Source organism: Janthinobacterium sp. PAMC25594 (assembly GCF_019443505.1).
Lineage (GTDB): Bacteria > Pseudomonadota > Gammaproteobacteria > Burkholderiales > Burkholderiaceae_D > Janthinobacterium.
In genome coordinates this window covers 2,918,488-3,031,800 of sequence record NZ_CP080377.1, presented here as the reverse complement: position 1 = coordinate 3,031,800, position 113,313 = coordinate 2,918,488, and the positions used below count along the sequence as shown (strand labels likewise).

Here is a 113,313-nt window from a genome sequence, read left to right as displayed (position 1 = left end):
CGGCATCGTGTGGATCTTTACGAATAACAAGAACAGCCCGAACAACGACAGCCAGACGGCCGAACGCAACCGCGACTTTTATCGCCTGCTGCATCTGGAACCGTCGATCACCAAGACCTTGGTGTTTCCGCTGCGCATGCCTGTACAGGGCAAGCTGTACAGCGCCAAAGGCTTGATGGTGTATGCGCTCGCGTATGGCCAGCCCGCGTCCGAGGCGTTGACCCGCATCCTGGCCGAAGGGCGGCTGTCGCAAGTGCTGACGCGCCCGCCCGCGCGCTTGAAACCGGTGGACCAGGATGCCGTGCGCATCGTGCCCCAGTCCGTCAAGAACAGTGCCAACGTGCACGCCAGCCTGGGCCGCGACGGGCGCACCATCGTGCTCGACGTCGATGCGGCGAACCTGGTGCCGCAAGTGGTGCTGCAGGCGTCGCTGCAAAACATGTTTTTCCCGTACGTGATCGATAGCGCCAAAGTGCACGCCAGCCTGGCGGGCCAGAACGCGCCGCTGCACGTTGCGCCGGATCAAATCCGCCAGCTGCAGCCGGGCGCCAGCCAGGCCGTGCAGGTACAGTTCGCGTTGCCGATGGCGCAGATTCCCTCGCCGTGGTCGGCGCAGGCGATCGCCGCCATGGGCAAGCAGGTGATGCTGCCCATGCAGGCGCAGGTGGGCCTGTGGGAACAGCGGCTGGCGCTGGCGTCCAGCTTCGGCAAGGATTTGCAGGAACTGTTCCCCGGCGACCCGATCTCGGGCATGTTCACGCCGCCCGACAGCGTGCGCGCGTCGCAGGCGACGATCCCGCTGCTGGTGCGCATCCAGTATCCGCTCTTGCCCGTGCTGGTGATCCTCGGCGGCGTGCTGGCGCTCGTGCTGGGCTTGCTGGCGCTGGGTTTGCTTGGCACGCGCGCCACGCGCTACAAGGTGATGGCTGACGGCGTGCAGCGGCAAGTACTGCTCAAACCGTTCAAGAGCGTGCAGATCCGCGATGATGACGGCCGCGATATCGGCGAACTCAAGCGTGGACTGGGCAAGCCTGCCATCGCGCGCGTGGCCGAAGGGCATACCCTGAGCCTGGCCTGAGCAACCATTCTTTAAAAAAACCTTCTATTCAACTGAGGCATACCATGGCGCAAGAGACTCCAAAAGACAACAGCGGTTTTACCCTGCCGGCCCCCGCATCCGCGCCGCCGGCAGCCGATGCATCCACTGCGGCCAGCACCACCACGGCGACCACCGAGCCGGCGCCCGCGCTCGACCCTGCCAGCACGACCGACACCTCGTCGCGCGACACCCTGGTCGGCGGCGTGGTGCTATTGCTGCTGTTCATCGCCTTTTTCTTTGCCAAGAATGCCTATGCGAATGGCCTGGTGGCCAAGCGCGTGCCCCCGAACAAGGCCAATGCCTCGGGCTGGTGGTTGTTCATCTTCCTGGCCAGCCTGGCCACCGGTGTCGTGCTGGCCGCCGTGAACGCGCATAAATTCCTCGCGCCACTGTTCATGGGACCGCTGGTGCTGGTGGGCCTGGTCGCGTTACTGTTGACCTTTACATCGAGCCGCCGCTAAGCCGCACGCCGTCGTACGCATCATCGAAGGAATCACCATGGCAGAGAACCTGAACCAAACCATCACCGGCGGCGCCAGCGAGCGCAAGCAGGACAAGATCATCGAACTGCGCCCGACCCTGTTCATCGGCATCGGCGGCACGGGCATGCAGGTGCTGATGCGCGTGCGCCGGCGCATCCTCAACACCCTGTGGGGCGGCGCGGGCCACCGCACGCGCATCGAGGGCCTGGCCGACTTTCCCATCGCGCAATTCATCCATTTCGACCTCGACAATGGCGCCGTGATCGAAAGCGGCGAGTCGCAGGCGAAGGACTTGCAGTTCGACCAGGTGAAGTTCACGGATGACGACAAGGTGGTCGAATCGTTCGACATGGACAAGTACAGCCGCGATGAAGATTCTCTGGAGAAATATCCGCACATCAAGGAATGGCTGCCGCTGACGCCGCAGCGCATCCGCGAGCTGCGTTTCGACATGAGCAGCGGCGCCGGGCAGATCCGCGCCGTCTCGCGCCTGTATTTCTTCGACAAATACGCGAAGATCCGCGACAAGATCCGCTTGAAACTGAAAGCCTTGAAGGCGGGCCTGTCGCACGAGCGCCAGCTGGCCGAACTGGGTTTACGCATGGAAACGAACCGTTTCCGCATCGTCATCGTCGGCTCCGTGGCCGGCGGCACGGGGTCCGGTTCCTTCCTCGACATGGGTTTGCTGGCGCGCTGGCTGGCGCGCAGCGAAGTGGGCGCGGCCGACGTCGAGCTGATGCTGTTCTTGCCGACCGGCTACACCAAGGCCAACAAGGACCGGGTCGAGGCCAACGGTTATGCGGCGCTGATGGAGCTGGAATCGGCGATGATGGGCAACAAGGGCTATGTGGGCCGCTGGGATGCCTACGACCGCCCGGAACTGACGCGCGAACCGTACAGCGAGGTGTACCTGATCGATTCGGGCAACCTTGCCCAGCAGCACACCAAGGATGTCAGCGACGTCTACCACATGGTGGCCGACTCGCTGTTCGAGGATTTCGCTTCGGCCGACTTCGCGCGCGCCAAGCGTTCGATCGCCGTCAACCAGGCGCAGCACAAGAACTCGCTGTACAACGCACCCGTGCCGCAAGACCGTTTCGGCGACATGCGCCTGTATTTCTCGAAGCGCTTTTCCTCGTTCGGCATGGCCGTGCTCGATACGCGCCAGGAAGCGGCGCGCGACGAGCGGGCTCACCGCTGGGCCGGCGCCATGCTGCAAGCGTTCTTCGGCGTGGGCGGCACGGATGCGGGCGCCAACCGCGCCACCGATACGCAGCGCGATAATTTCCTCGCCGCCAATATGTTCCTGAAGGGCGCGCCGTTCAGCGATTTCCCCGAGTTTTCCGACAAGAGCATCGAACTGAAGCGCTCCAGCGGCGACTTCATCGATTTCCGCATCGTCGACGAATTGCTGGAAGACCGCCACGGCCACTTGCTGGCCGGCGTGGAAAACCGGGTCAACACGCGCATCAACGATATCCGCACGGGCTTTGACCGCAGCGAATGGCCGGCGCAGGTGCGCGACGCCATGAAACACCTGGAACGCGACGCCGTGCGCGACCAGGACTCCACGGCCGACACGACGGAAGACCGCATCAGCAAGCGCCGCCGCGAAGTGCTCGACGACGTCAAGAAAGTCGTGCGCGACCAGCTGTATGGCTATCTGGATAATAAAGAGTTCGGCGGCCTGGAATACGTGCTGTCGCTGGTGGAACAGATCAAGGACCGCATCGAGGCGCCGGGCAGCGGCTTGACGGCGCAGATTGGCAACAATGCCGAGCGCTACCGCGAGATCAAGGAAGCCGTGCGTTCGCGCGAATACGAGCGTCTGCTGAACAACCTGGAACAGACGCGCAGCACCTTCGGTTTCCTCAGCAATGGCGAAAAGCAGGCCGGCGTGGTGATGGATCATTTGCGCACGGAAATGGCGAATGCGCTGAAATTTCACCTGCGCGCCAAGGCGGCGGACGAGTCCGTCATCCTGCTGGGCGAGCTGTCGCGCTGGCTGGGCAACCGGGTTGGCGTCGATGCGCAAGGCCGCGCCCAGTGGAATGGTCTGGTGGGCGAGCTGCAAACGGGCCGCGAAGGCGTGCTGGCCATGCTGGCGGAACTCAAAACGGCCAATACCATCCTGCAAAAAGACCTGGACAAGGAACACGCGACCCTGATCGTCATTCCCGTCACGGAAAAAGACATTGCGCTGCCATCGGCGGCCACCTTGCGCCAGTGGGCCGATGAAGCGTTCAAGGACATGGGCGGCTCGAAAGCGCTGTTCCCCATGCTGGCCGAACCGGCGCAACGGGGCTTGATCCTGGCCAAGGTCACGCGTATGGCCGAGAATATGATCGCCACGGCGGGCCTGGTGGAAGGGGCGACGAGCACGTCCGACCCCCTGTTCGAGGCGCTGGAACAGATGGACGTGTCCGAACGTCTGGACCGCTTCCGCAAGCTTCTGGCCTGCTCCATGCCGTGGATCGACGCCAACATGGCGGGCGACTTCACGGTCGTGTCGGACCAGTTCAAGTGCGTGATCGGCGTGGCCAACGCGGCCGCCTTCAATGCGAAGTTCGGCGCCGAGCTCGAATCGTGCGTGCCGACCCAGGTGGGCATCACGGTGAGCCAGCTGGAAATCGTCGAGACGGGCATTCGCGGGCGCGCCGTCTGCTATTGCGAGCTGGCCGGCGTGCCGATGACGGTGCTGCGCGGCCTGGAAGGCTGGCGCACCAGTTACCGCAAGGAAGGCGACAACGACAAGGCGCCGACCCATACGCACATCGATCCGACGCAATTCACGCACCCGATCGCGCCGAACACGGACGAGATGAAGCGCCTGGCGGAAGACTTCGGCGAATTCCTGCAAGCCATCATGCTGGGCATACTGACGCGCCACACGGGTCGCGTCGTGCCGCCGGGCCAGTACCAGTTTGCCGTCGAGCCGGGCGACCTGCGCCGCATCGGCAACGAACGGGCCATCCGCCAGAACGGCATGCCCGCTTCGTACGAGAAAAATATCGCCCTGCGCATCGAGGAAAAATTGGCGGCGCTTGACGCCGTGCAGACGGCGGCCCTGGCGGCGCTGGCAAAATACTATGAACGGGGCGTGTATGCGCCCAAGCTGGTGGCGCAGGCCGATGGCTCGCAGCTGCCGTATATCGGCTTTGGCAGCGCCATTTCCGCCGAGGTGGGTGCGCGCCTGCGCGAGTCGGCGCGCCGCAAGGGCATGGCCAGCGATGAGCTCGACCGTACGGTGCAAGCCCTGCTGGGCCGCCTGAAGGAATGGGCGAACGTCATCGGCGACTCCGACAGCGATGCCTACGACTGGGAAGTGCGCGAGCCGGAAGCGGATGGCCAGCCCCGGTTGAAATACGCGATCAAGGGGGAAATGCTGGAAGCGGGGCGCCTGGAGCAATTGCTGCGCCCGGCCGGAATGGCGGCCGCTGCGGCCCCCGCCTTTGGCATGGCGCCGCCACCGCTGGGCGGCATGCCGCCGCCTTTGGTGGAATACCAGTATTTCCTGGGCATAAACGGCCAGCAGCAGGGACCGTTCACGGCCCAGCAGATCGTGCAGTACGTGCAGGCGGGGCAAGTCGCACCTGGCACCACCAAGGTGTGGCGCGCCGGCATGCCGGCCTGGGCCGAGCTGGCCCAGTTCCCCGAGTTGGCCCCCTTGTTCCTCAGCGCGCCGCCACCGTTGATGCCGCCGCCCCTGTGAACGCTGGAATGACGTTGGAATGAAGGATTAGTTTTGGATATCTGCATCAAATGCAAGGGCGGCTTGTTCAGTGCTGTCAGCCATTGTCCGTACTGCGGTCACGCCGTGGCGGGTGCTGCCCGGCCAGCTGCGGCCGTGCCGCCACCGCTGCCGCCCATGCCCGCGCCTATGCCAGTAGCGCCGCCCGTGGCGCCCAAGCCGCAGCCCCAGCCGGTAGCTCCGGCGCCTGCGCCGAAACCACCGCCGAAACCACCGCCGAAACCGGCCCAGCCGCAGCCGCAAGCCGCGCCGAAGCCTGTACCGGCACCGGCGCCAGCCCCGGCCGCACCGCTGCCGCCGTCACCGCCGCGCAAGTGGCTGCGCTGGCTGGGCGGCGCCGTCGTGCTGGCGGCGGTCATCGTCTACATGAACGGCAAGCCTGGCGGCAAGAGTGAATCGGCCTGCAACGACGCCATCGACAGCGGCTTGAAACTGGTGGCGAATGGCAGCCTGGACGGCGCCCGCCAGAAGCTGGCAACGGCGAAAAATGTGTGCACGGGCAAGTCCAGCGCCAAGGCCGACGATTTGCAGGCGGCGATCGGCAAGGCGGGCGCCGCATCGGGCAGTTGCCAGCGCGGCGTGCGCGCCATCGAGCGCAACATTGACGGCCATCAATTGCAAAGCGCGGCCAGCGGCATCGCCGCGCTCGACGCCGATTGCGCGGGCGCATCCAGCGTGGATTCCTTGCGCAAGCAGCTGGCGCGCCAACAGGCGGCAGCCGCGTCCGTGCTGGTGGGGGTACGCCAGGCGCTCGATGGCAAGGATGCGGCGGCGGCACGCAATGGCATCGCCCGGCTGGAAGCGATCGACCGCGAAGCGGTGGAATTGCCGCAGTTGCAGGTCGATGTGCAAGCGTTGTCGGCGCCTGCGCCCGTTTCAGCACCGGGATCGCTGGAAACGGCACCGGCCCGCAGCGTGTCGACGGAACCGGCGCCCGTGCGCGCGGTCGAACGTCCAGCGGTGACGGAACGCCGTCCGCTGGAAACGTCGCCCGTCGATAGCGGCGCGGCCATGCGCAGCGAGATGGCGCAATCGTTCCTGCGCGACGCCGAGCGTTCTTTGTTGGAAGGCAAGTTCGATGCGGCCAAGACGTATCTGGAAAGCGCACGCCGCGTCGATCCCGGCAATGCGCGCATCGACAATCTGTCGCGCCGCATCCGCGAACGCGAGCGGCAAGTGCTGCAGACGGAAACAACGATCAATTAGTCATCGGGAGCACCATGCTGTATCACGCCACCTCGCGCGCCACCGCCGCACTGACCATCGCCGCCATGCTGGCCGGCTGCGCCACGGCGCCGATGAATCCGAACGGCGTGCGCCAGGACAATTCCTATCCGCAAGGCGCCACCCAGGCGGCCACGGATGAAGATCCGTGCAGCGTGGGCACGTCGGCGGCGGCCGGCGCGGCCGTGGGGGCGCTGCTGGGCGCGCTGGCGGGCGGCAAGAATGGCGCGCTGAAGGGCGCGGCCATCGGCGGCGGCCTGGCGGCGGCCGGTTGCCTGGCGATCAATGTCAATTCGCGCCAGACCAAGACGGCGGCGCAGGCGGACCGCGACTACATCCGCGCACGCGGCGCGCTGCCGCGCGAACCGCAAGTGGTGTCGTACACGCCGCAGCTGAGCGCGTCGACCGTCAAGCGCGGTCAGCCGTTCAAGGTGCATTCGGTGGTGGAGCTGGTCAATGGCAGCGCGCAAAGCGTCAACGACGTGCGCGAAGAACTGGTGGTGCTCGATCCGCAAGGCCAGCCATTCAAGTCCGGCTCGAAGGCCCTGGCCAGCAGCAATAAATCGGGCGGGCGCTTCGAGAACTCGTTCGAGCTGACCTTGCCGGCCGGCGTGTCGCAGGGCGTGTATGGCGTCAAGACGAATTTATATGTCAACGGCAAGCTGGCCGCCACGCGCGACCTGCACACGCAGCTGGTGATGCTGGATGTGGATACGGGCGTTGACGCGCAGCTGGCGCTGCGCTGATTGCCGTATGCAAACGCGTGGGTCGGATTAACGGGGGTAAAGCCCCGCGTAGTCCGACAACACCACTAACGCCAACAATGTTGTCGGATTATGGCCCCTTGGGCCTAATCCGACCTACGCGCCGCCCTGGTACCCGTGCTGGCGCCACGCTTCATACACGACGACGGCCACCGTGTTCGATAAATTCAAACTGCGGTTGTCCGGGCGCATGGGCAGGCGGATGCGTTGCTCTGCCGGAAAGCCGTCGCGCAGGGCGGGATCCAGGCCTTTTGTCTCCGAGCCGAACACGAACACGTCGCCTGGCAGGAAGACCACGTCGCCAAACGGGCGCGAGCCGCGCGTGGTCATGGCGAACATGCGGGATGGGTCCGGCTGGGTGTCGGCCAGGAACGCTGCCCAATTCTTGTGCACCTTCATCTTGGCGTAATCGTGGTAATCGAGGCCGGCGCGCTTCATCTTGGCATCGTCGAGCGGAAAGCCCAGCGGTTCGACCAGGTGCAGCTGCGCGCCCGTGTTCGCGCACAGGCGGATGACGTTGCCCGTGTTGGGCGGGATTTCAGGTTCTACCAAAACAACGTGAAACAAAATGCTCTCCTTGGTCTATCTCTCATATATACAGCTAATTTAATGCGGCGGCGTGCGCGCCGCCACCAATATGCTGACTTTTGCCGCCCCCGCGTGCTTGCAGGCGGCGGCCAGCGCGTTGACGGTATGGCCGCTGCTCATCACGTCGTCGACGATGCCCACATGGCATCCTGGCAATAACGGCGCATGGTCCGGCGCGATGGCGAACGCATGCGCCAGGTTGGCTCGCCGTTCCTGCGGCGCTACGCCGCTTTGCGCCCGCGTTTCGCGCACGCGCAGCGCCAGGCGGGGCTGCAAAGGGACGTCCAGCAGGCGCGCCAGCGGACGCGCAATTTCCAGCGCCTGGTTAAAGCCCCGCTGGGCCAGCCGGGCCGGGCCCAGCGGCACGGGGCACAGCAGTTGCGGCGCGTCCCAGTCAGATGGTTGCTGAATGGCAACATACAGCAGTTCCGCCAGCAGGGGCGCCAGTGCCAGGCGCGCGCCGAATTTCAGTTGCAGCAGCAACTGGTCGACGGGCGCCGCATAATCAAACGCCGTGACGGTGGCGTCATACGCGGGCCGCTGGCGCAAACAGCGTCCGCACAGCAGCGCCACCTCGATGTCCGCGAGCGGATTGGCGCACTGGTGGCAGCGGGGACGACTGTGTCCAAGATACTGCGCGCGGCAGGGCGAACACAGCACCTCCGGGCAGCCGATGCCGCACAGCGCGCATTGCGCCGGCAGCACGGTGGCGCCCAGCCACTGGCGCAGCGCCTGCCAGGCGGCATCAAGGCGGGGCTGGGTGGCGGTCCGCATCGCGATGGTGTCGTTCCATGTACACTGCCGACATTATCTCACCTCACCGGTTTCAACATGCCAGTTCCCGCCAATCCACCCAAAATGAGTGCGCCCATCGATGCGGTGCAAGTACGCGATTTCTTTTCCCGTCCCGCGCGCGTCGCGGCGTCGGATTTCCTGCGCCGCGAAGTGTCGGCACGCATGCACGAGCGCCTGGAGCTGGTGAAAATCACGCCCTTGCGCGTGCTCGACGCCGGCTGCGGCCCGGGCGCGGACCTGGCGCAGCTGCACAAGGATTATCCCGCCGCGCAGATTATCGGTCTCGATGCAGCGCAAGCGATGATGCAGGCGGCGCGCGCGCCCGCGTCGAAACTGGCCAGCCTGAACCAGTTCCTCAGCAAATTGCTGCCGGCCAAGGCGGGCGTGGATTTGCTGTGCGGCGACCTCGGCGACCTGCCGCTGGCCGCCGGCAGCGTCGACCTGGTCTGGTCCAACCTGGCGCTGCACTGGCATGCCCAGCCCGACCGCGTGTTTGCCGAATGGCGGCGCGCGCTGCGCCTCGATGGCTTGCTGATGTTTTCCTGTTTCGGTCCCGACACCTTGCGCGAAGTGCGCGACGCGTTTGCCGAAGCGGATTTGTATCCGCACGCCTTGCCTTTTGTCGACATGCACGACTTTGGCGACATGCTGGTCGAGACGGGTTTTTCCACGCCCGTGCTGGACATGGAAATCATTACGGTGACCTACGACACGGCGGAAAAGCTGCTGGCGGACGTGCGCGCCTTTGGCGGCAACCCGCTCACCACGCGCCGGCGCGGCCTGATGGGCAAGGCGGCCTGGCAGCGCATGCTGGCCGCGCTGGAAAAGATGCGCCGTCCCGACGGCAAGCTGGGCCTGAGTTTCGAGGTGATCTATGGCCACGCCTTCCGTCCCGCACCGCGCGTGACGCGCAACGGCGAGGCGATCATCCGCTTCGATCTGCCGCGCAAGCCTCAATAAAAGGGGAAAGAAACCGACACTTGGTCGCCATCCGCGCATGGATGTTGCCGCAAGCGTTGCAAAGCGCGCGGCGGCCGGGAGAAGGGCGCGCACAAAGCCGATTATTGCTTGATGGATTCAAGTTTACTTGACTATAATCGTTGACTGTTTGTCAGCTTGCTAAGCCTGAAAAACAAGGGCTGCATACAAAATAAAAAAAACAAAGCAAGACTTATTCGAAGTTACTGCATTAGTATAGTAACCATCTTCCACACGAGGCCATTTCAAGGTGGGGAAGAAAAACAGGGTTCCAGCATGGTTGCGCGTCGTCGTTTTTGCTGCCGCAGCCAGCATGGAATTCGCTGGTGCTTGACGCACATGGCCGTATTCCGGCCGTGTTGCTTTCATGGAGGAGCGGCAGCGGTCCAGTACGGAGAAATCCGCAGCCGTTTAAAATATCATTATTTTTGGGTGGTTGGGGAAAAAATGACACATGCAAAGCGACTTCAATCGTTGCTGCTCGGGCTGTCTTTGACAGCGTTTGGCATCGGGCGATGGGCCACGGCGGCACCGGCTGCCGGCACCTATCCCGGCACCGGCGGTCCCGTGCCGTTCGAAATGAATCTGCAACCGCCGGCGACGCAGATCGCCCATGAAATCTACGATTTGCACACCCTGATGATGATCATCTGCCTGGTGATCTTCGTGGCCGTGTTCGGCGTCATGTTCTATTCCATCTTCAAGCACCGCAAGTCCCTGGGCCACAAGCCGGCCACTTTCCACGAAAGCACCACCGTCGAGATCGCCTGGACCGTCGTGCCTTTCCTGATCGTCATCGGCATGGCCCTGCCTGCCACGCGCACCGTGGTGGGCATGAAAGACACCTCGAACGCCGACATCACCATCAAGGCCACCGGCATGCAGTGGAAATGGGGCTATGACTACCTGAAAGGCGAGGGCGAAGGCATTTCCTTCCTCTCCAACCTGGCCACGCCGCGCTCGCAAGTGGGCGCGCCTGGCGTGCCGCCGACGGAAAAACGCGGTGAAAACTACCTGATCGAAGTCGACAACGAAGTCGTCGTGCCGGTCAACAAGAAGATCCGCGTGGTGCTGACGGCCAACGACGTCATCCACGCCTGGTCCGTGCCCGCCTTCGGCGTCAAGCAGGATGCGATTCCCGGTTTCGTGCGCGACACCTGGTTCAAGGCCGACCATATCGGCACCTTCCGCGGCAATTGCGCCGAGCTGTGCGGCAAGGAACACGCGTTCATGCCCATCGTCGTCAAGGTCGTCTCAGCCGATGACTACAAGACCTGGGTTGATGTAAAACAAAAGGAAATGGCGGCATTGGCTGATGATCCAAGCAAGGTGTGGACCATCGACGAATTGAAGGTCAAGGGCGAGAAAGTATATACGGCCAACTGCGTGGTCTGCCACCAGGCGACCGGCAAGGGCGTGCCAGGGGCATTTGCGCCGCTGGACGGCTCGGCCGTGGTGAACGGCCCGAAAGCCGATCAGATCCACGTCTTGCTGAACGGGCAAAAGAGCGGCAAGTATCCCGCTGAAATGCCAGCATGGAAACAGCTGTCCGACACGGAAATCGCCGCAGTGATCACTTACACGCGCAATTCCTGGTCGAACAAGGCCGCAGAGAACATCGTTCAACCAGCCGAAGTCGTGGCTGCACGCAAGTAATTAGGAGCCGCATATGAGTACGAGCACGAGCACCTTGGACCACGCCGGTCACGACCACGACCATGCCCACGACCACCCGACCGGCTACCGCCGCTGGCTGTTTGCCACCAACCACAAGGATATCGGTACCCTGTACCTGTGGTTCTCGTTCATCATGCTGCTGTCGGGCGGCGTGCTGGCCCTGATGATCCGTACGGAACTGTTTCATCCAGGCTTGCAATTCTTCCACCCTGAATTCTTCAATCAACTGACCACCATGCACGGCCTGGTGATGGTGTTTGGCGCCATCATGCCGGCCTTCGTCGGCTACGCCAACTGGATGATCCCGCTGCAAGTGGGCGCATCCGACATGGCGTTTGCCCGCATGAACAATTTCTCGTTCTGGCTGCTGCCGCCGGCAGCGCTGCTGCTGGCCACGTCCTTCCTCGTGCCGGGCGGCGCCACGGCTGCCGGCTGGACCCTGTATGCGCCGCTGTCGACGCAGATGGGCCCCGGCATGGACATGGCGATTTTTGCCATGCACCTGATGGGCGCCTCGTCCATCATGGGTTCGATCAACATCATCGTCACCATCCTCAACATGCGCGCACCGGGCATGACCCTGATGAAAATGCCGATGTTCTGCTGGACCTGGCTCATTACCGCGTATCTGCTGATCGCCGTCATGCCCGTGCTGGCCGGCGCCATCACCATGACCCTGACGGACCGCCATTTCGGCACGTCCTTCTTTAATGCGGCAGGCGGCGGCGACCCCGTCATGTACCAGCACATCTTCTGGTTCTTCGGCCATCCCGAGGTATACATCATGATCTTGCCGGCCTTCGGCATCGTCTCGCAGATCCTGCCGGCGTTTGCCCGCAAGCCATTGTTCGGCTACGCCTCGATGGTCTACGCTACCGCTTCCATCGCGATTCTGTCCTTCATCGTCTGGGCGCACCATATGTTTACCACCGGCATGCCGGTCACCAGCCAGCTGTTCTTCATGTACGCGACCATGCTGATCGCCGTGCCGACGGGCGTGAAAGTGTTCAACTGGATCGCCACCATGTGGAAGGGCTCGATGACGTTCGAAACGCCGATGCTGTTCTCGGTGGGCTTCATCTTCGTCTTCACCATGGGCGGCTTCACGGGCCTGATCCTGGCCGTCACGCCGATCGACATCCAGTTGCAGGATACCTATTATGTGGTGGCGCACTTCCACTACGTGCTGGTGGCCGGTTCGCTGTTCGCCCTGTTCGCCGGCTTCTACTACTGGTCGCCGAAATGGACGGGCCATATGTACAACGAGACGCGCGGCAAGATCCACTTCTGGCTGTCGCTGATCACCTTCAACGTGACCTTCTTCCCGATGCACTTCCTGGGCCTGGCCGGCATGCCGCGCCGCTACGCCGATTATCCGGCGCAGTTCACGGACTTTAATATGATCGCCTCGATCGGCGGCTTCGGTTTTGGCCTGATGCAGGTGTACTTCCTGTTCTTCGTGGTCTTGCCGACCATCCGCGGCGGCAAGGCTGCGCCAGCGAAACCATGGGAAGGCGCGGAAGGCCTGGAATGGACCGTGCCGAGCCCGGCGCCGTTCCACACGTTTGAAACGCCGCCGACCGTGAAATGAGGTATCCCGGGCCGGCGTGTTGCGCGGCCCGTCTTGAATAAAGTGCCTGTCATGACCGAAGTGAAAACTGAGCGTAAAAAACCGAATAACCTGCGTACCGGGCTGATCCTGGCCGCCCTGGCGGCCTTCTTCTTCCTGTCCGTATTCGTCAAGCGCATGTGGCTCTGACGTGACGACGCCCCACCAACAGGAAACACGCGGCCTGAACCGCAAGATGCTGGGCAAGCTGCTGGTCATTGCCGTGCTGATGTTCGGCTTTGGCTATGCCCTGATTCCCGTCTACAAGCAGATTTGCGAAGTGATGGGCATCAACGTGCTGACGCAAAAAGATGGCACGGTGGCCTACGACAACAATACGCAGGTCGACACCACGCGCAGCATCACCGTCGAGTTCGACGGCAATGCCCAGGGGCCATGGCGCTTCCGCCCGACCGTCTCGAGCATGCAGGTGCATCCGGGCGAGCTGGTGACCGTCCTGTATGAAGTGGTCAATACGCAAAACCGCGTCGTCAATGCACAAGCGATTCCCAGCTACGCGCCGCAGAGCGCCACGCCGCATTTCAAGAAGGTCGAGTGCTTCTGCTTCAAGCAGCAGACCTTGAAACCGCACGAAGCGCGGCAGATGCCGGTGGTGTTCTTCCTCGATCCGGCCCTGCCGAAAGAGGTGAAGACCATCACCCTGTCGTACACGTTTTTCGAGATTGCCGGTCTGAGCCAGGCTCAGACGCCGGCCGTCCAATAGGAGAGTGCCATGGGCGAATCCAAGCAGCCTGAAAAAGCGTCGTTCCTGTATTCGCTGCGCGCCGTCGTGTGGTCATTCACGGGACTGCGCCGCAAGAGCGATTTCGACACGGATTCGGCCAAGATCAATCCCGTGCACATCGTCATCGCCGGCTTCCTGGTGGTGGCTTGCCTGATCGGCATCCTGATTTCAATTGTTAAATTCGTCGTTTTATAAATTATAAAAAAACCACCCTACAAGTTTTTGAGGAGATGATGATGAGTTCCAACCACGCCGCCGTACCTTATTATTTCGTGCCCGGCCCGTCGCGCTGGCCCATGCTGGGCGGCGCCAGCCTGCTGCTGACCATGATCGGCGCCTCGGCCTGGGTCAACGACGTCTCCTGGGGTCCGTACGTAAATTACCTGGGCATCGCCGGCATCCTGCTGGTGCTGTATTTCTGGTTCGGCGACGCCATCAGCGAATCGGAGCAGGGCCTGTACAGCGAGCGCATCGACCACTCCTTCCGCTGGAGCATGAGCTGGTTCATCTTTTCGGAAGTCATGTTCTTCGCCGCCTTCTTCGGCGCCCTGTTCTATGCGCGCAGCATCTCGATGCCGTGGCTGGCCGACCTCGACCACAAGGTGATCTGGCCCGATTTCGCCGCCCACTGGGGCAATACGGGCCCGGCGGGCACGGTGCAGGAATTTACCACCATGACGCCGTTCTGGATTCCGACCATCAATACGGCCTTGCTGCTGACGTCGGGCGTCACCCTGACGATTTCCCACCACGCGCTGCGCGCCGGCCACCGCGCCATGACGGCATTGTTCCTGTTTGCCACGATCTTGCTGGGCGCCATCTTCATGGGCTTCCAGGTGTATGAATACATGCACGCCTACAGCGAACTGAACTTGAAACTGACGTCCGGCATCTACGGCGCCACCTTCTTCATGCTGACGGGCTTCCACGGCTTCCACGTGACCCTGGGCGCCATCATGCTGTCCGTCATCCTGTACCGCGTGCTGAAAGGCCACTTTACGCCCGACCACCACTTCGGCTTCGAAGGCGCCGCCTGGTACTGGCACTTTGTCGACGTCGTCTGGCTGGGCCTGTACGTGGTCGTGTATTGGTTATAATGGCGGGGCAGGGCGCGCGTTGTTGAAGGGTGCGCCTGCACCATAAAAAAAGCCGTACCGGGAGATCCTGGGTACGGCTTTTTTCTTAGTGTGAAGAATTTGCCAATCAGGCAAGAAGAAGCTTAATGTATCCCCGTCGGCTGGATGTAGCCCAGATGATGCGCCAGCAGGATCAGTAAAAACAGGGTGATCGACAGCCCCACGCGCAAGGCCAGTGCCTGCACGGTGCGGTTGCTCTTGCCCTTGTCGCGCATGAGGAAGAACAGGGCCGAGCCCAGGCTGCCCAGGATCAGGATGAAGGCGATGGCAACGAGGATTTTCATGGATGGTAGCGCCAGGCTTGAGGAGGTTTCATTGTAATGCGTATCCGCTTCCATTTTAGATGGATTCCATTTGTTGCAATGCTGCTACTGGTGGCCTTGGGCGTGTCGCTGGCGCAATGGCAGCAGCGCCGTGGCGATGAGAAAGTCGCCCGCGCCGCCCGGCTCGAAGCGGGCAACCAGGCCGCGCCGCTGGCATTGACGGCCGTGCCCCTGCTGCCGGCCGATGCGCAAGCGATCGAGTACCGCCGCGTTACCGTCACGGGCAGCTTCGTGCCCGCCTGGACGGTGTACCTGGACAACCGCCCCTACAAGGGCCAGGCCGGTTTCCACGTGCTCACGCCATTTCAAATAGACGGTTCCCCTATGCACGTGCTGGTGGCGCAAGGCTGGCTGCCGCGCAACAATGCCGAGCGCACGCGCATTCCCGATTACGCCACGCCGGCCGGCACGGTGACGATTACCGGCATCGCGCGCCTGAACGCGGGCCATGTGATGGAACTGGGCACGGCGCCCGCCCTGGCGCCGCACGCCATCGTGCAAAATGCCGATATCGGCCAGCTGGCCAGGGCCAGCGGCCTGGCCTTGCAGCCATTTATTCTCGAACAAACGGTCGACCCAGTTGATCCGCCAGCATCTGGCCAGCTTCCCGTGCGCGACTGGCCGGCGCCCGACCTGGGCGTGGACAAGCACCGCGGCTATGCCTTCCAGTGGTATGCACTGGCACTGATGGCTTTTTTATTTTTTGTCTTTACAGGATTTCGACGTGCAAACAAACAGCCCTGAAGCAACGCAAGATAGCCCCGAGAAACAGACGCAGAACAACGGACGCTGGAAACTGCTGGCCGTGGTGGCCGTGTGCGCCTTTCCCATCATCGCTTCGTATTTCACGTATTACATCATCAAGCCCACGGGCCGCAACAACTACGGCGCCCTGATCGATCCGCGTTTGCACCCGATTCCCGAAGAACAATTGCACGTGACGCAACTCGATGGCAAGGCGTCGCCGCTGGCCCAGTTCAAGGGCAAGTGGGTGCTGCTGCAAACGGGCCCGTCCGACTGCCAGGAAGCCTGCAAGAAGCAATTGTTTGACATGCAACAACTGCGCCTCATGCAAGGCAAGGAGCGCGAACGCCTGGAACGGGTCTGGCTGGTGACGGATGCCCAGCCGCTCGACACGCTGGTGATGCGCGAATTCGACGGCACCAGCATGCTGCGCGTGAATGGCGACGCCTTGAAAGCGTGGCTGCCCGTGGAGCCGGGCGGCAAGACCAGCGACCATTTGTATTTGATCGATCCGCTGGGCAACCTGATGATGCGCTTCCCGAAAGACGCGGACCCGAACAAGATCAAGAAAGACATCGCCAAGCTGCTCAAAGCTTCGGCGATCGGTTAAGGAGTCTGCATGCCGACGATGCATCTCTCCGCGCTGGCCCAGCTGGGCTTGACGGGCCTGCTGGTGGCGCTGCTGCCTTTGACCATGGTCTGGGTGTCCGCGGACGCCAATAAATACCGCAAGCTCGTGTGGATCGCCGTCTTTTTGACGGTCGACCTGATCATGTTTGGCGGTTTTACGCGCCTGTCCGATTCCGGCCTCGGCTGCCCGGACTGGCCCGGCTGCTATGGCTCGGCCAATCCTTTCCTGGCGCACGAGCACATCGTCGCGGCGGAAACCCTGATGCCGACGGGGCCCGTGACGGTGGTGAAAGCGTGGATCGAAATGACGCACCGCTACCTGGCCATGGCCATTGGCGTCTTGATCGTGGCGATGATGGCGCAGGCGTGGCGCCAGTGGCGCAAAAGCCGCCGGGCGGAATTCGCCCCGGCGCTGCCGACGGCGCTGTTTTTGTTCGTCTGTTTGCAGGGCGCGTTCGGCGCCTGGACCGTGACCTTGAAACTGCAGCCGGTGATCGTCACCATCCACTTGTTGCTGGGCATGGGGCTGCTGGCCATGCTGACGTGGCTGGGCGGGCGCCAGGATCATGCGGTGAAACCCTTGCTGCGCGCCGATGCGGATGCTGCCGTGCTGCGCCCCGTGCGCGCGCTGGCCGTCATGTCGCTCGTGCTGCTGACGGTGCAGATCGCGCTGGGCGGCTGGGTGAGCACCAACTACGCCACCCTGGCCTGCACGGATTTCCCCCTGTGCGGCGGCAAGGTCATTCCGGAGATGGATTTTGAACACGGTTTCCATTTGTGGCGCGAGCTGGGCAAGACGGCCGCCGGCCACTATTTGCCGTTTTCCGCACTGACGGCCATCCACTGGGTGCACCGCAATTTCGCCTTCATCGTGCTGGCCGGTGTCGGCTACACGGTGTTGCGCGCGTGGAAACTGCCGTCCCTGCGCGGCACGGCACGCTGGGTGGCGCTGGTGCTGGCCCTGCAGGCGGCCACGGGCCTGGCGACGATTTACCTGAGCTGGCCCTTGTCGATCGCCGTGCTGCATAACGGCGGGGCGGCGCTGCTCGTGTTGTTGCTGACCATGTTAAACTACAAGGCTAAATTCCAACTCGATGTTGCGCGCAATGTTCAGCGCGCTTGCGCCTCCGCGCCAGTGCCCACGGCACCAGCCAGTCCTTCCCGTACCGCATAAATGACTACTCAGACCATCAGCCGTAAACCATCCCCCCGCATCGCCCAGTACTGGGCGCTGACCAAGCCCCGCGTGACGCAACTGGCCGTGTTTTGCGCCGTCATCGGCATGTTCCTGGCCAGCGAGGAGTTGCCGGACTGGCGCGCGGTGGTGTTCGGCACCATCGGCATCTGGCTGCTGGCCGGCGCCGCGTTTGCCGTCAACTGCCTGGCCGAGCGCGAAATCGATGCGCGCATGGCCCGCACGGCGCGCCGCCCCATGGCCATGGGCGACATCACGGTGAAACAGACGGTGGTGTTCGCGCTGGTGATCGGCGGCCTGGGCATGGCGATTTTGTACAACCTCGTCAATCCGCTGACCATGTGGCTGACGTTCGTCACCTTTGTCGGCTATGCCCTGATCTACACCATGGTGCTCAAACCGGCCACGCCGCAAAACATCGTCATCGGCGGCCTGTCCGGCGCCATGCCGCCCGCGCTGGGCTGGGCCGCCGTGGCCAACGACGTGCCGATGCAGGCCTGGCTGCTGGTCCTGATCATTTTCGTCTGGACGCCGCCGCATTTCTGGGCGCTGGCCATGTACCGGCGCGACGATTACGCGCGTTCGGGCCTGCCCATGCTGCCCGTCACGCACGGCATGCAATTTACGCAATTCCACGTCTGGCTGTATTCGATCGCGCTGGCCGCCACCACCTTGCTGCCGTTTGCCGTGCGGATGAGCGGCCTGATCTACCTGGCTTCCGCCGTCGTGCTCAATGCCGGCTTCCTGTATTACGCGTGGAAGATGTACCGCCACTACACGGACTTGATCGCGCGCAAAGCGTTTACTTTTTCCATCATTTACCTGGCATTGCTGTTCGCGGCCTTGCTGGTCGACCACTATATTCCCCTCGGAACATGAAAAAAACCCTGACCCTGTTGTTGGCGGCCGCCCTGGTCGCCGTCCTCGCCGGCTGCGGCAAGCCTGCCGCACCGAAGCTGGAATTCAAGAATACGGACGTGACGGGCCTCGGCTACGCGCGCGAGTTCGCGCTGACGGACCACACGGGCCACCCGCGCACCCTGGCCGACTACAAGGGCAAGCTGGTGCTGATGTTCTTCGGCTACACGCAATGCCCGGATGTGTGCCCCACCACCATGGCCGACATGGCGCAAGTGATGCGGGAAATGGGCCCGCAGGCGGACCAGGTGCAAGTGCTGTTCGTCACCGTCGACCCCGAGCGCGACACGCAAGCCTTGCTGGCGCAGTACGTGCCCGCCTTCGACAAGCGCTTCGTCGGCCTGTATGGCGATGCGGCCGCGACGGCCAAGGTAGCCAAGGAATTCAAGGTGTATTACGCCAAGGTCGAGGGCGAAACCGATAGCAGCTACACGGTCGACCATACGGCCGGCACCTATGTGTTCGACCGCGAAGGCAAGATCCGCCTGTTCGTGCGTCACGGCGAAAAACCTGCCGCCATCGCGCACGATCTTAAACTTCTGCTATCCTGACCCGGTCGCGCCACCAGGCGCCATCTTCAGGATTTGCAGTACATGGACAAACGTTTCGAGCCGCACGCCCGCCTGGCAGCCATCATCTTCTTGCTGATCGGCTGCTTTTTCGTCTTGCGGCCCTTCCTCGCCGCCATGCTGTTTGCCGCCTGTGTGGGCATTTCCAGCTGGCCCCTGTATATCCTGCTGCTGGAACGCCTGAAAGGCCGCCGCAACTGGGCCGCCGCCATCATGACCGTGTCGCTGATCCTCGTCATCGTGCTGCCGCTGGCCCTCGTCACCTACAACCTGGCCGACAATGTCTCGCGCATCTATGACCAGATCCGCGCCGCGCTGGAATCGGGCGGCCTGCATCCACCTGCCTGGCTCGCCAGCATTCCCGTGGTGGGCGAAACCATCGCCGGCTACGTGGAGCGCCTGCTGGCCGATCGCGAGGAATTACTGAATTTGGGCAAGACCATGCTGGAGCCGGCGCGCCATTTCCTCGCTTCCGGCGGCATTTTGCTGGGCACGGGCCTGGCGCAGACCAGCCTGGCCGTGTTCGTCAGCTTCTTCCTTTACCGCGACGGCCAGCAACTGAGCCGTGCCTTGATGACGGGCGCGGGCCGCATCATCGGCGACAGCGCGCCCGGCGTGGGCCTGACCATCAGCCGCACCGTGCGCGGCGTCATGTACGGCTTGCTGGGCACGGCGCTGGCGCAGGCGCTGGTGGCCGTGATCGGCTTTCTGATCGCCGGCGTGCCCGCCGTCGCGCTCTTGGGCGTGGCCACCTTCATCTTTTCGCTGATCCCCGTCGGCCCGCCCCTGATCTGGGGCGGCGCCGCCATCTGGCTGTTTTCCGACGGCCAGACGGGCTGGGGCATCTTCATGCTGGTGTGGGGCGCGCTGCTGATCAGCGGCGTGGATAACGTGGTCAAACCCATGCTGATCAGCCGCGGCAGCAGCCTGCCGTTCCTGCTGGTGCTGCTCGGTGTGCTGGGCGGCGTGCTGGCCTTCGGCTTCGTCGGCATCTTTATCGGCCCGACCCTGCTGGCGGTGCTGTACAGCCTGCTCCAGACGTGGACGGTGGGCGAGACCACCGTGCCGCAGGGCAAAGATACGCTGACGTTGAAGAAGTAATCAGTCGCGCATGTCTGCGCGCCTTGTATAACCCAACGGCAAGGACTGGGGTCGGACCCTCAGGGTCCGACCCCGGCCTTTCGCCGTTGGGGTACGTCTTGCTTAATCCCTTAAATCGGCATCCAGATCCCGTTCCTGCTTCGGAATCACTTTGATCAGCACGATGCGGGGTCCGTTCATCTTCTTGACGACGATGTCGAAGTCGACAAAGGTGATGCGCTGGCCCTGCTTCGGAATATCCCCCAGCTTGACCATGATCAAGCCGCCCACCGATTCCACGTCGTCCAGCCCCAGTTCCTCGTTTTCGATATCGATGCCGAGGATGCGTTCGAGCGAGAAGATCGGCAGGCTGGCCTTGCCGATCAGGGTGCCGTCGCTTTGCTTGAGCCAGTCGTTTTCATTGCGGCGGAATTCGTCGCGGATTTCACCCACCATGGCGCCGAGCAAGTTATCCAGGGTGATGAAACCCAGCGGGCGCTTGCCCTTCTCTCCGATCAGGGCGAAGTGCGGCGCGCCGTCGCGGAAGCGGCGGAACAGTTCGAGTGCCGGCGTGCGCGCGGAAATGATGTCCACGGGACGCAAAAACGGCGTGAGCGAGGTGATTGGTTTACCTGCTTGCTGGGCAAAGAACAGATCCTTCAAGTGCACCACGCCCAGTACGTCGTCTTCATTCGTGTCGAAATACGGGTAGCGGCTGAAGCGGTTGCGCAGCACCGTGTCGAGGTTTTCTTCCAGCGTATTCGAGGCGTACAGGGCGATCACTTCATTGATCGGGCGCATCAGGTCCGACACCGTCATCTGTTCGAAGTCGAGCGACTGGGCCAGGATGTTGCGCTCGTCGCGCGTAAATTTTTCGCCCGGCTGGCTGGTGCGCAGGATCAGTTTCAATTCTTCGGACGAGTAATGCGCATCGTGGCCGCCCTTGCCGGACAGGCCCGCCATGCGCAGCACCCAGTTGGCGCTGGCGTTGAGCAAGTAAATGGCCGGATACATGGCCCAGTAAAAGCCGTACAGGGGAATCGCGCTCCACAGGCCGACGGCTTCCGGATTGCGGATGGCCATCGATTTGGGGGCCAGTTCACCCACCACAATGTGCAGGAAGGAAATGACGCTGAAGGCGAGGACGAAGGAAATGCCGTGGATCAGCTCTTGCGAGGTGACGCCGATGGCGCTAAACAGCGGTTCGAGCAGGCCGGCGAACGCCGGTTCGCCGACCCAGCCCAGGCCCAGCGACGCCAGCGTGATGCCCAGCTGGCAGGCGGACAGGTAGGCGTCCAGCTGGCCATGCACCTTGGCCAGGATGCGGCCCCGCAGTCCCTGTGTCCTGGCGATGGCGCGGATGCGCGTGCGCCGCAAGGTGACGATGCCAAATTCGGCGGCAACAAAAAAACCGTTCAGCGCGACCAGGAAGAGGGCGAGCAGGACTAGCAAGACATTGTGCATGGGGGCGCAAAAAGATGGGCTGTAAAAACGTCATCTTAAACGACGAAGGCCGGCATAGCCTAATTTAGCCGCGCACGCCGCCCGTGCAGGCGGGCGCGCGCGGCAGGTTTTTCACGTTTTTCAGCGATTTTCAGCCCTTGGCCGCCGTTTGCGGCCCGCCGCGCATGGCAAACACCATGACGGCCGAGACGATGGCGGGGATGGCGACGACGAGGAAAATCGTGCTGTTGGGCCAGTTCAGGCGGATCAGCTCGCCACCGAGCACAGGGCCGATGATGGAGCCGATGCGCCCGATGCCCAGGCTCCAGCCGATGCCCGTCGAGCGCAAGGTGGTCGGGTAGTAGCTGGCCGCCAGGGCGTTGACGGCCGGCTGGCCGCCCACCACGCAAAAGCCGGCGATGAAGATGGTGATGAACAGGAAGGCCAGCGACACGTCGGGACGGCCGATCAGGGCAATGGCGACGGCGGCGACCAAAAAGCATGGCAGCAGGATGCGGCGGAAGCTGGAACGGTCGATCAGCTGGCCCATGACGAGGGTGCCGATGGTGCCGCCCACTTGCAGGGCCGTGCCGGCCAGCACGGCGTTGGCCGTGGACAGGCCCGCTTCCTTGGCGATCGTGGGTAGCCAGTTCGACAGGAAATACAAGTTCAGCAAGTTCATGAAGTTGATGACCCACAACAAAATCGTCATCTTCGCGCGGCCGTCCGTAAACAGTTGCAGCACGGGCGCGCCCTTGTGGGCCTTTTCATGCACGACGTATTGCGTGTCGGTCGTGATGTTGACGGTAGGATCGATGCGTTTGAGCCACTTGGCGACTTTATCCAGCTTGCGTTGCTTGAGCACCAGGAATTGCATCGATTCCGGCAGCAGGAAGAACATCAGCACGCCGATGACGAGCGGCACCACGCCGCCCACGTAAAACACGGATTGCCAGCCGAAGGCGGGAATCAGCGCGGCGGACAATAATCCGCCCAGCACGGCGCCCAGCGTAAAGCCGCACGAGACCAGCATCATCAGCGTGACTTTCTTGCGCAGGGGGCTGTATTCGCCGGCCAGCGCCATGGCGTTCGGCATCACGGCGCCCAGGCCCAGTCCGGTAATAAAACGGATCAGCTGCAATTGCTCGATGGTCGTCGCCAGCGGCGTGACCAGCATGCACAGCGAAAAGAAGATGGTCGAGCCGATCAGCACGGGACGGCGGCCGAACTTGTCGGCCGTGATGCTGAAGACGAGCGAGCCGACCAGCATGCCCAGCAAGCCCGCGCCAAACACGGGGCCCAGGTTGGCCTTGCTGACATGCCAGTCGGCAATGATGGCGGGTGCCACATAACCCATCGCCTGTACATCGAAGCCATCCATGATGACGCATAGCCCGCACAGGATCAGCATGCCGATCTGGAAGGAGCCGATCTTGTTGTTATTGATGAGATCGGGAATATCGATCGTCTTGCCTGCCGTGGACATGGTGCCGCTCCTGTTTTTTTATGATGGTCGCGCCCTTCCGGCGAGGGACAGGCGCGTGTTTGTCTCAGGCTTCATTACAATCGTTTTTGATTGATTATTCAAACGTTATTTTCGAATGGATTTATCAGGTTTCCTTGTGAATCTTCGGGTGACTCTGAATGGCGGCCAGAATCACGTCCAGCGCCGGGTGCATGATCTTGCGCTCGTTCGAAATCACATAAAACTGTTCGCGCAGGGACGAGGCGTCGCCCACCAGCACGGCGCCGAATTGCTCCTCGATCTCGCCGGCCAGGCTGGCCGGGGCGAAGAACAGGCCCAGGCCCTTGCGGCCAAACGCGTTGAGCATGGCGTTGTCCTCGAATTCGCCGACCACGTCGGGACGCACGCCCTGCTGCACCATCCATTCGTCGATGCGCCCGCGCAGCGCGTTATTGCGCGCGGGCAGTAAAAATGGGGCGCCGTGCAGGCTGTGCGGGAAATTGTCGCGGTATTGTTCCGCCAGCGCGGGGATGGCGAACAGCTTCATCGCGCTCTCTCCCCACAGGTGGCTGGAGACGCGCAGGCTGGCGCCGGCCGGCACGGCGCGGTCCGTCAGCACCAGGTCCAGCTTGTGCAGGGCCAGGTCGGCCAGCAGGGACTCGAATTCATCTTCCAGGCAGACGAGCTTGACGGGCTTGTTCAGGCTGCGCGTGGCGTCGAGCATGCGATACGCCATCAGTTTCGGCAGGGAATCGGAAATGCCCACCGTCAGGCGCATCTTTTCCGCGTCCGTGTCGGCCAGCGCTTCCTGCATCTGTTCACCCAGCAAAAAAATCTGGTCGGCATAGCCGAGCGCCAGCCGGCCCGCTTCCGTCGGCACCAGGCGCCGTCCCTGCGGCTGCAGCAGCGACTTGCCCAGTTCCTTTTCCAGCAGGGCCAGCTGGGTGCTGATGGTTTGCACGGCCAGTCCCAGCCGCTCGGCCGCGCGCGTCACGCCGCCTTCCTTGGCGACCACCCAAAAGAAGTACAAATGGCGGTAATTGAAACCGGTAGTTTTCATCGCATGGTCCTATCTTCTGTTTTTACGAAGTAATGCTTCCATTATCTTCTATTTTTAAATGTGTCACATGTCCTTATACTACGTTCCATTGAATTTGGATAAAGGGGAACTATCGATGAAACATTTCAGAGTGTCATTTCTAGTGACATTTATCTGCCTGGGTATTTCCGCCTGGTGGGGTTACACGCACGGTGGCGTGTCGACCATGCTGTCGGCATTGGGCATAGCGGTGATCCTGAGCGTGATGGAAGTCTCGCTGTCGTTTGATAACGCGGTGGTCAATGCCTCGGTGTTGAAGAACTGGGACAAGTTCTGGCAGAACCTGTTCCTGGGCGTGGGCATCATCATCGCCGTCTTCGGCATGCGTCTGCTGTTCCCGCTGGTCATCGTGGCGCAAGCGGCGGACCTGGGCTTGCTGGAAGTATGGAATCTGGCCCTGAGCAATCCGGAACAGTATTCGATGCACCTGACGAATCACCACGCGGAAGTGGCGGCTTTCGGCGGCATTTTCCTGCTGCTGGTGTTCCTGAACTTCCTGCTGGACTCGGAGAAAGAAACGCACTGGCTGGGCCGTATTGAAGAAAAACTGGGCGCGCTGGGCAAGATCTCGTCGATTTCCGTGATGATCGCGCTGGGCACCCTGATGGCCAGCCTGTCGATGATCGACGAAGGCCAGAAACTGGTGGTCCTGACGGCCGGTCTGTGGGGTATTTTGACCTACGTGGGCGTCGATGTGATCAGCGGCTTGCTGGAAGGCGATAACGGCGACGGCAACATGGGCGACATCATCAAGCGCGGCGGTATCGGCGGCTTCCTGTACCTGGAAGTGCTCGACGCCTCGTTCAGCTTTGACGGTGTGATCGGCGCGTTTGCCATCACCAAGGATGTCGTGATCATCATGCTGGGCCTGGCAATCGGCGCGATGTTTGTGCGTTCGATGACGGTGTTCCTGGTGCGCAAGGGCACGCTCGACGAGTTCGTTTATCTGGAGCACGGCGCGCACTATGCGATCGGTATCCTGGCCGTGATCATGTTGGTCAGCATGAAGTTCCACATTCCCGAGATCTTCACGGGTCTGATCGGGGTGGCCTTCATTCTCGCCTCGCTGTGGTCGTCGATCCGCCACAAGCGCAGGATGGCCCTCGAAGAAGGCCAGACGCAAGCGCTGGAGCCGGTCAAGGCAGTGTAAAGAATGCGCGACAAACGACTACACCCGTTTGTCGGCAAGTTGTAGCAAGCGTCGCCGCCGGCCTGGGGAGTCAGGCCGGTGGAGGGCGCCAGGTGTTTGGTCATACACAACCCACATAGGAGAAATACATCATGGCAATCAGTCTGCAAAAAGGCGGCAACGTCAACCTGAGCAAGGAAGCCCCCGGCATTTCGAAGATGATCATCGGCCTGGGCTGGGATGCCCGCGCCACCGACGGCGCCGCATTCGACATCGACGGTTCGATCTTCCTGCTGAAGGCCGACGGCAAGGTTCGCGCCGACGTCGACATGATTTTTTACAACAACCTGAAGTCGAGCGACGGTTCCGTCACCCACTCGGGCGACAACACCACCGGCGCCGGTGATGGCGATGATGAAACCGTCATCGTCGACCTGGCCACGGTGCCAGCCGAGATCGACAAGATCGCCGTCTGCGTCACGATTCACGATGCCGAAGCGCGCAAGCAAAACTTTGGTATGGTATCGAAGGCCTACGTGCGTTGCGTCAACGCCAACGGCAACACGGAAATCGCCCGCTTCGACCTGTCGGAAGACGGTTCGGCGGAAACGGCGATGGTCTTCGGTGAAATCTACCGCAATGGCGCCGATTGGAAATTCAAGGCCATCGGCCAGGGTTACAAGGGCGGTTTAGGCCCTTTGGCTGCCTCGTTCGGCGTCGGCGTCTAAGTCGTCAATAGCAAAGGCGGTCCGCGGTGCGGGCCGCCGCCATCAGCATCATCGTCAAGGAAGGAACAGTTGAATGCCAGTTTTTACTATTACCGGGGATGTCGACCCGTTCCTGCATGTGTCGCTGGCCAAGGGCGAGAAGATTTATTGCGAATCCAACGCGATGGTGATGATGGAAACCAATCTTGAGCTGAAAGGCAAGATGACTGGCGGCATAGGTGCGGCGTTGATGCGCACCTTTGCCAACGGGGAATCGTTCTTTCAGCAGCATATCGAGGCCATGCGGGGCGACGGCGATTGTCTGCTGTCGCCCACCTTGCCCGGCGCGATGCGGGTGCTGGATGTGGGCAATGAGATTGGCGCCCAGCAATACATGATCAGCGACGGCGCCTTCGTGGCGGCCAGTGCTGGCGTGGAATTGAAGGTGCGCACGCAAAGCCTTGGCAATGCGCTGTTTGCCCAGAGCGGTGGGTTTTTCATCACCGAGACGGCAGGCAGCGGCCAGTTGGCGGTCTCCGGTTTTGGCGCGATGTCGATACTGGAAGTGACGCCTGGCAAGGACGTGGTGATCGATAACTCGCACGTCGTGTGCTGGGATAACCGCCTGCAATACGAAATTTCCATGACGACCGGCAGCAGCGGCGGCTTTCTGGGCAATTTGATCAATAGCCAGACCAGCGGCGAGGGCGTAGTGCTGAAATTTTCAGGCACGGGAAAAATCCTCGTGTGCTCGCGCAACCGCGCGGCCTTCCTCGCCTGGACGCAAAGCAAGCCGGCGTAAGAGCAGTTAATGCAACCAACCAAACAGGAGCAATGCGTATGTCTGTCAATTTGAGCAAAGGCCAGAAGATTTCTCTGGACAAAGAAGCTGGTGCCACCCTGACCCGTATCACCATGGGCCTGGGCTGGGATGCGGCCAAGACCAAGGGTTTCCTCGGTTTCGGTTCGAAGACGGAAGCCGTCGACCTGGACGCGTCGTGCGTCATGTTCGATGAAAACAAGAGCACGTCCGACATCGTCTGGTTCCGCCAGCTGAAAAGCAAGGACGGCAGCATCGTTCACACGGGCGACAACCGTACGGGCGCGGGCGATGGCGACGACGAACAGATCAATGTCGATCTGTCGAAAGTGCCGGCGAACGTGAAAAGCCTGGTCTTCACCGTCAACAGCTTTACAGGCCAGAACTTCTCGCAGGTGGAAAACGCCTATTGCCGCATCTTGAATGCCAGCAATAACCAGGAAGTCGCGCGTTTCAACCTGTCTGTGCAAGGTACCCACACGGCACAGATCATGGCCAGGCTGTACCGCCATAACGGCGAATGGAAGATGCACGCCATCGGAGAAAACGGCAACGGTCGCACGTTTGACGACCTGATGCCGCAGATTGCCGTGCATCTATAAATTGTAGTTGTAAGGAGCAGTACGCAGCGGGCGGGGGACGGACCGGATACCGGCCCTTGTCCGCTGCTCTATTTTGAAGGAGAGTATGTCGTGATGCGATTGCTGATAGCCTTGCTACTTCCGTGTCTCACGTTTTTCATGCTGGGGCGCCCGCTGGCCGGTGCCGCCGCCTTGATCTTGCAGTGCACTGTGATCGGCTGGGCGCCGGCGGCCCTGTGGGCCCTGTACACGGTGAACCAGCATAAAACGGAGCAGGAACTGGAAGGTGCGTTAAGCCGCAGCTACATGCGCAGGCGTAGTCGGTTGATTTAAATCAACCGGGCGCCAGGAATCCTTGCGCTAAAGCCCGCACGAGCGATCATGCGGGCTTTTTTGCGCGCGTGCGAGGCGCTACTCATCGCTTTCGGCGGGGCATATTGCCGCTTGTGCGGCCTCTTGCGAGGACGTTTCCGCTGCCGCCAGGAGGGTGTCGACGGTGCTGGCGTCAACGCGCTTCATGTCTTTCGACCACGATACGAGTAAGGCGAAAGACAGCAACAGGCTGATCACGCCGATGACAAGCGAAAGACCGATGCCCCATTGCGACCACTTTCGTTGTACCAGGTTGAAGTGTTCAACACTTTGCCATTTTCCATTTTTCCAGGCCATCTCACGGCCTTTGATGCCCAGCCAGATGGCAACCCCGATGCCAACGTAGGGGATCAGTGCGAGTAAGCCTATCCACGTGCGGTTGCCGATCGCCCATATCCAGTTCAGCAGGAAGGCGCCCCAACTCCAGCCAGCCACACCGGCAGGCAGTGCCTCGGCGGCGTCACTGCGCGCGCCACAGTTGGCGCAAAAGTGCGTCTTGCCTTCCGCTTGCTGCGTCCCGCATGCCGTGCAAAACATGGGCTATCCTTCACGATGAATGGAATGGTGGCCAGGCGGCTGCGGTGCATGGGTTTATTCACCGCAACAGCCGTACAGTGCATTCTTCTTCTTCGACGTCATGGCTGTCTTGATTACAATCAAGAGTTACCCTTGTCGTGACAGGCAGCTCACTTCTTGCAGCGTATCGGCACGTTCACGGAATTGCCGTCCGAACTCAGGTTACGGTACTGCAAGTCTTCGCTTTCGATGGCGAAGCGGGGCACGGCGTGCACGTAGCGCTGCTTGCAGACGGTGTCGTCATTGATCAGCTGGCCCGCCAGCATGTAGTCGCACAGGGCGAAGCGCGATTCCTCGTCGTCGAGGATCAGCACGCGCGCGGCGCTGTACAGGGCCGATTGCAGGACGTCCGGGCTGCAATTTTCCGGGCCCGTCAGCTTCAGATGGGTTTTCGTCTGCGTGGCCAGGCGCTGCAGCTTGACGAGGGCGGCGCGCTCTTCCTTGCGCGCGCCATCGATTTGCGCATCGCCGCTGGACAGGCGCAGCGCCAGCGAGGCGATCTGGTCGATGGAAATATGCCAGGCAAAGCCTTCCAGCCGCGTGCGGATCTGGCCCGGCAGGGGATCGGCCGCATCGACTTCGCAGCGGTACTGGCCCAGATGGGGCCGGCACAGCACGGGAATGGCAAAGGCCGAGGTGCGCTTGCCCTTGACGAATTTCTGGCTCAGGTCGCCAAAGTTTTCATGCGTGATGGTATCGAAGCGGGCTTGCCCAAAGCCCATCTTGACGAGGTTTTCCTTGCGCTGGCGCGAAAACAGGGCGTCGACGGCATCGTAGATATTCTTGTTGAAGATGCGGTCCAGCGGCTGGCGCTCGTCCGACATCTTTTCGAACACGGCGCTGGAATTGGGCGCGTTGGCATCGATGGCAATGAGGATGAAGGGCTTGCTGTTCAGGCGCGGCGGCACGACGGCCATGTCGTTGCCGTACAGCTGCGTCAGGGCCACGTCCCACAGGGTTTCCACGCCCAGGTTGTCGGCCGCGCCGCCGTCGAACAGGTGCACGTAGGACGGCGATTCGCGCGATTCGGAACCGAGTTCCGGCACGAAACTGTTTTTCGGGCGGAAACGCTCGAAGGTGACGGAATCGAACACGCCGGGAAAGGCGGCCGAGGTGGCCACGGCCGTGGCCAGGCGGATATCCTGGATCGGCGAATGCAGGGTGTTATAAAAATACTCATAGGAAAACACCACGCGCTTGCCGCCATCGGTGGCGTCCGTCGCGTTGGCCAGGAAGATGGGGCCGTCGTGCGGCAAGTCCTGGTAGGTTTTTTTGTCGTACAGCACATCGTCCAGCACGTCGGACAGGAACGAGGTGCGCGTCTTATTCGTCAGCAACATCGTCGTCAGGTTGGCGGGTTTCAGAATGGTCTGGCCGAAGAAATCCGTTTTCAGTTTGCTGCGCAGCAAGGGCCAGTCCGTTTGCTTGCCATGCAGCGCATAGTAGCCGCCCGCGATGGCGCCGCCCGAGACGCCGGAGATGGCGGAGGCGCCGCTGACGAGACCGAACTCTTCCAACTGCTCCAGCGAGGCGGCCGAGAAATTGGCGGCGCGGCTGCCACTGCCGGACAGGGCGATGCCGATGAAGTGGTCGCTGGGCATGGGATTCTGGATGCGCGCCTTGGGCGCGTCGATGCGCAGGCGCGGGGTTTCCTGCACGGCAAACGTACGGTTTTCGACGCCGCTGTTGGGGCGCAGGGCGAGTACCGTGCAGCCGCTCAGCAGTGCAACGAGGACAAAGGGTGCGAACAAGCGTGGATGCATGCGGGATCTGTGCGTAGTCAGGGGTTGGGATACGGACGGAAACGTGTGCGATTCTAACAAACTTGCCCATGCTCATGCATAGAGTTGCACCGCGAGGATGGCCGCGTTGTAGAGCGCGTGCGTGAGCATGGGCGCCAGCAGCGAACGGCTGCGTTCATAGGCGGTGCCCGCACACAGGCCCAGCACGAAGACGGGCAGCATGGAGACAGGCGGATGCACGATGGCAAAGATGGCCGCGCCGATGCCGATCGCCTGCCAGGCGGGTAGCGAGCGGCGCAGGCCGCCCTGGATCAGGCCACGGAAAATGAATTCCTCGCACAGGGGCGCAGCCAGCAGCATCAGTCCTGCCAGCCATATCCCGTCCCAGCCCGCCCCGGCCGCCAGCGGCGCGCGCGCGGGTGACCAGCCGCAGGCTTGCACGATGGCCAGGTAGCCGATGCCGAAGAGGGCCGCCAGCAGCGCGGCTGCCGCGCCCCGACGCCACGCTTGCCGGCCCGGCCCGATGCGCGGCACGCCTGCCGTCTTGCTGCGCCAGTAGACGAGGCGCACCAGCACATACGTAAGCGCGCCGGCCGCGCCGAAGGCGATGGCCACGTGCGCCAGCGTTGCACCGGCCGTATCCTTGAGCAGGATCAAGGCCAGTGTCTGCAGGGTGAAAAACAGCATGGCGGCGATCAAGCCGTCCGCCGCCGAGACCCTGGCCGGCGGCGAGGCGGCCGGATCGAGCAGGTACGGCAGCTCGTCGCGCGCCTTTTGCCACAGTGCCAGGGCCAGCGCGACCGTCAGCACGACAAACACCAGTTGCTGCGCCATGCTGCCGGCCGCCAGCGCGGCGAGGTACAAGCTGGTCAGCAGCAAATACAGGTACATATAGGTGGGACGTATCTTCGCCGTCGCTTCGGTGGCCAGCGGATCGCTGGCAAACACCCCCAGCGCCACGGCGATCATCGAATACAGGGGAATGCCGGCCAGGGCCAGCAGCATCAGTCCCGCCATGTCCCAGCGCCATGCGGGCAGCCAGGCCAGCGCCGCGCCAAACAGGATGAGTGGATACAGCAGGGCCAGCACGGCCCACAATTGCGCCTTTTGCCGCAGCGCCTGCTCAACGGAAACGGGAAACGTGTACAGCAGCCACAGCGCGCCGCCTTCCTTGTTCAGGGTCTGGAAGGCCGACATCATCAGCACATAGCTGCCGAGGAAAAAGCCGGTCGATGCCAGCAGGGCGGGGCTGGCTAGCAGCGCATGCAGGTCGCGCGCCTGGCCCGAAAAAAGAGCCTGGCCGCCGAGGATCAGCAGCGGCATCAGCAGGGTTTGCACCATGAAATTACGATCGCGCATCAGCAGGATCAATTCGCGGCGCTGGATCACCGTGCCGATGCGGGCGCGCCACTGGCCAGCGGGCAGCGCCGCCGGGGAACGCTTGCGGCTCGCTTCGCGCTGGCCCGCGCCCACGACGCCGTGGCGCAACTGGCGGCGCAGCATCGCCATGCCCAGCCACATCAACAGCAGCACTTGCGCCAGCAGCAGGCCGGCCGGCAGCAGCGCGGTCGCCGGGCTGGCGGCATTGAGCACGCGCACCAGCAGGCCGGGCGGCGTCCAGCTGCTCCAGGCGGGCATGGCTGCGGCCCAGCCATGGGCAAAGCCGCCCGCGCCCATGCCAAAGGACATGCCCATATACATGGGAAACAGGCCGGCCACCGACAGCAGCGCTTGCAGGTTGCCCAGTCGGGCCGGACTGAGCGACAGGCGCAAGCCCGTATCGACCAGGGTGCGCAGCATGGCCGCCAGGGCCAGCAGGAGCAGGCTGGCCGCCAGCCCGGACAGCGGAGAAAGCCAGCCCTGGCCCGAATACCAGGCGATCATGGTGATGCTGGGCCACAAGGCCAGCAGGCCGGCCGGATTGACGACCGTGCGTTCGAGCACGCGCGCCCACAGCAGCGTGGCTTTGTCGACCGGCAAGGTGACCAGCCATTCCAGGTCCCAGTCCGGTTTCGACAGCTCGCCCATGCCTAGTGGCAACAACACGCTGACCAGCCACAGCAGCATCAATTGCAGGGCCAGGCCGCCTGCCAGCGCCGTACTGAACGGGTGCCCGATCAATTCGGCGATGACGGGCGCCAGCAGGCGTTCGCCCGCCTGCATGCTGCCTTGCGCCTGGCAGGCCGCCACCTGGTCGAGCAGGCAGTGCATGTTGAGTACGCCATGGCGCGCGATAGTGCCGAAGGAAAACAACATGGGCAGGAACAGCAGCACGCCCAGCAGCCAGCGGCCCCGTTTCTTGCCCGGCGTGGCGGGGCGGCCCTGCCGGGTCTTCTTGAAGGCCAGTCCGCGGCCGCTGACGTTGAGCAGGCGTTGCAGACGCAAGCGGGTCAGCAGCCAGATGGCGCGCCAGGTGGTGAGCGGCGCCGGAGTCATGCGGCGGCCGTTTCATCGGTAAGCTGCAGGAAGAGTTCTTCCAGGCTGCCGTCGCTGGACAGCTGCCGGCGAATCTCGTCCAGGCTGCCCGTGGCCGCCAGCGCGCCGCGGTGGATGATGGCCACGCGGCTGCACAGCTTTTGCGCCATGTCGAGCAAATGCGTGGAAACGAAGATGGTGGTGCCGGCGGCGGCGATGCGCAGCAGCCGTTCCTGTACTTCGCGCGAGGCACGCGGGTCCAGGCCGTTGATCGGTTCATCGAGGATCAGCACGGCCGGATCGTGGATCAGCGCGCAGGCCAGGCCCAGTTTTTTCTTCATGCCCAGCGAGTAATTGACGGCGAAATCCTCGCCCGCTTCGTCCAGACCGAATTCCGTCAACAGACGCGCCGTGCGGTCGGCCGCTTCCGCGCGCGCATAGCCATGCATTTCGGCGACGAATTGCAGGATTTCGCGGCCCCGCAAATAATCGTAAAAGATCGGGGTGTCGGGCAGGTAGCCCACCTTGCGCTTGACGGCGGCGCCATCACGGTGGCAATCGAGGCCATCGACCAGCACGCGGCCGCTGCTGGGAACCAGGATGCCCATCAGCATGCGGATGGTGGTGGTCTTGCCGGCGCCATTCGGTCCCAGGAAGCCGAAGACTTCCCCCTTCCCCACCTGCAAGGTGAGCGGGTGGACGGCGTCGAAGGTGCCGTAGCGTTTGGACAAACCCTGGAATGCGATCATCGTGTGCCCTGCAAGAATGTTAACAATGGCAAGATGATAGCGTGCTGCCCGGGTCTCGTCGATTTATTGGCGTTCCAGCGGGCCCTGCGTAATCTTGACCTTGACCCGGTAGGCGGGCGCGGCCGCGTTGAGGGCGGGTGGCGTGGCCGGGTCGACGTCGAGCAGTGTGAACGTCAAATGGTTGACGCTGACGGAACTGGACGCGCCGGGCATGGACTCGGACAAGACGATGTCGGTGGCGCCCGCGCTGTTGAGCAAACTGAAACTGTAGCTGACGTAGCCTTTCCACACGCATACGGCGCCCTTGCGGCAGCGGCTGTCGTTGACACGCTCCAGTTTCAGGGTATCGGTGGCCGTGATGGCGACCTGTTCGCCCGGCGACAGCACGTGGGTGACGCTGCGCGGCGTGTTTTCCGCGTCGCCGGCGCTGCCGGCCGCGCCGCAGCCAGCCAGCACGGCCAGGCAGGCGATGAGCAGGGGCAACAGCAGGGTACGACAAGAGTGGTTCAGAGTAGACATGTTTTTCCTTTCAGGTAGAACGTCCCGGGCGTGCTTGTTCGTGCGTGGGATAAAATGATGGTAACAAAATGATATTTTTTCGGCGCACTATTGGCGCGCTGCCGAGGAATTGATGCGCCGGCCACGCGGCGCGCCGATTACTGCGTAGAATGGCTGTTTTGAAAATCAGGAAACAACCATGAAAAAAACTGCCCTGGCGAAAAGCGATGCCAAGAAACTGATGGGAAAGATGAATGTTCCCGGCGCCGGTGCATTCGGTAAGGAAGCGGTGGTCGTCGACCGCCGCGAGCAGCGCAAGCGCGATCAGGCGCTGGGCCTGGTGCCATTCGCCGTCAAGCTGAACAGCGATCTGGTGTTGCAATTGCAGACCCTGGCCAAGGAGCGCGATGCGGATCTGAATGAATTGGTCGCCGAGCTGATCACCAAGGGCTTGGCTGCAGCATAAGGGCTGACAATGTTTATCTGTTGATAAATATCATTTGTAAAACTAAAAGGCGCCTTGCGGCGCCTTTTGCATTGCGGCATTGTTTTCGATTACACCCAGGCGGCCAGCGCGCCTTTCATTTTTTTCAGCGCCGCCACTTCGATCTGGCGGATGCGTTCGGCCGATACGCCGAACTCTTCTGCCAAAGCATGCAGGGTGGCGCCGGAACCGTCGTCGTTGGCCAGCCAGCGCGCTTCGATGATGCGGCGCGAACGGGCGTCGAGCTTGCTCAAGGCCGTTTCCAGGCCTTCCGATTGCAGGCGCGTCACTTGTTCCGCTTCCAGCACCTTGGTCGGTTCGCTTTGCTCGGACGACAGGTAGGCGATCGGCGAAAACTTGTCGTCTTCATCATCGGCCGGCGATTCCAGTGCAATGTCGCGGCCGCTCAAACGCGTTTCCATTTCGATCACTTCTTCGCGTTTCACGTCGAGCAGCTTGGCCAGCGCATCGATCTGCTTCGGCGTCATCGCATCGAGGCCCGTCTTGTGGCTGCGCAGGTTGAAGAACAGCTTGCGCTGTGCCTTCGTCGTCGCGACCTTGACCAGGCGCCAGTTTTTCAGGATGTACTCATGCATCTCGGCTTTCACCCAGTGCATGGCGTACGACACCAGGCGCACGCCCTGGTCCGGATCGAAGCGTTTCACGGCTTTCATCAAGCCGATATTGCCTTCCTGAATCAGGTCGGCGTGCGGCAAGCCATAGCCCAGGTAGCCGCGGGCAATCGAGACCACCAGGCGCAGGTGCGACAGTACCAGTTCTTGCGCGGCGGCCAGGTCATTTTTTTCACGCAGGCGTTTCGCCAGCGAAATTTCTTCATCGTGGGTCAACATGGGCAGGCGGTTCACGGCCGAGATATAGGCGTCGATATTGCCCAGATTGCCAGTGAATCCGAGGCCCAGCGCATTACTTTTGGTCGGAACCAATGCGGATGTAGCGGACATCATAGTCATGTTTTCTCCCTCGTAGTCTTGCTTTGTTCCAGTTGGCCATGTCACGCGACGTGGCCCGATTGTCTGTTCGTTTTGCGTATGCGGTCTTGCACTTGCAGATCGCGGCACCATCTTCATCTGGCGTCCATGGCGGTTCTGCTGTTGGTATGTCCCTATATTAGCACTCTCTGCTTGAGAGTGCCAATCAGCACATTTAATCGTCCTGATAGCTTAAATACTATGATGATTTAATGCTTGATATATATCTCTGAACAGCGCGATATAGCGCTTGACGACAACGTAGCCAGTCTACGGCCTCTGGCTGAAGCGAGCCTTAAGAATACTTGCTAAATATCAAGATAACAGCAGATGGGGAGGGAGGCGCATGGCGGCGCCTGGGGCGCCGCCATGGGAGCGAGGCAAGGTCAGTTCAGGCGCGCCAGGTGGCGCTGTACGCAGAGGAAGGCGCCGATCAGGCCCAGGCCGGCGCTGACGGCCAGCAAGCCGGCCATCGGCAGCGGCGCCAGCGGCACCAGCTGGAATTCGGACGCATACAGGCGGGCAAACTCGGCAATCGCGGTATTGAGCGGCTGCAAGGCCAGCGCCACGGCGCCCAGGGCCAGCGCGCCCGCGCACAGGCCCAGCAGGGCGCCCGTGTAATAGAAGGGGCGGTGGATGAAGGTATCCGTCGCGCCGATCAGTTTCGAGATGCTGATTTCATCGCGCTGCTGCATCACCTGCAGGCGGATGGTATTGAAGACCACGGCGATGACGGCCACGCCCAGGGTGATGGCCAGCAGCAGCAGCACCAGGCGCAGCACGCCCAGCAGGGCCGCCAGACGCTTGACCCAGGCCGAATCGACTTGCGCCGATTCCACGCCGGGCAGATGGCGCAACTGTTCCGCCACCGCATCGACATCCTGCGCTTCGCTGGCGCTGCTGAAGGCGTCGAGTTTCAGCACATAGCTGTCGGGCAGGGGATTGTCGCCCAGGGTACTGAGCACGTCGGCCAGGCCGTTCTTGTTCTTCAGGGTATCGAGCGCCTCTTCGCGCGGGATGAAGACGATCTTCGCCTTTTGCGCGCCGACAATGTTGCGCATGGCGCTCGCCAGGGCCACGGCTTGCTCGCGCGGCGTGTCGATCTTCAGGAAAACGCTGATTTCCGGGTCGACCGACATCTGTTCCGACATGGGACGCACATTGTCGAGCATGGTCAAGCCGGCGAACGGCAGCGACAGGGCGATGGCGACGACGAGCACGTTCAGTAAAAAGCCGCCCGGCGACTTGCGTAAATGAATCAGCGCCGAGCCCAGCGCGAAGCGGTGTTGACGGAACCAGCCTCTCATGCCTGTTCTCCCTGCGCGTCGTCCGGGTCGGGGGCGGGCGCAAAATCGGGGTCGGGCGGCGCGAAGACGGGCGCCTGCGTGGCCTTGTCGATGGCGACCAGCTGGCCGTTCTTCAGGTGGATCACGCGGGCGGCGGCGTCGAGCATCTGTTCGTCATGGCTGGAAATGAGGCAGGTCACGCCCACCGAATGGAATGCTTTGAGGGCATCGAGCACCTTGTTGGCGCTGGCGCGGTCCAGGTTGGCCGTCGGTTCGTCGGCCAGGATGATCTGCGGCCGGTTGACGATGGCGCGCGCGATCGACACGCGCTGCTGTTCGCCGCCCGACAGCGACAGCGGACGCGCCATGGCGCGGTCCAGCAGGCCCACCTTGTCGAGTGCGGCGCGCGCGCGCTGCTCCGCCGCAACTTTATGCGCGCCGACGACGAGCAGCGGCAGCATGACGTTGGCCAGGATGGAGCGGTCGTTCAGTAATTTTTGCTGCTGGAAGATCAGGCCCATGTTACGGCGCAAAAACGGCACGCCGGCCGGCTTGATCTTTGCCATGTCCTGGCCATTGACGATCAGCTTGCCCGAGCTGGGGCGTTCCATGGCGGCGATCATTTTCAGCAGGGTGGACTTGCCGGCGCCGGACGGGCCGGCCAGAAAGACCAGCTCGCCTTTGGCAATGCTCAGCGAAATGTCGCTGAGGGCCACGGCATCGGAGGAGTATTGCTTGGAGACGTGCTGAAATTCAATCATGTATGGGCTTATCCGAGCAGCGCTTCGACAAATTCGGCAGCCACGAAAGGCTGCAAGTCTTCAATTTTTTCACCGATGCCGATGAAATACACGGGCACGGGGCGTACGCGGGCAATCGCCGCCAGCACGCCGCCCTTGGCGGTACCATCGAGCTTGGTGATCACCAGGCCGCTCAACTGCAAGGCATCGTCAAACGCTTTCACTTGCGTGAGGGCATTCTGGCCCGTGTTGCCGTCGATGACGAGCAGGGTTTCATGCGGCGCGCCCTCCATGCCCTTGCCGATCACGCGCTTGATTTTCTTCAACTCTTCCATCAGGTGCAACTGCGTCGGCAAGCGGCCGGCCGTGTCGACCATGACCACGTCGATGCCGCGCGCCTTCGCCGATTGCACGGAGTCGTAGGCCACGGCGGCCGGGTCGCCCGATTCCTGCGAAATCACGCTGACGTTGTTGCGCTCGCCCCAGACCATCAGTTGCTCGCGCGCGGCGGCGCGGAAGGTGTCGCCCGCGGCCAGCAGCACGGACTGGTTGTTCGACTGCATGTGCTTGGCCAGCTTGCCGATGGTGGTGGTCTTGCCGGCGCCATTCACGCCGGAAATCATCATCACCAGCGGCTTGTAGCGGCCCAGCTCGAAGCGCTTTTCCAGCGGCGAGAGCAGGTCGATCAGCAGTACCTTCAGCGCGGCCTTGACGGCGGCGGCGTCGAGCAGCTTGTCTTCCTTGACCTTTTTCTTCAATTCCGTGAGCAGGAATTCCGTGGCGTCGATGCCCGCGTCGGACATCAGCAGCGCCGCCTCCAGCTCTTCGTACAGGGCGTCGTCGATCTTCGCGCCGACGAACAGCACGGACAAGGTATTCGAGGTTTTCGACAGGCCCGCCTTCAGGCGCGTCATCCACGATTTTTTCTCGGGTTCGGCGGCCACGATCACGGGCACGAGCTCGGCCGGCGCGCCGCTCAGGGGCGTAGCGGCAGGCTGCGGTGCGGGCGGCGTGGCGGCGGGAAGGACGAGGGGCTCGGCTGGCGCAGCCTCGGGAGCGATGGGTTTTTTCTTGAAGAAACTAAACATGGATGTGTGGTGGCGGGTGCTGACCTAAGGCCCGGCGGCGCCGGACACTGTGTTACGGGCTATTCTACCAGAGCGCGCCCGGCCCTTCATGCTTTACTGTTCGATTGGCAACATTGCGCGGCTATCCACGGAGATCGCCGCAGTTGCCGCGCTTTCCAGCCGGTTCAGTGGGTTTGCAGGGCCAGCGCCTGATGGCGGCGGCGCCAGTCGGCGATGCTTTCCTCGACTTGCCGCAAGTCCAGCACATGCACGAACGCCGGCGGCTGCTTGTACAGCACGGGACTGCGTCCGCCAGCCCACAATTCCATGTCTGGCGGCAAGCTTGCATGCAACTGCTGCAGGCTGTCGCGCGTCTGCCGTTGCTTGCTGGCGCTGGAAAACGACAGTGCCACGATGTCGGCCCGCTGCGCGCGGGCGGCCGCGACGATGTCCGCCAGCGGCGTTTCCACCCCCAGCGACATGCAATGGGCGCCGGCCGCCGCGCATAGCGCCTCGGCCATCAGCAGCCCCAGGCCATGCCGCTCCTGCGGCAAGGTACTGAGGACGATACGCGGCGTGCGCATGGACGGGCTGCTTGCCTGCGGCAGGGAAAAAATGGCATGGCGCATCACCGTTTGCAAGGTTTCGCTATACAGATGCTCTTCATACACGGCCAGGTCGCCGCAGGCCCACGCTTCGCCGACCAGGCCCGTCAGAGGCGCGATGACGTCGATGGTGAACGCTTTCAAGCCCAGCACGGCCAGGGCCTGGCGCAGCGCGTCGCCCAATTCCGCCATCTGGTGGCTGCGGCACAGGGCCAGGTAGTGTTCGAGTTGGGGGGCCGGCGTGGATGGCGCCGCACTGCCGGCGCTGGCCAGCTGCTGCAGTTGCAAGGTGCTGTGTTGCATGATTTTGCCCGGACGAAATCCGAGGTCCAGCAGGCGCTTGACCATGCGCAACTTCTGCACTTGCTCGGCCGGATAGCTGCGCTCGCCAAAGGCGTCGCGCTGGGGCTGGGGAAAGGCGTAGCGGCGCTCCCACACACGCAAGGTTTCCTTGGCCAGCCCCGTATCGCGCTCGACGTCGCTGATGCTGAAAGCGGAAGGGGGTTGCAGGTCAGTATCCATACACGGGCTTGCTCGCATGCCAAAAGAACGTGGGATGCATTTTACGCCTTCCGCCGCTCCGGACCAAATAGCTGAATCCGATTGGAAATTGCCTGCGTATAAGTTTATGAGCGGCTCGCGTCCTCATTGACATAAATCAATATTTAATCGATTATTTGATTTGTCCTGGACAAACTTGATACGGATACTGTTATGAAAATTGCTGTCGTCGGAGCGGGAATTGCCGGTTTGTCGTGTGCCTATGGCTTGGCGCAAGCGGGCCAGGACGTCACCTTGTACGAGGCGGGCGACTATTTTGGCGGTCACAGCCATACGGTGGATGTCACGCTCGATGGCGTCATGCATGGCGTCGACACGGGTTTTCTCGTGTTTAACCATGCCACCTACCCGAACCTGGTGCAACTGTTTGACGAACTCGGTGTCGAGGCGGCCGACAGCGATATGTCGTTTTCCGTGAAGATGCCGCTGGGCACTGCCGCGAATGACCGCGTGCTGGAATGGGCGGGCGCCAATTTCGATACCGTGTTCACCCAGCGCAGCAATCTGCTGCGCCCGGCCTTCCTGCGCATGCTGCGCGATATCGTGCGTTTCAACCGGCAAGCCAGCGCCCTGGCCACGGCCAGCTTGCCGGCGCCGGCCATGTCGCTGGGCGAGTTTCTCGACCTGCATGGCTACGGCGCCGAGTTCCGCCACTGGTACCTGCTGCCGATGGCCGCCTGCATCTGGTCGTGCCCGGCGCGCCAGATGCTGGCCTTTCCGCTGGCTACCTTCATCCGTTTCTGCCACAACCATGGTTTGCTGCAAGTGAGCAACCGGCCGCAATGGCGCACGGTGCGCGGCGGTTCCCGCGTGTACGTGGAAAAACTGCTGGACGGCATCCCGCAGCGGCGCCTGGCTTGCCCCGTGCTGGCCGTGCGTCGCCAGCCGCACGGCGGCGCGCGCATGGTCGAGCTGCACACGGCCGCCGGCGTCGAGCATGTCGATCACGTCGTGCTCGCTTGCCACAGCGACCAGTCGCTGGCCTTGCTGGGAGATATCCGCGACGACGAGCGCTGCGTGCTCGAAGCCGTGCGCTACCAGCCCAATCGCGCTGTGCTGCACACGGATGCGTCCTGCCTGCCGCAGCACCGCCGCGCCTGGTCGGCCTGGAATTACCAGGGCCGGCCGGCAGTGGAGGAAGGCGAGGCGCCGCAGGTATGCGTGCATTACTTGCTGAACCAGTTGCAGCCTTTGCCCTTCAGCACGCCCGTCATCGTCTCGCTCAATCCGCTCGACGAGCCCGATCCGGCCAAGGTCATCGACGAGTTTTCCTACGCGCACCCCGTGTTCGATGGCGCGGCCATTGCCGCCCAGGCGCGCCTGGCCGGCTTCCAGGGCGCGCAGCACACGTGGTTCGCGGGCGCCTGGACGGGCTACGGCTTTCATGAAGACGGCTTGAAGTCGGGCCTGGCGGTGGCGCAAGCGCTGAACGGCATGGCGTCGGAGGAGCTCGGCCATGCCGCGTGATCCATCGCCGCCCGTGCCGTCGCAGCCCCAGCTGTGCCTGGGACGGGTGCGCCATGCGCGGCTGCGTCCGCGTGCGCATGCCTTTGCTTACGGCATGTTTTATCTGCGCCTGCCCTTGCGCAGCATGGGGAGGCAGGATTTTCCCGCTCGCCTGATCTCGCGCAATGGCGCCAACGTGCTGTCCTTCCGCGACAGCGACCATGGCGATGGCGCGACGCCGCTGCTGGAGTGGATCGATGGCTTGCTGCGCCAGCATGGCGTGTTGGATGCGGGCGGTGAAGTCTGGCTGCAAACCATGCCGCGCCTGTTCGGCTATGTCTTCAACCCTGTCAGCTTCTGGTTTTGCCATCGCCCGGATGGCGCGCTGCGCGCCGTGGTCTGCGACGTGCGCAATACCTTTGGCGAGCGCCACCTGTACTTGCTCGAGCAGGGCGGCGCCATCGCGTATGGCAGCGAGTTGCGCGCCAGTAAGATTTTCCATGTGTCGCCGTTTTGCAAGGTGGAAGGCAATTATCGTTTTCGTTTCCTGCGCAACCACGACAAGGATGGCGAGCGCCACCTGGCCCGCGTCGATTACGACGACCTCGACGGTCCTATTTTGCAGACGAGCTTGTCCGGCACGGCGCGGCCGCTGCGCGATGGCGCCATCGCCTGGGCCTTGCTGCGCTATCCCCTGATGACGTTTGGCGTGATGGCGCGCATCCATTGGCAAGCCTTGCGCCTGTGGCTGCGCCGCGTGCCGTTTTTCAGCAAACCCCACCCCCCACAAGAAAAGGTGTCCCGATGAGCTCCGAATCCCTGCCGACCGGCTTGCAGGCGCGCAGCAGCGCATGTCCCCCCGCGCATCTGGACATGCCCGCCGCCGCGCGCATGATCGTGCGTCTGCTGGAAAAATTGCAATATGGCGCCCTGCGCCTGCGCACGCCTGACGGCAGTATCTTGCTGTACGGTGATGGCGGCCAGCCCGTCACCCTGGACTTGCACAACTGGCGCCTGTGTGCGGCCGTGTTGCGCTCGGGCGATATCGGCTTTGCGGAAACGTTTATCGCCGGCGACTGGCGCACGGACAATTTGCCGGGCTTGATCGAATTGATGATACGCAACCGTGCGCAGGTCGAGTCCCTGATCTACGGCAACTGGTGGGGCAACCTGCTGTACAAGGTGCGGCATTTGCTCAATCGCAATTCGCGCGCCGGCAGCAAGAAAAATATCCACGCCCATTACGACATCGGCAACGCCTTTTATCAGCTGTGGCTGGACCCGTCGATGACGTATTCGAGCGCCCTGTTTACCGAAGGCGCCAGCCTGGAGCAGGCGCAAGGTGCGAAATACCGCCGCATCGCCGATCAGCTGCAACTGCAGCCGGGTCAGCGCGTGCTGGAAATCGGCTGCGGCTGGGGCGGCTTTGCGGAAACGGTGGCGCGCGACCACGGCGCCCATGTGACGGGCCTGACCTTGTCGACCGAACAGCTGGCCTATGCACGCCAGCGCCTGCAGGACGCGGGGCTGGCTCAGCAGGCCGATCTGCAACTGTGCGACTACCGCGACAGCCATGGCCAGTACGACGCCATCGCCTCGATCGAGATGTTCGAAGCCGTGGGACAAAGCTACTGGCCCGGCTATTTCGAATGCGTGGCGCGCAACCTGAAGCGGGGCGGACGCGCCTGCATCCAGACCATCGTCATCGCCGACGCATTGTTCGAGCGCTACAGCAAGAGTACGGATTTCATTCAACAGTACATCTTCCCGGGCGGCATGTTGCCTTCGCCAATGGAATTTCGCCGCGCCGCCGAGGCGCAGGGCTTGCGCGTGGTGGACGCCTTCAGCTTTGGCCTCGATTACGCGGAAACCCTGCGCCAGTGGCGCGCCAGTTTCCTGGCCCGGCGCACGGCGCTGGAAAAGCAGGGTTTCGATGGCCGTTTCCTGCTGACCTGGGAGTTTTACCTCGCGTATTGCGAGGCCGCCTTCCAGGCGCACAACACGGATGTGATGCAATTTACCCTGATCAAGGAGTGACCATGCGCCGCCTGCTTGCCACTGTTGTGCTGTCCTTGACCATGTTGGGCGCCGCGGCCGCGCCGCCTGCCTTTATTGCTGCCGACGTGCCTGAAGCCCGCCTGGCGGGGGAGGGCGACTATACGTGGTTCGGCATGCGTATTTATCGGGCACAACTGTGGGTGGGCGCGAACGGTTACCAGGGCGCGGCGTCGGCTACGGCGCCTTTCGTGCTGGAATTGCGCTACGCGCGTGGGCTCGACGGCAAGAAGATCGCCGAGGCCAGTTATGAACAGATGCAGAAAATTGGCGCCGGCACGCCGGAGCAGCGCCTGGCGTGGCTGGCCACCATGCAGCGCATCTTTCCTGACGTCAAGGAAGACCAGCGCATCGCGGGCGCCTACCGGGCCGGCATCGCGCCCGGCGTGCGCTTTTATCTCGATGGCAAGGTGCTGGCCGACGTGAGCGATGGCGACTTCGCACGCGCCTTTTTCGCCATCTGGCTGTCGCCCGGGTCGACGGCGCCGACGCTGCGCGCGGCCCTGCTGCAGAGCGCGGCGCCACTGCCATGAGTAGCGGGGCCAGCGCTTTGACCTTGCCGGCCCTGTTCAGTTATGGCTTGTTCGGCTTGCCGCTGGCCATGCTGGCGCTGCCCATCTATATCTATGTGGCGCCGTTTTATGCGCAGCGCAGCAGCCTTGATCTGGCGCAAATCGGCGCCGTGCTGCTGGCGGCCCGCATCGCCGCCGCCTTCATCGATCCGGCCCTCGGTGCCTGGATGGCGCGCGGCGGGCGCAGCTATGCCGCGTATGTCGGCGCCGCGCTGCCGTTGCTGCTGCTGGGCTTTGGCGCCCTGTTCCATCCGCCGTCCCTGTCGCATGGGGCCACCTTGGCGTGGTTCCTGGCCGCCTTGCTGCTCGTCTACACCGCCTATGGCCTGGCCGGCATCGCGCACCAGAGCTGGGGCGCGGCCTTGAGCCATGCGCCCACGCAGCGGGCGCGCGTGGCGGCCGTGCGCGAAGGCTGCGGCTTGCTCGGCGTGATCCTGGCGGCGGGACTGACCTCCGTGCTCGGCTATGACGGCTTGTCGCTGGCCTTCGCCGTCTGCCTGCTGGCGACGGGCGCGCTGTTGCTGGCGCGCGCGCCGCGTCCCGCCTTGCGCAGCGCCGGGGACGCGGTCGCCGACCGCGGTTGGAAAGTCCCGTTGCGCCAGCGCGCGTTTCGCTGGCTGTTTGCCGTCTTGCTCGTCAATGGCGTGGCCGCCGCCATCCCCGCCACCCTGTTCCTGTTCTTTGCCGGCGATTATTTGGGTCTGGGCCATTACGCGGGGCCGTTCCTGATCGTCTACTTTTGCGCGGCGGCCGCCTCGATGCCCGTGTGGGTGGCGCTGGCGCGCCGCTTTGGCGAAGCGCGTGCCTGGGGCGGCGCCATGCTGCTGGCCGCGACCGTGTTTGTCTGGGCGTATGGCCTGGGCGCGGGCGCCGCCGGGGGCTTTGCCACCATCTGCCTGCTGTCGGGCCTGGCACTGGGCGCCGACCTGGCCTTGCCGCCGGCCTTGCTGGCAGGGCTGATCGGCGCGGCCGGCCATGCCGGGCGGCACGAAGCGGCATATTTCGGCTGGTGGAACTGGGGCGTGCAAATGAGCCTGGCGCTGGCGGCCGGCATCGCCTTGCCCCTGCTGGCCTGGCTCGGCTATGTGCCGGGCAGCAGCAAAGGCTTGCCGGCCCTGTCCGCCGCTTACGCCTTGCTGCCCTGCGCCTTGAAACTGCTGGCGGCGCTGCTGCTGTGGCGTGCGCCTCTACAACATATATATAGCGACCACCTGGAGAATCGACCATGCACCTCATGAAACACTGCCGGCGCGGCATGACGGCCGCCGCCTTGCTGCTGGCGCTGGCCGCCTGTTCCACGCCGCCCACACCGGCCACGTACGCGCAGGAATTGCCCGTACTGGATCTGCAACAGTACTTCAACGGCACGCTCGACGCCCATGGCATCTTCCAGGACCGCTCGGGCAAGGTCGTGAAACGCTTCACGGTGGTGATGCGGGCCAGCTGGGTGGGCGAGACGGGCATCCTGGACGAGGATTTTACGTATTCGGACGGCAGCAAACAACGCCGTGTGTGGACCCTGCGCAAGACGGCGCCCGGGCGCTTCATCGGCACGGCGCCCGACGTGGTCGGCGAGGCCATCGGCGAAGTGGCCGGCAATGCGCTGCGCTGGCAATACGTGCTGGCGCTGCCCGTCGATGGCACGGTTTACCACGTCGATTTCGAGGACTGGATGTTCCTGATGGATGACAAGGTCATGCTCAACCGCGCCGCCATGAGCAAATTCGGCTTCAGCCTGGGCGCCGTCACTTTATCGTTCAGCAAGCGTCCATCAAAGGCGGCCCCATGAATCGCAAGATCAGCAGCTGGGCTGGCAAGCGCGTGTGGGTCATCGGCGCTTCCAGCGGCATCGGCGCCGCCTGCGCCACCTTGCTGCTGGAGCAGGGCGCGTGCGTGGCCTTGTCGGCCCGTCATCGCGCCAGCCTGGAGCTGTTGTGCCAGGGGCGGCCGCTGGCACAGGCCTTGCCGCTCGATATCACCGAGCCTGCGCAGCTGCGGGCCGTCTGCGCGCAATTGCAGCAGCAGTGGACGCATATCGACCTGATACTGGTGGTCGCCGGCGGCTATCAGGCCATGCGCGCCGATAGCTTTGACCTTGAGGCGGCCCAGGGCTTGCTGGCCCTGAATGTGGGTGGCGTCTTCAATTGCCTGGAGCAGGCCTTGCCGTGGCTGTTACGCCAGGGCAGCGGCGGCATCGGCATCGTCGCCTCGGTGGCCGGTTATGGCGGCTTGCCCAAGGCGCTCGCGTATGGTGCCAGCAAGGCGGCGCTGATCAACCTGACGGAGTCGCTGTACCTGGATTTGCATGGGCGTGGCATTGATGTGTATCAAATCAATCCCGGCTTCGTCGCCACGCCGCTGACGGCGGACAATGATTTCACCATGCCTGCCCTGATGACGGCGCACGACGCTGCCGCCGCCATGCTCGACGGCATCGAGCGGGGCCAGTTCCACATCCACTTTCCCAAGCGCTTCACGAATACCCTGCGCCTGGCGCGGCTGTTGCCGTACCGCGCCTATTTCTGGCTGATCCGCAAGGTGACGGGACTATGAACGCAAGCATGGACGACCCGCTGGTGCGCCTGGTGGCGTTTTACGAGCACCTGCGCATCGAAAGCCTGGCGCAGCTGGGCGCCGTGTACGCGCCGGACGCCCATTTCAAGGACCCGTTCAACGAGGTGCAGGGGCATGCCGCCATCCTGGCCATCTTCGAGCACATGTTCGTGCAAGTCGATGCGCCGCGGTTTGTCGTGCTGGAAAGCCTGGGGCAGGGGACGCAAGCCTTCCTGACGTGGGAGTTTCATTTCCGCATGAAACGTCTGGTATCTGGCGAACAATGTATTCGTGGCGCCACCCATGTGCGCTTCGATGCGCAGGGACGGGTGGTCTTGCACCGCGATTATTGGGACGCCGCGGAAGAATTGTATGAAAAGTTGCCTTTGCTGGGCGGTTTCATGCGCATGCTCCGACGCGCAAGCCAGCGTTAAGCTTGTTTCTTGATGCTCTTAAGCAAAAAATCAAAAAAAGAAAAAGTAAATTGTGTGAAATCGGGCTGGGAAAAACTTGATCGCGATCAATGTGTCGTTTTTTTGACACAAATTTGTCAAAATATTGAGAAGGCAACATTGTAAGAAATTGTTTCAATTGATGCGAAATTTGCAAGCAAGAGTCGTCCTCATGCGTTCTTGGCGGGTAGCTGGCGCAGGCGCTGGTAAACATGGAAAACATTTATATGTGAGCAATTTAAATTACCGGAAAGTCAGTAATTTCATTATCACTCTGGCCATTTTTTGGACGCGTACGCCGACGCGCGAATTGGCGTCTACGCCCCTGAATAATGCGGCAACGCACCAAAACAGGGCGCATTATTTCCCGTTTTTGGGCATCTGGCAGCAAACATCGGCGATGCCGTGTATGCTTCGTTCCGTTTATCCATTATCGCCTGACAAATTGCGTGCTTTGTCGCGTAAGTCTTGGAGGGCAAATGATGGGTAAAGCATGTTGACGTTTTAATCACTCGCCTGATACTGTTGCACTAATACAACGGGTACCGGCAAGCCATGCGCTATGATGGAATGGTCAATCAGGCCCATGCATTGGTTGGCAAGGGGCACTGGCTCTGTCGCGTAGTACGGTTGGCGATGGTCGGGATGCCTGAAAAAGCCCCCGGCCTGGTACCGGAAGTAACATGTTGGAACTTGATGGAATGTGAAACGGTCGTTATAGTGCCGCTTCCGGTGCCGTTTGAGCACCGAACCGGCGCACGAATGACGGTCGTTATGCAGCCTTCAAGCTTATCGGTGCAATAGCGTGCCGATACCGATATGAATGTTCCTCTGACCGGAACAGCAATGTGGCAGGTGGAGACCTTGCCCACACTCATAAAAAGCGCTCTGCTAGAGCGCAGCTCGAGATGCATAGGCTGTATTACTTTTTGCTTCAAAAATTAAAGGAAATCGCAATGAAAAAAACTCTGATCACCCTGGCAGTCCTGGCAGCAGCCACCGGCGTAGCCCAAGCTCAATCGAGCGTTGTTATCTACGGTACCGTTGACGCTGGTTTCGTCAGCGAGCGCGGCGGCGTTAACGGCAATGTTAACAAGCTGGACAGCGGCGTTGCTTCGGCTTCCCGTATCGGCTTCAAAGGCACCGAAGATCTGGGCAGCGGCCTGTCGGCACTGTTCGTTCTGGAATCGGGCTTTGGCGTTGACAACGGTACGCAAGACAAAGCTGGTTCGATCTTCAATCGTCAATCGTACATCGGTCTGAGCAGCAAAACGGCTGGTACGCTGACCCTGGGTCGTCAATACACGCCTTGGTACAACACCCTGTCGAAAGTTGCTGATCCATTCGCAGTGGGCTACGCTGGTTCCGCCAAGAACCTGTTCCCATCGAAAGCACTGACCCGCACCAGCAACACCGTGCTGTACACCTCGCCAAACTTCAACGGTTTTGACGCTGACGTTGCTTACACCTTCGGCGAAAAAGCTGAATCGAACAAAATCGGTCGTCAAATCGGCGCGTCGGTTGGCTACTCGAACGGTCCTCTGAACGCACGTGTGGCTTACAACACCACCAGCAACGACACCGCAAACACCGAAGCTGGTAGCGCACGTAACTGGTTGGCTGCAGCTAACTACGACTTCGCAGTTGCTAAAGCTTACATCGCATATGGTTCCAACAAAGGTAACAACAGCGCTGTAGCTAACAACGCCAAGGAAAACGCTGACGGCACGTTCTCGACTGTCAACTCGTTCAACTACAACACCGCTGCTTACAGCAACGACAGCAACAACATCCTGGTTGGCGCAACCGTACCTGTTGGCCCAGCTGGCACCGTGATGGCTTCGTTCATCCGCACGAACGACAAAGCTCGTACGAACGCTGATGCTGATCAATGGGCAGTGGGCTACTCGTACGCTCTGTCGAAGCGCACCAGCACCTACGCTTCGTACGCTAAAATCAAGAACAAAAACAACGCTGGCTACACCGTTGGTAACAACAGCAATGTTGGTACGGGCGACAAAGCCTTCAACGTTGGTGTTCGTCACTCGTTCTAATATTCGCGCAAGCGAAGCTTAGTACCGCTGAGGCATCCCTTCGGGGATGCTGCAAGCAAAGAAACGCGCTGTCTGGCTTCGGCCTGGCGGCGCGTTTTTGCATGGGCGGCGCCAGTTATAATGCCGTTGTTACTCAAGTAAAGGAATGCCATGTATTCATTCACCTCGCCGCGCCTGGCTGTCATGCTGGCCGCGCTGCTGCTTGCCGGTGCCACGGGCACCGCTGTCGCCGCCGCCAAGGGCAAGAAGCCGGCCGGACTGGAGCGCTACGGCGTGGCCGTCTACTCGGACCTGTGCCTGCAAAAGGATAGCGGCGAAATCGGCGGCCAGCGCGTGACCCTGCACCGCTTTGCCGAGGCCGACTCCGTCATCTACGAATTCACGGCGGGCGCCCTGAGCTGGCCTATCGTCGCCAATGACGTCAACCTGGACGCCGCCACGGGCGCCTTCGATTTCACCATCGCCGGCGCCGACAGCGAAGAGCGCACCATCGTCGGCAAGTTTTCCAAAGACGGGCAAACCCTGACCCTGGAAGGCGATTACTGCGGCGGCAATGTGCGCATGCCGATGAAACTGAGCCGCGTGCGCGATTTCGGCCGTCCCTTGAAAAATTGCACGCCATGCCCGCCGGTGCCGGAAACGCCTGCCGAGGAAAGCGCGCCAGTACCCGCTGCCTGAGCGATTGCCGCTGTCAAAAAGAAAAAGGCCCGGTATCGACCGGGCCTTTGTTGTTTTTAGCGCTGAAACGGGCTTATTTGGCCGCCTGCGCCTTTTCCGCCGTGGCGCGGATGGTGGCGAGCGTCGCGTTCGGCGTGATCAGGTTGCCGTCATAGCGCAGCTCGATCAAGGCCGGCAAGTTGTGCGCCCTGGCGTGCGCCAGCGCCCGCTGCAGGGCGGGAGCGAACTCTTCTGTCGTAGTCACCACTTCGCCGTGCGCGCCATACGCCTGCGCCAGCGCCGCAAAATCCGGGTTGTGCAGGGTCGTGCCCGACACGCGGCCCGGGTAATCGCGTTCCTGGTGCATGCGGATGGTGCCGAACATCTGGTTATTGAAGACGATGATGACCACGCCCGCCTGGTATTGCACGGCGGTGGCCAGTTCCTGGCCATTCATCATGTATTCGCCATCGCCGGCAAAGGTAATGACGGTGCGCTCCGGATGCACGATCTTCGCCGCCACGCCGGACGGTACGCCGTAGCCCATGGCGCCGTTCGTCGGCGCCAGTTGCGTGCGCATGCCGCCGTAGCGATAAAAACGGTGCGCCCACGAGGCGTAATTGCCGGCGCCGTTCGTCACGATGGTATCAAGGGGGGCCTGCGCCATGATCTCCTGCGTCACTTGCCACAGGTCCAGCGCTGCCTGGCCATCCTGGAAGATGGGCGGGCGCTCCTGGTAGGCGGCCAGCTCGGCCTTGGCTTCGCCCGGCGTATGTTTCCATGCGGAAGCGTCGACGGGGGGCATGGCGGCCAGCATGGCGCAGACCTGCGGCATGCCGCTGTTGATCATCAGTTCGGCCTGGTAAACGCTGCCCAGCTCCTCGGCGTCCGTATGGATGTGCACCAGGCGCTGGCGCGGCACGGGCGAGTCGAACAGGGTATAGCCGCCCGTCGTCATTTCACCGAGGCGCGGGCCGATGGCGATGACCAGGTCGGCATTTTTCACGCGCGCGGCCAGTTTCGGGTTGATGCCGATGCCCACGTCGCCGATGTAGTTGGGGTGGGCATTGTCGAGCAAGTCCTGGAAGCGGAAAGCGCAGGCGACGGGCAGGTGGTTGCTTTCCGCGAACTGCTGCAGGTCGGCGCACGCCTGCGGCGTCCAGGTGGTGCCGCCCAGCAAGACCAGCGGACGCTGCGCCTCGGCCAGCATGGCGCGCAATTGCAGCAGTTGCTGTGCTGATGGCGATGCCTGCACGCTCTGGTAGGCGCGCGTGTCGGCGACAGTCGCCATGGAAATGAGCATGTCTTCCGGCAAGGCCAGCACGACAGGGCCGGGGCGCCCGCTGGTGGCGACCTGGAAGGCGCGCGCCAGGTATTCGGGGATGCGCTCGGCGCGGTCGATCTGCGCCACCCACTTGGCCATCTGGCCGTACATGCGGCGGTAGTCGATTTCCTGGAACGCTTCGCGGTCGACGAAATCATTGCCCACCTGGCCGATGAACAGGATCATCGGCGTGGAATCCTGGTAGGCCGTGTGCACGCCGATCGAGGCGTTGGTGGCACCCGGTCCGCGCGTGACGAAGCAGATGCCCGGCTTGCCCGTCAGCTTGCCGTAGGCTTCGGCCATGAAGGCGGCGCCGCCTTCCTGGCGGTTGATGATGAAGCGGATGCCCGAATCGTGCAGGGCGTCGAGCACGTCCAGGTAGCTTTCGCCAGGCACGCCAAAAGCGGTGTCGACACCATGGATCTGCAGGGCATCGACCAGGATCTGGCCGCCGGTACGGGATTGTTGCGTCATGTTCGGCTCTTTATATTCTAGTGGGGTGGCAAAGAAAATCGGGCAAGCGGTGCGCATGCGCTCGCATGCAAGCAGCTTGCCTCATTCTATGTGAGCCGATTTGGCCCGGCTTTTGAAATGGCGACACCGAATTACACAATCCCCCGGGCCGGGGCCCGGCGAGCGGTGTCGTTCCGGCACAGGCCTTTTTGCAGAAACATGCTGCGGCGCGGTACAATGGCGGGTGAAGCAGGCCAGACAGTCGCTGGCCGGCGCAGCAATGCGCTGGCGGGAGGAAGGTCCGGACTCCATAGAGCGGGGTGACGGTTAACGGCCGTCCGCTGAAAGCCGACCCGGCGTACTTGTATGCCGGGGGAGTATAAGGCGAGGAATAGGGCCACAGAGACGAGCGTATTAAGTTACGGTGAAACGCGGTAACCTCCACCTGGTGCAATTTCAAATAGGCACGCGATGATGCTGCTCGCGGAGCGTGCGGGTAGAAAGCTTGAGCGCCCGAGTAATCTGGCGCCTAGAGGAATGACTGTCATAGCGCCAACCTGCAAGGGAAGGCGCCGTAACAAAATCCGGCCTACCGGCCTGCTTCACTTGAATTCGTGCTCCCTGGTCTGCCGGGGAGTGTATCGGCCGCAGCGGTTTGCTTGCTGCGCGCCGCCAAAAAGCCCCCGCGAAGGGGCTTTTTTTGTTTCTAAAAATAGTGCACTCAAGATAAAGTTGTATATACAACTAAAGTGGACAATTGGTTAAAGTTTCTTCGATCCAATTAATTGCTGCATTGCAAAAATAGTTGACCCGCATCAGGCCAACCCCTGAAAACAGGGCCGGTACGCGGCAAGGGCGCCATTTTTTTGCCTTAAACCAAGTCTTTTGCTGTGGCTGCTTGCTGTTGTGCCTGGATAGCGAAAGTATTGTCATGTGTCAACTAACTGTAAAAAATTCAATTTTTACATTTCGTCTTTTTCGATGTTTACGGTAGGAAAACACATGTGTGCATATGAGGTAGCACATTCACTATCTTTCATAAGTATCTAATTTATCGATATATTTTTATTTGAGACTGCTTCAACGATATGCGCTAAGTCCTTAATTTCATTAATAAAATTCCTGTTTTGCCAATCGGAAACCGCTTGACCACTATCTTTGCTTACTCTAAAGTGGGCAACTGTGTGAAAAAGTGTGTTTTTGTGGGAAATTTCCCCTTTTCATCATGATGCGCAAGCGTCGCAACCCAAGCTCAAAAAAGGTCTTCCGTGTTTCAAGGCGCGTCCGCAATCAATCTCGATGCCAAAGGCAGGATGTCTATCCCTGCCAAGCACCGTGACGCGCTGGCGATTCAATGCGAAGGCCGTCTGACCCTGACCAAGCACCCCGATGGCTGCCTGCTGTTTTTCCCCCGTCCCGTGTGGGAAAGCCACCGCCAGCAAATCGCCGCCTGGCCCATGTCGGCGCGCGCCTGGCAGCGCATCTTCCTCGGCAACGCCGTCGACGTCGAGCTGGACTCGGCCGGCCGCGTGCTGATCTCGCCCGAATTGCGCAACGCCGTGGGGCTGTCGCGCGAAGTCATGATGATCGGCATGGGCAGCCACTTTGAAATATGGGATGCCGCCAGGTTGGCCGACAAAGAACAGCAGGCGATCGATGCCGGCACCCCCGATGTACTTTCCAATTTTTCTTTCTAAGGCTCCGTAATGACACAACTCACGGTGCCGGAATTTCAGCATCGCACGGTGCTGCTCGATGAAGCGGTCGATGCGCTCGACCTGTCGGGCGACCGCGCGCACGGTATTTACGTCGATGGCACGTTTGGCCGCGGCGGGCATAGCCGATTGATTTTGTCGCGCCTGGCCGCTGATGCGCGCCTGATCGGCTTCGACAAGGATTTGCAAGCCATCGCCACGGCCGAACAGATCGGCGACCCCCGCTTTGAAATTGTCCATGACAGCTTTGCCACCATGACGGCCAGCCTGGCCGCGCGTGGCGTGCAGCAGGTGGACGGCATCTTGCTCGACCTGGGCATCTCGTCGCCGCAGGTCGACGACGCGGCGCGCGGTTTCAGCTTCCGCAACGACGGACCGCTGGACATGCGCATGGATACGACGCGCGGCATCTCCGCGGCCGAATGGCTGGCGGTGGAAACCGAGCAGAATTTAGAGAAAGTGATACGCGATTATGGGGAAGAACGGTTTGCTTTTCAGATTGCAAAGGCGATTGTTGCTGGCCGGGCAGTCCAGCCAATTTCAAGCACACGACAGCTTGCCGGCATCGTGGCAGGCGCCGTCAAGACCCGCGAGAAGGGTAAGGACCCCGCTACCCGCACCTTTCAGGCAATCCGCATTTTCATTAACAAAGAGCTCGAGGATCTCGAGATCGGTCTGAACCAGGCGTATGCCTGCCTGGCGCCCGGCGCGCGCATGGCCGTGATCAGTTTTCATTCGCTGGAAGACCGCATGGTCAAGCGCTTCTTCGCCTCGAAGGCGAACGTGGAGCAGCCTGACCGCCGTCTGCCGATCCGCGCGGTCGACTTGCCGCAGCCGGAAATGAAGCTGATATTGAAGATGAAGCCGTCCGATGCCGAAATCGAGGGCAACCCGCGTTCGCGTTCGGCCGTGATGCGCGTGGCGCAGCGTTTGCCCATTCCAGTCAGTGGCGGCGTCCGATGACTGGCAAGCTGTGTGTCGTGCTGTCGGCGCTGCTGGTGTGCTGCGGCCTGTCGCTGGTGAACGCGCAGTACCAGTCGCGCCACCTGCTGATCGACCTGGAGCGCGCGCAAGCGCTGTCGCGCCAGCTCGACATCGACTGGGCGCAGCTGCAGCTGGATCAGTCCACTTTGGGCAAGCATGAACGCATCGAATCGATCGCACGGCGCGACCTGAGCATGACGCCGCTGACGGCGGCGCGTACGCAATACCTGACGGAGGGCGAATAATGAAGTTGGGCGGTAACAGCAACGGCCGGGTGGCGGCATCGAAAGGCGTGCCATTCTCGAAGAACCCTGTTCTGGCAGTGCGTCTGCCCGTCTGGCGTTCGCGCGTCGTGCTGTTCCTGCTGTTCTTCGCTTTCGCCGGCCTGGGCGCGCGCGCCCTGTGGCTGCAGGGCGTGTCGACGCAGTTTTTGCAAAAGCAGGGCAAGGCGCGCTACGAGCGCACGCTGGAACTGCCGGCCACGCGCGGCAAGATCACCGACCGCAACGGCCAGGTGCTGGCATCGTCCGTGCCCGTGAAAGCCATCTGGGCCATTCCCGACGACGTGCTGCAGGCGTCGCCCGAGAAAATCAACGCGCTGGCCGGCCTGCTGGAAATGAACGTCAACGAATTGCGCAAGAAGCTCGATTCGGACCGCAGCTTCGTTTACCTGAAACGCCAGGTCGAGATGGACGTGGCCGACAAGATCTCCAAGCTGGGCATCGATGGCATCGACGAGCGCAAGGAATACAAGCGCTTCTATCCACAGGGCGAAGTGATGACCCACGTGGTGGGCTTTACCAACGTGGAAGACGTGGGCCAGGAAAGCATGGAACTGGCGCAGCAGAAAACCCTCGTCGGCACCACCGGCAGCCGCCGCGTGATCAAGGACCGCCTGGGCCACATCGTCGAAGACATCGGCTTCATCCACGAACCGCATGACGGCAAGGACCTGACCCTGTCCGTCGACAGCAAGATCCAGTACATCGCCTTCACGCAGTTGAAGGAAGCGGTGGAAAAATTCAATGCCAAGGCCGGCGGCGCCGTGGTGCTCGACGTGCACACGGGCGAAGTGCTGGCCCTGGCCAACTACCCGAGCTACGACCCGAACGACCGCCGCAAGCTCACGGGCCAGCAGCTGCGCAACCGCGTCATGACCGACACCTTTGAACCCGGTTCGACCCTGAAGCCGATCACCGTCTCGCTGGCGCTCGACACGGGCCGGGTCAAGCCGACCACCCTGATCGACACGGGCCCGGGCCGCTACACCATCGCCGACCGCACCATTACCGACACCAAGCCGCACGGCGTGATCAGTGTCTCCGAAATCATCGAGATGTCGTCGAACATCGGCACCTCGAAAATCGCGCTGGGCATGCCGTCGCAGGAAATGTGGGAAATGTTTACCAAGGTGGGCTTCGGCCAGCAGCCGAAATGGGGCTTCCCCGGCGCCGTGGCCGGCCGCGTGCGTCCGTATAAATCGTGGCGCCCGGTGGAGCAGGCCACCATGAGCTACGGTAACGGCATTTCCGTGTCGCTGATCCAGCTGGCGCGCTCCTACATGATGTTCGCGCGTGATGGCGACACGATCCCCCTGTCATTCCAGAAGGTCAATGAGCTGCCCGTGGGCCAGCAGGTGATCAAGCCGAAGACGGCCGCCGAAATGCGCGCCATGCTGGAACTGGTGGTCTCCGGCGCGCACGGCTCGGCCAAGCGCGCCCAGGTCGCCGGCTACCGCGTGGGCGGCAAGACGGGTACCGCTTATAAAGTGGAAAACGGCCGCTATGCGATGCCGCGCAAATACATCGGCTCTTTCGTGGGCATGGTGCCGATGTCGGCGCCGCGCTTCATCATTGCCGTGATGATCGATGAACCGACCGGCCCGGCCCACTATGGCGGCCAGGTTGCCGCTCCCGCTTTCGCGGCGATTGCGACCAACGCGCTGCGCGCGATGAACGTACCGCCCGATTCCTCCGTTACCGAAATCGTGGTCCCGGCCAATGCCGGCCCGGAGGCCATGTGAAGTCACTCATGACCATACAAGACATCAGTTTGTGGATCAAAGCGGCTGCCCCGTCCGGGCAGCTGACGTCCGACTCGCGCCGCGTGCAAAGCGGCGACGTGTTTTTCGCCTATGCGGGCGCCACCGATTTTATCGCCGCTGCCATCGCGCAGGGCGCAGCCGCCATCGTGCATGACGCCGTGGAATGGAACGCCGCATGGAGCGTGCCGCATCTGCTGGTCAGCGACCTGAAACGCCTGGCCGGTCCCGTGGCGCATGCGTTCTACGACATGCCCGACAGTGCCATGTTCAGCGCTGGCGTGACGGGCACGAATGGCAAGACCTCGTGCGCGCTATGGCTGGCGCAAGCGCTGGCGCGCCTCGGTGTAACCTCGTCCGTCATCGGTACCTTGGGCGTGGGCCTGTGCAAGCCGCGCGGCGCCATCGAATTCGACGTCACCGGCTACACCACGCCCGACGCCGTGCTGCTGGCGCGCAAACTGGCCGCCATGCGCGACGCCGGCGCCAAAGCCGTTGCCATCGAAGTGTCGTCGATCGGCCTGGACCAGGAACGCGCGGCCGGCATGCATTTTGATGTCGCCATGTTCACCAATTTGACGCGCGACCACCTCGACTACCATGGCGACATGGCCACCTACGAGGCCGCCAAAGTCAAGCTGTTCGACTGGCCCGGCCTGAAAACGGCCGTCATCAACCTCGATGACGCCATGGGCTTGCGCCTGGCGGCGCACGTGGACGGCAAGCTGGCGGGCGAATATCCCGTCATCGGCTATACCCTGCAGGATGCAGCCAGCCAGCCCGACCTGCCTGGCGTGCTGATGCTGCGCGCCAGCCAGTTCCGCAGTCGCAATGCCGGCACCGACTTCCACCTGGAATGCGCGCTCGGCGTGGCGCTGGTCAAGACGCAGCTGGTGGGGCACTTCAATATCAGCAATGCGCTGGCCGTGCTGGGCGCCTTGCTGGCACACGGCACCGGCCTGCGCGCCGCCATCGACGGCATCGAATCCTTGCAGCCGGCCCCGGGCCGCATGCAGCAGGTGGGCGGCCAGGAAGCGCCGATGGTCGTCATCGATTACGCGCATACGCCGGATGCGCTGGAAAAGACCCTGGCCGCCTTGCGCCAGGTGGCGCAGGAACGGGGCGGCCAGCTGTGGTGCGTGTTCGGCTGCGGCGGCGACCGCGATCCGGGCAAGCGTCCGCAGATGGGCGCCATCGCGCAGCTGGCCGATCACGTGCTGGTTACCAGCGACAATCCGCGCAGCGAAGACCCGCACGCCATCATCGCGCAGATCGTCGCCGGCATGCGTGCCGACGGCCCGCAGCCGCAGGCCATCGAAGATCGCGCCGCGGCCATCCTGTCGGCCATCAAGCACGCCGCCAAGCCGGACGTGATCCTGTTGGCGGGCAAGGGCCATGAGCCGTACCAGGAAATCAAGGGCAAGAAACTGCCGTTCTCCGACGCCGATCATGCGCAGCTGGCCCTGTCCGCGCGCCTGACCATGATGAGGACGAACTGATGCGCGGCACCCTGACAGAACTGATGCCGTCGCTGGACGGCGCGCAGCTGACGGGCGACGCGGCGTTTGACGGCGTGTCCACCGACAGCCGCAGCGCCCAAGCCGGTTCGCTGTTCGTCGCCTTGCGCGGCGAGAGCTTCGACGCCCACGATTTCCTCGAGCAGGTGGCCGCGCGCGGCGTCGCCGCCGTGGTGGTCGAGCGCCTGCCCGCAGGCTGGGACAGCGGACGGGTAGCAGCCATCGTGGTGCCCGATACCCTGGTCGCGCTGGGCCGCATCGCCAATTTCTGGCGCGGCCGTTTCAATGTACCCGTCATCGGCGTCACCGGCAGCAATGGCAAGACCACCGTCAAGGAGATGATTTCATCGATCCTGGCGGCGGCCTTTGGCGAAGAAGCGCGCCTGGCCACGCGCGGCAACCTGAATAACGAGATCGGCGTGCCATTGACCCTGTTCCGTCTGAGCGAGCAACACCAGGCGGCCGTCATCGAGATGGGCATGAACCATCCGGGCGAAATCGCGCGCCTGGCGGCAATCGCCGCGCCGACCCTGGCGATGGTCAACAATGCGCAGCGCGAGCACCAGGAATTCATGCACACGGTAGTAGCGGTGGCGCGCGAAAACGGCGCGGCGCTGGCGGCATTGGCCGACGACGGCGTGGCCGTCTTCCCGCACGGCGATGAATTCACGCCCGTGTGGCGCGAGCTGGCCGGCGCGCGCGCCGTCATCACCTTCGGCCTGTCGAAAGAGGCGGACGTGAGCTGCACGCACCGCGCGGCCGAGGATTTTGGCAGCGACATGTTCGTCAGCGTGCGCGCGCAGGATGGCGGCTTGCGCCAGTTCTTCGTCGGCTTGCAGGCGGCGGGCGAGCACAATGTGCGCAATGCGCTGGCCGCCGTGGCATGCGCCGTCGGCGCCGGCATCGCCATCGACCATATCAAGCAGGGCCTGGAGGCGTTCGCGCCCGTGAATGGCCGCCTGCAGAAAAAACGTGCCGCCAACGGCGCCACCATCATTGACGACACGTATAACGCCAATCCGGATTCGGCGCGCGCGGCCATCGATGTGCTGGCGCAGGCAGCAAAGCCGCGCATCCTGGTGCTGGGCGAGATGGGCGAAGTCGGCACGCAGGGGCAGCAGTTCCACGAAGAGATCGGCGCCTACGCCGCCGCCAAAGGCATCGAACACGTGCTGGCGACGGGCGGCCTGGCGCGCCATCTGGTGAATGCGGCGCAGGCTGCCGCCAGCCAGGAATCAGGCACGGTCGTGGAGTATTTCGAACAGTTCGACGGTTTGCTGGCGGCGCTTGATGCGCATTTGTCCGGCCGTTCGGATGCAACAGTATTAATCAAGGGCTCCCGCTTCATGAAGATGGAACGGGCCGTGCAGCATTTGATTGGTTCAAACAACAATAACAAGGAAGCTCACTAATCATGCTGCTCTGGCTCGCTCATTATTTCCAGGACGACATTGGCCCATTGCGGGTCTTTAACTTCATCACTTTCCGCGCCGTCTTCGCCACCTTGACGGCGATTCTGATCGGCCTGTGCGCCGGTCCCGCCGTGATCCGCATGCTCACGCGCATGAAGGTCGGCCAGGCCGTGCGCACGGACGGCCCGCAGACGCACCTGAAAAAACACGGCACGCCCACCATGGGCGGTGTGCTGATCCTGATCGCCATCGGCATTTCCACCCTGCTGTGGGCCGACCTGTCGAACCGCTTCATCTGGCCGGTCCTGATCGTCACCCTGGGCTTTGGCGCCGTCGGCTGGGCCGACGACTACCGCAAGGTGGTGCACCAGGATCCGGAAGGCATGCGCTCGCGTGAAAAATACTTCTGGCAGTCGCTGATCGGCATCGTCGCCGCGTTTTACCTGGCGTTCTCCGTCTCCGTGTCGGAACCGGACGCGGGCCACGTGTGGAATCTGATCTACGCCTGGGTGCAGTCGGGCTTCGCCATGGACCTGCCGCCGAAAGCCGATCTGATCGTGCCCTTCTTTAAAACCATCAGCTATCCGCTGGGCGTGTGGGGCTTCATCGCGCTGACCTATTGCGTCATCGTCGGCACCAGCAACGCCGTCAATTTCACCGATGGCCTCGACGGCCTGGCCATCATGCCGACCGTGATGGTGGGTACGGCCCTGGGCCTGTTCGCCTACCTGACGGGTAACGCCACGTATGCGCGCTACCTGTTCATTCCGCACATTCCAGGCGCCGGCGAACTGGTGATCTTCTGCGGCGCGCTGGCCGGTTCCGGCCTGGCCTTCCTCTGGTATAACACGCACCCCGCGAAAGTGTTCATGGGCGACGTGGGCGCGCTGGCACTGGGCGGCGCGCTGGGCACCGTCGCCGTCATCGTGCGCCAGGAAATCGTCCTGTTCATCATGGGCGGCATCTTCGTCGTCGAAACGCTGTCCGTGATCATCCAGGTCGTCTGGTTCAAGTACACCAAGAAGCGCTATGGCGCTGGCCGCCGCGTTTTCCTGATGGCGCCACTGCATCACCATTTTGAACAAAAAGGCTGGAAAGAGACGCAGGTTGTCGTGCGTTTCTGGATCATCACCATGATGCTGGTGCTGCTCGGCCTGACCACCTTGAAGCTGCGCTGATGATGTACGACGCTAAAACCGCACTGGTACTGGGCCTTGGGGAGTCGGGCCTGGCCATGGCCCTGTGGCTGGCCCGCAGCGGTGCGACCGTGCGCGTGGCCGATACAAGGGAAACCCCTGAGCGCCTGGCCGCACTGCAGGCCGCCGTGCCGCAGGCGCGGTTCATCGCCGGCGCCTTCACGGCCGAATTGCTCGATGGCGTCGATTTCGTCGCCGTCAGCCCCGGCCTGGCGCCGCAGCGCGAACTGGCGCAGATCGCCCCGGCCGCAGCCGAGAAAAATATCCCCGTGTGGGGCGAGATCGAACTGTTCGCCCAAGCCTTGGCCGCGCTCAAGGCGGAACGCGGCTATGCGCCGAAAGTCATCGCCATCACGGGCACCAACGGCAAGACGACGGTCACCAGCCTGGTGGGCCTGCTGTGCGAGCGCGCCGGCCTGGCCACGCGCGTGGCCGGCAATATCAGCCCGGCCGCGCTGGACGTGCTGCGCGAAGTGCTCGATGCCGAGCCCGCGCCGCTGCCGCTCGATGCGGACGCTGAAGCGGCGGAACCCGTCGCCAGCACCTTGCCGCAAGCGTGGATTTTGGAGTTGTCCAGCTTCCAGTTGCACACGACGTTCAGCCTGCAGGCCGATGCGGCCACGGTCCTGAATCTATCGCAGGACCACCTGGACTGGCATGGCGACATGGCCTCCTATGCGAGCGACAAGGCACGCATCTTCGGCGACCAGACCGTGCGCATCCTGAACCGCGACGATGCGTCAGTTATGCACATGGCCGATCCGCTGGCCGCGACGATCACCTTCGGCACGGGCGAACCGGCGGAAGTCGACAGCTTTGGCCTGGTGAATGAACGCGGCATCTTCTGGCTGGCGCAAGCCGTGCCCAGCGAAGAAGTCATCGAGAAAAAACGCCGGAAGAACGATCCGGCGCCGGAACCGGTGCCGACGATGGCCAAGAAACTGATGCCGGCCGACGCGCTGAAGATCCGCGGCCAGCACAATGCCTCGAATGCGCTGGCGGCGCTGGCCCTGTGCCGCGCCATCGGCTTGCCGTTCGCGCCGCTGCTGCACGGCTTGCGCGAATACCAGGGCGAACCGCACCGGGTGGAACTGATCACGGCCGTGGGTGAAGTCGAATACTACGACGACAGCAAGGGCACCAACGTGGGCGCGACCGTGGCGGCCCTGTTCGGCCTGGGCAAGGCGTTTGGCGGCGCGGAACAGCGTTTGGTGCTGATCGCCGGCGGTGACGGCAAGGGGCAGGATTTTTCGCCGCTGGCTGAACCCGTGTCGCGCTACGTGCGGGCCGTGGTGCTGATCGGCCGCGATGCGCCTGCGCTGCGCGCTGCTCTGGAGCCGGCTGGCGTGGATATCATCGACTGCGCCACCTTGCCGGAAGCCGTCAAGCGCGCCAGCAGCCTGGCGCAGGCCGGCGATGCCGTGCTGCTGTCGCCCGCCTGCGCCAGCCTGGACATGTTCAAGAACTATGCGCACCGCGCGCAGGTGTTTGTCGACGCCGTGCGCGACATCGCGCTGGAAAACGGACAGGATATCTGATGGCCTTCCAACTGCCCTTCAGCTTTGGTTTCGGCTCGGCGGCCAAGCCGCTGGATAGCCGTGCGCGGCAATCGAAGATGATGGACTATGACAAGCCGCTGGTGTGGGTCGTCCTGCTGCTCATGTTGCTGGGCATGGTAATGGTGTATTCGGCGTCGATCTCGCTGTCGGACGCGCGCAAGTTCGCCGCTTACACGAACAATTATTTCGTCGTGCGCCAGGCATTGTTCATCGGTATATCGATCATCGTCGGCGCGCTGGTGTTCCGCATTCCCGTGGCCACCTGGCAAAAGATCGCGCCGTGGCTGTTCATCGGCACCCTGGTGCTGCTGGTGATGGTCTTGATACCGGGCCTGGGCGTGTCGGTCAACGGCGGTCGCCGCTGGCTGAACCTGCCGGGCCTGCGGCCGCAGCCGTCCGAGCTAATGAAGGTGGTGATGGTGCTGTACGCGGCCGATTACACGGTGCGCAAGCAGGAATACATGCACAAGCTGACCAAGGGCTTCATGCCGATGGCGCTGGCTGTGAGCTTCGTCGGCCTGCTGCTGCTGATGGAGCCCGATCTGGGTGCTTTCGGCGTGATCGTCTGCATCGCCATGGGTATCCTGTTCCTGGGCGGCGTCAACGCCATCTGGTTCGGCGGCATCGGCGCCATGCTGACGGCGATCTTCGTCACCATCATCGCCTTGTCGAAATTCCGCCGCGAGCGGTTTTTCGCGTATCTCGATCCGTGGCAGGAAGATAATGCCCTGAACAAGGCTTACCAGCTGACGCACTCGCTGATCGCCTTCGGGCGCGGCGAACTGTTTGGCGTGGGCCTGGGCGGCAGCGTGGAAAAGCTGCACTACCTGCCCGAAGCGCATACGGACTTCTTGCTGGCCGTGATCGGCGAGGAGCTTGGCCTGGTGGGCGTGCTGATCGTGATCGGCATGTTCTACTGGATTATCAAGCGCGCGTTCGACATCGGCCGCCAGGCGATCGCCATCGACCAGACCTTCGCGGGACTGACGGCGAAAGGCATCGCCATCTGGATCGGCGTGCAGACCTTCATCAACATGGGCGTGAACCTGGGCCTGCTGCCGACCAAGGGCCTGACTTTGCCCCTGATGAGTTATGGCGGCACGGGCGTACTGATTAACTGTATCGGCCTGGCGATCTTGCTGCGCATCGATTACGAAAACCGGATCCTGATGCGCGGAGGCCGGCTATGAACAACGTGACGAACTTGAAAACGACGAAAAGACTGATGATCATGGCGGCCGGCACCGGCGGCCATATTTTCCCGGGCCTGGCGATTGCGCAGACCATGCGCGCGCGCGGCTGGGAAGTGAGCTGGCTGGGCACGACCCATGGCATGGAGCAGGAACTGGTGCCGAAAAGCGGCATTCCCATGGACGCCATCGAATTTTCCGGCATGCGCGGCAAGGGCCTGGCGCATACGCTCAAAGGCGGCTTCAGGATGCTGGCCAGCCTCTTTGCCATCCGCCGCTTCATCGCCAGCCGCAAGCCGGACGTGGTGATGGGCATGGGCGGCTACGTCACCGTGCCGGGCGGCCTGATGGCGCGCCTGAAGGGCGTGCCGCTGGTGCTGGTCAATGCCGATGCGGCGCTGCTGTTGTCGAACAAGACGCTGGTGCCGCTGGCGCAGCAGGTGTGCTTCGGTTTTCCCGCCGATTTCGGCAGCGCCGCCGGCAAGGCCGTCGTCACGGGCAATCCCGTGCGCGCCGAGATCCTCGCCATGGCGCCGCCGGCCTCGCGTTTCGCGGGCCGCAGCGGGCCGCTGCGCATCCTGGTGGTGGGCGGCAGCCTGGGCGCGAAAGCGCTGAACGACAATCTGCCTGCCGCGCTGGCACTGATGCCGGAGGGCGTACGTCCGCTGGTGACGCACCAGTCGGGCAAGAAGAATATCGACGCCCTGCATGCCGCGTATGCGCAGGCGGGCGTGCAAGCCAATGTGGTCGATTTCATCGACGACATGGCCAGGGCGTATACCGAGGCCGACCTGGTGATTTGCCGCGCAGGCGCCATCACCCTGTCGGAATTGACGGCGGCCGGCGTGGCCAGCGTGCTCGTGCCGCTGGTGGCGTCGACCACGAGTCACCAGCGCGACAATGCGCAATGGATGGCGAAGCAGGGCGCGGCGATTCATCTGCCGCAGACGGAAATGAGTGCGGCGTCGCTGAGCACCCTGCTGGCGTCCTTGACGCGCGACAGCTGCCAGCACATGGCGCAGGCGGCACTGGCAGCAGGCAAGCGCGACGCCAATGAGGCGATCGCACACGTATTGGAAAAACTGGCATGAGGTTAGCTCTGTGAAGCATAAAGTAAACAATATCCACTTTGTCGGCATTGGCGGCAGCGGCATGAGCGGCATCGCCGAAGTGCTGGTCAACCTCGGCTACAAGGTGTCGGGTTCCGACCTGGGCAGCAATGCGGCGACGCAGCGCCTGGCGAGCCTGGGCGCGACTGTCATGCTCGGCCACGCGGCCGAGAATATCGGCGACGCCGATGCGGTGGTGACATCGGGCGCCGTCCCGCAAGACAATCCGGAAGTGGTGGCCGCGCGCGCGCGCAAGATCCCGCTGGTGCCGCGCGCCGTGATGCTCGGTGAATTGATGCGTTTGAAACGCGGCATCGCCATCGCGGGCACGCACGGCAAGACGACGACCACCAGCCTGGTCGCGTCCGTGCTGGCGCAGGGCGGCCTCGACCCGACTTTCGTCATCGGCGGACGCCTGACCAGCGCGGGCGCGAACGCCAAGCTGGGCTCGGGCGATTACCTGGTGGCCGAAGCGGACGAATCGGACGCCTCGTTCCTGAACCTGACGCCGATGATCGAAGTGATCACGAATATCGACGCCGATCACATGGACACTTACGAGCACGACTTCGAAAAGCTCAAGCAGGCCTTCGTGCAGTTCACGCACCGTTTGCCTTTCTATGGCCGCGCCATGTTGTGCATCGACGATCCGCATGTGCGCGCCATCATCCCCTTCGTGACCAAGCCGGTCACCACCTATGGCTTCGCGGAAGACGCCGAAGTGCGCGCCATCAATGCGCGTGCCGTGGGACTGGAAATGCATTTCACCGTGCTGCAGGAAGGCTATCCCGATCTCGACGTGGTGCTGAACCAGCCCGGCATGCACAATGTGCAGAATGCCTGTTCGGCGATCGCCATCGCGCGCGAAATCGGCATCGCCGACAGCGCCACGCAGCAGGGCCTGGCCGAGTTCTCCGGCGTGGGCCGGCGCTTCACGCGCTATGGCGACGTGGCACTGCCGAGCGGCGGCACTTTTGCGCTGGTCGACGATTTCGGCCACCATCCGGTGGAAACGGAAGTCACCCTGGCCGCCGCGCGCGCCGCCTATCCTGGCCGCCGCCTGGTGCTGGCTTTCCAGCCGCACCGCTACAGCCGCACGCGCGACCTGTTCGAAGATTTCGTCAAGGTGCTCGGTGCGCCCGACGTGCTGCTGCTGTCTGAAGTGTATGCGGCCGGCGAAGCGCCTATCGTCGCCGCCGACGGCCGCGCATTGGCGCATGCGCTGCGCGCGCGCGGCAAGATCGAACCGATTTTCGTCGAGTCCATGACGGACATGGCCGACACCATCATGAGCGTGGCGCGCGACGGCGACGTCGTGCTGACCATGGGGGCCGGCTCGATCAGCGGCATCCCGAATCAACTGACAACGTATCAATCTCACACTGTAAAGGCCTGACGTGAACCAAGCTTCAGCTATCGACGTTAAACAATTGGGCAAGGTCGGCGTCCTGTTCGGCGGCCGCTCGGCCGAGCGCGAAGTGTCGCTGATGTCCGGCGCGGGCGTGTTGGCCGCGTTGAAAAGCCACGGCGTGGATGCGCATGGCTTCGACACGGGCGAACGCAGCCTGGCCGAACTGGCCGCAGAAAAATTTGACCGCGTCTTCATTGCGCTGCACGGCCGCTTTGGTGAAGACGGCAGCCTGCAGGGCGCGCTGGAACAACTGGGCATTCCCTACACGGGCAGCGGCGTGATGGCTTGCTCGGTGGGCATGGACAAGGTTTACACCAAGATGATCTGGCTGATGCACCAGCTGCCGACGCCGAAGTACGCGGTGCTGGACGACAGCTCCGACTTGTCGAAGGTCGCCGCGCAACTGGGCTTGCCGCTGATCGTCAAGCCGCCGCATGAAGGCTCGAGCATTGGCATCACGACGGTCAACGAGGCGTCGGCCTTCCAGGCGGCCTATGACATCGCCGCCGGTCTCGATGATTCTGTGCTGGCCGAGGAATTCATCAAGGGCCGCGAGTTTACCGTCGCGATCCTGGGCAAGGGCGCCGCGGCGCGCGCGCTGCCGCCGATTGAAATCGTCGCCCCGCAAGGCAATTACGATTACCAGAACAAGTACTTCACGGACGATACGCAGTATTTCTGCCCGCCGCAGCTGGACCCGGCGATCATCGCCGAGATGGAACGCATCGCCCTGGCAGCGTACCGCGCCCTCGGCTGCGAAGGCTGGGGACGGGTCGATGTGCTGATGCGCGCGGCCGACAGCAAGCTGTTTTTGCTGGAGGTGAATACGTCGCCCGGCATGACGGGCCACTCGCTCGTGCCGATGGCGGCGCGCGCGGAAGGCACCTGCTATGAAGACCTGTGCCTGGAAATCGTTTCCGGCGCAAGCCTGAAAATGCACAAGGGACAGCGCTGATATGTGGCATGACGCTAAAAGCCTGAATACGACTGCCAACGGCTTGTTGGCCGCGGTTCTGGTCGTATGCGTGGCGGCCGGCGTCTGGTGGGTGTCGCAGCGTCCCATGTTCGACCTGCGCAGCATCAAGGTGGAAAGTGTGGACGACAAGGGTCTGCGTCACGTGAATTACCTGACCCTGCGCAGCGGCACGTTGGGCCGCATCAAGGGCAATTTCTTCACGACCAACCTGGAAAGCGTGCGCGGCGTGTTCGAATCGGTGCCCTGGGTGCGCCGTGCCAGCGTGCGGCGCGAGTGGCCGAACCAGCTGATCGTGGCGCTGGAAGAACACGAAGCGCTGGGCACCTGGGGCGAGGATGGACGTCTGCTGTCGGTCAAGGGCGACGTGTTTACGGCCAATGTGGCCGAAGCCGAAGATGACCATGAATTGCCTGCCTTCGCCGGCCCCGATGGCAGCGAGAAGGAAGTGCTGGCCACCTACGTGCAGCTGGCAAAGTGGTTTTCACCTTTGAAGATGGTGCCTGAATCGCTGTCGCTGTCGAGCCGCTATGCGTGGACGGTGAAACTGGATAACGGCATGAGCGTGGCGCTGGGGCGCGAGCAGAATCATACGACCCTGAAGGCGCGGGTCGACCGGCTGGTGGGCATCTACCCGCAGCTGGCGAGCCGGCTGGAGAATATCGACACAATCGATATGCGCTACCAGAATGGCCTGGCGCTCAGTTCCGCCGGCCTGGTGATACCGGCCGAAGGCAAGGATGGCAGGCCGGCGCCGGCGATCAGGAAGAAGAATGGCAGTCCGATTAAAAAACCGACTTAACCCAATAATTTTAATTTATAGCCCATACAGTAGGCGACAGAAATGACAAAAGACGCGAAAAACCTGATCGTCGGCCTCGACATCGGCACCTCGAAAGTGGTGGCGGTGGTAGCCGAAGTGATGTCCGACGGACGCCACGAAGTGATCGGGCTGGGCCAGCACGAATCGAAGGGCCTGAAAAAGGGCGTGGTGGTCAATATCGAGGCCACGGTGGAATCCATCCAGCGCGCGCTGGAAGAGGCCGAGCTGATGGCTGACTGCAAGATCCGCAATGTGTACGCGGGCATTGCGGGCAGCCATATCCGCAGCTTCAATTCCAGCGGCATGGTGGCCATCAAGGACAAGGAAGTGACGGCGACCGACGTGGCGCGCGTCATCGAGACGGCAAAAGCGGTTAACATTCCGACCGATCAGCAATTGCTGCACACGGTGCCGCAAGAGTTCATCGTCGACAGCCAGGAAGATGTGCGCGAGCCTATCGGCATGAGCGGCATCCGCCTGGAAGTAAAGGTGCATATCGTCACCGGAGCCGTGTCGGCGGTGCAGAACATCGTCAAGTGCGTGCGCCGCTGCGGCCTGGAAGTGTCGGACCTGATCCTGCAGCCGATGGCGTCGGCCGATGCGGTGCTCACGCCCGACGAGAAGGAACTGGGCGTGGTGCTGATCGACATCGGCGGCGGCACGACCGATGTGGCGGTATTCTCCGATGGCGCGATCCGCCATACGGCAGTCATTCCCATCGCCGGCGACCAGATCACCAACGACATCGCCATGGCCTTGCGTACCCCGACCGCGGAAGCGGAAGAAATCAAGATCCGCTATGGCGTGGCCAAGCAGGTCCTGGCCGACCCTGGCGAATCGCTGGAAGTGCCTGGCCTGGGCGACCGCGGCCCGCGCAACCTGTCGCGCCAGGCGCTGGCGGCAGTGATCGAGCCGCGCGTCGAGGAGCTGTTCGCGATGGTGCACCAGGTGGTGCGCGAATCCGGTTATGAAGGCGTGCTGTCGTCGGGCATCGTGCTCACGGGCGGCACTTCCATCATGCCCGGCATGGTGGAAATGGCGGAAGATATTTTCCTGAAACCGGCGCGCCTGGGCACGCCCGAGTATCGGGGCCAGCTGGCCGACGTGGTGCGCAGTCCGCGCTATGCCACGGTATTGGGCCTGCTGCTGGAAGCGAAGAAGCAATACCTGCGCGGCCACATTGTGACGCGTCAGGACGGCTCGGTGAAGGCAGTCTGGCAGCGCATGAAGGAATGGTTTTTGGGCAATTTTTAAGGGCGTACTTCAAGCCCGGCAGCACAGGTTTTTTGGCAGCATCGCAGGTACACACACATAACTTTATTTTATATTTAACCGCAGTTTTCAATCTCCAGTTCTCCTACCAATATGAGGCCTGGCGCTTGGAAACCGCATCTGATAGGAGCACATCATGGAGTTCGATATGGTCGATAACACAGCTATAGGTACCGTCATCAAGGTCGTCGGCGTCGGCGGTGCGGGTGGCAATGCAGTCCAACACATGATCAACAAAGGCATGTCGGGTGTGGAGTTCATTGCCGCCAACACCGACGCACAGGCCCTGTCGACATCGAAGGCGCACAACATCATCCAGATCGGCGATACCGGCCTGGGCGCCGGCATGAAGCCTGCCGTCGGCCGCCAGCTGGCCGAAGAATCGCGCGCGCGCATCGCCGACGCGCTGCGCGGCGCGCACATGGTCTTCATCGCTGCCGGCATGGGCGGCGGCACGGGCACGGGCGCGGCGCCTATCGTGGCCGAAGTGGCCAAGGAACTGGGCGCGCTGACGGTCGCCGTGGTATCGAAGCCCTTCTCGTACGAAGGCCAGAAGTGCATGGACATCGCCGACGAAGGCCTGGAGCAGCTGTCGCTGCACGTCGATTCGCTGATCATCATCCTCAATGAAAAACTGGAAGAGATCTACGAGGACGAAAGCATGCTGGAATGGATGCAGCACGCCGATGATGTGCTCAACAACGCGGTGGCCGGCATTGCCGAGATCATCAACGTGCCGGGCCACATCAACGTCGACTTCAATGACGTGAAAACCATCATGGGCGAGCAGGGCAAGGCCATGATGGGTACGGCGACCGCTTCCGGCGTCGACCGCGCGCGCATCGCCGCCGAACAGGCTGTCGCTTCGCCGCTGCTGGACGGCATTGATCTCTCTGGCGCGCGCGGCGTGCTGGTCAACGTCACGGCCAGCCGTGGCTTGAAAGGTAAAGAGATCAAGGAAGTCATGGCTGCCGTGCGCGCGTTTGCCGCGCCGGACGCGTCGATCGCGCAAGGTATCGCCTACGACGACGCCATGGGCGACGACATCCGCGTCACCGTGGTGGCCACGGGCCTGGGCCGTGCCAAGAAAAACATCCAGCTGGTACCGCAGCAAGTGCTGCGCACCGGCACCCACAACAGCCCGCTGACCCCGTCGGCTGCCATGGGTAGCGCGCAAGCGGCGACGACGACGGTTGGCGTGGCCACGCCGGCAGCCGGTTTCGACGGCATGAAGGCGCCGGCGGTATGGCGCCGCGAATCGGCTTCCGAGCAAGTGCGCGCGATGGAAAAGAATGGCATGGAAACGTATGACATTCCTGCCTTCCTGCGTAAACAGGCTGATTAAGGTGGTTTGATGCAAGCAAGGATAACGGCGGCCTGAGGGTCGCCGTTTTTTTTGCCGTTTTTTGACTTTTTCCTTTGCCTTTCCGGCCACTTTCTGCACAAATACGGCAAGTCAGGCATACTATCGCGCAGTGTCGGCATCATGCCGGCAGCATCCTCAACCGACAGTACACAAGGAGTCAATATGACCATCAAGATCGGCGACACCCTGCCAGAAGGCACCCTGGCCGAATTCATCGAAAGCGAAACCGAAGGTTGCGCACTGGGCCCGAACACGTTCAACGTGCAAGACCTGGTCAAGGGCAAGAAGATCGCCATCTTCGGCCTGCCAGGCGCGTACACTCCGACCTGCTCCGCACAGCACGTGCCAGGCTATGTGCAGCACGCTGCCGACCTGAAAGCCAAAGGCGTCGATGAAATCTGGTGCATCTCCGTCAACGACGCGTTCGTGATGGGTGCCTGGGGCCGCGACCAGAAAGCCACGGGCGTGGTACGCATGATGGCTGACGGCAATGCCGCCTACAGCAAGGCCCTGGGCCTGGACGCCGACTTTTCCAAGCACGGCATGGGCACGCGCTCGCAGCGCTACTCGATGCTGGTCGACAATGGCGTCGTGACGCAATTGAACGTCGAGCAGGGCGGCAAGTTTGAAGTGTCGAATGCCGAGACCTTGCTGGGCCAGCTGGCGTAAGCCGACGTGCGGAATTGGCATCACGTTTGCTCTGGCATTGTTGGATTACGCGCTGCGCGCTAATCCAACCTTGTATTATTCCCCTCATGCCGTTCGTGGTATTGCGAACGGCATCGACCGCTGTCAAAATCTTGGTAGGCATATCAAGACCGGGTAACTGGATGCCGTATCCGGCCTCAGGCCCCGAGCCAGCTCCGTAGATCTCGCACCAGTTACCCATCCTCCATGTCAAGATCGGACAGTATCTTTGGCACCGGCATGCCGGTTAGCCCGCATTTGCAAGGTAGATCGCAAGAGGAACACAGCATGTTTAATTTAGGAATCGACGTTGCCAAGGCCAAGCTCGACTGCGCGCTGCGCCTACCCAACGGCAAGCATCGTAACAAGGTTGTCGAGAACAACCACACAGGATTCACTGCACTCAACGCATGGCTGCTGAAGCACGCTGCCGGCAACCCCAGGGTGTGCATGGAAGCGACTGGCACCTATTGGGAAGGGGTGGCCGAATATCTCGCTGGACTTGGCATGGTGGTCAGTGTCATCAATCCGGCCCAGATCAAGGCCTTCGGCGCTTCGCGCCTGGTGCGCACCAAGACCGACAAGGTCGACGCACAACTGATCGCCGACTTCGCCCACGAACGCCAGCCAGAGCCCTGGCTGGCGCCATCGCCCGCCGAGCAATCGCTGCGCGCGTTGGTGCTGCGCCTGGATGCCCTGCAGGCGATGCGCCTGCAGGAAAGCAACCGGCTTGAAGTCGCGCGCGCGGCGGTACGCCAGGGTATCGCGGATCATATTGCCTGGCTCGACGCCGAGATCAAGGCGCTGATCCTGGCGATCCGCCGCCATATCGATGACGACCCGGATTTACGCGACAAGCGCGAACTGCTCGATAGCATCCCTGGCCTGGGCGAGCGGACGATTCCGGTACTGCTGTCCTACTACGCCAATCCGGACCGCTTCGACAGCGCCAAGCAGGCGGTAGCGTTTGCGGGACTCGACCCGCGCCAGCACGAGTCGGGTTCCAGCGTGCGTGGCAAGCCACGCATGTCGAAGGTTGGCCACAGCTTCCTGCGCAAGGCACTGTACATGCCGGCCATGGTGGCAGTCCATAAGACGCCTTGGGGCAAGCGCTTCGGTCAGCGCCTGCGTGACGCCGGCAAGGCGCCCAAGCTGATCATCGGCGCCATGATGCGCAAGCTGGTGCATGTGGCATTTGGTGTGCTCAGGTCGGGAAAAATATTTGATCCGGCCTTGCATGCCGCTTGACGGGGATAACAGTATCTACGCAATAAAAAACGGCGCCATCGGCGCCGTTTTCACATTTACTGTACCTGCGGCTTGGTCGCCTCGAACATGGCCGCATCGATGCTGAACGAATAATCGTCCTGCAGCGCAAAATATCTGCGTGCTTCCTCGGGCGCGCCATCGAACAGGTTGCGGATGGCCGCCACTCTCTCGCCTGGCGTGCGCATGCGCGCCACCCACTCGTCGAACTGCATCGTCAGCTTCCACACGCTGCGCAAACTGTGCGTAAAGCCCGCGTTATTGAATTTGGCGCCCCACTCGCAGCTGCGGTAATCGCGCACGTGCGACGCGTCGCGCAGCATTTCCACCGCCTGCAGGGTGCTGTCGTACAGGGCCGTCTTGGGCGCGACGATATCGACCACTAATAACGTGCCGTTCGGGCGCAGCACGCGCCAGGCTTCCGCCAGGGCGGCGGCCACGTCGTTCCAGTGGTGCGCGGAAAAGCGCGTGACGACCATGTCGAAGCTGGCGTCGGCAAACGGTAACCGGGCCACATCGCCCTGTTGCGTGCGGATGTTGTGCAAGCCGCGCTGCACCCTGGCGCAGTCGACCACGTCGAGCATCGGTTGCGCCAGGTCGTAGGCGACGACGGATGCGGCCACGGGAGCGACGGCGAAGCTGGCGTGGCCGGCGCCGCAGCCCAGGTCGAGTACCACCGGCTTGCTGTGGCGGCGCGCGCACTCCTGCATCAGCACCAGGTCGGCCCCTTGCGCGTGGATCGCGCTGCTCAGGTAGGCATTCGCCGTCTTGCCAAACTGTTCGGTAACGACATCGTGCTGTTGCATGGTTTTCTCCTGTTGATGGGTGAGTTCCTGCAGAATAGGGATAAAATTATCCTGTAACAAGACCATAACTTATACTGGTATATTTACTACCATGCATCCCTGTCATGTCGAGCAAACTCGCTGAATTCATTCGCGCCCGGCGCGAAGCCGTCACTCCCGCCATGGCCGGCTTGCCTGGAGGTGGGCGCCGCCGCACGCCAGGCTTGCGGCGCGAAGAGCTGGCGCAGCTGTGCGATGTCAGCCCCACCTGGCTGACGTGGCTGGAGCAGGGGCGGCCCGTGTCGGCGTCGGCCAAGATGCTTTCTCGCCTGGCGCAGGTGCTGCGGCTGAGCGCGGCCGAGCGCGCCTATCTGTTCGAGGTGGCCGACAAGCATGACCCCAGCCACGGCACAGGCGAGGGCGGAGGACCCGCTAGCGCCGAGCTGGCAGCCATCGTCGCCGCCATCGACGCGCCCGCGTACATCCTCGACCGCGAATGGAATGCCGTGGCGTGGAACGGAGCCGCGTCCAGCTTGTTCACGGGCTGGCTGCATGGCGACGGGGACGCGCCGAACCAGCTGCGCTTCATGTTCCTGGATGCGGGGGCGCGCGAGCTGGTCGTCGGCTGGCCCGAACGGGCGCAGCGGCTGGTCGCGGAATTCCGCGCCGATATCGGCCGCCAGGCGGACCAGGCGCCGCTGGCCGGCCTGATCGCGGAACTGGCCGGCGCCAGCCTTGAATTTCGCCAGTGGTGGGGCGCGCAGCAGGTGCAGGGCCGCGATGGGGGATTGCGCCGCTTCCAGCATGCACAGCAGGGGCTGCTGGAGTTCAATCAGGTGACCTTGCACCTGGCACGCCAGCACGACTTGAAACTGGTGATGCTGTTGCCGGTGTCATAAGGTAAACGGTCGCGCTTGCTATAATCGGGCTGACGGTGTGGCCTTGCCAACCGGTCCTGGCTCCGGCCGTCGCCATGATGACGGTCCCGTTCTTTTGCCCGGAGTCTGTCCTGTTACCCCGCAACCAAAACCTGCGCAGCATCTATGTGATGCTGATCGCCGTCGCCATGTTTTCCCTGATGGACACAGCCATGAAGCTGTTGTCCGCCCATTATCCGCCCATGCAGGTGACGGCCTTGCGTGCCCTGTCGTCCTTGCCGCTCGTGTGCCTGTACCTGCTGTATCGCGGCGCTTTCAAGAACGTGCTGAAGGTGCGCTGGCCGCTGCACTTGCTGCGCGGCGCGCTGGGCGTGCTGATGATCACCTTGTTCGCCTATGGCTTGAAGCGCATGTCGCTGGCCGAGACGTATGCGCTGTTCTTCGTCGCGCCCTTGCTGATCACGGTCCTGTCGGTTTTTATTCTGAAGGAAAAAGTCGATGTCGCGCGCTGGTGCGCCATCGCCGTGGGGCTGCTGGGGGTGCTGGTGGCGCTGCGTCCGGACGGCTCGGGATTCTTTTCGCTGGCCGGCCTGGCCGTGCTGGGTTCGGCCGCCTGCTACGCCATTTCGGCCGTCACGGGACGCATCCTGAGCCGCACGGACGCCAGCGAAAGCATGGTCTTCTGGCTGATGGTGATGATGGCCATCGGCGGCGTGGCCCTGTCGGCGCATGAGTGGGTGAGCATCCGCCGCGAAGACTGGTGGCTGTTGGCGGGCTTGTCCGTCAGCGGCTTCCTGGGCCAGCTGGCCATCACGGAGGCATTTCGCTTTGGCAAGGCGTCCAGCGTGGCGCCGTTCGAATACTCGGCCCTGGCCTGGGGCATGGCCCTGGACTGGCTGCTGTGGCGCGCCTTGCCCGACGAATACACCCTGATCGGCGCGGCCATCATCATCGGCAGCGGCATTTACCTGGTGCGGCGCGAAGCCGTGCACGCCGAGAGCGAACATCCATGACGGCCGGATGTGGTTTTTCTGGCGTGGCTCATGCCGCGCCGCAACGAACATTGAGCAAATAGATATAATCGACAGATGTTAAAACAACGCACTATCAAACAACAGGTCCGCACCATCGGTGTCGGTTTGCACTCTGGCACCAAGGTCGAGCTGACCTTGCGTCCCGCCGCGATCGACACGGGCATCGTGTTTCGCCGCATCGACCTCGATCCCATCGTGGAATTTCCCGCCAGCGCCATGGCCGTGGGCGATACGCGCATGGCTTCCGTGCTGATCAAGGATGGCGCCAGGGTGTCTACCGTGGAACATCTGATGTCGGCCGCGGCCGGCCTGGGCGTGGACAATATGGTTATCGACGTGAATGCGGAAGAAATTCCCATCATGGATGGGTCCGCCTCGTCCTTCGTCTATCTGCTGCAGCAGGCTGGCGTGGAAGAGCAGCAGGCGCCGAAGAAATTCATCAAGGTCATCAAGCCTGTGGAAGTGCGTCACGGCAAGGGTGACGCGGAGAAATGGGCGCGCCTGTCGCCGTACGACGGCTTCAAGCTCGATTTCTTCATCGAATTCAACCATCCTGCCGTCGACGGCACGATGCAGCGCGCCTCCGTCGACTTCGGCGACGTGTCGTATGTGCACGACGTGGCGCGCGCGCGCACCTTTGGTTTCATGCAGGACGTGGAAAGCTTGCGCGGCATGGGCCTGGCGCGTGGCGGTTCGCTGGAAAACGCCATCGTCATGGATGAATACCGCATCTTGAATGCCGATGGCCTGCGCTATGAAGACGAGTTCGTGCGCCACAAGATCCTCGACGCCATCGGCGACCTGTACCTGGTGGGCCACCCCTTGCTCGCGTATTACACGGCGCACAAATCGGGCCACGCACTGAACAACCAGCTGCTGCTGGCGCTGCTGGATCAGCCGGATGCGTATGAAATCGTCTCGTTCGATACCAACGAGGCGGCGCCGCAGTCGTATCTCCGTCAAATGGAGCGCGAGTGGTCGTTGACGTAGGTCGGATTAGGCCGCAGGCCGTAATCCGGCAACCCCGCAGGCGCCAACAATGTTGTCGGATTACGGCCCGAAGGGCCTAATCCGACCTACGTGCTGCCGCCTGGCGTTGCTAATCTTTAGGTTCGCGGTGGTGGCGGACCATGTTGCGCAGCGCCGCGATCAATTGCTCGTTCTGCTTCGACGCGGGCAGGGCCGTGCTCAGCTCTTCCAGCGCCGACATGGCTTTTTCCGGCAAGACCAGCGCCCGCGTATGCACGATGGGCGCGATGCTCTTGATGACCTGCACTTTCAGCTTGATGCCTGAAATTTGCCAGCCCTTTCTTTCCAGCTCCCCTTGCAGTTTCGGTAATTGCTGCTTGAGCTTGGCCGCCAGCGCCGCGTTCGGCGTGGCCAGCACCAGCTGGCCGCCCTCGAATTGCAGGATGTCGCAATGCTCGAACATCGCCGGCAAGGCTTTGGCGCAATCTTTTTGCAGGGCGGCCAGGCGCGTGACGGTGGGCATCAGGGATGCCATCGTCGCATTGCCGCGCAGAAAATCGGTCGCGCCCGTCGCGGCCGGGCCTGAGCGGGCAAAGCCGTAGCCGCGGCGCGGTGCCGGAGAATAAGTGGGAGTTCGCATGGCCGAAACATAGCACACTCGCCCGCGCATGACGAGTGCGGCGGCGGGTGCGGCGCAGGCGGGCAGGTCGTATTGCCTTACAGTATGGAAAATGTCCGCACTTTCTGCCATTTGTTTGTCATTAAGCTATTGTTATATGGTGCATTAGCCCAACCTTGGCGGGAACGCATGATAAAATCATCGTCTTTTGCCATAGTCGAACTCCGTGCGGTCACGCGATTGTTACCTCGTTGTCACCTACCGAGCTTTTTTTAACGGCGTTTTTTCAAGAATTCAAGCATGTCATTACTGACCCAGATTTTCGGTAGCCGCAACCAGCGGCTGCTCAAGCAATACCAAAAAACGGTACGCGAGATCAATGCGCTCGAGCCGGCCATCGAAAAGCTGTCGGATGCCGAGCTGCAAGCGAAGACGCCTGCCTTCAAGGAACGCATCGCCGCTGGCGAAGCGCTCGATGCCTTGTTGCCGGAAGCATTTGCCGTCTGCCGCGAGGCCAGCAAGCGCGTCCTGCGCATGCGCCATTTCGATGTGCAGATGATCGGCGGCATGGTCTTGCATTTCGGTAAGATCGCGGAGATGGGCACGGGCGAGGGCAAGACCCTGATGGCCACCTTGCCAGCCTATCTGAATGCCTTGTCGGGCAAGGGCGTGCATATCGTCACCGTCAATGATTACCTGGCGCAGCGCGATGCCGAGACCATGGGCCGCCTGTATGCATGGCTGGGCCTGTCGACTGGCGTGAACATGTCGCAGATGGAGCACAGCGCCAAGCAGCAGGCGTACAACTCCGACATCACGTATGGCACGAATAACGAATTCGGTTTCGACTTCTTGCGCGACAACATGGTCTACGAAGCGCGCGAGCGCGTGCAGCGCAGCCTGAACTTCGGCATCGTCGATGAAGTCGATTCGATCCTGATCGATGAAGCGCGTACGCCGTTGATCATTTCGGGCCAGGCCGAGAACCACACGGACCTGTATTACAAGATCAATGAAGTGCCTGCGCTGTTGACTTTGCAGATCGGCGAAGAAACGCCGGACGGCAAGGGCAAGGTTGACGTGCCGGGCGACTACACCAAGGATGAAAAGGCGCACCAGGTGCTGCTGACGGAAGCGGGCCACGAAAAGGCCGAGCGCATCCTGATGGAAATGGGCCTGCTGCCGGAAGGCGCTTCGCTGTACGATTCGGCCAATATCAGCCTCGTGCATCACCTGTATGCGGCCCTGCGCGCGCATGCGCTGTACTTCAAGGATCAGCACTACGTGGTGCAGAACAGTGAAGTCGTCATCGTCGATGAATTCACGGGCCGTCTGATGACGGGCCGCCGCTGGTCCGATGGCTTGCACCAGGCCGTCGAAGCGAAGGAAGGCGTCAAAATCCAGAACGAGAACCAGACCCTGGCCTCGATCACCTTCCAGAACTACTTCCGCATGTACGCCAAGCTGGCCGGCATGACGGGTACGGCCGATACCGAAGCATACGAGTTCCAGGAAATCTACGGCCTGGAAACGGTCGTGATCCCGCAAAACCGTCCGTTGCAGCGCAAGGATCGCCAGGATCAGGTCTACAAATCGTCGGCGGAAAAATACAACGCGATGTTGAACGACATCCGCGACTGCTACGAGCGCGGCCAGCCCGTGCTGGTCGGTACGACCTCGATCGAGAACTCGGAATTGCTGTCGGGCATCCTGACCAAGGCCGGTTTGCCGCACAACGTGCTGAACGCGAAGCAGCATGCGCGCGAAGCGGAAATCATCGCCCAGGCAGGCCGTCCGAAAGCCATCACCATCGCCACCAATATGGCCGGTCGCGGTACGGACATCGTCTTGGGCGGTAACGTCGAAAACCAGATCAAGTTCATCGAAGCCAATCCTGAGCTGAGCGACGCCGACAAGGCCGCCCAGTCGCAGACCTTGCGCGATGAATGGCAGTCGCTGCATGACCACGTGGTCAATGCGGGCGGTTTGCACATCATCGGCACCGAACGCCACGAATCGCGCCGCGTCGACAATCAGTTGCGTGGCCGTGCCGGTCGCCAGGGCGATCCGGGTTCGTCGCGCTTCTACCTGTCGCTCGACGATGCGCTGCTGCGCATCTTCGCCGGCGACCGCGTGCGCGCCGTGATGGACCGTCTGAAAATGCCGGAAGGCGAACCGATCGAGGCAGGCATCGTCTCGCGTTCGATCGAATCGGCCCAGCGCAAGGTCGAAGCGCGCAACTTCGACATCCGCAAGCAATTGCTGGAATACGATGACGTCGCCAACGACCAGCGTAAAGTCATCTATCAGCAGCGTAACGAGTTGCTGGAAACGACAGACATTTCGGACATGATCGGCTCGCTGCGCCATGGCGTGTTCACCGACCTGGTGCACGAGTACGTGCCGCACGAATCGGTCGAAGAGCAGTGGGATATCAAGGGCCTGGAAAATACCCTGTCCAGCGAATGGCAGCTCGACTTGCCGCTGCAGCAAATGCTGGAAGCCGATTCGACCCTGACGGACGAAGAGATCCTGGAAAAAGTGCTGCTCGCGGCCGATGCCGTGTACCAGTCGAAGATCGATATCGTCGGCAAGGAATCGTTTAATGGCTTCGAGCGCAACGTCATGCTGCAAAGCGTGGACAGCCACTGGCGCGAACACCTGGCGGCGCTCGATCACCTGCGCCAGGGTATTCACCTGCGCGGTTATGCGCAGAAGAACCCGAAACAGGAATACAAGCGCGAAGCGTTTGAACTGTTTGGCCAGATGCTCGACATGATCAAGAACGACGTCACGAAACACGTGATGACGGTGCGTATCCAGTCGCGCGAAGAAGTCGATGCGGCCGAACAGGCGATGCAGCAGTCGCACGTGGAAAACGTGCACTACCAGCACGCCGAATTCGACCCGAACGCGGCGCCGGAAGAACTGCTGGCGCCTGTCGCCGGCGGCAACACGGACAACGTCGACGACATGAGCGTGAGCATGGGTGTCAAAGTGGGCCGCAACGACCCATGCCCTTGCGGCAGCGGCAAGAAGTACAAGGCTTGCCACGGCAAGCTGGCCTAAAGCCTGCTTGACTGCCTGAACAAGAACGGAGACCGCGGTCTCCGTTTTTTTATGTCCGCGATGGCATGAGTTGCGTGTTCATGTGTTCAGGGAAATGCCCAGTATTGCGGCGCCTGCGAGGGAATGCCTTTCAATCCGCCGCGGTTCCTTGCCCGTTGCCCCGTCTTGATCATGGTGGCGATATCGGTCAGCAGGACGCGGTTGCTGGCGAAGTAATCGTGTCCCATGAAGTTCATGATGACGGCCGAGGCATCGACGAGTTCCATGCCGGGGATGCCGACGACGGGGCCACGGATGTCGCCTATCCTGTCCCAGTCGGAAAAACTGTAGGAAGCGCGGATGGCCTTGTCGTTCGCGGACGCATACAGGGTGGCGGGAAGCTTGAGGCTGGCAAAACGGGGAGCGATCTGCTCGCGGAAGATATCGGCATTGATGTCCGGCGCCGCCAGCACCACCTGCTTGAACAGGGGCCGCAGCTCGGGGCGCTTTTCCAGCAGGTTGGCCAGGGCCACGGTCATCGGGCGGTTGCCCATGCTGTGGGCGATGATGTAGATATCGGTGGCGGAAGAATGGTCCGCGAAGTCGGCCAGGAAGGCCTGCAGGTGCGCCTGCGTCCATTCGGCGGAATTTTCATCGAACTCATAGCCGGCCAGGGTACCTTTCGACGGCCAGCTGTAGAACACGGGCAGGGCGCCGATATCGAGGTCGACCGCCATCTGCGCCGTGCGCCGGGCGGCGTCGTCAAACGAGTTGCTGTAGCCATGGATGTAGATGAAGGCGGCGTGCCGTTCCGGGGCGGCCTGTATCCTGGCCTTGGCGGTGGCGAGAAAACCCGCGCGCGACAGGCGCGTGGTTTCCTTGATCAGCACATATTTTTGCGCATTGTCGCCGGACAGGATGGCGTACCAGGGTGGCAATGGCAGTTCTCCCGGCGCTCTTTTCTCCGGGATGCTGACCACGACGCTGCCATAGCTGAGGTAGGGCGCCGCGCGGTTGGGCTGCCAGCCATAATTGTGGCTGCTGGCCTGGTATTGCCTGTCGGTGGCGTAATACACGGTGACGTGCGTGGCGCCGGCTGGCGCGATCTCGTTGCCGGACGTCAGCGTGCCGCCGCTGCCGGTGCTGCCGACCAGATTGCCGAGGCTGCCCGCCAAGCCGCCCGTGCCCGACCATGCGCCGCTCCACGGACTGGGCAGTGATGGCCGTGGTGCCGCGGCAGGTGGTGGAACTTCAGCCGCGGGCTGCGCTGCGGATGCTTGTTCAGTGACGTGGGTGCTGGCGCCATCTGCCGGGCCGCGCGGCACCGTACAGGCTGTCAACCAGCCCAGCAGGCAAAACAGGCATAGCCGATGCAACAGGCACGACAGGCCTGAAGCGCTGCGCCGCATCCGGTTTGACTGACCCTGCGCCATGACATCCTTCCCTGGACGGTGCGATAGCATGACTCGCCATCGTCCATTCCCATACCTTAGCGCCGCCAGGTGGCATGGTTCTGATAAATCACAAGCCTGGCCACGCTGCCTGCCTGCCCGCTGCGGCGCGGCCGGGGCCAGCGCGACTATTCACTTGCCGCATGTTCACCCGCGCCGCGAAGGCGCTACAATAGCGCTTCCATTTTCCCTCGCAGAAGAACTCCTATGGCCGTCAATTCTCCCAAGCCCGTCGCCGCCGACTTGAAAGCCGTCGCCGGCATTGAAATCGGTGTTGCCGAAGCCGGCATCAAGAAACCCAACCGCAAGGATTTGCTGGTATTGAAACTGGCGCCGACGGCCACCGTGGCCGGCGTGTTCACCTTGAACCGCTTCTGCGCCGCGCCCGTGCAAATTTCGAAAGCCAACCTGGCCGCCGTGACGGCCGGTGCCGCGCCGATCCGCGCGCTGCTGGTCAATACGGGCAACGCGAATGCGGGCACGGGCGAATCGGGCCTGGCCGACGCGCAGGCCAGCTGCGCCGCGCTGGCCGAACTGCTGGGCTGCACGCCGCAGCAAATCCTGCCGTTTTCCACCGGCGTGATCCTCGAACCGCTGCCCGTGCAGCGCCTAGTGGCCGGCTTGCCGCAAGCCGTGGCCGCGCTCACGTCGGACAACTGGTTCTCGGCCGCCGAAGCCATCATGACCACCGACACGCAGCCGAAAGCCGGTTCGCGCACGGTCACCATCGGCGACCACGCGGTGACCCTGACGGGCATCAGCAAGGGCGCCGGCATGATCAAGCCGAACATGGCCACCATGCTGGGTTTCCTCGCGTTTGACGCCACCGTGGCGCAACCGGTGCTGGACCAGCTGGTGAAGCAGGCGGCCGACAAATCGTTCAACTGCATCACCATCGACGGCGACACGTCCACCAATGACTCGTTCATGCTGGTGGCGACGGGCGCCGGCAGCCTGGTCATCGATTCCATCGATTCGCCGCATTATGCGGAACTGGCGGCCGCCGTCACCGAATTGTCGACCTTCCTGGCGCAAGCCATCGTGCGCGACGGCGAAGGCGCCACCAAGTTCATGACCGTGACCGTGGAAGACGGCCGCAACGTGGAAGAGTGCCGCAAGATCGCCTATTCCATCGCCCATTCGCCGCTGGTGAAAACGGCCTTCTTCGCGTCCGATCCGAACCTGGGCCGCATCCTGGCCGCCATCGGCTACGCGGGCGTGGACGATCTGGACGTGGGTCAATTGAATTTGTACCTGGACGACGTGTGGGTGGCCAAGAATGGCGGCCGCAACCCCGACTACCAGGAACAGGATGGCCAGCGCGTGATGCAGCAAAGCGAAATCACCATCCGCGTGAAACTGGCGCGTGGCGATGCCACGGCGACCCTGTGGACGTGCGACCTGTCGCATGACTACGTGTCGATCAACGCCGACTACCGCTCATGACCGGTCTCGATCAATTCCTGCTGCGCGCGGAAAGCTTGCTGGCGCGCGTGGAAGCGATCCTGCCGCAGGCGACGCCCGCGCCGGACTGGACCAGCTTTGCCTTCCGCTGGCGCCGGCGCCAGGGCGCAGCAGCTTATTTGCAGGCCGTGGCCCACGTGTCGAACATCGCGCTGGATGACTTGCACAATATCGGCACGCAAAAAGCGCAAATTGAACAGAACACGCGTCAGTTCGTCAGTGGTCGTCCGGCCAACAACGTGCTGCTGACGGGTGCGCGCGGCACGGGCAAGTCGTCGTTGATCAAGGCGTGCCTGAACCAGTTTGCCGGCCAGGGCCTGCGCCTGATCGAAGTGGATAAAGCGGACCTGGCCGACCTGCCCGACATCGTCGATCTGGTGGCGGCGCGTTCCGAGCGCTTCATCATCTTTTGCGACGACCTGTCGTTCGAAGAGGGAGAGAGCGGCTACAAGGCGTTGAAAGTGGCGCTCGACGGCAGCATTGCCGCGCAATCGGACAATGTGCTGATCTATGCCACCTCGAACCGCCGTCACCTGATGCCGGAACGGATGTCGGACAACACCAGCTACAAGACGGACGACGACGGCGATCTGCATCCGGGCGAGACGGTGGAAGAGAAAATTTCGCTGTCCGAGCGCTTCGGCCTGTGGCTGTCGTTTTACCCGTTCAAGCAGGATGATTACCTCGATATCGCGGCCCATTGGCTCGCCTCGTTCGGCTGCACGCCGGAGCAGATCGCGGCAGCGCGCGGCGACGCCCTGCGCTGGGCCTTGCAGCGCGGTTCCCGTTCGGGCCGGGTAGCCTGGCAATTCGCGCGCGATTATGCTGGGAAACTACCTGCGGGAAAGTTGCCGCAATGAGCGATGTGAAAGTGACACCGGTGGACGTCGCCGTCGGCATCCTGATGAAATCGAATGGCGACGTGCTGCTGGGCCAGCGCCCGGCCGGCAAGCCGTATGACGGTTATTGGGAATTCCCGGGCGGCAAGGTCGAGCCGGGCGAAGCCATTTTGGATGCCTTGAAACGCGAGTTCGTCGAGGAGCTGGGGCTGTATATCGACAGCGCCGAAGCCTGGTGCGGCATCGAATATGTGTATCCGCATGCCCATGTGCGCCTGCATTTCTATATCAGCCGCGAGTGGCGGGGCGAGCCGCAAAGCCTGGAAGGGCAGGCGTTCGCCTGGCAGGGCACGGTCGGCGTGGAACCCTTGCTGCCGGCCACCATTCCCCTGCTGGAATGGCTCGATGAGGTGCGCCGGGAATCGCTGGCGTCGGCCTGATCTGGTGCCAGCGGGCAGCGCCATGCTGCGCGCTGGCGCAAGCTTTCCTGTGACTTTCCTTGTATCGCGCGCGCTTTGCGCTACAGTGCTTGCATCAAGCACCGGGGAGTTCCGCATGCCGCTGACACTGACCTTTACCGACACCGATGAATTGCTGATCGCCGCGCTGCACAAGCGTGCCCGCGCGCATGGGCGCAGCATCGAAGAGGAGCACCGCGACATCCTGCGCAACGCCTTGCGGCCGCTGCCGAAGCGTCCGCTCGACGATATTTTGCGCAGCATGCCCGACGTGGGGCTGGACGCGGATTTCCAGCGCCGCTCCTGACCCGCCATGCCTATGCCCGCCTACCTGGTCGATACGGATGTGATCGTTGCTGCGCGCAAGGGCGGTGCCGCGCCGCCGGGTGTCGCGGATTTTTTCGAGCGGGTGGCGCCGGAGATGCGTTATGTGCCGGTGCAAGTGATCGCGCAATTGCGCGCTGGCATACAGCGCAGCTGGCGGCGCGAAGCGGCGCTGGAAGCACTGGCGCTGGAAGGCTGGCTGGAAGCCGTGCTGGCGGAATATGCGTCGCGGCTGCTGGAATTCGACCTCGATTGCGCGCTCGTGTGCGCGCGCCTGCATGCTCGCGGCCACGCGCACGGCGTCGATGGACAGATTGCGGCGATGGGCATCGCCTACGGCTTGACGGTGGTCAGCGGCAGGCTCGACAGTTTCGCGGCGCAGGGACTGCGCCTGGAAAATCCGTTTAATTGAGGCTGATTGCGGCTTACTGCGGTTTGTTGTCTTCGTCCGCGAGGGGATCTTCGAACGGATCGGCGGCGGGGATCGTGTATTTCTCTTCGGCCCAGGCACCCAGGTCGATCTGTTTGCAGCGTTCCGAGCAGAAGGGGCGGAATTTGTTGGCTTCAGTCCATTCGACTTTGGCGGCACAGGTAGGGCAGTTAACGACGGTCATGGCAATTACAGTTAAAAATTACAGAGCGTGAGCTCGAACGGAACATCGACTTCCAGCGGCTTGGGTTTCAAGTCGCCACCCTGGGTAGTGAAGCGTACCCACAGCATATATTTGTTGGCGGAAATTTCCGGGATGGCACCGCTGTTTTCATCCAGGCTCAGGCGCAGCATCTGGTACACCTTGCCTTGCAGCATTTGCTGGTAGCTGCCGCCATTGGCGATCAGTTTAACGGGTCCGCCGGAATCGCGCAGCAGGCGCAAGACCAGGGCCAGCGCATCGAACAGGGGCGCCAGCGGGGCGAACCAGGCGTGGATATCGGTCAGGCGCTGCTCGCAGCTGCGTTTTTGCCAGGCAAAGTACGAGGGCAAGTCGAATTCGCAGGCGCCGCCCGGGATGATGGTGCGGCCGCGGATGCTCATCAGCCATTCATTGTCGCGGATATTCTGCCCCGTCTTGCCTTGCGCCGCCACCAGGGCGCCGCTGACGCTGTCGAGTTCGCCGAGGATGGCGTCCAGGGTTTCCGGCTCCACATTCGGATTGCTGCGGTAACCCAGCAGGCTCTGGCGCTGGCGCTCGAGTTCCTGCAGCAGGTCGGACTTCAGGTCGGCGCGGCCGGCCACTTCGAGCATGTCGAAAATAGTTGCCAAGGCGACATGATGCTGCATTGCATGCTCTTGCTGGATGAAGAACTTGAATTTGTCGTACAGGTCTTCCAGCCGCAACAAGGTACGTATGCGTTCGTTGAAAGGGTATTCGTAGACAATCAAAATAATTCCCTTAAGTAAGGACCTGCAAACAATCCCGTGATTTTGAACCAAGCGTCGACAAATTACAAACGTTGCGGCCCGATTCCGGCCATTCTTTTTGAAAATGCCAGATATAAATCGTGCAACTGGGCAATCTGCGGCGCCAGGGCGGCCAAATCGCCATTATTGTCGATCACATCGTCCGCCGCCGCCAGGCGCATGGCGCGCGTGGCTTGCGTGGCCATGATGGCTTTGACTTGTTCTTCCGATAAGCCATTGCGTGCCATCACGCGCGACACTTGCAGGCTTTCCAGGCAATCGATGACCAGCACGCGGTTGACTCTTTCCACCCATCCGCCGGACTCGACGAGCAGGGGCACGGCAAAGATCACATAGCTGCCCGTCGCTTCGGCGGCGGCCGCCAGGGTGGCCTGGCGGATGCGCGGGTGCAGTATGGCTTCCAGCCTGGCCTTGGCGGCGGCGTCGGCAAACACCAGGTTGCGCATTTTTGTACGGTCGAGGGCGCCGCGCGCATCGGCGTAGTCGGGGCCAAATTCCGCCACCAGGGCCGGCATGGCGGCGCCGTTCGGTGCCGTCAGGCTGTGGGCGATCTGGTCGGTATCGACGATGGTGGCGCCGTGCGCGGCGAACAGGTCGGCCACCGTGCTCTTGCCGCAACCGATGCCACCGGTGAGGCCCACGCTGAAATAGGGGGCGTTTTGTATTTGCATGTGTTGATCCATAAGGGGCAGGTCAGCCGGCCAGGCCCAGCGTCAGCTGCGACAGGGGCGTGCGGTACAAGAGGGCGATCAGGCCCGCCGCCGCCAGGTAGGGGCCGAACGGAATCGGCTTATCGCGCCCGCGCCTGGCGAAGACGATCAGGCCGATGCCAACCACGGCGCCGACCAGCGACGACAACAATATAATCGTCGGCAACATGGTCCAGCCCAGCCACGCACCGAGCGCCGCCAGCAATTTGAAGTCACCATAGCCCATTCCCTCCTTGCCTGTCGCCAGCTTGAAGGCCCAGTACACGGCCCACAGGGCCAGGTAGCCGGCGGCCGCGCCGATGACGGCGTCTTGCAGGGGCACGAAGGTGCCGTTGATATTCACCAGCAAGCCCGCCCACAGCAGCGGGAAGGTCAGGTCGTCGGGCAGCATTTGCGTGTCGGCATCGATGAAGGTCATGGCGATCAGCAGCCAGGCAAACACGAGCGTGGCCAGGCCCGTCCAGCCGCTGCCGAAGTGCCAGATCAACAGGGCCGACAGCGCGCCCGTCAGCAGTTCCACCAGCGGATAGCGCACGGAGATGGGGGCCTTGCAGGCGCTGCACTTGCCGCGCAGCAGCAGGTAACTGATGACGGGGATGTTCTCCATGGCCGTGATGCGGTGGCCGCAAGCGGTACAGTTCGAGTGTGGCAGCATCAGGTTGTAGCGGTCCGTATGCGGCAAGGGCAGGCCGCTTTCTTCCGCCACATAATTATCGGATTCGCGCTGCATCATTTTCGGCACGCGGTGGATCACCACGTTGAGGAAGCTGCCGACGATCAGGCCGAACAGGGCTGCGACGAGGGCGACGGGCAGGTTGCCGGGGGCGGCGAACAGCAGGGTATCTTGCAGCATGGTGGATTTGTCTGAGGTGATGATGTTGCCGCGCAAACATTGCCTGGCACTGCCGCAGTGTAAAACATCTGCCAGCACATGGGGATGTTTTGCGCAGGGTGCAGTCAAATCACGGCGCCCAGCTTGAAAATCGGCAGATACAAGGCGATCACGAGGGAACCGACCAGCACGCCCAGCACCACCATCAGCGCCGGTTCCAGCAGCGTGGACAGGGTGGCCACGGTGGCGTCGATATCGGCCTCGATGATGTCGGCCGCGCGCGACAGCATGGCGTCGAGCGCGCCCGATTCCTCGCCGATCAGGGCCAGTTGCGTCATCAGCGGGGGAAACATGCCGCTGTGCTCCATGGCCAGGGCCAGGCTGCCGCCGGCGCGGATTTCACGCTCGATGCGCGTCGTCGCTTCCTGGTACTGCGCGTGGCCGGAGGCGGCGCCCACCAGGCCGAGCGAGTCGAGCAGCGGCACGCCGGCGACAAACATGGCGGCCAGGGTGCGCGTCCAGCGGGCGATCGCCGCCTTGCGCAAGAGGGGGCCGAAGACGGGCAGGCGCAATGCCCGCAGTTGCGTGTTGCGCCGCAAGGCGGGCCAGCGGCGCCAGGCCAGGTGCAGCAGCAGGCAAGCGAGTACGAGCGCCGCCAACAGAGCCAGCCAGTAGCGGACAACAAAAGCGGATAAGTCCATGACGACCAGGGTGGGCAGCGGCAAAGGTGCGCCGAAGCTGTCGAATACCTGGCGGAAGGCGGGCACGACCACGCTCATGATGATGGCCGTGACAGCGATGGCGACGAGCACGATGACCAGCGGATACATCAGCGCGCCGTGCACTTGCCGCCGCAGGGCGATGGCCTTTTCCTGGTGTGTGGCCAGGCGCGCCAGCAAGTCCTGCACGATGCCCGCCTGTTCGCCGGCCGCCAGCAGCTTGCAGTACAGCTCGTCGAACAGCAGCGGGAACTGGCGGAAGGCCTGCTGCAGGCTGCTGCCCGCTTCGATGGCGTGGCGCAAGTCGCGCATCAGCTCGGTGACGGCGGGTTTGGCGTGGCCCTTGCCGGCGATGTCGAAGGCGTGCAGCAGCGGCACGCCGGCCGCCATCATGGTCGACAGCTGGCGCGTGAACAGGGCGATATCCTTGCGCGTGATGGCCTTGCCGGGCGCGGCGCGCACAGCCTGCACCCGGGTGGCCAGGATGCCCTGGCGTCGTAGCGCGAGCGTGGCCGCGCCGGCGTCGGCGGCGCGCACGATGCCATCGACGGCCGTGCCATGACGGTCCGTGCCCTTCCATGCAAAGCGCCGCTCGGCCGCCATGTGCACCTCCTGCCGTCACGGTAGCAGCGTCAGGAAAAAGCACCAGCGGCGCCGGCGGCAAGCTTGAGGTGGCTCAGCCTTTTGTGGTTTGTACTTCCGTCTGTACCAGGGCCTGGGCCTTCACGTCGGCCGCCTCTTCCTCGTCGCTGTCCGTGCCCTTGCTGATGCTTTCGCCATCGTCGCGGCGCAAGGTCCAGAAGGTCAGCGAGGACAGCACCGTCAGGGCGGCCAGGGTCAGGAAGGTGTGGTGCAGGGCGGTGCTGAGCATGGCACGGTCCGACTGCGGCATGTCGCCCAGGTACCAGCCCGTGATCAGCGAACCGAAGGCGAGGCCAAAGCTCATCGACAGTTGCTGCATCGAGCTGGCGATGGTGCTGGCCATGCTGGAGTCGCTCTTGTCGACATCGGCATACGCGATGGTGTTCATGCTGGAAAATTGCAGTGAATTGAAAAAGCCCATGCACAGGCTGATGCCGACGATCACGTACAGGGGCGTGCCCGCGCCCACCTGCGAAAACATGGCGATGGTGATGCCGATCAGCACGGTATTGACGATCAGCACCTGGCGGTAGCCGAAGCGGGCCAGCACGCGCGCGGAAATGAATTTCATGCCCATGGCCGCCGCCGCCGACGGCATCATCAGCAAGCCCGATTGCCAGGCGGGCAAGCCCAGGCCCAGCTGGTACAGCAGCGGCAACAGGAAGGGCAGGCCGCCCACGCCCAGGCGCGTGACAAAGCCGCCCACCACGGAGACGCGGAAGGTGCGGATCTTGAACAGGGTCAGGCGCAGCAGCGGGTGCAGCACTTCGCTCGAATGCCAGGCATACGCGGCCAGCAGGCTGACGGAAATGAGCAGCAGCACCGCAAACGAGGTGGCATCGATGCGATGTTCGCCGAAAATTTCCAGCAGCCACGACAGCAGCGCGATGCCCGTGCCGAACAGCACCAGGCCGATCAGGTCCAGCGGACGGGGCTTGTCGCCATAGTAGTCGGGCATGTAGCGGTGCGCCAGATACAGCGCCGCCAGACCGACGGGCACGTTGACGAAGAAAATCTCGCGCCACGACAGCCAGTGCACGATCAGCCCGCCCACGGTAGGCCCCAGCAGGGGGCCGATCAGGGCGGGGATGATGACGAAGTTCATGGCCGCCAGCAATTGCGACTTGGGAAAGGTGCGGATGATGGTGAGCCTGCCCACCGGCATCATCATGGCCGCGCCCACCCCTTGCAGCAGGCGCGCGGCCACCAGCATGGGCGCATTCACGGACAGGCCGCACAGGATGGAGGCGAGGGTGAAGATGGCAACGGCGGCGGAAAACACGCGCCGCGTGCCGAAGCGGTCGGCCATCCAGCCGCTGATGGGAATGCACACGGCCAGGCTCAGGATGTAGCTGGTGACGACGGCCTTCAGGCTCAGCGGCGTCACCTGCAGGCTGGCGGCCATGGCGGGGATGGCGGTGTTGACGATGGTGGAGTCGAGTTGCTCCATGAACAGGGCAGTGGCGACCACCCAGGGAAGGTAGCTTTTAATCGGGGAACTGGTCATGGATGTGAGCCTGAGGAGGAAGAACGGAGCCGACAGTACGATGAATTGTCACATAAATGGCGCAGGCGTGCCGCCCGTGCCCCTCGGCCTGCCATGCTTGCCATGTTGACATGGCTTATGCCGCGCAGCACAATGCCGCCATTGCCGGATGAAAGTGGATTCATTGCATCATGAGAGAGTTGAATCACCTGATCCTGAATTTGTATGGCAGTGCCCAGGAATGCACGACGGGCGAGTTCCAGGGACAGGCGCTCGATATGCTGAGACAGACGCTGCCCTTCGATTCCGCCGCCATCATCGCCGCCTCTTTTTCCCCTGATATGGCGATTTCGCTGCACAGCCTGCATATGTATCAGCAACCGATCGAGAAACTGGCCGATCGCAAGGCGCTCGTCAGCCCCGATACCATTCTGGCCGATGCCTGCCGTTCACGCGGCCGCTGTGTGACGATGGAATCGGTCGACATCGATCAGCGCTACCTGGACTTGCATGCCTACTGCAAGAAATACGCGATTGCCCACAGCATGGTGCTGATTTCACCGGCCACCCACCACGCCAACCTGGACCTGATTGCCTTGTGGCGGGCGGGGCCGGAACGTGCCTATTCCGCTGCCGAGACTGAGCTGGGTAACCTGCTGTTGCCGCACCTGACCCAGGCGCAGGCGATCAACAGCCGTTTGTTCCGTGCACCGGACGTGGATCCGCCACCCGGCAGTGTGCGCCTGCTGGCCAGCCTGAACGGCTGCCTGCAATATGTGGAACCGATTGCCGCCGACATGTTGCAGCGCGAGTGGCCCGAGTGGGAGCCGCCCATGCTGCCAGCGCACTTTGTTGCAGAACTGCGGCGCCCAGGTCAGGGCCTGTACACGGGGAAAACCCTGGTGGCGCGCGTGACGGAGTTGGGCGGCTACCTGTATGTCCAGTTGTCGCGGCGTCCGGCGGGGCGGCCGCTGACCGGCGTCGAAGGGGCGGTGGCGCGCCTGGCGGCCAGTGGCCTCAGCTACAAGGACATTGCCAGGCGGCAAGGCGTATCGCCTGCCACGGTCAGGAATCAGTTGCACAGCGTGTATGCCAAGCTCGATGTGGGCAACAAGACGGCCTTGGCGGCGGCGCTGGCCGTGCTGACCGAGATGCTGCCGTAGAAAGTCCATAGAACAATTGTCCTATAGCAATAACTTCCGTTCGGATCTAGCATGAGGGCTGTCGTTGCGGGTCCTGTTGCTCGCAATTTGTCCTGGAATCCTGGAAAGTCACTGATGAAGAATGCAATTTCGATCGTTTTGTTGGGCGCGGCCCTGTCCGCATGCGGTGGCGGCAGCGATGGCGGCACGCCGGAAGTACCCGCCAAGCCACCCGTCGTGGTGACGCCTCCCGTCGTCCCCGCCGACAGCGTGACGGTGGCATCGGAAGCCGTGGCGAAAGAGGCTGGCCTGAATGTCATTGCCGGTGCCAGCGCTGACGAAAGCGTGTATGACGTGGCCGCCGATATCGGCGACACCTGGCGCATCACGTTTGACAGCGTCAAGAAAACCTATGCCATCCGTGTCTTGTCGACGCAGTTCGGCTTGAGCGACCGCAGCGGCACGTTCAGCGCTGTCACCACCGGTAATCTGACCACCTACACGGCAACGGATTTCAGCGTTACCGTCGATGCGCGCACGCGTCTGCTGTCGGGCAATATCAAATTGGGTAACATGGTCTCGACCGTCAGCGGCAGCGGCTATGCGGTGGGTGACGTGGCCAAGCTGGCCGGCAACTATATTTTCCTGGGTGCCATGCGCAATGCCTCGAACGGCGCTGACCGCTTCAATCCGAAAGGCAGTCTCAAGATCGCAGCCGACGGAGCGGCCCAATTGTGCAATGGCGGCGTGTTCAACGCGCAAGGCGTGTGCTCCGCGGTATCGCCGCAGCTGGAAGCGGAAAACGCCAGCCTGACCCTGGTCAAGGATGCGAAGACCGGCTTGCTCGTCGCTCGCCAGGGTGGCCAGGACTTCGGCATCGTGCACGTGCATGCGGGGGACCGGGGGCTGGCGCTGTTCATCGACCGCTACAGCCGCAACCAGCAGAACGTGTTGCGCGTGGGCACCATCGTGGCGGCCAAACAGCAAAAGATCGGCACCGAAATCGCCGGCAGTTACGCCTGCGCGGCGTCGGGCATCAGCGCGAACATCGTCGTTGCCGGCAGCACCGCCACCATCACCAACAACACCGCTGGCAAGACGCACGCCGAAACCATCACCATCAACAAGCTGGGCCTGGGCGCGCAAGCCGTCGATTTCGATGGCATCGCCGTGTTCAAGGATCCGGCCGACGTGCCGGCCGATTATTCGATGTTCATGCCCGTGTCGTCGAGCATGGCGGTCGAGTTTTCGACCGACCGTTCGTACATGGGCATGTGCGTAAAAAAATAGCAGCTAGCGTTTGAGGTGATCCAGGGCGGCCAGCAGCGGGATGGCCGCGTCGGCGATGCGCTCCAGGCTGGCCTCGCGCAGGGCGGCGGTGTCCACCGTGTGGCCAGAGTCCAGCCCGGCCCAGCGCAGCAGCGCCGAACACGCGGCGGGCGTGTCGAACATGCCGTGCAAATAGCTGCCGAGGATTTGCCCGTCGCCCGATACGGCCCCCTCGGGCCGTCCATCGATCATGAACGCCGGCTGCCGCAGGGCGGCGCCCTGCGAGACGCCCATGTGGATTTCATAGCCTGCCACGCGCGCGTCGGCCGCGCCGTCAAACGCGCAGTGCCCTGCCACCTGCTGCAGGCGTTTTTCCGCCGTCAATTCAGTCACCATGTCGAGCAGCCCCAGTGCCGTTGACTCTCCCGCCGCGCCTTCCACGCCCAGCGGGTCGCGCACGCTCCGCCCCAGCATCTGGAAGCCGCCGCAAATGCCGATCACCTTGCCGCCGTAGCGCAGGTGCTTCGCCAGATAGGCGGGCCAGCCCTGCTGCCGCAGCCAGGCCAGGTCGCCGCGCGTGTTCTTGCTGCCGGGCAGGATCACCAGGTCGGCCGGCGGAATCGGCTGTCCTTGTTGGATGAATTGCAGGTCGATGCCGGGATGGGCGCGCAGCGCATCGACATCCGTGTGGTTGCTGATGCGCGGCAGTTGCGGCACCAGCACCTTGAAGGCGCCCCGTTCGGCCTGCGTCGCTTCGACGGCGTCTTCCGCGTCGAGGAACAGGCCTTGCAGATAGGGCAGCACGGCCAGCACGGGCTTGCCAGTTTGCTGCTCCAGCCAGTCGATGCCGGGTTGCAGCAGCGAGATGTCGCCGCGGAAGCGGTTGATGACAAAGCCGACAATGCGCGCGCGCTCGCTGTCGGACAAACACGCCAGGGTGCCGATGATGTGCGCGAAGACGCCGCCACGGTCGATGTCGGCCACCAGGATCACGGGACAGTCGACGGCTTCCGCAAAGCCCATGTTGGCGATGTCGCGCGCGCGCAGGTTGACTTCGGCGGGGCTGCCGGCGCCCTCGACGATGACGGCGTCGTACTGCTGGCGCAGGCGCGCGAACGACTCCAGCACGGCGCCCATGGCGATGGTTTTATATTGCTGGTAGTCGCGCGCATCCATCTCGGCGCGCACCTTGCCATGGATGATCACCTGCGCGCCCGTGTTCGACGACGGTTTCAAGAGTACCGGGTTCATGTCGGTGTGCGGCGCGATGCCGCAGGCCAGTGCCTGCAAGGCTTGCGCGCGGCCGATTTCTCCGCCGTCCGCCGTCACGGCGCTATTCAAGGCCATGTTTTGCGGCTTGAACGGCGCAACCGTCACGCCGCGGCGCATCAGCAATCGGCACAGGGCCGCGACGACGGTGCTCTTGCCCGCATCGGACGTCGTGCCTTGCACCATCAGGACGGGGAAGGAGGTGTTCATGGCTGGCGCTCCTGCCATTGCGCGATGATGTCGCTGATCTGGCGTAACCCCTCTGTGATGGCGGCCGGACCGGGCGAGAGGATATCGGGCGACTTGATCTCGAACAGCATCTGGTTTTTCACGGCGGGAATCGCCTCCCATCCCGGGCGTGCCGCCAGTTGCGCGGGCTGGAACTTCTTGCCGCACCAGCTGGCGAGGATGATGTCGGGCGCGCGCCGCAGCACCTCCTGCGGGTCGGCGATGATGCGCTCCTTCGCGCCCGGGTGCGCGGACAATTCCGGGAAGGCGTCCGTGCCGCCGGCGATCTCGATCAATTCCGCCGCCCAGCCGATGCCGCTCATCAGGGGCTCATTCCACTCTTCAAAGTACATCACGGGCTTGCGCGTCCAGGCGGCGGCGCGGGCCCGGGCGGCGGCGATGTCCGCGTGCAGGCTGGCGATCAGTTCACGGCCGGCGTCCTCGCGCCGCACCAGCGCGGCCAGTACGGCGATCATGCGCAGGATGCCGTCCACCGTGCGCTGGTTGAACTGGTGCACTTCGACGCCAGCCTTGACCAGGTCGCGGCAAATGTCCGCCTGCATGTCGCAAAAGCCGATCACGAGATCCGGTTTCACTGCCAGGATGCGTTCCAGATTCGTGGACGAAAAGCCGCTGATCTTGGTCTTTTCCTCGCGCGCCCGTGGCGGGCGCACGGTAAAGCCGGAAATGCCCGCGATGACGTCCTCGGCGCCCAGCGCATACAGCGTTTCCACGGCTTCCGTCGACAGGCAGGCGATGCGCTGGTAGTGACTCATTGAGCAACCTTGCTGGTGCGGCGCTGGCGTGCAAGTTCCAGCTGTTCGCACATGGCGGCCGTGCCTTCGATCATGCGCGGGCCGGCGCGGTTCAGCAGGTCGCCATTCAGGCGGAACAGATTATTCCTGCGCACGGCCGTCATCGACGGGAAGGCGCTCCACATGGCCAGGCCGCCTTCGCTGCGCGGGTCGCTCTTTTCGCTGGTGCCGAAAATGACTTCCGGGTCTTCCTGCAGCACGCCTTCCGGTGTGACGACAGGCGCCACCACCTTCATCGCGGAAAAGATATTTTGTGCGCCGCACACGCGCATGGAGTCGCTGATGATGCTCGCGCCGCTCAAGGTGTACAGGGGCTTGTCCCATACCTGGTAAAACACGCGCACGGGCGGGCGCTGCGCATACCGGGTCGTCAGGCTGGCCAGTTTGGCGCGCAGTTGCGCGGCGGCCGGCTTGGCGGTTTTTTCCGTGCCCATCAGCTGGCCCAGGCGTTCCATGCTGTCCGGGATGTCGGCCAGCTTGCGCGGTTCGCTGTGATAAATCGGCACCTTCAGCTGGCGCAGCATGGCGATCTGGCGCTCGGCGCTGCCATGCATCCACACGACGATCAGGTCCGGTTTCAGGGCGATGATGCGTTCCATGTCGTACTGGCGGTTGTCGCCCACTTGCGTGATCTTCTTTGCCGCTTCCGGATAGTCGCTGTAGCTGACGACACCGGCAATCCTGTCGCCGCCACCGGCTGCGAACAGCAGCTCCGTGACGTGCGGCGCCAGCGCCAGGATGCGCTGCGCCGGTTTTGCCACGGTGACGGCATTGCCATCGTCATCGCGCACGGTGATGGCGGCGTGCGCCTGGGTCGAGATCAGCCCCGCCAGCAGCAGTGCTGTTTTCAAGTGGTTCATAGCTTCTTCCATGTGGTGAGTGCCTGTTCCAGCTGGAGCCAGGCGTCTTCGTTCGGCGGCAGGCCCAGGCGGATGCCGTAGGCGGCGTGGCGGAACAGGCGCACCCAGATGCCCTGCTGCGCCATGTGGCGCCAGAAGGCTTCGGCGTCTTCTTCCGGCCACCATTGAAACAGCGCGCAACCGCCGCTGGCGATGCCGTGGCTGGCGAGCAGCTGGCGCAGGCGTTCGCCTTCATCGCGCAGGCGCAGGCGCATCGCAGCCTGCCAGCGCGCGTCGGTCAGCGCGGCCAGGGCCACTTGCTGCGCCGGGCCGCTGACGGTCCATGGCCCCAGCATGTCGGCCAGCTTGCCGAGCAGCGCGGGATGGGCGGCGACAAAGCCCAGGCGCAGTCCCGCCAGGCCGAAGAATTTGCCGACCGAGCGCAGCACGATGAGCCCCGGCTGGCCCGCATGCTGTCCCAGGCCGGCATGCGCCTGCGTGTCGCCAAACGCTTCATCGACCACCAGCCAGCCGCCGCGCTGGGCCAGCCTGTTTGCCCAGTCCAGCAGCACCTCGGGCGCGATGTGCGCGCCGGTGGGGTTGTTCGGGTTGCAGACAACCATCACGTCGCAGCTGTCCACCGCATTGGCCAGCTGCGCATACGGTACATGCCGCAAGCTGTGGCCGTGCTGGCCCCAGTGGTGCGCGTGCTCCGCGTACGAGGGCGCTGCGACCACCACGCAGGACGGCGCGCGCAGCCGGGGCAAGGCCTGGATGGCCGCCTGCGTGCCGGCCACCGGCAGCATGGCTGGCGCGTGATAGTAGGCACAGGCGGCGGCGGCCAGCGCCGGGTCGCTTTCCGGCAGACGGTGCCAGGCGCTGGCGCTGCTGGCGGGCACGGGATAACCGTGCGGATTGATGCCGGTCGACAGGTCGATCCAGTCGGCCAGTGGCCGTCCATATTCGCGCGCGGCGTCGCGCAGGTTGCCGCCATGTTCAAGCAAGGTATTTCCCCCGCAGGTAATACAGCCCGGCCAGCAGCGCCACCCAGATCAGCCACAGTACGGCCGTTTCGGCCACCAGGCGCCAGGCGCGGTCGATGTCGCGCGCTTCGGCGGGACGGCCGGCGCCCAGCGGCGGGCGGCGTTCCAGCTTGCCGTCGTAGATGGCGTCGCCACCGAGGGCCAGGCCGAGGGCGCCGGCGCCGCTGGCCATCACGGGCCCCGCGTTCGGACTGCCCCAGCTGGGGGCCTGGCTGCGCCAGCATTGCCAGGAGCGTTTTTTATCCGCCATGGTCTTGCCCATGACGACATACGACAGGGCCGTCAGGCGCGCCGGCAGGTAATTCAATAGGTCGTCGATGCGCGCGGCGCAGCAGCCAAACCAGTCATAACGTTCGTTGCGATAGCCCCACATCGCGTCGAGGGTATTCGCCAGCCTGAATAGCACGGCGCCGGGGCCGCCCGCCACGGCAAACCAGAACAGGGTACCGAAGACGGCATCGTTGCCGTTTTCCAGCAAGGACTCCGTGCTGGCCTTGGCCAGGCTGGCCGCATCGGCGTTGGCCGTGTCGCGGCTGACGATGCGCGCCGTCAGCAGGCGCGCGTTGTCCAGGTCATCGATGGCCAGGGCATCGGCGATAGGTTGATTGTGGTCGCGCAGGCTGCGCAGGCCCAGGCACAGATACAGCAAAAAAACGTGCAGGGCCGCACCGGCCAGGCCGCACAGCCACGCGGCGAGGCAGGTGAGGGGTAGCACGGCCAGCGACCACGCCAGCGCGCCGCGCAGAAAACGCCCACGGCCCCGGTTCAGCAGGCGTTCGAGCGCGCTGGCGAGGCGGCCAAAGCCCACCAGCGGATGCCAGCGGCGCGTCTCGCCCAGGAACAGATCGAGCAGCACGCCGGCCGTCATCAGGCCTGCCAGCATGGGCAGCGACAAGCCGCTCAGCATGGGGCGCCTTTCAGGTGCAGGGGCAGGCCGGCGGCGACAAACACGGCCCTGTCGCAGATGGCCGCCACGGCCTGGTTCAGGCGGCCCGCTTCATCGGTGAAGCAGCGCGAGATGGCGCCATACGGCACGATGCCCATGCCCACTTCGTTTGATACCAGCACAAGGTCGCAATCGGTATCGCCAAGTTCGGCCAGCGCGTACAGCAGGTGCGCACGCTCGCTGTGGAACAGTTCGGGCAGGGCGATGTCGCCCACGTCCGGATAGGTTTCGCCGCTGAAAAACATCAAATTCGTCAGCCACAAGGTCAGGCAGTCGACCAGCAGCAGCCGGCCGGACTGTGCTTCCCGCAGGATGGCGTCGCCCAGGCGCAGCGGTTCTTCCAGTGTCTCCCACTCGGCCGGGCGTTGCGCACGGTGGTGCCTGACGCGCGTGGCCATCTCGTCATCGCCCGCCTGCGCGGTGGCGATGTAGATCACTTCCTTGCCCGACTCGCGGGCCAGCTTTTCCGCATAGGCGCTCTTGCCCGAACGGGCGCCGCCGAAGACCAGGGTGCGCGTCATGGCGCCGTTACCACTCGGTGCCGAGTTGCGCGCCGATGCCGGCCGCATACGCATGCTTGACGACGGCCATCTCGGTGACGGTGTCGGCGATCGCGATCAGTTCGTCCGGTGCGCCACGGCCCGTGATGACCACGTGCTGCATGGCCGGGCGTTCCAGCAGGTCGGCGATGACTTTATGCACGTCGAGGTAGTTGTATTTGAGGGCGATATTGAGTTCATCGAACAGCACCAGGCCGTAGCTGGGGTCGGCCAGGAAGGTCTTTGCCTGCTCCCATGCCAGTTCGGCTTTTTCGATGTCGCGTTCGCGGTTCTGCGTTTCCCAGGTATAGCCTTCGCCCATCGCATGGAAGCTGATTTCGTCGGGGAAGCGGCGCAGGAATTTTTCTTCGCCGGTCGACATGGCGCCCTTGATGAACTGCACCACGCCTACCTTCATGCCGTGACCCATGGCACGGATGGCCATGCCGAAGCCGCTCGAACTCTTGCCCTTGCCGTTGCCCGTGTTGACGATGATGATGCCGATTTCCTTGTCGGCCTTGGCGATGGCCGCGTCGATGATGGCCTTTTTTCTCTCCATGCGCACGCGGTGGCGTTCGTTGATAGCGGCGGTGTCCGCGTTGATGTTATCGCTCATTGTTGATCCTCTTTGGGTATGAATATCTTGCGTTTGCCGTGATCGATGATCTCGATAGGGTGGCCCAGGTAGTCGCTCAGGATGGACGCCTGCATCACCTCGGCCACGGAGCCGGCCAGCCAGCCGCCGTCGCCCATCAGCAGCAGTGCATGCGTCGAGACGCTGTGCGCCAGGTTCAGGTCATGTCCCACCATCACCACGGTTTTATTCTGTTCGCGGCACAGCTTCGACAGCAGGCCCATAACGCTGACCTGGTGCGCCAGGTCCAGCGCATTGGCCGGCTCGTCCAGCAGCAGCAAGGGCGTATTCTGCGCCAGCATGGCGGCGATGGCCACGCGCTGGCGTTCGCCCCCGGACAGGCTGCGCACGTCGCGCTCGGCCAGGTGTTCCACTTCCATCGATGCCAGCGCCGCCAGGGCGATACGCTGGTCGTCGCTGCCTTCCCAGTAATGGTTGTCGTGATACGGGTGGCGCGCCGACAGCACGGTTTCGATGACGCGGTACGAGAACGCATCGTGGCGCGCTTGCGCTAGGAAGGCCCGTTCACGCGCCAGCTCCTCCAGCGGCCAGTCGACCAGGGCGCGGCCTTGTATCGTCACGTGGCCCGCATCCGGTTCGCGCAAGCCGGCCAGCGCGCGCAGCAAGGTGCTCTTGCCCGCGCCATTGCGGCCGATCACGCTCCAGCATTCGCCATCCCTGATGTGCCAGGTGAGGTTTTCCAGCAGGGAGCGCGTGCCCGCCTTCAGGCCGAGTTGGTAGGTGCGGATCATGTTTTTTTCATCCCCTGCGCAATCGGTGCAGTTGGTACAGGAAGACGGGCGCACCTATCATGGCCGTGACGACGCCGACGGGCAGTTGCAAGGGCGCGAGCACGGTGCGCGCCAACGTGTCCGCCAGTACGAGAAAGGTGCCGCCGGCCAGCGCGGCAGCGGGAATCAACAGGCGATGATCGGGGCCGCAGGCAAAGCGCAGCGCATGCGGCACGATCAGACCGACAAAACCCACGCTGCCGGCGCTGGTGACGGCGCTGGCCGTGAGCAGGCCGGAACAGAAGAACAGACCCTTGCGCAACGCGCCCACGCGCACGCCCAGGGTGCTGGCCGCTTCCGCGTGCAGGGCCATGACGTTCAGCGAGCGCGCGCTGCGCAAGGCGAAGATCAGGGCACCGGCCAGGACCAGCCACGGCATCAGCCGCGCGGGCGCGCCGGACAGGTCGCCGATCATCCAGAACACCATGCTGCGCAAGCGGCTTTCAGGGGCAATCGAGAGCATCAGCGTGACGATGGCCATGCAGGCCGAGGCCAGGATCACGCCCGTCAGCAGCAAGAGCGAGGCGCCGCCTTCGGCCGCCGTGCCGCCGCGCAGGTCGCGGCGGGCAAATAAATACAGCAGCATGGAGACGCCGACGGCGCCGGCAAAGGCGGCCGCGTCGACCACCCACAGCGCGCACATGAACAGCAGGGCGGCCAGCGCGCCGACGGAAGCGCCGGCGGAAATGCCCAACACGTACGGGTCGGCCAACGGGTTGCGCAGCAGCGCCTGCATCATGACGCCGGCCAGCGACAGCGCCGCGCCGGTGACAAAGGCGGTCAGCGCGCGGCCCAGGCGCAGGTCGAGCAGGGTGGCGGCGAGGGTATCGGTCTTGCCCTGCACGACATGGAACAGGGCGGAAGGCAGGTCGGCGAGCGGAATCGCGATCGAGCCGATCATGCCGGAGAAAATCAGGCTGGCAATTGCGCACACGATCAGCACCGTGAGGATCACGGTGGCGCGGTGGCGCATGTTGCGGAAAAATGGGTGCATGTACTGCCTTAAAAACGGGGACTGCAGAACTGCATCTGCGGGCGACGGCGGCATGCCATCGCCCGCAGCTTACATCATTACTACGTGCTTATTTCATGCCGTAGCGTACGCCAACGAAGAGGTTCGAACCTGGCGTTGCGTAGAAACGGCCCAGTTCATAGTCCTTGTTGGTGATGTTGTTCCAGCGTGCCAGCACCGACCAGTCACGCGCGAACTGGTAGGTGGTGTACAGGTTCAGCAAGCCATAGCCACCGAGTGTGGTTTTGTTGGCGGCATCTTCAAAACGCTTGCCTGACAACTGCCACTCCGTACCGGCGGTCAAAGGACCGGTCGTGTAATCGACGGCGAAATTGGCATGCTTTTTCGCGCGGCGTGCCAGTTGCTTGTCCGTGGTTTCATTGCGAGGATCTTGCAGGTCGATATTGCCACTGACGTTGAAGGCACCGAATTTGCGCGCGCCGGCCAGCGTCACGCCTTCCAGCAGGGCTTTGTCGACATTCATGCTGCAGCCATAGCCTGGTTTCCAGCCGATTACCGGGCAAGCCGACACGTAGGTGAGCATGTCAGTAATCTTGTTATGGTAGTAGGTCGCGCTCAGTTGCGATTGGCCGTCGTTGTAATGCAGGCCAACTTCGGCGTTGCGGCCTTTTTCCGGCTTGTTCGTCGGGATGCCGGAGTCAGGGTAGTAAAGATCATTGAAGGTTGGCGCGCGGAAGCTGGTGCCGTAGCTGGCGCTGGCGCGCAAGGCATTGCTGAAACGATAGCCATAGGCGACGCTACCCGTGTTGTGGGTACCGTACGCCGAGCTGTCGTCGCGACGGCCGCTGATGCTGGCCAGGTGAGCGCCGCGCACCAGGTTGTACGATGCTGCGAAAGATTTGGTATTGCGGCCGCCGGACAGGCCTTTGGCGGAGCTCACGACGTCTTCGTCACGATATTCACCCAGCAGTTGCAGGGTGTCACGGCCAATGAGAATATCGTTTTGCCAGCTGATGTCACTTTGCTTGGTGTCGAACTGGCTTCTGCCGAAGGCGCCAACTGCGGAAACCGAGGTTTGTTTGTCCTTTGCCTGTGCGTAGCGCAGTTCGCTGGTCCAGTTCGGCAAGAACTGGTTCTTCGTGAAGACCGAGATGTTTTCCAGCTTATTGTAGTTGCGTGCGTCGAAGTTCAAGCCCGAATCGTACTGCGCATCAAGTTTGCTGTTCAGGAAAACCAGGCCGACGTCATGGCCCTTGGCCATCTGATAGCCAAACTGGCCGCTGACGCTTTCCTTGTCGTAGCCGTCTTTGTCCGGATTGTAGGTGTATGTCGAGGCGCCCAGCTTGGAGGCGGAAAAGCCATCCGATTTTTCCTTGCCCGCAGTCAGCGCGTAGCTGAAGCTGTTGTTGCCACCAGTAGAGCCGGCAACGCTGGCTTCCGCCTGGCGCGTGTTGTAGCGGCCGTAGCCAGCGAAGGCGGAAAAGCGCGCCGCGCCGTCGCCTTTTTTCGTGAAGATCTGGATCACGCCGCCGACGGCATCGGCACCATACATGGTGCTCAGTGGACCGTAGACGATTTCAACGTGGTCGATGCTGGACAAAGGAACGGCGCTCCAGTTGGCAGTGCCCGATGTGGCGGAACCGATGCGCACGCCGTCGACCAGCACGATATTCTGGTTGCTGTTCGCGCCGCGAATGAAGACGCTCGAATTGGTGCCTGGGCCGCCACTGCGATTGACTTCAATGCCGCGCTGCTTTTGCAGCAGATCGATCAGCGTACCTGCGCCAGAACGCGCGATGTCTTCCGAGCTGATGGTCTGCGTATCGCTCAAGACTTCGCTCAGGTGTTGCGGGTAGCGGCTGGCGGTGACGACGATCGGATCGAAGGTATCTGGCGTGGCTTGGGCGAAAGCGGCAGGCGCGGCAATGGCTAGCGCGAGCGACGTGAGGGCCGCGTGGCGGGAAACAGCATGGGTCATGATAATTTTCAGTAAGTAATATGCAACCAGCCGACGTCCCCGTAGGCCAGATTGAACAGAAGTGGGAACTGAAGATGACGATCGAAGATGGCCATGGGCCATTCGGATCGCGAACATCCCCGTTCGCACACTTCCACCTGTCCTGGCCGGTATCCGGGCTGGCAAGTACCGCTATCCCACCTTCCCATGCTCGATGATTGCAAGCACAGTGGTTGTCAGAGATAGCTTGTCGTCCGCTTCCTGTCGGGAGGGGCGACACTTGCTTACCGTTGCGGGGGCAGCACACGTTCGCCGCGGGAGCGGCATCGTGTTTCCCGTTTAACTGCGCTCATGGACATGAACGCGGGCACCAAAACCCGGTCATTATACGTGCAGTGGGCGTGGACTGAAATGCCTGGCTGGACGATTCGATATCAGAAATCGACGACAACCGTCGCACCGTAGGCGATTTTATGGGCGGAACGGGCGGCCAGCAGGGCGGTTTCCTCCAATGGCAGCCGGGCTTGCAGTGCCGACAGCAGGCGGATGGTGCCCGCGTGGCAGATGATGACTGCCGTTTCGTGTTGTTCACGCAACAGATCGCTTAAAAACGCATCGACGCGAGCGGCCATCGCCAGCACATTCTCGCCGCCGCCGGGGCGGTACCAGGCCAGATCGGCGGCCCAGGCATCGATGTCCGCGCGTGCAATCGCGTGCCAGGGCTGCATTTCCCACGCGCCGAAATCCATCTCGGCCAGCCGCGCGTCGAAGTGCAAGCAGCTGGAAGGCAGGTCTTGCGCCAATGCTGTCGCCAGGCCGGCGCAGCGGCGCAACGGGCTGGCATACAGCGGCACGCCGGCCGGCAGCGTTGCTTGCAGGCTGGCGCGCACCGTGGCCATTTCGTGCGGCGCCACCGCCACGTCGCTGCGACCATAGCAGGTGCCGCTGGTCACCTGCGGCGCGGGGTGGCGCACTAAAATCAGTCGCATGTTAATAGAAGCGCATGGGGGGCTGGAAGCTGGAGAGGATGGCCAGATAGACCGCCACTTCCGCCACCTGTTGCACGGCGCCCAGGCAGTCGCCCGTGTAGCCTTGCAGGCGGTGCTGGCATTTGCGGCCCAGCCAGAATGCGGCCGCTGCCGCCACCACGATGGCAAAGACCAGCGTGGCCCAGTTAACTATCCCCAGCACGCCGCAGGCGATGGCGGGCAGCAGGGCGCAGACGGCGGCGATGATGAACTCTCCCGTCGTCATTTCCTGCGCCATCGGCTTGGCCTTGCCTTCGTCGCGCGCATAGTCCATGACCCAGATCAGCGAGACGGCGGCCAGGCGAGAGAGCGGATGGGCGATGAATAATGTCGCCACCACCGTGGCAGGCGGCAGCGATGCGAGCGCCGCGCATTTGATGGCCAGCAGGCAGACGATGCCGATGGCGCCATACGCGCCGATGCGCGAATCCTTCATGATTTCCAGCACCCGCTCGCGCGTCAGTCCACCGCCAAAGCCATCGCACATGTCGGCAAAGCCGTCTTCGTGGAAGGCGCCCGTCAGATAAATGCCGGCGGCGACGGCCAGCAGCACGGCCACCGCCGAAGGCAGGAGCCAGCTGGCCAGCAGATACACTGCGCCGGAAATGGCCGCCACCACCACGCCGACCAGCGGAAAGTAGCGCGACGCGTGCTGCAGCCAGGCCGGCTCGAACCCCACCCAGCGCGGGATCGGCAGGCGCGTGAAGAACTGCAGCGCAATGAAGAAGAGGCGGCATTGATGGACTGCGGCGGAAACGGGGTTGCTCATGGTCTTAGTCTGGCGTGGACTTTTCGCTGACCTGGGCCGAGGCGAAGGTCGCCATCTCGCGCATGAAGTTGACGGCCGCGTGCAGCAGCGGCAAGGCCAGCGCCGAACCCGTGCCTTCGCCGAGGCGCAAATCGAGGTGCAGCAGGGGGCGCGCGCCCAGGCTGGCCAGCAACTGGCGGTGGCCGTTTTCATCGGAGCAGTGCGAAAACACGCAGTAATCGAGGATGGCGGGCTGCAAACGGGCCGCCACCAGCAAGGCGCTGCTGACGATGAAGCCATCGATCAGCAAGATCATGCGCCGTTCGGCCGCCTTCAGCATGGCGCCGGCCATCATGGCGATCTCGAAACCGCCAAAGGTGGCCAGTACGTCGAGTGGCTCATCGAGTGCCGCATGATGCGCGACGGCCGCTTCGATCACCTGCTGCTTGTGCAATATGCCTTCCTTGGACAGGCCGGTGCCGGCGCCCACGCAATCGGCGACCGGGGTTTGCGTCAGCTTGTGCATCAGCGCGGCGGCGGCGGTGGTGTTGCCGATACCCATTTCGCCAAAGCCCAGCACATTGCCATCGAGCGTGGCGACCAGATCCATCCCCGCTTGCATGGCGGCGATGCACTGTTCCTGGCTCATGGCGGCTTCGTTGGCAAAGTTGCGCGTGCCCGGACCTTGCTTGCGGTCGAGCAAGCCTTCGCGCGGGCCGAAGTCGTGGTTGACGCCGGCATCTACTATATACAAGGCGCAATTGTTCTGACGGGCAAAGACATTGATGGCGGCGCCGTCGGCCAGAAAATTTTCCACCATTTGCCAGGTCACGCTTTGTGGATAGGCGGAAATGCCTTCGGCGACGACGCCATGGTCGGCCGCAAAAACGATGATGGCCGGCTGGTGCAATGCCAGTTGCGTGCTTTGCTGGATCAGGCCGATCTGGCGGGCCAGGGTTTCCAGTAGCCCCAGGCTGCCCAGCGGCTTGGTCTTGCTATTGATGGCGTGTTCGAGGGCGCTGGCGAGGGCGGGATTGGCGGTGGGGTTGATGTGTGGGATAGGCATGGGAGTCAAGGTGGATGTGGCAGGGTATTGCCAGCGCTACGATATCACACAGCAATATTTGCCCAACCGCAAATTAGCGCTTGCGGGGCGTGCGAGGCGGGGCTATAATTCGCCCCCTCGCTGAACGATGCATGCAAATGCCGAGTGAAGCGGGTAAAAAAGAAGGTTGACGAAATGCTGAAAAAGCTTCATACTCTTCCTTCTTCGCAGCTGACAAACACAACGCTTTGTCGATAGTGCGAAAGCAGTACCGAATACCGTTCTTTAACAATTAACAGTCGATAAGTGTGGGCATTTGATGTAAGTGCAGCGTCAATCTTCGGATTGGCGTCTAACTTAAAATATCAAATGTTCACAAGAAATAATGAAATAGGCGCTACGCAAGTAGTGGCCTGTCAGTTTTTTGAGTGAGCGACCCATCAGCAATGATGGTGCCTGTAAAATGGCAAAGTAACAGAGATTAAACTGAAGAGTTTGATCCTGGCTCAGATTGAACGCTGGCGGCATGCCTTACACATGCAAGTCGAACGGCAGCACGGAGCTTGCTCTGGTGGCGAGTGGCGAACGGGTGAGTAATATATCGGAACGTACCCTAGAGTGGGGGATAACGTAGCGAAAGTTACGCTAATACCGCATACGATCTAAGGATGAAAGTGGGGGATCGCAAGACCTCATGCTCGTGGAGCGGCCGATATCTGATTAGCTAGTTGGTAGGGTAAAAGCCTACCAAGGCATCGATCAGTAGCTGGTCTGAGAGGACGACCAGCCACACTGGAACTGAGACACGGTCCAGACTCCTACGGGAGGCAGCAGTGGGGAATTTTGGACAATGGGCGAAAGCCTGATCCAGCAATGCCGCGTGAGTGAAGAAGGCCTTCGGGTTGTAAAGCTCTTTTGTCAGGGAAGAAACGGTGAAAGCTAATATCTTTTGCTAATGACGGTACCTGAAGAATAAGCACCGGCTAACTACGTGCCAGCAGCCGCGGTAATACGTAGGGTGCAAGCGTTAATCGGAATTACTGGGCGTAAAGCGTGCGCAGGCGGTTTTGTAAGTCTGATGTGAAATCCCCGGGCTCAACCTGGGAATTGCATTGGAGACTGCAAGGCTAGAATCTGGCAGAGGGGGGTAGAATTCCACGTGTAGCAGTGAAATGCGTAGATATGTGGAGGAACACCGATGGCGAAGGCAGCCCCCTGGGTCAAGATTGACGCTCATGCACGAAAGCGTGGGGAGCAAACAGGATTAGATACCCTGGTAGTCCACGCCCTAAACGATGTCTACTAGTTGTCGGGTCTTAATTGACTTGGTAACGCAGCTAACGCGTGAAGTAGACCGCCTGGGGAGTACGGTCGCAAGATTAAAACTCAAAGGAATTGACGGGGACCCGCACAAGCGGTGGATGATGTGGATTAATTCGATGCAACGCGAAAAACCTTACCTACCCTTGACATGGCTGGAATCCTTGAGAGATCAGGGAGTGCTCGAAAGAGAGCCAGTACACAGGTGCTGCATGGCTGTCGTCAGCTCGTGTCGTGAGATGTTGGGTTAAGTCCCGCAACGAGCGCAACCCTTGTCATTAGTTGCTACGAAAGGGCACTCTAATGAGACTGCCGGTGACAAACCGGAGGAAGGTGGGGATGACGTCAAGTCCTCATGGCCCTTATGGGTAGGGCTTCACACGTCATACAATGGTACATACAGAGCGCCGCCAACCCGCGAGGGGGAGCTAATCGCAGAAAGTGTATCGTAGTCCGGATTGTAGTCTGCAACTCGACTGCATGAAGTTGGAATCGCTAGTAATCGCGGATCAGCATGTCGCGGTGAATACGTTCCCGGGTCTTGTACACACCGCCCGTCACACCATGGGAGCGGGTTTTACCAGAAGTAGGTAGCTTAACCGCAAGGAGGGCGCTTACCACGGTAGGATTCGTGACTGGGGTGAAGTCGTAACAAGGTAGCCGTATCGGAAGGTGCGGCTGGATCACCTCCTTTCTAGAGTTTGCACGAATCAGGTAACTGATTCACGCATCAAATGTTCACACTTATCGGCTGTTTAATTAAGAAGAAACAGTAGTCGTCAGTAGCACCGCGTTGGGGCTGTAGCTCAGCTGGTTAGAGCACCGTGTTGATAACGCGGGGGTCGTTGGTTCGAGTCCAACCAGCCCTACCAGTCATTACCCAGGGGGATTAGCTCAGCTGGGAGAGCACCTGCTTTGCAAGCAGGGGGTCGTCGGTTCGATCCCGTCATCCTCCACCACGTTTTACTCGAAAGTGCAAACGTAAGCCAGTCAACAAGACTTGGGTTTAGGTTTGATCTTTTAGCGATCAAAGCTGTTTCGTTCTTTAACAATCTGGAAGAAGTAAAGATTATTTATTGATTGGTTTGCCGTAAAAAGCGAATCGATGGGTAATGATTGTATGTATCAACAAACAAGCAACAACGTTGTACTTTCTTATTCCTGTAACGCTCTTTCATCATGCAAATGATGAGAGGCTAACGTTATAGGGACAAGCGAATAAGTGCACATGGTGGATGCCTTGGCGATTACAGGCGATGAAGGACGTAGTAGCTTGCGATAAGCTGCGGGGAGTGAGCAAACACACTTTGATCCGCAGATTTCCGAATGGGGCAACCCACCCTTTTAGGGTATTGCATACTGAATACATAGGTATGCAAGGCGAACGCGGCGAACTGAAACATCTAAGTAGCTGCAGGAAAAGAAATCAACCGAGATTCCCAAAGTAGCGGCGAGCGAAATGGGAAGAGCCTGTACGTGATAGTCGGACCGATAACAGAATCCCCTGGAAATGGGAGCCATAGTGGGTGATAGCCCCGTATGTGAAATTGGACCGGTGATACTAAGCGTACGACAAGTAGGGCGGGACACGTGACATCCTGTCTGAATATGGGGGGACCATCCTCCAAGGCTAAATACTCGTAATCGACCGATAGTGAACCAGTACCGTGAGGGAAAGGCGAAAAGAACCCCGGAAGGGGAGTGAAATAGATCCTGAAACCGTGTGCATACAAACAGTAGGAGCGGACTTGTTCCGTGACTGCGTACCTTTTGTATAATGGGTCAGCGACTTACATTCAGTGGCAAGGTTAACCGCATAGGGAAGCCGTAGAGAAATCGAGTCCGAATAGGGCGATCAGTCGCTGGGTGTAGACCCGAAACCAAGTGATCTACTCATGGCCAGGATGAAGGTGCGGTAACACGCCCTGGAGGTCCGAACCCACTAATGTTGAAAAATTAGGGGATGAGCTGTGGGTAGGGGTGAAAGGCTAAACAAACTTGGAAATAGCTGGTTCTCTCCGAAAACTATTTAGGTAGTGCCTCAAGTATCACCATCGGGGGTAGAGCACTGTTATGGCTAGGGGGTCATTGCGACTTACCAAACCATTGCAAACTCCGAATACCGATGAGTGCGAGCTTGGGAGACAGACGTCGGGTGCTAACGTCCGGCGTCAAGAGGGAAACAACCCAGACCGCCAGCTAAGGTCCCAAAGATTGGCTAAGTGGAAAACGAAGTGGGAAGGCTAAAACAGTCAGGATGTTGGCTTAGAAGCAGCCATCATTTAAAGAAAGCGTAATAGCTCACTGATCGAGTCGTCCTGCGCGGAAGATGTAACGGGGCTAAGCCAGTCACCGAAGCTGCGGATATCCTTTATTGGATATGGTAGGAGAGCGTTCTGTAAGCCTGCGAAGGTGTCTTGTAAAGGATGCTGGAGGTATCAGAAGTGCGAATGCTGACATGAGTAGCGATAATGGGGGTGAAAAGCCTCCACGCCGTAAGCCCAAGGTTTCCTGTTCAACGTTCATCGGAGCAGGGTGAGTCGGCCCCTAAGGCGAGGCAGAGATGCGTAGCTGATGGGAAGCAGGTTAATATTCCTGCACCGTCGTATGATGCGATGGGGGGACGGATCGCGGAAGGTTGTCCAACTGTTGGAATAGTTGGTTTTTGACTCATAGAAGGCACTTAGGCAAATCCGGGTGCGGAATTCAAGGGGTTGAGACGAGTGAATTTATTCATGAAGCAATCGGAAGTGGTTCCAAGAAAAGCCTCTAAGCTTCAGTCATACGAGACCGTACCGCAAACCGACACAGGTGGGCGAGATGAGTATTCTAAGGCGCTTGAGAGAACTCGGGAGAAGGAACTCGGCAAATTGGTACCGTAACTTCGGGAAAAGGTACGCCCCGGTAGCTTGACTGGTTTACTCCAGAAGGGTGAAAGGGTTGCAATAAACTGGTGGCTGCGACTGTTTAATAAAAACACAGCACTCTGCAAACACGAAAGTGGACGTATAGGGTGTGACGCCTGCCCGGTGCTGGAAGATTAAATGATGGGGTGCAAGCTCTTGATTGAAGTCCCAGTAAACGGCGGCCGTAACTATAACGGTCCTAAGGTAGCGAAATTCCTTGTCGGGTAAGTTCCGACCTGCACGAATGGCGTAACGATGGCCACACTGTCTCCTCCCGAGACTCAGCGAAGTTGAAATGTTTGTGATGATGCAATCTACCCGCGGCTAGACGGAAAGACCCCATGAACCTTTACTGTAGCTTTGCATTGGACTTTGAACCAATCTGTGTAGGATAGGTGGGAGGCTTTGAAGCGGGGACGCTAGTTCTCGTGGAGCCAACCTTGAAATACCACCCTGGTTTGTTTGAGGTTCTAACCTTGGTCCGTTATCCGGATCGGGGACAGTGCATGGTAGGCAGTTTGACTGGGGCGGTCTCCTCCTAAAGTGTAACGGAGGAGTTCGAAGGTACGCTAGATACGGTCGGACATCGTGTTGATAGTGCAATGGCATAAGCGTGCTTAACTGCGAGACTGACAAGTCGAGCAGGTACGAAAGTAGGACATAGTGATCCGGTGGTTCTGTATGGAAGGGCCATCGCTCAACGGATAAAAGGTACTCTGGGGATAACAGGCTGATTCCTCCCAAGAGTTCATATCGACGGGGGAGTTTGGCACCTCGATGTCGGCTCATCACATCCTGGGGCTGTAGCCGGTCCCAAGGGTATGGCTGTTCGCCATTTAAAGTGGTACGTGAGCTGGGTTTAAAACGTCGTGAGACAGTTTGGTCCCTATCTGCCGTGGGCGTTGGAAATTTGAAGGGGGCTGCTCCTAGTACGAGAGGACCGGAGTGGACGTATCTCTGGTGTACCGGTTGTCACGCCAGTGGCATTGCCGGGTAGCTAAATACGGAAGAGATAACCGCTGAAAGCATCTAAGCGGGAAACTTGCCTTGAGATGAGATTTCCCAGAGCCTTGAGCTCTTTGAAGGGTCGTTCAAGACCAGGACGTTGATAGGCTGGGTGTGGAAGTGCAGTAATGCATTAAGCTAACCAGTACTAATTGCCCGTACGGCTTGTCCCTATAACCTTAGCAGGTACAGAGGATAAGACGGTACAACGTTGCGTGTGTGTTGATACTACTATTCATTACCCAATCTTTGCTTCTTCCAGATTCATGGCTTTGTCGCTCCACTGAGGACAAACGCCGGTACAAGTTATGCCTGATGACCATAGCAAGTTGGTCCCACCCCTTCCCATCCCGAACAGGACCGTGAAACAACTTTGCGCCGATGATAGTGCTGCAACCAGTGTGAAAGTAGGTTATCGTCAGGCTTGTTATACGCAGTAGAGAAAAACCCGATCAGCAATGGTCGGGTTTTTTTTCGTCTGGTGGTTGTGCGCTGGTGGTGGTGTCGGATGACGGCCTGCGGCCTGATCCGACCTACGCTCATGTAAAGTTCAGCCGGGTAGGTCGGATTAGCGCAGCGTAATCCGACAACATTGTTGGCGTCGTGGCATCAGCTACCACGATAAGTGGAATACGACCACGGCGACACCACCAGCGGTACATGGTAGTTTTCATCCGTATGCGCGATACCAAAGGACAGGGTAACCAGGTCGATGAAGCGGGGCGAGGGCAGTTCCACGCCCTGGGCGGCGAAATAGTCGCCGGCGTTGAATACCAGTTCGTACTGGCCCGCCTTCATGCTGTCGCCTTCCAGCAAGGGTGAACTGCAGCGACCGTCGCTATTGGTCATATCCATCTTCAATAACACTTTGCCTTCCGACGTGACTGAAAAGAGGGCCACCTTGACGCCGGCTCCCGGCCTGCCGTGGGCGATATCGAGTACATGCGTGCTGAGTTTTCCCATTTGCTATCCTGTATATAGGGTGAGTGAATGTGCTTATCGTGCAAATCATATACCGGTGACTGCGCCTGACTATATGATTGGGCATATAGCCAACATTGTCCTCCTATAGGCGCGCCTCCGCATGAACAATTACGAACATTATCCACGCGACTTGATCGGCTATGGCCGCACGCCACCGCATCCGCAATGGCCGGGCAAGGCCCGCATCGCCCTGCAATTCGTCCTCAATTACGAGGAGGGGGCGGAAAACAACGTGCTGCATGGCGATGCCGCCTCGGAAACGTTTTTATCGGAAATGATCGGTGCGGCCGCTTTTCCTGCGCGCCACCTGAGCATGGAGTCGATTTATGAATACGGTTCACGCGCCGGGCTGTGGCGCTTGCTGCGCATGTTCGAGGAGCGGCGCCTGCCATTGACCGTGTTTGGCGTATCGATGGCCCTGAAGCGCAACCCGGAAGCGCTCGCCGCCTTCCAGCAACTGGGGCATGAAATCGCCTGTCATGGCTTGCGCTGGATTTCCTATCAAAACATGGATGAAGCGACGGAACGTGAACACATGCGCGAAGCGGTGCAGATCATCCGCGAATTGACGGGTTCCGCCCCGCAAGGCTGGTATACGGGGCGCGATTCACCGAATACGCGCAAACTGGTGGTCGAGCATGGCGGTTTCCGCTACGACGCTGACTATTATGGCGATGACCTGCCATTCTGGGACGAGGTGGCGTACACGGATGCCGCCGGCATGCCGGCCGTGCAGCCACAGCTGATCGTGCCCTACACCCTGGACACGAACGATATGCGTTTTGCCGCCATGCAAGGCTTTAATTCCGGCACGCAGTTTTTCGATTATCTGAAGGATGCCTTCGATGTGCTGTATGCGGAAGGCGATCCGAACGGCTTGAACCAGCCGAAGATGTTGTCCGTGGGCTTGCATTGCCGCCTAGTGGGGCGTCCGGGACGGGCTGCGGCGCTGGCGCGCTTTCTCGACTATGTGCAGGGCCATGAGCAGGTGTGGATCACGCGCCGCATTGATATTGCCGAACACTGGCATGCGACGCATCCCTATACTGTCTGATAGTGCCTTATAAGTATTGATATTGGATGATAAGTAAAATCAGTCTTTGCATATAGTTGTCGCATATGCCGGTGTTAATCTCCTATACTGGGACTATACCGAGGCCAGCATGTCAGAACCGATCCGCTTTTATTACCGTGGTGCCGTACAGGAAGTACGCAATGCCGCCCCTACGCAGACTGTGTTGCAGCACCTGCGCGAGGATTTGCATTGCACTGGTACCAAGGAGGGCTGCGCCGAGGGCGATTGTGGCGCCTGCACGGTCGTCATCGGCAGCCTGGTTGACGGCCAGGTCGAGATGAAGGCCGTCAACGCCTGCATCCAGCTCACGCCTACCCTCGATGGCAAGGCCCTGTTTTCCGTGGAAGACTTGCAACAGCCCGATGGCGCCTTGCATCCGGTGCAGCAGGCGATGGTCGAGTGCCACGGTTCCCAGTGCGGTTTTTGCACGCCCGGTTTTGTCATGTCGCTGTGGGGCATGTATCTGGAGAAAAATGGCGCCACGCCCACGCGCTGCGAAATCGACGATACCCTGTCGGGCAATCTGTGCCGCTGCACGGGCTACCGGCCCATCATCGATGCGGCCAGGCGCATGGGCGAATTGCCGCACGTCACGTTCGATCGCGATGCCCTGGTGCAGCAATTGCAGGCGCTGCAGCGCGGCAGCCTGAGCACCTATGAACACGGCGGCCAGCACTTCCACGCGCCGCGCACCATTGATGAACTGGTGGCGCTGCGCGCGGCAAAGCCGCGAGCGTGCCTGCTGGCCGGTTCCACCGATATCGGCTTGTGGGTGACCAAGCAACTGCGCGACCTGGGCGACATCATTTATCTGGGCAACGTGGCCGCCCTGAAAACCATCGCCATCGTTGACGGCAAGCTGCAGATTGGCGCCGGCGCCAGCCTCAACGATGCGTATGCGGCGCTGTGCCAGCACTATCCTCAAGAATTGTCGGAACTGTGGCAGCGCTTTGCTTCCTTGCCGATTCGCAACGCCGGCACTTTGGGCGGCAATGTCGCCAATGGTTCGCCCATCGGCGACTCGATGCCGTGGCTGATTGCGCTGGGCAGCGAGATCGTACTGCGCGGGCCCGGCGGCCAGCGCATCATGCCGCTGGAAAATTTTTATCTCGGTTACCAAAAGAAAGATCTGCAGCCAGGCGAATTCGTCGAAGCCGTGCGCGTGCCCTTGTCCCGTACCGACGTGCAATTCCGCACGTATAAACTGGCCAAGCGCTTCGACCAGGATATCTCGGCCGTGTGCGCAGCATTTGCCTTCCAGCTCGACGGCGAGCGCATCGTCGATGCGCGCATCGCTTTTGGCGGCATGGCGGCCACGCCGCAGCGTGCCGCGCAAACGGAAGCGTTTCTGCGCGGA

At 62.1% G+C, this 113,313-nt stretch carries 105 protein-coding genes, 2 tRNA genes, 3 rRNA genes, 1 other RNA gene and 1 riboswitch (2 of these 112 cut by a window edge); of the genes, 70 read left to right on the top strand and 41 right to left on the bottom strand.

What is annotated here, in order from left to right; translation table 11 throughout:
• The 5 genes in view from KY494_RS13640 to KY494_RS13620 are tightly spaced (at most 44 nt apart) and all read left to right on the top strand, a layout consistent with a single transcriptional unit that may run on beyond the window.
• Positions 1–1,078: the 3' portion of a hypothetical protein gene (locus KY494_RS13640; RefSeq protein WP_219891292.1), read on the top strand. 392 nt of this gene lie to the left of the window's left edge; only the last 1,078 of its 1,470 coding nucleotides appear in the window; its start codon lies off the left edge, out of view; it ends in the stop codon at positions 1,076–1,078.
• 44 nt (positions 1,079–1,122) lie between these two features.
• Positions 1,123–1,560, top strand: coding sequence for a hypothetical protein (locus tag KY494_RS13635; RefSeq protein ID WP_219891291.1), 438 nt, complete (start codon positions 1,123–1,125; stop codon positions 1,558–1,560).
• A gap of 37 nt (positions 1,561–1,597) precedes the next feature.
• A complete protein-coding gene (locus KY494_RS13630; RefSeq protein WP_219891290.1) occupies positions 1,598–5,293 on the top strand; it encodes a tubulin-like doman-containing protein in 3,696 nt (1,231 codons plus the stop codon).
• Positions 5,294–5,326: 33 nt separating this feature from the next.
• Positions 5,327–6,538, top strand: coding sequence for a hypothetical protein (locus KY494_RS13625; RefSeq protein WP_219891289.1), 1,212 nt, complete (start codon positions 5,327–5,329; stop codon positions 6,536–6,538).
• 14 nt (positions 6,539–6,552) lie between these two features.
• On the top strand, positions 6,553–7,302 hold the full coding sequence (locus tag KY494_RS13620; RefSeq protein ID WP_219891288.1) for a hypothetical protein: 750 nt from the start codon (positions 6,553–6,555) through the stop codon (positions 7,300–7,302).
• 114 nt (positions 7,303–7,416) lie between these two features.
• Here KY494_RS13620 and trmL read toward each other — a convergent pair whose 3' ends face one another.
• Together trmL and KY494_RS13610 are read right to left on the bottom strand one after the other, a co-directional pair.
• Positions 7,417–7,887 carry a tRNA (uridine(34)/cytosine(34)/5-carboxymethylaminomethyluridine(34)-2'-O)-methyltransferase TrmL gene (gene trmL, locus KY494_RS13615; protein ID WP_219891287.1) on the bottom strand — a complete coding sequence of 157 codons (471 nt, stop codon included), beginning with the start codon at positions 7,885–7,887 and terminating at the stop codon, positions 7,417–7,419.
• Between the two features lie 39 nt (positions 7,888–7,926).
• Positions 7,927–8,682 carry a phosphoribosyltransferase family protein gene (locus tag KY494_RS13610; RefSeq protein WP_219891286.1) on the bottom strand — a complete coding sequence of 252 codons (756 nt, stop codon included), beginning with the start codon at positions 8,680–8,682 and terminating at the stop codon, positions 7,927–7,929.
• A gap of 84 nt (positions 8,683–8,766) precedes the next feature.
• Here KY494_RS13610 and KY494_RS13605 point away from each other — a divergent pair, with 84 nt between their 5' ends.
• The gene (locus tag KY494_RS13605; RefSeq protein ID WP_219891285.1) at positions 8,767–9,663 is read left to right on the top strand and encodes a methyltransferase domain-containing protein; all 897 of its coding nucleotides are present in this window, start codon (positions 8,767–8,769) and stop codon (positions 9,661–9,663) included.
• A gap of 159 nt (positions 9,664–9,822) precedes the next feature.
• On the opposite strand, the gene KY494_RS13600 is transcribed toward KY494_RS13605, so the two are convergent.
• Positions 9,823–10,050: a hypothetical protein gene (locus KY494_RS13600; RefSeq protein WP_219891284.1), complete on the bottom strand. Its 228-nt coding sequence runs from the start codon at positions 10,048–10,050 to the stop codon at positions 9,823–9,825.
• A 78-nt stretch (positions 10,051–10,128) separates the two neighbouring features.
• Here KY494_RS13600 and coxB point away from each other — a divergent pair, with 78 nt between their 5' ends.
• The 6 genes from coxB to KY494_RS13570 are packed head-to-tail and all read left to right on the top strand — an operon-like array spanning position 10,129 to position 14,809.
• Positions 10,129–11,337 carry a cytochrome c oxidase subunit II gene (gene coxB / locus KY494_RS13595; RefSeq protein WP_219891283.1) on the top strand — a complete coding sequence of 403 codons (1,209 nt, stop codon included), beginning with the start codon at positions 10,129–10,131 and terminating at the stop codon, positions 11,335–11,337.
• 13 nt (positions 11,338–11,350) lie between these two features.
• On the top strand, positions 11,351–12,949 hold the full coding sequence (gene ctaD, locus KY494_RS13590) for a cytochrome c oxidase subunit I (RefSeq protein WP_034749009.1): 1,599 nt from the start codon (positions 11,351–11,353) through the stop codon (positions 12,947–12,949).
• 51 nt (positions 12,950–13,000) lie between these two features.
• A complete protein-coding gene (locus KY494_RS13585; RefSeq protein WP_217494223.1) occupies positions 13,001–13,117 on the top strand; it encodes a cytochrome oxidase small assembly protein in 117 nt (38 codons plus the stop codon).
• Between the two features lie 46 nt (positions 13,118–13,163).
• Positions 13,164–13,691 carry a cytochrome c oxidase assembly protein gene (locus tag KY494_RS13580; RefSeq protein WP_258194931.1) on the top strand — a complete coding sequence of 176 codons (528 nt, stop codon included), beginning with the start codon at positions 13,164–13,166 and terminating at the stop codon, positions 13,689–13,691.
• A 9-nt stretch (positions 13,692–13,700) separates the two neighbouring features.
• A complete protein-coding gene (locus KY494_RS13575; RefSeq protein ID WP_219135054.1) occupies positions 13,701–13,907 on the top strand; it encodes a DUF2970 domain-containing protein in 207 nt (68 codons plus the stop codon).
• Positions 13,908–13,948: 41 nt separating this feature from the next.
• A complete protein-coding gene (locus tag KY494_RS13570; RefSeq protein WP_219891281.1) occupies positions 13,949–14,809 on the top strand; it encodes a cytochrome c oxidase subunit 3 in 861 nt (286 codons plus the stop codon).
• A gap of 122 nt (positions 14,810–14,931) precedes the next feature.
• On the opposite strand, the gene KY494_RS13565 is transcribed toward KY494_RS13570, so the two are convergent.
• Positions 14,932–15,132 carry a twin transmembrane helix small protein gene (locus KY494_RS13565; RefSeq protein ID WP_046683386.1) on the bottom strand — a complete coding sequence of 67 codons (201 nt, stop codon included), beginning with the start codon at positions 15,130–15,132 and terminating at the stop codon, positions 14,932–14,934.
• Between the two features lie 36 nt (positions 15,133–15,168).
• Here KY494_RS13565 and KY494_RS13560 point away from each other — a divergent pair, with 36 nt between their 5' ends.
• From KY494_RS13560 to KY494_RS13535, 6 genes are read left to right on the top strand one after another with little or no spacing between them, the layout of a single operon-like run.
• Positions 15,169–15,915, top strand: coding sequence for an SURF1 family protein (locus KY494_RS13560; protein WP_219891280.1), 747 nt, complete (start codon positions 15,169–15,171; stop codon positions 15,913–15,915).
• Positions 15,896–16,525 carry a cytochrome C oxidase subunit I gene (locus KY494_RS13555; RefSeq protein ID WP_219891279.1) on the top strand — a complete coding sequence of 210 codons (630 nt, stop codon included), beginning with the start codon at positions 15,896–15,898 and terminating at the stop codon, positions 16,523–16,525. The genes KY494_RS13560 and KY494_RS13555 overlap by 20 nt, the downstream gene beginning before the upstream one ends.
• A gap of 18 nt (positions 16,526–16,543) precedes the next feature.
• Positions 16,544–17,719, top strand: coding sequence for a heme A synthase (locus tag KY494_RS13550; protein ID WP_219891588.1), 1,176 nt, complete (start codon positions 16,544–16,546; stop codon positions 17,717–17,719).
• Entirely contained in the window at positions 17,720–18,619 is a 900-nt protein-coding gene (cyoE, locus tag KY494_RS13545) for a heme o synthase (protein ID WP_219891278.1), read from the top strand.
• Positions 18,616–19,209, top strand: coding sequence for an SCO family protein (locus KY494_RS13540; RefSeq protein WP_219891277.1), 594 nt, complete (start codon positions 18,616–18,618; stop codon positions 19,207–19,209). Before cyoE ends, KY494_RS13540 begins: the two co-directional genes overlap by 4 nt.
• Positions 19,210–19,251: 42 nt before the next feature.
• A complete protein-coding gene (locus KY494_RS13535; RefSeq protein ID WP_219891276.1) occupies positions 19,252–20,328 on the top strand; it encodes an AI-2E family transporter in 1,077 nt (358 codons plus the stop codon).
• A gap of 102 nt (positions 20,329–20,430) precedes the next feature.
• Here the strand turns inward: KY494_RS13535 and KY494_RS13530 are convergent, their stop codons facing one another.
• The 3 genes from KY494_RS13530 to nhaR form a co-directional block, all read right to left on the bottom strand.
• A complete protein-coding gene (locus KY494_RS13530; RefSeq protein WP_219891275.1) occupies positions 20,431–21,771 on the bottom strand; it encodes a hemolysin family protein in 1,341 nt (446 codons plus the stop codon).
• Positions 21,772–21,901: 130 nt separating this feature from the next.
• Positions 21,902–23,236: an MFS transporter gene (locus KY494_RS13525; protein WP_219891274.1), complete on the bottom strand. Its 1,335-nt coding sequence runs from the start codon at positions 23,234–23,236 to the stop codon at positions 21,902–21,904.
• Positions 23,237–23,360: 124 nt separating this feature from the next.
• Positions 23,361–24,275, bottom strand: a complete 915-nt coding sequence (gene nhaR, locus KY494_RS13520) for a transcriptional activator NhaR (protein ID WP_219891273.1) — start codon at positions 24,273–24,275, stop codon at positions 23,361–23,363.
• Between the two features lie 115 nt (positions 24,276–24,390).
• Between nhaR and KY494_RS13515 the strand changes: the two genes are divergently transcribed.
• From KY494_RS13515 to KY494_RS13495, 5 genes are all read left to right on the top strand, one after another.
• Positions 24,391–25,464 (top strand): DUF475 domain-containing protein, encoded by a 1,074-nt coding sequence (locus KY494_RS13515; RefSeq protein WP_219135064.1) that lies wholly within the window; start codon positions 24,391–24,393, stop codon positions 25,462–25,464.
• 131 nt (positions 25,465–25,595) lie between these two features.
• Positions 25,596–26,171, top strand: a complete 576-nt coding sequence (locus KY494_RS13510; protein WP_071079413.1) for a TerD family protein — start codon at positions 25,596–25,598, stop codon at positions 26,169–26,171.
• A gap of 73 nt (positions 26,172–26,244) precedes the next feature.
• Entirely contained in the window at positions 26,245–26,952 is a 708-nt protein-coding gene (locus tag KY494_RS13505) for a TIGR00266 family protein (RefSeq protein ID WP_219891272.1), read from the top strand.
• A gap of 38 nt (positions 26,953–26,990) precedes the next feature.
• On the top strand, positions 26,991–27,572 hold the full coding sequence (locus KY494_RS13500) for a TerD family protein (RefSeq protein WP_219891271.1): 582 nt from the start codon (positions 26,991–26,993) through the stop codon (positions 27,570–27,572).
• Positions 27,573–27,665: 93 nt separating this feature from the next.
• The gene (locus KY494_RS13495; protein WP_034784905.1) at positions 27,666–27,884 is read left to right on the top strand and encodes a hypothetical protein; all 219 of its coding nucleotides are present in this window, start codon (positions 27,666–27,668) and stop codon (positions 27,882–27,884) included.
• A gap of 78 nt (positions 27,885–27,962) precedes the next feature.
• Here KY494_RS13495 and KY494_RS13490 read toward each other — a convergent pair whose 3' ends face one another.
• From KY494_RS13490 to KY494_RS13470, 5 genes are all read right to left on the bottom strand, one after another.
• Positions 27,963–28,460 (bottom strand): zinc ribbon domain-containing protein, encoded by a 498-nt coding sequence (locus tag KY494_RS13490; RefSeq protein WP_219891270.1) that lies wholly within the window; start codon positions 28,458–28,460, stop codon positions 27,963–27,965.
• A 149-nt stretch (positions 28,461–28,609) separates the two neighbouring features.
• Positions 28,610–30,262: a patatin-like phospholipase family protein gene (locus KY494_RS13485; RefSeq protein ID WP_219891269.1), complete on the bottom strand. Its 1,653-nt coding sequence runs from the start codon at positions 30,260–30,262 to the stop codon at positions 28,610–28,612.
• A gap of 72 nt (positions 30,263–30,334) precedes the next feature.
• Positions 30,335–32,677 (bottom strand): CPBP family intramembrane glutamic endopeptidase, encoded by a 2,343-nt coding sequence (locus KY494_RS13480; RefSeq protein ID WP_219891268.1) that lies wholly within the window; start codon positions 32,675–32,677, stop codon positions 30,335–30,337.
• Entirely contained in the window at positions 32,674–33,405 is a 732-nt protein-coding gene (locus tag KY494_RS13475) for an ABC transporter ATP-binding protein (protein WP_219891267.1), read from the bottom strand. Before KY494_RS13475 ends, KY494_RS13480 begins: the two co-directional genes overlap by 4 nt.
• Before the next feature lie 63 nt (positions 33,406–33,468).
• Positions 33,469–33,924 (bottom strand): hypothetical protein, encoded by a 456-nt coding sequence (locus KY494_RS13470; RefSeq protein ID WP_219891266.1) that lies wholly within the window; start codon positions 33,922–33,924, stop codon positions 33,469–33,471.
• A 178-nt stretch (positions 33,925–34,102) separates the two neighbouring features.
• Here KY494_RS13470 and KY494_RS13465 point away from each other — a divergent pair, with 178 nt between their 5' ends.
• A complete protein-coding gene (locus tag KY494_RS13465) occupies positions 34,103–34,369 on the top strand; it encodes a hypothetical protein (protein WP_071079406.1) in 267 nt (88 codons plus the stop codon).
• 89 nt (positions 34,370–34,458) lie between these two features.
• On the opposite strand, the gene rpoH is transcribed toward KY494_RS13465, so the two are convergent.
• From rpoH to KY494_RS13440, 5 genes are all read right to left on the bottom strand, one after another.
• On the bottom strand, positions 34,459–35,352 hold the full coding sequence (rpoH, locus tag KY494_RS13460; RefSeq protein WP_375143482.1) for an RNA polymerase sigma factor RpoH: 894 nt from the start codon (positions 35,350–35,352) through the stop codon (positions 34,459–34,461).
• 410 nt (positions 35,353–35,762) lie between these two features.
• Positions 35,763–36,683, bottom strand: coding sequence for a permease-like cell division protein FtsX (gene ftsX / locus KY494_RS13455; RefSeq protein ID WP_219891264.1), 921 nt, complete (start codon positions 36,681–36,683; stop codon positions 35,763–35,765).
• Positions 36,680–37,423 (bottom strand): cell division ATP-binding protein FtsE, encoded by a 744-nt coding sequence (locus KY494_RS13450; protein ID WP_219135077.1) that lies wholly within the window; start codon positions 37,421–37,423, stop codon positions 36,680–36,682. Before KY494_RS13450 ends, ftsX begins: the two co-directional genes overlap by 4 nt.
• 8 nt (positions 37,424–37,431) lie before the next feature.
• Positions 37,432–38,490 carry a signal recognition particle-docking protein FtsY gene (gene ftsY, locus KY494_RS13445; RefSeq protein WP_219891263.1) on the bottom strand — a complete coding sequence of 353 codons (1,059 nt, stop codon included), beginning with the start codon at positions 38,488–38,490 and terminating at the stop codon, positions 37,432–37,434.
• Positions 38,491–38,654: 164 nt separating this feature from the next.
• Positions 38,655–39,596: a MerR family transcriptional regulator gene (locus tag KY494_RS13440; RefSeq protein ID WP_219891262.1), complete on the bottom strand. Its 942-nt coding sequence runs from the start codon at positions 39,594–39,596 to the stop codon at positions 38,655–38,657.
• 192 nt (positions 39,597–39,788) lie between these two features.
• On the opposite strand from KY494_RS13440, the gene KY494_RS13435 reads away from it, so the two are divergent.
• From KY494_RS13435 to KY494_RS13390, 10 genes are all read left to right on the top strand, one after another.
• The gene (locus tag KY494_RS13435) at positions 39,789–41,102 is read left to right on the top strand and encodes an NAD(P)/FAD-dependent oxidoreductase (RefSeq protein WP_219891261.1); all 1,314 of its coding nucleotides are present in this window, start codon (positions 39,789–39,791) and stop codon (positions 41,100–41,102) included.
• Positions 41,092–41,889: a DUF1365 domain-containing protein gene (locus KY494_RS13430; RefSeq protein WP_219891260.1), complete on the top strand. Its 798-nt coding sequence runs from the start codon at positions 41,092–41,094 to the stop codon at positions 41,887–41,889. Before KY494_RS13435 ends, KY494_RS13430 begins: the two co-directional genes overlap by 11 nt.
• Positions 41,886–43,118, top strand: a complete 1,233-nt coding sequence (locus KY494_RS13425; protein ID WP_374197292.1) for a class I SAM-dependent methyltransferase — start codon at positions 41,886–41,888, stop codon at positions 43,116–43,118. The genes KY494_RS13430 and KY494_RS13425 overlap by 4 nt, the downstream gene beginning before the upstream one ends.
• Before the next feature lie 2 nt (positions 43,119–43,120).
• A complete protein-coding gene (locus tag KY494_RS13420) occupies positions 43,121–43,669 on the top strand; it encodes a chalcone isomerase family protein (protein ID WP_219891259.1) in 549 nt (182 codons plus the stop codon).
• Positions 43,666–44,946, top strand: a complete 1,281-nt coding sequence (locus KY494_RS13415; RefSeq protein WP_219891258.1) for an MFS transporter — start codon at positions 43,666–43,668, stop codon at positions 44,944–44,946. Before KY494_RS13420 ends, KY494_RS13415 begins: the two co-directional genes overlap by 4 nt.
• Positions 44,934–45,497 (top strand): DUF3833 domain-containing protein, encoded by a 564-nt coding sequence (locus KY494_RS13410; RefSeq protein ID WP_219891257.1) that lies wholly within the window; start codon positions 44,934–44,936, stop codon positions 45,495–45,497. The genes KY494_RS13415 and KY494_RS13410 overlap by 13 nt, the downstream gene beginning before the upstream one ends.
• Positions 45,494–46,261 carry an SDR family oxidoreductase gene (locus KY494_RS13405; protein WP_219135085.1) on the top strand — a complete coding sequence of 256 codons (768 nt, stop codon included), beginning with the start codon at positions 45,494–45,496 and terminating at the stop codon, positions 46,259–46,261. The genes KY494_RS13410 and KY494_RS13405 overlap by 4 nt, the downstream gene beginning before the upstream one ends.
• Positions 46,258–46,695, top strand: coding sequence for a nuclear transport factor 2 family protein (locus KY494_RS13400; RefSeq protein WP_219891256.1), 438 nt, complete (start codon positions 46,258–46,260; stop codon positions 46,693–46,695). Before KY494_RS13405 ends, KY494_RS13400 begins: the two co-directional genes overlap by 4 nt.
• A gap of 974 nt (positions 46,696–47,669) precedes the next feature.
• Positions 47,670–48,767: a porin gene (locus KY494_RS13395; RefSeq protein ID WP_219891255.1), complete on the top strand. Its 1,098-nt coding sequence runs from the start codon at positions 47,670–47,672 to the stop codon at positions 48,765–48,767.
• A 150-nt stretch (positions 48,768–48,917) separates the two neighbouring features.
• Positions 48,918–49,445, top strand: coding sequence for a hypothetical protein (locus KY494_RS13390; protein WP_219891254.1), 528 nt, complete (start codon positions 48,918–48,920; stop codon positions 49,443–49,445).
• Between the two features lie 73 nt (positions 49,446–49,518).
• Here the strand turns inward: KY494_RS13390 and KY494_RS13385 are convergent, their stop codons facing one another.
• Positions 49,519–51,222 (bottom strand): thiamine pyrophosphate-binding protein, encoded by a 1,704-nt coding sequence (locus KY494_RS13385; protein ID WP_219891253.1) that lies wholly within the window; start codon positions 51,220–51,222, stop codon positions 49,519–49,521.
• Between the two features lie 225 nt (positions 51,223–51,447).
• On the opposite strand from KY494_RS13385, the gene rnpB reads away from it, so the two are divergent.
• The 18 genes from rnpB to KY494_RS13295 all read left to right on the top strand — a co-directional run bounded on the left by rnpB (position 51,448) and on the right by KY494_RS13295 (position 71,704).
• Positions 51,448–51,809, top strand: an RNA gene (gene rnpB / locus KY494_RS13380) — RNase P RNA component class A.
• A gap of 660 nt (positions 51,810–52,469) precedes the next feature.
• Positions 52,470–52,898, top strand: a complete 429-nt coding sequence (mraZ, locus tag KY494_RS13375; RefSeq protein WP_219135091.1) for a division/cell wall cluster transcriptional repressor MraZ — start codon at positions 52,470–52,472, stop codon at positions 52,896–52,898.
• 9 nt (positions 52,899–52,907) lie between these two features.
• Complete coding sequence (rsmH, locus tag KY494_RS13370; protein ID WP_219891252.1) at positions 52,908–53,879, top strand: 16S rRNA (cytosine(1402)-N(4))-methyltransferase RsmH; 972 nt, start codon at positions 52,908–52,910, stop codon at positions 53,877–53,879.
• The gene (ftsL, locus tag KY494_RS13365; protein WP_034748894.1) at positions 53,876–54,145 is read left to right on the top strand and encodes a cell division protein FtsL; all 270 of its coding nucleotides are present in this window, start codon (positions 53,876–53,878) and stop codon (positions 54,143–54,145) included. The genes rsmH and ftsL overlap by 4 nt, the downstream gene beginning before the upstream one ends.
• Entirely contained in the window at positions 54,145–55,923 is a 1,779-nt protein-coding gene (locus KY494_RS13360; protein ID WP_131689269.1) for a penicillin-binding protein 2, read from the top strand. Before ftsL ends, KY494_RS13360 begins: the two co-directional genes overlap by 1 nt.
• An 8-nt stretch (positions 55,924–55,931) precedes the next feature.
• Positions 55,932–57,440, top strand: a complete 1,509-nt coding sequence (locus tag KY494_RS13355) for a UDP-N-acetylmuramoyl-L-alanyl-D-glutamate--2,6-diaminopimelate ligase (RefSeq protein ID WP_219891251.1) — start codon at positions 55,932–55,934, stop codon at positions 57,438–57,440.
• On the top strand, positions 57,440–58,870 hold the full coding sequence (gene murF / locus KY494_RS13350) for a UDP-N-acetylmuramoyl-tripeptide--D-alanyl-D-alanine ligase (RefSeq protein ID WP_219891250.1): 1,431 nt from the start codon (positions 57,440–57,442) through the stop codon (positions 58,868–58,870). The genes KY494_RS13355 and murF overlap by 1 nt, the downstream gene beginning before the upstream one ends.
• 2 nt (positions 58,871–58,872) lie before the next feature.
• The gene (mraY, locus tag KY494_RS13345) at positions 58,873–60,048 is read left to right on the top strand and encodes a phospho-N-acetylmuramoyl-pentapeptide-transferase (RefSeq protein ID WP_071079386.1); all 1,176 of its coding nucleotides are present in this window, start codon (positions 58,873–58,875) and stop codon (positions 60,046–60,048) included.
• Positions 60,048–61,604, top strand: a complete 1,557-nt coding sequence (gene murD / locus KY494_RS13340) for a UDP-N-acetylmuramoyl-L-alanine--D-glutamate ligase (protein WP_219891249.1) — start codon at positions 60,048–60,050, stop codon at positions 61,602–61,604. Before mraY ends, murD begins: the two co-directional genes overlap by 1 nt.
• On the top strand, positions 61,604–62,815 hold the full coding sequence (gene ftsW, locus KY494_RS13335) for a putative lipid II flippase FtsW (RefSeq protein ID WP_219891248.1): 1,212 nt from the start codon (positions 61,604–61,606) through the stop codon (positions 62,813–62,815). The genes murD and ftsW overlap by 1 nt, the downstream gene beginning before the upstream one ends.
• Positions 62,812–63,906 carry an undecaprenyldiphospho-muramoylpentapeptide beta-N-acetylglucosaminyltransferase gene (gene murG / locus KY494_RS13330; protein ID WP_219891247.1) on the top strand — a complete coding sequence of 365 codons (1,095 nt, stop codon included), beginning with the start codon at positions 62,812–62,814 and terminating at the stop codon, positions 63,904–63,906. The genes ftsW and murG overlap by 4 nt, the downstream gene beginning before the upstream one ends.
• Before the next feature lie 10 nt (positions 63,907–63,916).
• Positions 63,917–65,320: a UDP-N-acetylmuramate--L-alanine ligase gene (murC, locus tag KY494_RS13325; RefSeq protein WP_219891246.1), complete on the top strand. Its 1,404-nt coding sequence runs from the start codon at positions 63,917–63,919 to the stop codon at positions 65,318–65,320.
• 1 nt (position 65,321) lies between these two features.
• Positions 65,322–66,290, top strand: coding sequence for a D-alanine--D-alanine ligase (locus KY494_RS13320; protein ID WP_258194844.1), 969 nt, complete (start codon positions 65,322–65,324; stop codon positions 66,288–66,290).
• 1 nt (position 66,291) lies between these two features.
• Entirely contained in the window at positions 66,292–67,110 is an 819-nt protein-coding gene (locus KY494_RS13315) for a cell division protein FtsQ/DivIB (protein ID WP_219135102.1), read from the top strand.
• Between the two features lie 42 nt (positions 67,111–67,152).
• A complete protein-coding gene (gene ftsA, locus KY494_RS13310; RefSeq protein WP_010394955.1) occupies positions 67,153–68,385 on the top strand; it encodes a cell division protein FtsA in 1,233 nt (410 codons plus the stop codon).
• Between the two features lie 154 nt (positions 68,386–68,539).
• Positions 68,540–69,748: a cell division protein FtsZ gene (ftsZ, locus tag KY494_RS13305; RefSeq protein WP_219135103.1), complete on the top strand. Its 1,209-nt coding sequence runs from the start codon at positions 68,540–68,542 to the stop codon at positions 69,746–69,748.
• A 183-nt stretch (positions 69,749–69,931) separates the two neighbouring features.
• Entirely contained in the window at positions 69,932–70,438 is a 507-nt protein-coding gene (locus tag KY494_RS13300) for a peroxiredoxin (protein ID WP_058050716.1), read from the top strand.
• Between the two features lie 258 nt (positions 70,439–70,696).
• A complete protein-coding gene (locus tag KY494_RS13295) occupies positions 70,697–71,704 on the top strand; it encodes an IS110 family transposase (protein WP_375143357.1) in 1,008 nt (335 codons plus the stop codon).
• Positions 71,705–71,760: 56 nt separating this feature from the next.
• Here the strand turns inward: KY494_RS13295 and KY494_RS13290 are convergent, their stop codons facing one another.
• Positions 71,761–72,528 carry a class I SAM-dependent methyltransferase gene (locus KY494_RS13290; RefSeq protein ID WP_219891245.1) on the bottom strand — a complete coding sequence of 256 codons (768 nt, stop codon included), beginning with the start codon at positions 72,526–72,528 and terminating at the stop codon, positions 71,761–71,763.
• Positions 72,529–72,632: 104 nt separating this feature from the next.
• Between KY494_RS13290 and KY494_RS13285 the strand changes: the two genes are divergently transcribed.
• From KY494_RS13285 to lpxC, 3 genes are all read left to right on the top strand, one after another.
• A complete protein-coding gene (locus KY494_RS13285) occupies positions 72,633–73,406 on the top strand; it encodes a helix-turn-helix transcriptional regulator (RefSeq protein WP_219891244.1) in 774 nt (257 codons plus the stop codon).
• Between the two features lie 149 nt (positions 73,407–73,555).
• Positions 73,556–74,398, top strand: a complete 843-nt coding sequence (locus KY494_RS13280) for a DMT family transporter (RefSeq protein ID WP_219135158.1) — start codon at positions 73,556–73,558, stop codon at positions 74,396–74,398.
• Positions 74,399–74,473: 75 nt separating this feature from the next.
• Positions 74,474–75,409 (top strand): UDP-3-O-acyl-N-acetylglucosamine deacetylase, encoded by a 936-nt coding sequence (gene lpxC, locus KY494_RS13275; protein WP_219135107.1) that lies wholly within the window; start codon positions 74,474–74,476, stop codon positions 75,407–75,409.
• A 109-nt stretch (positions 75,410–75,518) separates the two neighbouring features.
• Here the strand turns inward: lpxC and KY494_RS13270 are convergent, their stop codons facing one another.
• Positions 75,519–76,028 carry a DciA family protein gene (locus tag KY494_RS13270; protein WP_219135108.1) on the bottom strand — a complete coding sequence of 170 codons (510 nt, stop codon included), beginning with the start codon at positions 76,026–76,028 and terminating at the stop codon, positions 75,519–75,521.
• A 279-nt stretch (positions 76,029–76,307) separates the two neighbouring features.
• Here KY494_RS13270 and secA point away from each other — a divergent pair, with 279 nt between their 5' ends.
• Complete coding sequence (secA, locus tag KY494_RS13265; protein ID WP_219891243.1) at positions 76,308–79,076, top strand: preprotein translocase subunit SecA; 2,769 nt, start codon at positions 76,308–76,310, stop codon at positions 79,074–79,076.
• A gap of 86 nt (positions 79,077–79,162) precedes the next feature.
• Here secA and KY494_RS13260 read toward each other — a convergent pair whose 3' ends face one another.
• Positions 79,163–80,230 (bottom strand): alpha/beta hydrolase, encoded by a 1,068-nt coding sequence (locus KY494_RS13260; RefSeq protein ID WP_219891242.1) that lies wholly within the window; start codon positions 80,228–80,230, stop codon positions 79,163–79,165.
• A gap of 483 nt (positions 80,231–80,713) precedes the next feature.
• On the opposite strand from KY494_RS13260, the gene argJ reads away from it, so the two are divergent.
• From argJ to KY494_RS13235, 5 genes are all read left to right on the top strand, one after another.
• Positions 80,714–81,952 carry a bifunctional glutamate N-acetyltransferase/amino-acid acetyltransferase ArgJ gene (gene argJ, locus KY494_RS13255; RefSeq protein WP_219891241.1) on the top strand — a complete coding sequence of 413 codons (1,239 nt, stop codon included), beginning with the start codon at positions 80,714–80,716 and terminating at the stop codon, positions 81,950–81,952.
• Complete coding sequence (locus KY494_RS13250) at positions 81,949–82,830, top strand: ATP-binding protein (protein WP_219135112.1); 882 nt, start codon at positions 81,949–81,951, stop codon at positions 82,828–82,830. Before argJ ends, KY494_RS13250 begins: the two co-directional genes overlap by 4 nt.
• Positions 82,827–83,249, top strand: coding sequence for an NUDIX domain-containing protein (locus tag KY494_RS13245; protein ID WP_219891240.1), 423 nt, complete (start codon positions 82,827–82,829; stop codon positions 83,247–83,249). The genes KY494_RS13250 and KY494_RS13245 overlap by 4 nt, the downstream gene beginning before the upstream one ends.
• A gap of 115 nt (positions 83,250–83,364) precedes the next feature.
• On the top strand, positions 83,365–83,574 hold the full coding sequence (locus tag KY494_RS13240) for a DNA-binding protein (RefSeq protein WP_219891239.1): 210 nt from the start codon (positions 83,365–83,367) through the stop codon (positions 83,572–83,574).
• A 6-nt stretch (positions 83,575–83,580) separates the two neighbouring features.
• A complete protein-coding gene (locus KY494_RS13235) occupies positions 83,581–84,003 on the top strand; it encodes a hypothetical protein (protein ID WP_219891238.1) in 423 nt (140 codons plus the stop codon).
• Positions 84,004–84,016: 13 nt separating this feature from the next.
• On the opposite strand, the gene yacG is transcribed toward KY494_RS13235, so the two are convergent.
• The 6 genes from yacG to KY494_RS13205 all read right to left on the bottom strand — a co-directional run bounded on the left by yacG (position 84,017) and on the right by KY494_RS13205 (position 89,421).
• Positions 84,017–84,205, bottom strand: a complete 189-nt coding sequence (gene yacG / locus KY494_RS13230) for a DNA gyrase inhibitor YacG (RefSeq protein WP_101483945.1) — start codon at positions 84,203–84,205, stop codon at positions 84,017–84,019.
• Positions 84,206–84,216: 11 nt separating this feature from the next.
• Positions 84,217–84,972, bottom strand: a complete 756-nt coding sequence (gene zapD, locus KY494_RS13225) for a cell division protein ZapD (RefSeq protein ID WP_219891237.1) — start codon at positions 84,970–84,972, stop codon at positions 84,217–84,219.
• Positions 84,973–85,034: 62 nt separating this feature from the next.
• Entirely contained in the window at positions 85,035–85,682 is a 648-nt protein-coding gene (gene coaE, locus KY494_RS13220; protein ID WP_219135118.1) for a dephospho-CoA kinase, read from the bottom strand.
• Positions 85,683–85,704: 22 nt separating this feature from the next.
• Positions 85,705–86,574, bottom strand: coding sequence for an A24 family peptidase (locus KY494_RS13215; RefSeq protein WP_219135119.1), 870 nt, complete (start codon positions 86,572–86,574; stop codon positions 85,705–85,707).
• 104 nt (positions 86,575–86,678) lie between these two features.
• Positions 86,679–87,875 (bottom strand): type II secretion system F family protein, encoded by a 1,197-nt coding sequence (locus KY494_RS13210; protein ID WP_219891236.1) that lies wholly within the window; start codon positions 87,873–87,875, stop codon positions 86,679–86,681.
• Positions 87,876–87,948: 73 nt separating this feature from the next.
• On the bottom strand, positions 87,949–89,421 hold the full coding sequence (locus KY494_RS13205; protein ID WP_258194841.1) for a DHA2 family efflux MFS transporter permease subunit: 1,473 nt from the start codon (positions 89,419–89,421) through the stop codon (positions 87,949–87,951).
• Between the two features lie 170 nt (positions 89,422–89,591).
• Between KY494_RS13205 and KY494_RS13200 the strand changes: the two genes are divergently transcribed.
• Both KY494_RS13200 and KY494_RS13195 read left to right on the top strand, forming a co-directional pair.
• Positions 89,592–90,563: a helix-turn-helix transcriptional regulator gene (locus KY494_RS13200; protein ID WP_219891235.1), complete on the top strand. Its 972-nt coding sequence runs from the start codon at positions 89,592–89,594 to the stop codon at positions 90,561–90,563.
• A gap of 114 nt (positions 90,564–90,677) precedes the next feature.
• On the top strand, positions 90,678–91,832 hold the full coding sequence (locus KY494_RS13195; RefSeq protein WP_219891234.1) for a hypothetical protein: 1,155 nt from the start codon (positions 90,678–90,680) through the stop codon (positions 91,830–91,832).
• Between the two features lie 3 nt (positions 91,833–91,835).
• On the opposite strand, the gene KY494_RS13190 is transcribed toward KY494_RS13195, so the two are convergent.
• The 13 genes from KY494_RS13190 to cobT all read right to left on the bottom strand — a co-directional run bounded on the left by KY494_RS13190 (position 91,836) and on the right by cobT (position 104,687).
• Entirely contained in the window at positions 91,836–93,290 is a 1,455-nt protein-coding gene (locus tag KY494_RS13190) for a cobyric acid synthase (RefSeq protein ID WP_258194839.1), read from the bottom strand.
• The gene (locus tag KY494_RS13185) at positions 93,287–94,084 is read right to left on the bottom strand and encodes an ABC transporter substrate-binding protein (protein WP_219891233.1); all 798 of its coding nucleotides are present in this window, start codon (positions 94,082–94,084) and stop codon (positions 93,287–93,289) included. The genes KY494_RS13190 and KY494_RS13185 overlap by 4 nt, the downstream gene beginning before the upstream one ends.
• Positions 94,081–94,983, bottom strand: a complete 903-nt coding sequence (locus tag KY494_RS13180) for a cobalamin-binding protein (protein WP_219891232.1) — start codon at positions 94,981–94,983, stop codon at positions 94,081–94,083. The genes KY494_RS13185 and KY494_RS13180 overlap by 4 nt, the downstream gene beginning before the upstream one ends.
• Entirely contained in the window at positions 94,980–95,966 is a 987-nt protein-coding gene (cobD, locus tag KY494_RS13175; RefSeq protein ID WP_219891231.1) for a threonine-phosphate decarboxylase CobD, read from the bottom strand. The genes KY494_RS13180 and cobD overlap by 4 nt, the downstream gene beginning before the upstream one ends.
• The gene (gene cbiB, locus KY494_RS13170; RefSeq protein ID WP_219891230.1) at positions 95,959–96,912 is read right to left on the bottom strand and encodes an adenosylcobinamide-phosphate synthase CbiB; all 954 of its coding nucleotides are present in this window, start codon (positions 96,910–96,912) and stop codon (positions 95,959–95,961) included. The genes cobD and cbiB overlap by 8 nt, the downstream gene beginning before the upstream one ends.
• The gene (gene cobU, locus KY494_RS13165) at positions 96,906–97,472 is read right to left on the bottom strand and encodes a bifunctional adenosylcobinamide kinase/adenosylcobinamide-phosphate guanylyltransferase (protein ID WP_219891229.1); all 567 of its coding nucleotides are present in this window, start codon (positions 97,470–97,472) and stop codon (positions 96,906–96,908) included. Before cobU ends, cbiB begins: the two co-directional genes overlap by 7 nt.
• A 7-nt stretch (positions 97,473–97,479) precedes the next feature.
• On the bottom strand, positions 97,480–98,106 hold the full coding sequence (cobO, locus tag KY494_RS13160; RefSeq protein WP_219891228.1) for a cob(I)yrinic acid a,c-diamide adenosyltransferase: 627 nt from the start codon (positions 98,104–98,106) through the stop codon (positions 97,480–97,482).
• Positions 98,103–98,876: an ABC transporter ATP-binding protein gene (locus KY494_RS13155; RefSeq protein ID WP_219891227.1), complete on the bottom strand. Its 774-nt coding sequence runs from the start codon at positions 98,874–98,876 to the stop codon at positions 98,103–98,105. Before KY494_RS13155 ends, cobO begins: the two co-directional genes overlap by 4 nt.
• Positions 98,877–98,883: 7 nt before the next feature.
• Entirely contained in the window at positions 98,884–99,909 is a 1,026-nt protein-coding gene (locus tag KY494_RS13150) for an iron ABC transporter permease (protein ID WP_219891226.1), read from the bottom strand.
• Positions 99,910–99,997: 88 nt separating this feature from the next.
• Positions 99,998–101,866, bottom strand: coding sequence for a TonB-dependent receptor domain-containing protein (locus KY494_RS13145; protein WP_219891225.1), 1,869 nt, complete (start codon positions 101,864–101,866; stop codon positions 99,998–100,000).
• Positions 101,867–101,992: 126 nt separating this feature from the next.
• Positions 101,993–102,235: riboswitch (cobalamin riboswitch) on the bottom strand.
• A gap of 44 nt (positions 102,236–102,279) precedes the next feature.
• Positions 102,280–102,834 carry a histidine phosphatase family protein gene (locus KY494_RS13140; protein WP_219891224.1) on the bottom strand — a complete coding sequence of 185 codons (555 nt, stop codon included), beginning with the start codon at positions 102,832–102,834 and terminating at the stop codon, positions 102,280–102,282.
• A gap of 1 nt (position 102,835) precedes the next feature.
• Positions 102,836–103,642 carry an adenosylcobinamide-GDP ribazoletransferase gene (locus KY494_RS13135; RefSeq protein ID WP_219891223.1) on the bottom strand — a complete coding sequence of 269 codons (807 nt, stop codon included), beginning with the start codon at positions 103,640–103,642 and terminating at the stop codon, positions 102,836–102,838.
• Between the two features lie 4 nt (positions 103,643–103,646).
• Positions 103,647–104,687, bottom strand: coding sequence for a nicotinate-nucleotide--dimethylbenzimidazole phosphoribosyltransferase (cobT, locus tag KY494_RS13130; RefSeq protein WP_219135137.1), 1,041 nt, complete (start codon positions 104,685–104,687; stop codon positions 103,647–103,649).
• A gap of 462 nt (positions 104,688–105,149) precedes the next feature.
• On the opposite strand from cobT, the gene KY494_RS13125 reads away from it, so the two are divergent.
• The 5 genes from KY494_RS13125 to rrf all read left to right on the top strand — a co-directional run bounded on the left by KY494_RS13125 (position 105,150) and on the right by rrf (position 110,321).
• Positions 105,150–106,680, top strand: a 16S ribosomal RNA gene (locus KY494_RS13125).
• A 101-nt stretch (positions 106,681–106,781) separates the two neighbouring features.
• Positions 106,782–106,858, top strand: a tRNA-Ile gene (locus KY494_RS13120).
• Positions 106,859–106,869: 11 nt separating this feature from the next.
• Positions 106,870–106,945, top strand: a tRNA-Ala gene (locus KY494_RS13115).
• Positions 106,946–107,194: 249 nt separating this feature from the next.
• Positions 107,195–110,070 (top strand): 23S ribosomal RNA (locus KY494_RS13110).
• Between the two features lie 138 nt (positions 110,071–110,208).
• Positions 110,209–110,321 (top strand): 5S ribosomal RNA (rrf, locus tag KY494_RS13105).
• Together the 16S, 23S and 5S rRNA genes with 2 tRNA genes alongside form the textbook arrangement of a ribosomal RNA operon.
• Positions 110,322–110,506: 185 nt before the next feature.
• On the opposite strand, the gene uraH is transcribed toward rrf, so the two are convergent.
• Positions 110,507–110,860 carry a hydroxyisourate hydrolase gene (gene uraH / locus KY494_RS13100; protein WP_219132964.1) on the bottom strand — a complete coding sequence of 118 codons (354 nt, stop codon included), beginning with the start codon at positions 110,858–110,860 and terminating at the stop codon, positions 110,507–110,509.
• 121 nt (positions 110,861–110,981) lie between these two features.
• On the opposite strand from uraH, the gene puuE reads away from it, so the two are divergent.
• Together puuE and xdhA are read left to right on the top strand one after the other, a co-directional pair.
• A complete protein-coding gene (puuE, locus tag KY494_RS13095; RefSeq protein WP_219891222.1) occupies positions 110,982–111,935 on the top strand; it encodes an allantoinase PuuE in 954 nt (317 codons plus the stop codon).
• Positions 111,936–112,044: 109 nt separating this feature from the next.
• Positions 112,045–113,313 carry the 5' portion of a xanthine dehydrogenase small subunit gene (gene xdhA / locus KY494_RS13090; RefSeq protein WP_219891221.1) on the top strand. Its footprint extends 198 nt past the window's final position, so only the first 1,269 of its 1,467 coding nucleotides appear in the window; it begins with the start codon at positions 112,045–112,047; its stop codon lies off the right edge, out of view.

What these genes read in the sequence shown, in the direction of transcription:
- ftsW (WP_219891248.1), top strand. Translation starts at nt 61,604, where the DNA reads ATGGCCTTCCAACTGCCCTTCAGCTTTGGTTTCGGCTCGGCGGCCAAG.
- KY494_RS13420 (WP_219891259.1), top strand. Translation starts at nt 43,121, where the DNA reads ATGCGCCGCCTGCTTGCCACTGTTGTGCTGTCCTTGACCATGTTGGGC.
- ftsZ (WP_219135103.1), top strand. Translation starts at nt 68,540, where the DNA reads ATGGAGTTCGATATGGTCGATAACACAGCTATAGGTACCGTCATCAAG.
- KY494_RS13540 (WP_219891277.1), top strand. Translation starts at nt 18,616, where the DNA reads ATGAAAAAAACCCTGACCCTGTTGTTGGCGGCCGCCCTGGTCGCCGTC.
- coaE (WP_219135118.1), bottom strand. Translation starts at nt 85,682, where the DNA reads ATGCAAATACAAAACGCCCCCTATTTCAGCGTGGGCCTCACCGGTGGC.
- KY494_RS13435 (WP_219891261.1), top strand. Translation starts at nt 39,789, where the DNA reads ATGAAAATTGCTGTCGTCGGAGCGGGAATTGCCGGTTTGTCGTGTGCC.
- KY494_RS13195 (WP_219891234.1), top strand. Translation starts at nt 90,678, where the DNA reads ATGAAGAATGCAATTTCGATCGTTTTGTTGGGCGCGGCCCTGTCCGCA.
- KY494_RS13450 (WP_219135077.1), bottom strand. Translation starts at nt 37,423, where the DNA reads ATGATTGAATTTCAGCACGTCTCCAAGCAATACTCCTCCGATGCCGTG.
- KY494_RS13485 (WP_219891269.1), bottom strand. Translation starts at nt 30,262, where the DNA reads ATGCATCCACGCTTGTTCGCACCCTTTGTCCTCGTTGCACTGCTGAGC.
- KY494_RS13480 (WP_219891268.1), bottom strand. Translation starts at nt 32,677, where the DNA reads ATGACTCCGGCGCCGCTCACCACCTGGCGCGCCATCTGGCTGCTGACC.
- KY494_RS13145 (WP_219891225.1), bottom strand. Translation starts at nt 101,866, where the DNA reads ATGACCCATGCTGTTTCCCGCCACGCGGCCCTCACGTCGCTCGCGCTA.
- KY494_RS13560 (WP_219891280.1), top strand. Translation starts at nt 15,169, where the DNA reads ATGCGTATCCGCTTCCATTTTAGATGGATTCCATTTGTTGCAATGCTG.
- KY494_RS13630 (WP_219891290.1), top strand. Translation starts at nt 1,598, where the DNA reads ATGGCAGAGAACCTGAACCAAACCATCACCGGCGGCGCCAGCGAGCGC.
- KY494_RS13570 (WP_219891281.1), top strand. Translation starts at nt 13,949, where the DNA reads ATGAGTTCCAACCACGCCGCCGTACCTTATTATTTCGTGCCCGGCCCG.
- cobT (WP_219135137.1), bottom strand. Translation starts at nt 104,687, where the DNA reads ATGCCTATCCCACACATCAACCCCACCGCCAATCCCGCCCTCGCCAGC.
- KY494_RS13360 (WP_131689269.1), top strand. Translation starts at nt 54,145, where the DNA reads ATGAAGTTGGGCGGTAACAGCAACGGCCGGGTGGCGGCATCGAAAGGC.
- KY494_RS13470 (WP_219891266.1), bottom strand. Translation starts at nt 33,924, where the DNA reads ATGTCTACTCTGAACCACTCTTGTCGTACCCTGCTGTTGCCCCTGCTC.
- lpxC (WP_219135107.1), top strand. Translation starts at nt 74,474, where the DNA reads ATGTTAAAACAACGCACTATCAAACAACAGGTCCGCACCATCGGTGTC.
- KY494_RS13315 (WP_219135102.1), top strand. Translation starts at nt 66,292, where the DNA reads ATGTGGCATGACGCTAAAAGCCTGAATACGACTGCCAACGGCTTGTTG.
- murD (WP_219891249.1), top strand. Translation starts at nt 60,048, where the DNA reads ATGATGTACGACGCTAAAACCGCACTGGTACTGGGCCTTGGGGAGTCG.
- ftsX (WP_219891264.1), bottom strand. Translation starts at nt 36,683, where the DNA reads ATGAGAGGCTGGTTCCGTCAACACCGCTTCGCGCTGGGCTCGGCGCTG.
- KY494_RS13585 (WP_217494223.1), top strand. Translation starts at nt 13,001, where the DNA reads ATGACCGAAGTGAAAACTGAGCGTAAAAAACCGAATAACCTGCGTACC.
- murF (WP_219891250.1), top strand. Translation starts at nt 57,440, where the DNA reads ATGCGCGGCACCCTGACAGAACTGATGCCGTCGCTGGACGGCGCGCAG.
- ftsL (WP_034748894.1), top strand. Translation starts at nt 53,876, where the DNA reads ATGACTGGCAAGCTGTGTGTCGTGCTGTCGGCGCTGCTGGTGTGCTGC.
- puuE (WP_219891222.1), top strand. Translation starts at nt 110,982, where the DNA reads ATGAACAATTACGAACATTATCCACGCGACTTGATCGGCTATGGCCGC.
- KY494_RS13565 (WP_046683386.1), bottom strand. Translation starts at nt 15,132, where the DNA reads ATGAAAATCCTCGTTGCCATCGCCTTCATCCTGATCCTGGGCAGCCTG.
- KY494_RS13465 (WP_071079406.1), top strand. Translation starts at nt 34,103, where the DNA reads ATGAAAAAAACTGCCCTGGCGAAAAGCGATGCCAAGAAACTGATGGGA.
- KY494_RS13495 (WP_034784905.1), top strand. Translation starts at nt 27,666, where the DNA reads ATGCGATTGCTGATAGCCTTGCTACTTCCGTGTCTCACGTTTTTCATG.
- KY494_RS13490 (WP_219891270.1), bottom strand. Translation starts at nt 28,460, where the DNA reads ATGTTTTGCACGGCATGCGGGACGCAGCAAGCGGAAGGCAAGACGCAC.
- KY494_RS13620 (WP_219891288.1), top strand. Translation starts at nt 6,553, where the DNA reads ATGCTGTATCACGCCACCTCGCGCGCCACCGCCGCACTGACCATCGCC.
- cobU (WP_219891229.1), bottom strand. Translation starts at nt 97,472, where the DNA reads ATGACGCGCACCCTGGTCTTCGGCGGCGCCCGTTCGGGCAAGAGCGCC.
- KY494_RS13280 (WP_219135158.1), top strand. Translation starts at nt 73,556, where the DNA reads ATGCTGATCGCCGTCGCCATGTTTTCCCTGATGGACACAGCCATGAAG.
- KY494_RS13205 (WP_258194841.1), bottom strand. Translation starts at nt 89,421, where the DNA reads ATGACCAGTTCCCCGATTAAAAGCTACCTTCCCTGGGTGGTCGCCACT.
- KY494_RS13610 (WP_219891286.1), bottom strand. Translation starts at nt 8,682, where the DNA reads ATGCGGACCGCCACCCAGCCCCGCCTTGATGCCGCCTGGCAGGCGCTG.
- KY494_RS13245 (WP_219891240.1), top strand. Translation starts at nt 82,827, where the DNA reads ATGAGCGATGTGAAAGTGACACCGGTGGACGTCGCCGTCGGCATCCTG.
- KY494_RS13475 (WP_219891267.1), bottom strand. Translation starts at nt 33,405, where the DNA reads ATGATCGCATTCCAGGGTTTGTCCAAACGCTACGGCACCTTCGACGCC.
- KY494_RS13440 (WP_219891262.1), bottom strand. Translation starts at nt 39,596, where the DNA reads ATGGATACTGACCTGCAACCCCCTTCCGCTTTCAGCATCAGCGACGTC.
- ftsY (WP_219891263.1), bottom strand. Translation starts at nt 38,490, where the DNA reads ATGTTTAGTTTCTTCAAGAAAAAACCCATCGCTCCCGAGGCTGCGCCA.
- KY494_RS13355 (WP_219891251.1), top strand. Translation starts at nt 55,932, where the DNA reads ATGACCATACAAGACATCAGTTTGTGGATCAAAGCGGCTGCCCCGTCC.
- KY494_RS13240 (WP_219891239.1), top strand. Translation starts at nt 83,365, where the DNA reads ATGCCGCTGACACTGACCTTTACCGACACCGATGAATTGCTGATCGCC.
- KY494_RS13300 (WP_058050716.1), top strand. Translation starts at nt 69,932, where the DNA reads ATGACCATCAAGATCGGCGACACCCTGCCAGAAGGCACCCTGGCCGAA.
- KY494_RS13605 (WP_219891285.1), top strand. Translation starts at nt 8,767, where the DNA reads ATGAGTGCGCCCATCGATGCGGTGCAAGTACGCGATTTCTTTTCCCGT.
- KY494_RS13400 (WP_219891256.1), top strand. Translation starts at nt 46,258, where the DNA reads ATGAACGCAAGCATGGACGACCCGCTGGTGCGCCTGGTGGCGTTTTAC.
- KY494_RS13295 (WP_375143357.1), top strand. Translation starts at nt 70,697, where the DNA reads ATGCCGGTTAGCCCGCATTTGCAAGGTAGATCGCAAGAGGAACACAGC.
- murG (WP_219891247.1), top strand. Translation starts at nt 62,812, where the DNA reads ATGAACAACGTGACGAACTTGAAAACGACGAAAAGACTGATGATCATG.
- secA (WP_219891243.1), top strand. Translation starts at nt 76,308, where the DNA reads ATGTCATTACTGACCCAGATTTTCGGTAGCCGCAACCAGCGGCTGCTC.
- KY494_RS13410 (WP_219891257.1), top strand. Translation starts at nt 44,934, where the DNA reads ATGCACCTCATGAAACACTGCCGGCGCGGCATGACGGCCGCCGCCTTG.
- KY494_RS13200 (WP_219891235.1), top strand. Translation starts at nt 89,592, where the DNA reads ATGAGAGAGTTGAATCACCTGATCCTGAATTTGTATGGCAGTGCCCAG.
- KY494_RS13530 (WP_219891275.1), bottom strand. Translation starts at nt 21,771, where the DNA reads ATGCACAATGTCTTGCTAGTCCTGCTCGCCCTCTTCCTGGTCGCGCTG.
- KY494_RS13395 (WP_219891255.1), top strand. Translation starts at nt 47,670, where the DNA reads ATGAAAAAAACTCTGATCACCCTGGCAGTCCTGGCAGCAGCCACCGGC.
- KY494_RS13600 (WP_219891284.1), bottom strand. Translation starts at nt 10,050, where the DNA reads ATGAAAGCAACACGGCCGGAATACGGCCATGTGCGTCAAGCACCAGCG.
- KY494_RS13210 (WP_219891236.1), bottom strand. Translation starts at nt 87,875, where the DNA reads ATGGCGGCCGAGCGGCGCTTTGCATGGAAGGGCACGGACCGTCATGGC.
- KY494_RS13215 (WP_219135119.1), bottom strand. Translation starts at nt 86,574, where the DNA reads ATGCTGCAAGATACCCTGCTGTTCGCCGCCCCCGGCAACCTGCCCGTC.
- KY494_RS13635 (WP_219891291.1), top strand. Translation starts at nt 1,123, where the DNA reads ATGGCGCAAGAGACTCCAAAAGACAACAGCGGTTTTACCCTGCCGGCC.
- KY494_RS13180 (WP_219891232.1), bottom strand. Translation starts at nt 94,983, where the DNA reads ATGAACCACTTGAAAACAGCACTGCTGCTGGCGGGGCTGATCTCGACC.
- KY494_RS13415 (WP_219891258.1), top strand. Translation starts at nt 43,666, where the DNA reads ATGAGTAGCGGGGCCAGCGCTTTGACCTTGCCGGCCCTGTTCAGTTAT.
- KY494_RS13505 (WP_219891272.1), top strand. Translation starts at nt 26,245, where the DNA reads ATGCCAGTTTTTACTATTACCGGGGATGTCGACCCGTTCCTGCATGTG.
- rsmH (WP_219891252.1), top strand. Translation starts at nt 52,908, where the DNA reads ATGACACAACTCACGGTGCCGGAATTTCAGCATCGCACGGTGCTGCTC.
- yacG (WP_101483945.1), bottom strand. Translation starts at nt 84,205, where the DNA reads ATGACCGTCGTTAACTGCCCTACCTGTGCCGCCAAAGTCGAATGGACT.
- KY494_RS13250 (WP_219135112.1), top strand. Translation starts at nt 81,949, where the DNA reads ATGACCGGTCTCGATCAATTCCTGCTGCGCGCGGAAAGCTTGCTGGCG.
- KY494_RS13500 (WP_219891271.1), top strand. Translation starts at nt 26,991, where the DNA reads ATGTCTGTCAATTTGAGCAAAGGCCAGAAGATTTCTCTGGACAAAGAA.
- KY494_RS13515 (WP_219135064.1), top strand. Translation starts at nt 24,391, where the DNA reads ATGAAACATTTCAGAGTGTCATTTCTAGTGACATTTATCTGCCTGGGT.
- uraH (WP_219132964.1), bottom strand. Translation starts at nt 110,860, where the DNA reads ATGGGAAAACTCAGCACGCATGTACTCGATATCGCCCACGGCAGGCCG.
- cbiB (WP_219891230.1), bottom strand. Translation starts at nt 96,912, where the DNA reads ATGCTGAGCGGCTTGTCGCTGCCCATGCTGGCAGGCCTGATGACGGCC.
- KY494_RS13385 (WP_219891253.1), bottom strand. Translation starts at nt 51,222, where the DNA reads ATGACGCAACAATCCCGTACCGGCGGCCAGATCCTGGTCGATGCCCTG.
- argJ (WP_219891241.1), top strand. Translation starts at nt 80,714, where the DNA reads ATGGCCGTCAATTCTCCCAAGCCCGTCGCCGCCGACTTGAAAGCCGTC.
- KY494_RS13430 (WP_219891260.1), top strand. Translation starts at nt 41,092, where the DNA reads ATGCCGCGTGATCCATCGCCGCCCGTGCCGTCGCAGCCCCAGCTGTGC.
- KY494_RS13290 (WP_219891245.1), bottom strand. Translation starts at nt 72,528, where the DNA reads ATGCAACAGCACGATGTCGTTACCGAACAGTTTGGCAAGACGGCGAAT.
- KY494_RS13185 (WP_219891233.1), bottom strand. Translation starts at nt 94,084, where the DNA reads ATGAGTCACTACCAGCGCATCGCCTGCCTGTCGACGGAAGCCGTGGAA.
- KY494_RS13510 (WP_071079413.1), top strand. Translation starts at nt 25,596, where the DNA reads ATGGCAATCAGTCTGCAAAAAGGCGGCAACGTCAACCTGAGCAAGGAA.
- coxB (WP_219891283.1), top strand. Translation starts at nt 10,129, where the DNA reads ATGACACATGCAAAGCGACTTCAATCGTTGCTGCTCGGGCTGTCTTTG.
- KY494_RS13150 (WP_219891226.1), bottom strand. Translation starts at nt 99,909, where the DNA reads ATGCACCCATTTTTCCGCAACATGCGCCACCGCGCCACCGTGATCCTC.
- KY494_RS13140 (WP_219891224.1), bottom strand. Translation starts at nt 102,834, where the DNA reads ATGCGACTGATTTTAGTGCGCCACCCCGCGCCGCAGGTGACCAGCGGC.
- KY494_RS13135 (WP_219891223.1), bottom strand. Translation starts at nt 103,642, where the DNA reads ATGAGCAACCCCGTTTCCGCCGCAGTCCATCAATGCCGCCTCTTCTTC.
- KY494_RS13525 (WP_219891274.1), bottom strand. Translation starts at nt 23,236, where the DNA reads ATGTCCACGGCAGGCAAGACGATCGATATTCCCGATCTCATCAATAAC.
- KY494_RS13190 (WP_258194839.1), bottom strand. Translation starts at nt 93,290, where the DNA reads ATGAACACCTCCTTCCCCGTCCTGATGGTGCAAGGCACGACGTCCGAT.
- KY494_RS13575 (WP_219135054.1), top strand. Translation starts at nt 13,701, where the DNA reads ATGGGCGAATCCAAGCAGCCTGAAAAAGCGTCGTTCCTGTATTCGCTG.
- mraY (WP_071079386.1), top strand. Translation starts at nt 58,873, where the DNA reads ATGCTGCTCTGGCTCGCTCATTATTTCCAGGACGACATTGGCCCATTG.
- KY494_RS13425 (WP_374197292.1), top strand. Translation starts at nt 41,886, where the DNA reads ATGAGCTCCGAATCCCTGCCGACCGGCTTGCAGGCGCGCAGCAGCGCA.
- KY494_RS13270 (WP_219135108.1), bottom strand. Translation starts at nt 76,028, where the DNA reads ATGCGAACTCCCACTTATTCTCCGGCACCGCGCCGCGGCTACGGCTTT.
- KY494_RS13285 (WP_219891244.1), top strand. Translation starts at nt 72,633, where the DNA reads ATGTCGAGCAAACTCGCTGAATTCATTCGCGCCCGGCGCGAAGCCGTC.
- KY494_RS13155 (WP_219891227.1), bottom strand. Translation starts at nt 98,876, where the DNA reads ATGATCCGCACCTACCAACTCGGCCTGAAGGCGGGCACGCGCTCCCTG.
- KY494_RS13390 (WP_219891254.1), top strand. Translation starts at nt 48,918, where the DNA reads ATGTATTCATTCACCTCGCCGCGCCTGGCTGTCATGCTGGCCGCGCTG.
- KY494_RS13235 (WP_219891238.1), top strand. Translation starts at nt 83,581, where the DNA reads ATGCCTATGCCCGCCTACCTGGTCGATACGGATGTGATCGTTGCTGCG.
- cobO (WP_219891228.1), bottom strand. Translation starts at nt 98,106, where the DNA reads ATGAGCGATAACATCAACGCGGACACCGCCGCTATCAACGAACGCCAC.
- KY494_RS13580 (WP_258194931.1), top strand. Translation starts at nt 13,164, where the DNA reads ATGCTGGGCAAGCTGCTGGTCATTGCCGTGCTGATGTTCGGCTTTGGC.
- KY494_RS13535 (WP_219891276.1), top strand. Translation starts at nt 19,252, where the DNA reads ATGGACAAACGTTTCGAGCCGCACGCCCGCCTGGCAGCCATCATCTTC.
- nhaR (WP_219891273.1), bottom strand. Translation starts at nt 24,275, where the DNA reads ATGAAAACTACCGGTTTCAATTACCGCCATTTGTACTTCTTTTGGGTG.
- KY494_RS13550 (WP_219891588.1), top strand. Translation starts at nt 16,544, where the DNA reads ATGCATCTCTCCGCGCTGGCCCAGCTGGGCTTGACGGGCCTGCTGGTG.
- ftsA (WP_010394955.1), top strand. Translation starts at nt 67,153, where the DNA reads ATGACAAAAGACGCGAAAAACCTGATCGTCGGCCTCGACATCGGCACC.
- cyoE (WP_219891278.1), top strand. Translation starts at nt 17,720, where the DNA reads ATGACTACTCAGACCATCAGCCGTAAACCATCCCCCCGCATCGCCCAG.
- KY494_RS13405 (WP_219135085.1), top strand. Translation starts at nt 45,494, where the DNA reads ATGAATCGCAAGATCAGCAGCTGGGCTGGCAAGCGCGTGTGGGTCATC.
- ctaD (WP_034749009.1), top strand. Translation starts at nt 11,351, where the DNA reads ATGAGTACGAGCACGAGCACCTTGGACCACGCCGGTCACGACCACGAC.
- rpoH (WP_375143482.1), bottom strand. Translation starts at nt 35,352, where the DNA reads ATGATGTCCGCTACATCCGCATTGGTTCCGACCAAAAGTAATGCGCTG.